At 42.5% G+C, this 115343-nt stretch carries 98 protein-coding genes (2 of these 98 only partly in view); 73 read left to right on the plus strand and 25 right to left on the minus strand.

Annotation, left to right across the window (positions count from 1 at the left end; genetic code table 11):
- The 5 genes from ACYH0O_RS03580 to ahpC form a co-directional block, all read right to left on the minus strand.
- Nucleotides 1-66 carry the start of a GerAB/ArcD/ProY family transporter gene (locus ACYH0O_RS03580; protein ID WP_482631171.1) on the minus strand. It extends 1029 nt beyond the left edge of the window, so only the first 66 of its 1095 coding nucleotides appear in the window; it begins with the start codon at nucleotides 64-66; the stop codon falls past the left edge of the window.
- A 31-nt stretch (nucleotides 67-97) separates the two neighbouring features.
- Nucleotides 98-1504 carry a spore germination protein gene (locus ACYH0O_RS03585; protein WP_482631172.1) on the minus strand — a complete coding sequence of 469 codons (1407 nt, stop codon included), beginning with the start codon at nucleotides 1502-1504 and terminating at the stop codon, nucleotides 98-100.
- A gap of 199 nt (nucleotides 1505-1703) precedes the next feature.
- Nucleotides 1704-2264 carry a CBO0543 family protein gene (locus ACYH0O_RS03590; RefSeq protein WP_482631173.1) on the minus strand — a complete coding sequence of 187 codons (561 nt, stop codon included), beginning with the start codon at nucleotides 2262-2264 and terminating at the stop codon, nucleotides 1704-1706.
- Between the two features lie 268 nt (nucleotides 2265-2532).
- Nucleotides 2533-4059 carry an alkyl hydroperoxide reductase subunit F gene (gene ahpF / locus ACYH0O_RS03595; RefSeq protein WP_482631174.1) on the minus strand — a complete coding sequence of 509 codons (1527 nt, stop codon included), beginning with the start codon at nucleotides 4057-4059 and terminating at the stop codon, nucleotides 2533-2535.
- A 12-nt stretch (nucleotides 4060-4071) separates the two neighbouring features.
- Nucleotides 4072-4635: an alkyl hydroperoxide reductase subunit C gene (gene ahpC / locus ACYH0O_RS03600; protein ID WP_113971351.1), complete on the minus strand. Its 564-nt coding sequence runs from the start codon at nucleotides 4633-4635 to the stop codon at nucleotides 4072-4074.
- Between the two features lie 140 nt (nucleotides 4636-4775).
- On the opposite strand from ahpC, the gene ACYH0O_RS03605 reads away from it, so the two are divergent.
- The 3 genes from ACYH0O_RS03605 (at nucleotide 4776) to ACYH0O_RS03615 (ending at nucleotide 6194) form a co-directional block, all read left to right on the plus strand.
- Nucleotides 4776-5240: a geobacillin-26 family protein gene (locus tag ACYH0O_RS03605; RefSeq protein ID WP_482631175.1), complete on the plus strand. Its 465-nt coding sequence runs from the start codon at nucleotides 4776-4778 to the stop codon at nucleotides 5238-5240.
- Nucleotides 5241-5488: 248 nt separating this feature from the next.
- Nucleotides 5489-5839, plus strand: coding sequence for a hypothetical protein (locus ACYH0O_RS03610; RefSeq protein ID WP_482631176.1), 351 nt, complete (start codon nucleotides 5489-5491; stop codon nucleotides 5837-5839).
- Nucleotide 5840: 1 nt separating this feature from the next.
- On the plus strand, nucleotides 5841-6194 hold the full coding sequence (locus ACYH0O_RS03615) for a hypothetical protein (protein ID WP_482631177.1): 354 nt from the start codon (nucleotides 5841-5843) through the stop codon (nucleotides 6192-6194).
- Between the two features lie 144 nt (nucleotides 6195-6338).
- Here ACYH0O_RS03615 and ACYH0O_RS03620 read toward each other — a convergent pair whose 3' ends face one another.
- Complete coding sequence (locus ACYH0O_RS03620; protein WP_482631178.1) at nucleotides 6339-6890, minus strand: DUF3231 family protein; 552 nt, start codon at nucleotides 6888-6890, stop codon at nucleotides 6339-6341.
- Nucleotides 6891-7139: 249 nt separating this feature from the next.
- On the opposite strand from ACYH0O_RS03620, the gene ACYH0O_RS03625 reads away from it, so the two are divergent.
- The 3 genes from ACYH0O_RS03625 to ACYH0O_RS03635 are packed head-to-tail and all read left to right on the plus strand — an operon-like array spanning nucleotide 7140 to nucleotide 8773.
- Nucleotides 7140-7565 (plus strand): DMT family transporter, encoded by a 426-nt coding sequence (locus ACYH0O_RS03625; RefSeq protein ID WP_482631179.1) that lies wholly within the window; start codon nucleotides 7140-7142, stop codon nucleotides 7563-7565.
- A 16-nt stretch (nucleotides 7566-7581) separates the two neighbouring features.
- Complete coding sequence (locus ACYH0O_RS03630; RefSeq protein WP_482631180.1) at nucleotides 7582-8277, plus strand: Crp/Fnr family transcriptional regulator; 696 nt, start codon at nucleotides 7582-7584, stop codon at nucleotides 8275-8277.
- Between the two features lie 13 nt (nucleotides 8278-8290).
- The gene (locus tag ACYH0O_RS03635) at nucleotides 8291-8773 is read left to right on the plus strand and encodes a DMT family transporter (RefSeq protein ID WP_482631181.1); all 483 of its coding nucleotides are present in this window, start codon (nucleotides 8291-8293) and stop codon (nucleotides 8771-8773) included.
- 100 nt (nucleotides 8774-8873) lie between these two features.
- On the opposite strand, the gene katG is transcribed toward ACYH0O_RS03635, so the two are convergent.
- Complete coding sequence (katG, locus tag ACYH0O_RS03640; protein WP_482631182.1) at nucleotides 8874-11090, minus strand: catalase/peroxidase HPI; 2217 nt, start codon at nucleotides 11088-11090, stop codon at nucleotides 8874-8876.
- Nucleotides 11091-11436: 346 nt separating this feature from the next.
- Here katG and ACYH0O_RS03645 point away from each other — a divergent pair, with 346 nt between their 5' ends.
- From ACYH0O_RS03645 to ACYH0O_RS03660, 4 genes are all read left to right on the plus strand, one after another.
- The gene (locus tag ACYH0O_RS03645) at nucleotides 11437-12123 is read left to right on the plus strand and encodes a response regulator transcription factor (RefSeq protein ID WP_482631183.1); all 687 of its coding nucleotides are present in this window, start codon (nucleotides 11437-11439) and stop codon (nucleotides 12121-12123) included.
- Nucleotide 12124: 1 nt separating this feature from the next.
- Entirely contained in the window at nucleotides 12125-13120 is a 996-nt protein-coding gene (locus tag ACYH0O_RS03650) for a sensor histidine kinase (protein ID WP_482631184.1), read from the plus strand.
- Between the two features lie 120 nt (nucleotides 13121-13240).
- Nucleotides 13241-13924 carry an ABC transporter ATP-binding protein gene (locus ACYH0O_RS03655; RefSeq protein ID WP_482631185.1) on the plus strand — a complete coding sequence of 228 codons (684 nt, stop codon included), beginning with the start codon at nucleotides 13241-13243 and terminating at the stop codon, nucleotides 13922-13924.
- Nucleotides 13921-16503, plus strand: coding sequence for an ABC transporter permease (locus ACYH0O_RS03660; RefSeq protein ID WP_482631186.1), 2583 nt, complete (start codon nucleotides 13921-13923; stop codon nucleotides 16501-16503). Before ACYH0O_RS03655 ends, ACYH0O_RS03660 begins: the two co-directional genes overlap by 4 nt.
- 55 nt (nucleotides 16504-16558) lie before the next feature.
- Here ACYH0O_RS03660 and ACYH0O_RS03665 read toward each other — a convergent pair whose 3' ends face one another.
- On the minus strand, nucleotides 16559-16783 hold the full coding sequence (locus ACYH0O_RS03665; protein ID WP_482631187.1) for a YczF family membrane protein: 225 nt from the start codon (nucleotides 16781-16783) through the stop codon (nucleotides 16559-16561).
- 130 nt (nucleotides 16784-16913) lie between these two features.
- On the opposite strand from ACYH0O_RS03665, the gene ACYH0O_RS03670 reads away from it, so the two are divergent.
- Genes ACYH0O_RS03670 through ACYH0O_RS03680 form a run of 3 tightly spaced genes read left to right on the plus strand, consistent with a single transcriptional unit; the run spans nucleotide 16914 to nucleotide 20877 of the window.
- The gene (locus tag ACYH0O_RS03670; RefSeq protein WP_482631188.1) at nucleotides 16914-18536 is read left to right on the plus strand and encodes a spore germination protein; all 1623 of its coding nucleotides are present in this window, start codon (nucleotides 16914-16916) and stop codon (nucleotides 18534-18536) included.
- Complete coding sequence (locus ACYH0O_RS03675; protein ID WP_482631189.1) at nucleotides 18526-19752, plus strand: Ger(x)C family spore germination protein; 1227 nt, start codon at nucleotides 18526-18528, stop codon at nucleotides 19750-19752. The genes ACYH0O_RS03670 and ACYH0O_RS03675 overlap by 11 nt, the downstream gene beginning before the upstream one ends.
- 24 nt (nucleotides 19753-19776) lie before the next feature.
- Complete coding sequence (locus tag ACYH0O_RS03680) at nucleotides 19777-20877, plus strand: GerAB/ArcD/ProY family transporter (protein ID WP_482631190.1); 1101 nt, start codon at nucleotides 19777-19779, stop codon at nucleotides 20875-20877.
- A gap of 209 nt (nucleotides 20878-21086) precedes the next feature.
- On the opposite strand, the gene nhaC is transcribed toward ACYH0O_RS03680, so the two are convergent.
- Nucleotides 21087-22565, minus strand: coding sequence for a Na+/H+ antiporter NhaC (nhaC, locus tag ACYH0O_RS03685; protein WP_482631191.1), 1479 nt, complete (start codon nucleotides 22563-22565; stop codon nucleotides 21087-21089).
- A gap of 19 nt (nucleotides 22566-22584) precedes the next feature.
- A complete protein-coding gene (locus tag ACYH0O_RS03690; protein ID WP_482631192.1) occupies nucleotides 22585-23751 on the minus strand; it encodes a trans-sulfuration enzyme family protein in 1167 nt (388 codons plus the stop codon).
- 163 nt (nucleotides 23752-23914) lie between these two features.
- Between ACYH0O_RS03690 and ACYH0O_RS03695 the strand changes: the two genes are divergently transcribed.
- Together ACYH0O_RS03695 and ACYH0O_RS03700 are read left to right on the plus strand one after the other, a co-directional pair.
- Nucleotides 23915-24601: a FadR/GntR family transcriptional regulator gene (locus tag ACYH0O_RS03695; protein ID WP_149154232.1), complete on the plus strand. Its 687-nt coding sequence runs from the start codon at nucleotides 23915-23917 to the stop codon at nucleotides 24599-24601.
- A gap of 251 nt (nucleotides 24602-24852) precedes the next feature.
- Nucleotides 24853-25455, plus strand: a complete 603-nt coding sequence (locus ACYH0O_RS03700) for a TetR/AcrR family transcriptional regulator (RefSeq protein WP_482631193.1) — start codon at nucleotides 24853-24855, stop codon at nucleotides 25453-25455.
- A gap of 40 nt (nucleotides 25456-25495) precedes the next feature.
- Here the strand turns inward: ACYH0O_RS03700 and menE are convergent, their stop codons facing one another.
- A complete protein-coding gene (gene menE / locus ACYH0O_RS03705; protein ID WP_482631194.1) occupies nucleotides 25496-27013 on the minus strand; it encodes an o-succinylbenzoate--CoA ligase in 1518 nt (505 codons plus the stop codon).
- A gap of 23 nt (nucleotides 27014-27036) precedes the next feature.
- Nucleotides 27037-28641 (minus strand): acyl-CoA dehydrogenase family protein, encoded by a 1605-nt coding sequence (locus ACYH0O_RS03710; RefSeq protein ID WP_482631195.1) that lies wholly within the window; start codon nucleotides 28639-28641, stop codon nucleotides 27037-27039.
- 270 nt (nucleotides 28642-28911) lie between these two features.
- Here ACYH0O_RS03710 and ACYH0O_RS03715 point away from each other — a divergent pair, with 270 nt between their 5' ends.
- The 11 genes from ACYH0O_RS03715 (at nucleotide 28912) to ACYH0O_RS03765 (ending at nucleotide 43531) form a co-directional block, all read left to right on the plus strand.
- Nucleotides 28912-30429 (plus strand): spore germination protein, encoded by a 1518-nt coding sequence (locus ACYH0O_RS03715; protein WP_482631196.1) that lies wholly within the window; start codon nucleotides 28912-28914, stop codon nucleotides 30427-30429.
- Nucleotides 30426-31520, plus strand: a complete 1095-nt coding sequence (locus ACYH0O_RS03720) for a GerAB/ArcD/ProY family transporter (protein WP_482631197.1) — start codon at nucleotides 30426-30428, stop codon at nucleotides 31518-31520. Before ACYH0O_RS03715 ends, ACYH0O_RS03720 begins: the two co-directional genes overlap by 4 nt.
- Entirely contained in the window at nucleotides 31517-32644 is a 1128-nt protein-coding gene (locus ACYH0O_RS03725) for a Ger(x)C family spore germination protein (protein WP_149154226.1), read from the plus strand. Before ACYH0O_RS03720 ends, ACYH0O_RS03725 begins: the two co-directional genes overlap by 4 nt.
- A gap of 157 nt (nucleotides 32645-32801) precedes the next feature.
- Nucleotides 32802-33545 (plus strand): ankyrin repeat domain-containing protein, encoded by a 744-nt coding sequence (locus ACYH0O_RS03730; RefSeq protein WP_482631198.1) that lies wholly within the window; start codon nucleotides 32802-32804, stop codon nucleotides 33543-33545.
- A 145-nt stretch (nucleotides 33546-33690) separates the two neighbouring features.
- The gene (locus ACYH0O_RS03735) at nucleotides 33691-35643 is read left to right on the plus strand and encodes a DUF4910 domain-containing protein (RefSeq protein WP_482631199.1); all 1953 of its coding nucleotides are present in this window, start codon (nucleotides 33691-33693) and stop codon (nucleotides 35641-35643) included.
- A gap of 294 nt (nucleotides 35644-35937) precedes the next feature.
- The gene (locus tag ACYH0O_RS03740) at nucleotides 35938-36840 is read left to right on the plus strand and encodes a LysR family transcriptional regulator (RefSeq protein WP_482631200.1); all 903 of its coding nucleotides are present in this window, start codon (nucleotides 35938-35940) and stop codon (nucleotides 36838-36840) included.
- A gap of 318 nt (nucleotides 36841-37158) precedes the next feature.
- The gene (locus ACYH0O_RS03745) at nucleotides 37159-38352 is read left to right on the plus strand and encodes a M20 family metallopeptidase (RefSeq protein WP_482631201.1); all 1194 of its coding nucleotides are present in this window, start codon (nucleotides 37159-37161) and stop codon (nucleotides 38350-38352) included.
- 29 nt (nucleotides 38353-38381) lie between these two features.
- Nucleotides 38382-39809: a YfcC family protein gene (locus tag ACYH0O_RS03750; protein WP_482631202.1), complete on the plus strand. Its 1428-nt coding sequence runs from the start codon at nucleotides 38382-38384 to the stop codon at nucleotides 39807-39809.
- A gap of 121 nt (nucleotides 39810-39930) precedes the next feature.
- Nucleotides 39931-41658 carry a M28 family peptidase gene (locus tag ACYH0O_RS03755; protein ID WP_482631203.1) on the plus strand — a complete coding sequence of 576 codons (1728 nt, stop codon included), beginning with the start codon at nucleotides 39931-39933 and terminating at the stop codon, nucleotides 41656-41658.
- Between the two features lie 240 nt (nucleotides 41659-41898).
- On the plus strand, nucleotides 41899-42369 hold the full coding sequence (locus ACYH0O_RS03760) for an SRPBCC family protein (RefSeq protein ID WP_482631204.1): 471 nt from the start codon (nucleotides 41899-41901) through the stop codon (nucleotides 42367-42369).
- A 274-nt stretch (nucleotides 42370-42643) separates the two neighbouring features.
- Entirely contained in the window at nucleotides 42644-43531 is an 888-nt protein-coding gene (locus ACYH0O_RS03765) for an EamA family transporter (protein WP_482631205.1), read from the plus strand.
- A gap of 152 nt (nucleotides 43532-43683) precedes the next feature.
- On the opposite strand, the gene ACYH0O_RS03770 is transcribed toward ACYH0O_RS03765, so the two are convergent.
- Complete coding sequence (locus ACYH0O_RS03770; protein WP_482631206.1) at nucleotides 43684-45294, minus strand: glycoside hydrolase family 43 protein; 1611 nt, start codon at nucleotides 45292-45294, stop codon at nucleotides 43684-43686.
- Between the two features lie 30 nt (nucleotides 45295-45324).
- Nucleotides 45325-46509 (minus strand): ROK family transcriptional regulator, encoded by a 1185-nt coding sequence (locus ACYH0O_RS03775; protein WP_482631207.1) that lies wholly within the window; start codon nucleotides 46507-46509, stop codon nucleotides 45325-45327.
- A gap of 157 nt (nucleotides 46510-46666) precedes the next feature.
- Between ACYH0O_RS03775 and ACYH0O_RS03780 the strand changes: the two genes are divergently transcribed.
- From ACYH0O_RS03780 to ACYH0O_RS03790, 3 genes are all read left to right on the plus strand, one after another.
- The gene (locus ACYH0O_RS03780) at nucleotides 46667-47965 is read left to right on the plus strand and encodes an extracellular solute-binding protein (RefSeq protein WP_482631208.1); all 1299 of its coding nucleotides are present in this window, start codon (nucleotides 46667-46669) and stop codon (nucleotides 47963-47965) included.
- An 86-nt stretch (nucleotides 47966-48051) separates the two neighbouring features.
- Complete coding sequence (locus ACYH0O_RS03785; RefSeq protein ID WP_149154218.1) at nucleotides 48052-48930, plus strand: carbohydrate ABC transporter permease; 879 nt, start codon at nucleotides 48052-48054, stop codon at nucleotides 48928-48930.
- A 13-nt stretch (nucleotides 48931-48943) separates the two neighbouring features.
- Complete coding sequence (locus ACYH0O_RS03790) at nucleotides 48944-49765, plus strand: carbohydrate ABC transporter permease (RefSeq protein WP_482631209.1); 822 nt, start codon at nucleotides 48944-48946, stop codon at nucleotides 49763-49765.
- A 555-nt stretch (nucleotides 49766-50320) separates the two neighbouring features.
- Here ACYH0O_RS03790 and ACYH0O_RS03795 read toward each other — a convergent pair.
- Nucleotides 50321-50941 carry a YesL family protein gene (locus tag ACYH0O_RS03795; protein ID WP_482631210.1) on the minus strand — a complete coding sequence of 207 codons (621 nt, stop codon included), beginning with the start codon at nucleotides 50939-50941 and terminating at the stop codon, nucleotides 50321-50323.
- Between the two features lie 321 nt (nucleotides 50942-51262).
- On the opposite strand from ACYH0O_RS03795, the gene xylA reads away from it, so the two are divergent.
- From xylA to ACYH0O_RS03810, 3 genes are all read left to right on the plus strand, one after another.
- On the plus strand, nucleotides 51263-52588 hold the full coding sequence (gene xylA / locus ACYH0O_RS03800) for a xylose isomerase (RefSeq protein ID WP_482631211.1): 1326 nt from the start codon (nucleotides 51263-51265) through the stop codon (nucleotides 52586-52588).
- Between the two features lie 25 nt (nucleotides 52589-52613).
- Nucleotides 52614-54113: a xylulokinase gene (xylB, locus tag ACYH0O_RS03805; RefSeq protein WP_482631212.1), complete on the plus strand. Its 1500-nt coding sequence runs from the start codon at nucleotides 52614-52616 to the stop codon at nucleotides 54111-54113.
- 89 nt (nucleotides 54114-54202) lie between these two features.
- The gene (locus ACYH0O_RS03810; RefSeq protein WP_482631213.1) at nucleotides 54203-55183 is read left to right on the plus strand and encodes an aldo/keto reductase; all 981 of its coding nucleotides are present in this window, start codon (nucleotides 54203-54205) and stop codon (nucleotides 55181-55183) included.
- A 31-nt stretch (nucleotides 55184-55214) separates the two neighbouring features.
- Here the strand turns inward: ACYH0O_RS03810 and ACYH0O_RS03815 are convergent, their stop codons facing one another.
- The 3 genes from ACYH0O_RS03815 to ACYH0O_RS03825 all read right to left on the minus strand — a co-directional run bounded on the left by ACYH0O_RS03815 (nucleotide 55215) and on the right by ACYH0O_RS03825 (nucleotide 59005).
- A complete protein-coding gene (locus ACYH0O_RS03815) occupies nucleotides 55215-56252 on the minus strand; it encodes an aldose epimerase family protein (RefSeq protein WP_482631214.1) in 1038 nt (345 codons plus the stop codon).
- Between the two features lie 81 nt (nucleotides 56253-56333).
- Nucleotides 56334-57749: a D-xylose transporter XylE gene (gene xylE / locus ACYH0O_RS03820; protein ID WP_482632489.1), complete on the minus strand. Its 1416-nt coding sequence runs from the start codon at nucleotides 57747-57749 to the stop codon at nucleotides 56334-56336.
- Nucleotides 57750-58159: 410 nt separating this feature from the next.
- A complete protein-coding gene (locus ACYH0O_RS03825) occupies nucleotides 58160-59005 on the minus strand; it encodes a hypothetical protein (protein WP_482631215.1) in 846 nt (281 codons plus the stop codon).
- A gap of 473 nt (nucleotides 59006-59478) precedes the next feature.
- Here ACYH0O_RS03825 and ACYH0O_RS03830 point away from each other — a divergent pair, with 473 nt between their 5' ends.
- The 25 genes from ACYH0O_RS03830 to ACYH0O_RS03950 all read left to right on the plus strand — a co-directional run bounded on the left by ACYH0O_RS03830 (nucleotide 59479) and on the right by ACYH0O_RS03950 (nucleotide 94240).
- Complete coding sequence (locus tag ACYH0O_RS03830; protein WP_482632490.1) at nucleotides 59479-60081, plus strand: sugar transferase; 603 nt, start codon at nucleotides 59479-59481, stop codon at nucleotides 60079-60081.
- 19 nt (nucleotides 60082-60100) lie between these two features.
- On the plus strand, nucleotides 60101-61327 hold the full coding sequence (locus ACYH0O_RS03835; protein WP_482631216.1) for a glycosyltransferase family 4 protein: 1227 nt from the start codon (nucleotides 60101-60103) through the stop codon (nucleotides 61325-61327).
- A 17-nt stretch (nucleotides 61328-61344) separates the two neighbouring features.
- The gene (locus ACYH0O_RS03840) at nucleotides 61345-62709 is read left to right on the plus strand and encodes a sugar phosphate nucleotidyltransferase (protein ID WP_482631217.1); all 1365 of its coding nucleotides are present in this window, start codon (nucleotides 61345-61347) and stop codon (nucleotides 62707-62709) included.
- Between the two features lie 13 nt (nucleotides 62710-62722).
- On the plus strand, nucleotides 62723-63682 hold the full coding sequence (locus ACYH0O_RS03845) for a pectate lyase family protein (protein WP_482631218.1): 960 nt from the start codon (nucleotides 62723-62725) through the stop codon (nucleotides 63680-63682).
- 48 nt (nucleotides 63683-63730) lie between these two features.
- Complete coding sequence (locus ACYH0O_RS03850; protein WP_482631219.1) at nucleotides 63731-64663, plus strand: NAD-dependent epimerase/dehydratase family protein; 933 nt, start codon at nucleotides 63731-63733, stop codon at nucleotides 64661-64663.
- Between the two features lie 4 nt (nucleotides 64664-64667).
- Nucleotides 64668-65414, plus strand: coding sequence for a YveK family protein (locus tag ACYH0O_RS03855; RefSeq protein WP_482631220.1), 747 nt, complete (start codon nucleotides 64668-64670; stop codon nucleotides 65412-65414).
- A complete protein-coding gene (locus tag ACYH0O_RS03860; RefSeq protein ID WP_482631221.1) occupies nucleotides 65398-66003 on the plus strand; it encodes a P-loop NTPase family protein in 606 nt (201 codons plus the stop codon). Before ACYH0O_RS03855 ends, ACYH0O_RS03860 begins: the two co-directional genes overlap by 17 nt.
- A gap of 24 nt (nucleotides 66004-66027) precedes the next feature.
- Nucleotides 66028-67497 (plus strand): oligosaccharide flippase family protein, encoded by a 1470-nt coding sequence (locus ACYH0O_RS03865; RefSeq protein WP_482631222.1) that lies wholly within the window; start codon nucleotides 66028-66030, stop codon nucleotides 67495-67497.
- Complete coding sequence (locus ACYH0O_RS03870) at nucleotides 67484-68716, plus strand: O-antigen ligase family protein (protein ID WP_482631223.1); 1233 nt, start codon at nucleotides 67484-67486, stop codon at nucleotides 68714-68716. Before ACYH0O_RS03865 ends, ACYH0O_RS03870 begins: the two co-directional genes overlap by 14 nt.
- A gap of 2 nt (nucleotides 68717-68718) precedes the next feature.
- Nucleotides 68719-69759: a glycosyltransferase family 4 protein gene (locus tag ACYH0O_RS03875; RefSeq protein ID WP_482631224.1), complete on the plus strand. Its 1041-nt coding sequence runs from the start codon at nucleotides 68719-68721 to the stop codon at nucleotides 69757-69759.
- Nucleotides 69760-70784: 1025 nt separating this feature from the next.
- Entirely contained in the window at nucleotides 70785-74630 is a 3846-nt protein-coding gene (locus ACYH0O_RS03880) for a S8 family serine peptidase (RefSeq protein ID WP_482631225.1), read from the plus strand.
- Nucleotides 74631-75446: 816 nt separating this feature from the next.
- The gene (locus ACYH0O_RS03885; RefSeq protein ID WP_482631226.1) at nucleotides 75447-79673 is read left to right on the plus strand and encodes a S8 family serine peptidase; all 4227 of its coding nucleotides are present in this window, start codon (nucleotides 75447-75449) and stop codon (nucleotides 79671-79673) included.
- A 290-nt stretch (nucleotides 79674-79963) separates the two neighbouring features.
- Entirely contained in the window at nucleotides 79964-81217 is a 1254-nt protein-coding gene (locus tag ACYH0O_RS03890) for a helix-turn-helix domain-containing protein (RefSeq protein ID WP_482631227.1), read from the plus strand.
- A gap of 716 nt (nucleotides 81218-81933) precedes the next feature.
- Entirely contained in the window at nucleotides 81934-83178 is a 1245-nt protein-coding gene (locus ACYH0O_RS03895; protein ID WP_482631228.1) for an MFS transporter, read from the plus strand.
- A gap of 162 nt (nucleotides 83179-83340) precedes the next feature.
- A complete protein-coding gene (locus tag ACYH0O_RS03900) occupies nucleotides 83341-83553 on the plus strand; it encodes a helix-hairpin-helix domain-containing protein (protein ID WP_426890937.1) in 213 nt (70 codons plus the stop codon).
- Between the two features lie 86 nt (nucleotides 83554-83639).
- Nucleotides 83640-84347: a DNA alkylation repair protein gene (locus ACYH0O_RS03905; protein WP_482631229.1), complete on the plus strand. Its 708-nt coding sequence runs from the start codon at nucleotides 83640-83642 to the stop codon at nucleotides 84345-84347.
- 144 nt (nucleotides 84348-84491) lie between these two features.
- Nucleotides 84492-84884, plus strand: a complete 393-nt coding sequence (locus ACYH0O_RS03910; protein ID WP_482631230.1) for a YciI family protein — start codon at nucleotides 84492-84494, stop codon at nucleotides 84882-84884.
- Between the two features lie 233 nt (nucleotides 84885-85117).
- Nucleotides 85118-85657 (plus strand): DinB family protein, encoded by a 540-nt coding sequence (locus ACYH0O_RS03915; protein ID WP_482631231.1) that lies wholly within the window; start codon nucleotides 85118-85120, stop codon nucleotides 85655-85657.
- A 20-nt stretch (nucleotides 85658-85677) separates the two neighbouring features.
- Nucleotides 85678-86112, plus strand: coding sequence for a RidA family protein (locus ACYH0O_RS03920; RefSeq protein WP_482631232.1), 435 nt, complete (start codon nucleotides 85678-85680; stop codon nucleotides 86110-86112).
- Between the two features lie 581 nt (nucleotides 86113-86693).
- The gene (locus ACYH0O_RS03925) at nucleotides 86694-88205 is read left to right on the plus strand and encodes a spore germination protein (RefSeq protein ID WP_482632491.1); all 1512 of its coding nucleotides are present in this window, start codon (nucleotides 86694-86696) and stop codon (nucleotides 88203-88205) included.
- A 35-nt stretch (nucleotides 88206-88240) separates the two neighbouring features.
- Entirely contained in the window at nucleotides 88241-89332 is a 1092-nt protein-coding gene (locus ACYH0O_RS03930) for a GerAB/ArcD/ProY family transporter (protein ID WP_482631233.1), read from the plus strand.
- Complete coding sequence (locus ACYH0O_RS03935) at nucleotides 89329-90486, plus strand: Ger(x)C family spore germination protein (RefSeq protein ID WP_482631234.1); 1158 nt, start codon at nucleotides 89329-89331, stop codon at nucleotides 90484-90486. The genes ACYH0O_RS03930 and ACYH0O_RS03935 overlap by 4 nt, the downstream gene beginning before the upstream one ends.
- A 229-nt stretch (nucleotides 90487-90715) precedes the next feature.
- Nucleotides 90716-92008 carry a spore germination protein gene (locus ACYH0O_RS03940; RefSeq protein ID WP_482631235.1) on the plus strand — a complete coding sequence of 431 codons (1293 nt, stop codon included), beginning with the start codon at nucleotides 90716-90718 and terminating at the stop codon, nucleotides 92006-92008.
- Nucleotides 92009-92030: 22 nt separating this feature from the next.
- Nucleotides 92031-93155 (plus strand): GerAB/ArcD/ProY family transporter, encoded by a 1125-nt coding sequence (locus ACYH0O_RS03945; protein ID WP_482631236.1) that lies wholly within the window; start codon nucleotides 92031-92033, stop codon nucleotides 93153-93155.
- Complete coding sequence (locus ACYH0O_RS03950; protein ID WP_482631237.1) at nucleotides 93152-94240, plus strand: Ger(x)C family spore germination protein; 1089 nt, start codon at nucleotides 93152-93154, stop codon at nucleotides 94238-94240. Before ACYH0O_RS03945 ends, ACYH0O_RS03950 begins: the two co-directional genes overlap by 4 nt.
- A gap of 184 nt (nucleotides 94241-94424) precedes the next feature.
- Here ACYH0O_RS03950 and ACYH0O_RS03955 read toward each other — a convergent pair whose 3' ends face one another.
- From ACYH0O_RS03955 to ACYH0O_RS03965, 3 genes are all read right to left on the minus strand, one after another.
- Nucleotides 94425-94805, minus strand: coding sequence for a VOC family protein (locus ACYH0O_RS03955; protein ID WP_482631238.1), 381 nt, complete (start codon nucleotides 94803-94805; stop codon nucleotides 94425-94427).
- 93 nt (nucleotides 94806-94898) lie between these two features.
- Entirely contained in the window at nucleotides 94899-95414 is a 516-nt protein-coding gene (locus ACYH0O_RS03960) for an SRPBCC domain-containing protein (RefSeq protein ID WP_482631239.1), read from the minus strand.
- A 252-nt stretch (nucleotides 95415-95666) separates the two neighbouring features.
- Nucleotides 95667-95993 (minus strand): ArsR/SmtB family transcription factor, encoded by a 327-nt coding sequence (locus ACYH0O_RS03965; RefSeq protein WP_482631240.1) that lies wholly within the window; start codon nucleotides 95991-95993, stop codon nucleotides 95667-95669.
- A gap of 149 nt (nucleotides 95994-96142) precedes the next feature.
- Here ACYH0O_RS03965 and ACYH0O_RS03970 point away from each other — a divergent pair, with 149 nt between their 5' ends.
- Both ACYH0O_RS03970 and ACYH0O_RS03975 read left to right on the plus strand, forming a co-directional pair.
- Nucleotides 96143-97591 carry a SulP family inorganic anion transporter gene (locus ACYH0O_RS03970; protein ID WP_482631241.1) on the plus strand — a complete coding sequence of 483 codons (1449 nt, stop codon included), beginning with the start codon at nucleotides 96143-96145 and terminating at the stop codon, nucleotides 97589-97591.
- A gap of 11 nt (nucleotides 97592-97602) precedes the next feature.
- Nucleotides 97603-98022 carry a universal stress protein gene (locus ACYH0O_RS03975; RefSeq protein ID WP_482631242.1) on the plus strand — a complete coding sequence of 140 codons (420 nt, stop codon included), beginning with the start codon at nucleotides 97603-97605 and terminating at the stop codon, nucleotides 98020-98022.
- Nucleotides 98023-98445: 423 nt separating this feature from the next.
- Here ACYH0O_RS03975 and ACYH0O_RS03980 read toward each other — a convergent pair whose 3' ends face one another.
- Nucleotides 98446-99279 (minus strand): YitT family protein, encoded by an 834-nt coding sequence (locus ACYH0O_RS03980; RefSeq protein ID WP_482631243.1) that lies wholly within the window; start codon nucleotides 99277-99279, stop codon nucleotides 98446-98448.
- Between the two features lie 147 nt (nucleotides 99280-99426).
- Here ACYH0O_RS03980 and ACYH0O_RS03985 point away from each other — a divergent pair, with 147 nt between their 5' ends.
- From ACYH0O_RS03985 to ACYH0O_RS04005, 5 genes are all read left to right on the plus strand, one after another.
- Complete coding sequence (locus ACYH0O_RS03985) at nucleotides 99427-99879, plus strand: MarR family winged helix-turn-helix transcriptional regulator (protein ID WP_482631244.1); 453 nt, start codon at nucleotides 99427-99429, stop codon at nucleotides 99877-99879.
- Between the two features lie 15 nt (nucleotides 99880-99894).
- Nucleotides 99895-100413 (plus strand): spermidine/spermine N(1)-acetyltransferase, encoded by a 519-nt coding sequence (gene paiA / locus ACYH0O_RS03990; RefSeq protein ID WP_482631245.1) that lies wholly within the window; start codon nucleotides 99895-99897, stop codon nucleotides 100411-100413.
- Between the two features lie 22 nt (nucleotides 100414-100435).
- Nucleotides 100436-101047, plus strand: a complete 612-nt coding sequence (locus tag ACYH0O_RS03995) for an FMN-binding negative transcriptional regulator (protein ID WP_482631246.1) — start codon at nucleotides 100436-100438, stop codon at nucleotides 101045-101047.
- A 516-nt stretch (nucleotides 101048-101563) separates the two neighbouring features.
- Nucleotides 101564-102268, plus strand: a complete 705-nt coding sequence (locus ACYH0O_RS04000) for an AraC family transcriptional regulator (RefSeq protein ID WP_482631247.1) — start codon at nucleotides 101564-101566, stop codon at nucleotides 102266-102268.
- 81 nt (nucleotides 102269-102349) lie between these two features.
- Nucleotides 102350-103243 (plus strand): EamA family transporter, encoded by an 894-nt coding sequence (locus ACYH0O_RS04005; protein ID WP_482631248.1) that lies wholly within the window; start codon nucleotides 102350-102352, stop codon nucleotides 103241-103243.
- Between the two features lie 239 nt (nucleotides 103244-103482).
- On the opposite strand, the gene ACYH0O_RS04010 is transcribed toward ACYH0O_RS04005, so the two are convergent.
- The 3 genes from ACYH0O_RS04010 to ACYH0O_RS04020 all read right to left on the minus strand — a co-directional run bounded on the left by ACYH0O_RS04010 (nucleotide 103483) and on the right by ACYH0O_RS04020 (nucleotide 106381).
- On the minus strand, nucleotides 103483-104799 hold the full coding sequence (locus ACYH0O_RS04010; RefSeq protein WP_482631249.1) for an MFS transporter: 1317 nt from the start codon (nucleotides 104797-104799) through the stop codon (nucleotides 103483-103485).
- A gap of 171 nt (nucleotides 104800-104970) precedes the next feature.
- The gene (locus ACYH0O_RS04015; RefSeq protein WP_482631250.1) at nucleotides 104971-105468 is read right to left on the minus strand and encodes a DinB family protein; all 498 of its coding nucleotides are present in this window, start codon (nucleotides 105466-105468) and stop codon (nucleotides 104971-104973) included.
- Nucleotides 105469-105619: 151 nt separating this feature from the next.
- Nucleotides 105620-106381 (minus strand): DeoR/GlpR family DNA-binding transcription regulator, encoded by a 762-nt coding sequence (locus ACYH0O_RS04020; RefSeq protein ID WP_482631251.1) that lies wholly within the window; start codon nucleotides 106379-106381, stop codon nucleotides 105620-105622.
- A gap of 220 nt (nucleotides 106382-106601) precedes the next feature.
- Between ACYH0O_RS04020 and ACYH0O_RS04025 the strand changes: the two genes are divergently transcribed.
- From ACYH0O_RS04025 to ACYH0O_RS04065, 9 genes are all read left to right on the plus strand, one after another.
- Nucleotides 106602-107354 carry an ABC transporter ATP-binding protein gene (locus ACYH0O_RS04025; protein WP_482631252.1) on the plus strand — a complete coding sequence of 251 codons (753 nt, stop codon included), beginning with the start codon at nucleotides 106602-106604 and terminating at the stop codon, nucleotides 107352-107354.
- Nucleotides 107347-108969, plus strand: a complete 1623-nt coding sequence (locus tag ACYH0O_RS04030) for an ABC transporter permease subunit (protein WP_482631253.1) — start codon at nucleotides 107347-107349, stop codon at nucleotides 108967-108969. The genes ACYH0O_RS04025 and ACYH0O_RS04030 overlap by 8 nt, the downstream gene beginning before the upstream one ends.
- Before the next feature lie 69 nt (nucleotides 108970-109038).
- Entirely contained in the window at nucleotides 109039-110031 is a 993-nt protein-coding gene (locus tag ACYH0O_RS04035; protein ID WP_482631254.1) for an extracellular solute-binding protein, read from the plus strand.
- A 19-nt stretch (nucleotides 110032-110050) separates the two neighbouring features.
- Complete coding sequence (phnW, locus tag ACYH0O_RS04040) at nucleotides 110051-111145, plus strand: 2-aminoethylphosphonate--pyruvate transaminase (RefSeq protein WP_482631255.1); 1095 nt, start codon at nucleotides 110051-110053, stop codon at nucleotides 111143-111145.
- Nucleotides 111142-111972, plus strand: coding sequence for a phosphonoacetaldehyde hydrolase (gene phnX / locus ACYH0O_RS04045; protein ID WP_482631256.1), 831 nt, complete (start codon nucleotides 111142-111144; stop codon nucleotides 111970-111972). The genes phnW and phnX overlap by 4 nt, the downstream gene beginning before the upstream one ends.
- On the plus strand, nucleotides 111947-113299 hold the full coding sequence (pbfA, locus tag ACYH0O_RS04050; RefSeq protein ID WP_482631257.1) for a (R)-1-hydroxy-2-aminoethylphosphonate ammonia-lyase: 1353 nt from the start codon (nucleotides 111947-111949) through the stop codon (nucleotides 113297-113299). Before phnX ends, pbfA begins: the two co-directional genes overlap by 26 nt.
- Nucleotides 113300-113733: 434 nt before the next feature.
- Entirely contained in the window at nucleotides 113734-114162 is a 429-nt protein-coding gene (locus tag ACYH0O_RS04055) for a YwqH-like family protein (protein WP_482631258.1), read from the plus strand.
- Complete coding sequence (locus ACYH0O_RS04060; protein WP_482631259.1) at nucleotides 114163-114462, plus strand: DUF5344 family protein; 300 nt, start codon at nucleotides 114163-114165, stop codon at nucleotides 114460-114462. It abuts the gene before it with no gap.
- A 20-nt stretch (nucleotides 114463-114482) separates the two neighbouring features.
- Nucleotides 114483-115343, plus strand: partial view of a ribonuclease YeeF family protein gene (locus ACYH0O_RS04065; RefSeq protein WP_482631260.1) — the 5' end (the start) only. 891 nt of this gene lie beyond the right edge of the window; 861 of the gene's 1752 nt are visible here — the first part of the coding sequence; its start codon is at nucleotides 114483-114485; its stop codon lies off the right edge, out of view.

Consider the following 115343-nt stretch of genomic DNA (forward strand, 5'->3'; position numbering starts at 1 on the left):
TCCGACTTGAGTTTGGATCATAAGAAAAAATATCTGCAAGTTCGTTAGGGATCCTGTCTGTGACATTGACGATTCCACACTTTCGTTTCTGAATTACCTACGTTTGTTTTAAAGTGTTATTCCTCTTTTTGGTTTTGATAAATGAATCTTTAATTCCCTTGAAGTGTAAGGGGGCTAAGGGTTCCAAGTAAGGTTTTCCGAAAGACTCCAACCTGCATAGGTGTATCAGTAATACTGAAAGAGCAAGGACAATGCCTAAAAAGCCAAAAAAAGTGGCAGCGACCATTACGGGAAAAGCCATGATTCTGGCACCCGTCCCCATTTGGTTGACAGGTGCTACGAATGAGGCAATGGCAGTAAGTGCAATGACGACGATCATTGTGTTGGAAACAAAACCTGCTTCTACTATTGCGGTCCCGATGACCAAACCGCCGACAATCCCGATTGTTTGTGCGATTGGTGATGGGAGACGGATCGCCGCCTCCTTTAACAGTTCCAGCACAAGCTGCATAGCAATGGCTTCAAAGAATGGTGGCAGCGGGACGTATTCAATTTGAACTCTGATCGCATATTGAATCCCGATAGGCAGAACTTCTGAATGAAAGGAAACGACTGCAATATAAATGGCGGGTAAGCAGATGGCCACCAAAAAGCTGAATATACGTATGAGCCGGAAAAATGACCCGATGATCCATCTACTATTATAGTCATCAGGTGACTGATAAAAGCTGAAAAAGGTAATAGGAGAAACCAGTACATGTGGGGTTCCATCCACGATGACAAGTGATTTCCCTTCTAATAAATAGGATGCTGCCCGGTCGGGTCTTTCAGTTGATAATATTTGTGGGAATACAGAATAGCTGTTGTCTTCAATTAATTCTTCCAGTTCCCCCGCAGATTGAAGCTCCTTAACATCCACCGCTTCTATCCTTTTTATTAATACGTCTAATGGACCATGATCCACCAGATCCTCAATGTATACAATCGATGCTTTTGTATTTGTTTTAGTGCCCAACGTATAATTTTTAATTCGTATTGAAGGGTTTTTCACTCTTCGTCTGATTAAGAAGATGTTTTTATTGATATTCTCCGTAAAGCCATCATGGGATCCTTTAATGATGTGTTCATTTTCCGGTTCTTGAATGGCCCTATCATCACCGGCGGCAACGGGCATCAGAAGGGCGGAATTTACACCTTCTGATAACAGGGCACAGCTTCCCTCGAGGAGACCACTCACGGTCACTTCTAAATCGGTCGTTCTACTATACTCCGCATTTTTTATCACGGATTCCGGGCCAGTCTCCTCTTTGCATTCAAGAAGCGGCTCAATAATATTTCTTTCTATCAACTTTTTATCCACTAGGGAGTCTATAAAGACGAGTTTGCAAGGCTTATTTAAGAAAATGAGATCTCTCGTCTTCAAATCTTCTGCTTCATAGACGGCAGATCGAATGACCTCTACATTCTCTTCAATTTTTTTTGACAGCTTTTTAGAAGGACTCATATATTGTTCACCTGCCGCTCTGTTATGGTTTCTATTATTCTTGCCCCAAATGGTGTATTTTATGTTCGATAAAGAAGGGAGCAATTGGACAGACAATACCGTGCCAGGGGAATTCTCCCCTTGATCATTGCAAAGGGGAGAATGGAAAAGAATTTTCTGAACCTCTTTTTTTCTGTAGGAAGAGGTTTGATTCTAAGCATCAATTGTCCTTTTTCGTTGGTATCCTACTAAAGTGATTTCGCGTGCTTAAATAATTAGAAATGAAATAAATTCCTGTATAAATAGGAAATGAATAAATGTATTTCCATCCTGTATAAACGACAAAATCACTCCACACAAATACCGGCTCTGCTATAAATGAAACCAAAAAACCATACAGTATCCCTTTTTTAAGGAAACTTACGTTTGGTTTGATTTGAATGAAAACAATTGTTAATACAGGAATTAGTGTAATATCCCATGGTTTATAAGAAGGGGAGAAGGGAAGAACCTCATAATTGTAATGCCATAATCCTAATTGGACCCCGATGCTATCCAGCCAAATCGCGATAACCATGACAAAAAAGGCGATATATAATAATCTGTGGGTGCTCTCTTTTGGGCGGTATTTGGCCCATAAGATCCAAGGGATGATTGTCAGAAAAACTCCTATCCACCACTGCCACCCGAACACAATTTCTTCTCGCCATAATTCGAATTTTTCTATGTAAGTTTGATGCATGGTTTCATATATTTTATGGATTTTTTGTTCGGTGCTCATTTTTCCCTCCAGACCCCTTGGTGTATTAAAGAGTTAAATATTTGCCGGTCATACTCCAATAGATTAGAAATGGTAGTATTAAGTAGTATTAGAGAAAATAAGTGATTTATTCGTCGCGGTTTGTACTTAAGATTTATTCCTGGTTTGTCTGGGCTGGGGTTTCCTCATGATTGTATGGGCGGATGGTTCGGAGTCTGTTTCGGAAGAAGCTGTCCCTCAAGATGAAAGGTCCGTCCCTCAAGATGGAGGGACGGACCTCTATAGTACATCAATTCCGGATAAGGTAGTCGAATGCGCCAAGTGCGGCGTTCGCTCCTGATCCCATGGAAATGATGATTTGGTTGTATGGGCTGTCTGTGCAGTCTCCTGCGGCGAATACGCCAGGGACGTTTGTGGCACCATGTTTATCAACCACGATTTCACCGAATTTTGTGCGTTCTACAAGGCCACCGAGCCAGTCTGTGTTTGGAACGAGACCGATTTGGACAAACACTCCTTGCAGTTCGATGTGTTTCTCTTCGTGTGTATCACGATCGGTGTAGGTAATTCCGTTTACTTTATCCGTACCGGTGATTTCCTGGGTTTGGACGTTTGTCAGCACTGTGACGTTCGGCAGGCTGTGAAGACGCTTCTGAAGGACGTCATCCGCCTTCAGTTCAGGATTGAACTCAAGGACCGTAACATGCTTGACGATTCCTGCAAGGTCGATGGCTGCTTCGATTCCGGAGTTTCCTCCGCCGATGACAGCGACATCTTTGCCTTCGAACAGTGGTCCGTCACAATGAGGGCAGTACGCCACTCCTTTGTTCTTGAACTCCTGCTCACCAGGAACGCCGATGTTACGCCAGCGTGCACCTGTCGAGATGATCAGACTCTTACTTTTCAGGACAGCACCGTTTTCAAGCTCAAGCTCGACAAGATCTGTTTTCTCAAGGCGGCTTGCGCGCTGAAGGTTCATGACATCGATGCCGTAGTCTTTCACATGCTCTTCTAGGCTAGCCACAAGCTTCGGTCCTTCCGTGTGCTTCACACTGATGAAGTTCTCGATGCTCATTGTATCAAGGACCTGACCACCGAAGCGTTCTGCAACGATTCCCGTACGGATCCCTTTACGTGCAGCATAGATCGCCGCACTGGCTCCTGCAGGTCCGCCACCGACGACAAGGACGTCATAAGGATCTTTATCCGATAGCTCATCCGCACCGGGGCCTTCCACAATCTTAGAAAGAATTTCTTCCAAGGTCGTGCGTCCGCCGTTGAAGAATTCCGCATTCAGGTAGACAGCAGGGACGGCCATGACGTTCTTGCGTTCTACTTCTTCCTTGAAGGCAGCTCCGTCGATCATAGTGTGCGTGATGTTCGGGTTCAGGACACTCATGATGTTCAGTGCCTGCACCACGTCAGGACAGTTGTGACAACTTAGGCTGACATACGTTTCGAAGTGGTGTTCGCCTTTGACACTCTTGATCTGGTCAATGACGCTTTGATCCACTTTCGGCGCTCTGCCACTGACTTGAAGGAGAGCAAGGACCAAGGATGTGAATTCGTGTCCAAGGGGGATCCCGGCAAAAATGATGCCGGTCTCTTCACCAGGGCGATTCACGCTGAAGCTTGGTGTTCTTGTCAGTTCTGCTTTTTCAACACTAATGCGGGATGACATGGAAGAGAGCTCTTCAACAAGAGCCAGCATATCCTTCGAAATGGCATCGTCGCCTGCACTGACTTTCAGGACGATGTCGCCTTCCATCATCTGCAGGTATTGTTCTAATTGTGCTTTTATATCTGCTTCAAGCATGCTCAGCACTCCTTATAATTTACCAACTAGATCAAGGCTTGGCTTAAGTGTTTCAGAACCTTCCTGCCATTTAGCCGGGCAAACTTCGCCTGGGTTGTTGCGCACATATTGTGCCGCCTTGATTTTGCTAACTAGAATATCTGCATCGCGGCCGATTCCGCCTGCATTGATTTCAACTGCCTGGATGATACCATCCGGATCGATGATGAATGTTCCGCGGTCAGCAAGACCATCTTCTTCATTTAATACATCGAAACCGCGAGTGATGCGTTGAGATGGGTCACCGATCATGGCATATTTGATTTTACCGATTTTTTCAGAGCTGTCGTGCCAGCCTTTATGTGTAAAGTGAGTGTCCGTAGAAACTGAATATACTTCTACGCCAAGCTCTTTAAGCGTTTCATAGTTATTTTGAAGGTCTTCAAGTTCTGTCGGGCATACAAATGTGAAGTCTGCAGGGTAGAAGCAGAAAATGCTCCATTGACCTTTCAGGCTTTCGTCTGTAACAGTGATGAACTCACCATCTTTGAATGCTTCTGCTTTAAATGGTACGACTTGTGAACCGATTAATGACATAGTGTAAATTCCTCCTAGTGGTTTGTGTGATTGAGAATCATTAATAGATTATAATAATTCTAATTCGATATTTATTATTATATATTTGCGTTTTTTTGTCAAGGGAAAAGATTGAGGTTCTAATAGAAAGGAAGATGTAGTTGAATAAACGATTGCTTGTCCTGTTTACGATGCTTATCACCCTACTTCCCGTCCATATCTATGCGGCAGCACCATTTGTGATAGGGGAAGGAGATTCGGGTGATTATCAATACACGGTCATAAAAGGGGAAAACACATTCACCTGGAAAATCGGTTATCAAGGTCACTTGGTGACGATCGACGAGAACCAGGAAAATCAAGATCATCTGGACCGTTTTCGAACGGCTGTGAATGATCTGGACAGTCACAAATTCGGGCTCATTCTATCGATTTGCTACCTTATCATTGTCGGCATTACGACACTGGTCTTTTATAAAAAAACCAACCATATCCCCCGGGTAAGTGGGGTGATCATAGCCTGTTTGACTTTGGGTGCGGTGTATTATGGCATTACATCTTTTATAGGAATGAAGGCAGCTATAGAGGATGTGGGATATTATTACGTAACCTTGATTGAATCGTGAAAGCTGTACAATTGGTGGCACTGGTGGGGTGTGCAGCAGAGGCAGATTGGTCTGAAATAGGATCCAGTTGTTCAATTTTTCGGGAAAAGCAGGTGAAATTTAAGGGTTGAGTGGATGATTTTTAACTATATGAACCTTTTGTCGAAAAGACTCAGTTTTGTGTGGTGCAGGATTAGATTATTACTTGTCGAATTAGAGCATAAAGAGGAATGCTCACGAAAAATACATAAACAAAGGGGTGAAGATACATGTATTCTACCGAAACCCTGCCCCATTGGTTTTGGCTTCTTTATTACTCCCTCATGCTATTTACGATTGCATCAGCCTTCTTCTCGATAATAAAACAACGGGGTAGATGGTGGGCACTGCTCACCATCATTGTGACCCTTTCCATCCCGGTTGTAGGCTTGGTGAATGGAATTTATCGAGAGCAGAATCAGAATGAATTAGAGCAATGGCTGAGCCACCTGGGAACAGGGGAGTTATGGGCTTTATATCTTCTGTTCGGTTATATATATGTGATCGTTTGGTGGGGGTTATTGATTCGAAAAAGAGTTAGTAGACAAGGGAAGTTACCTCGGCAATTTAGGAGGGAATAGCATGACAAACATAATCAGATTCAACCTTTTCCTACTGGTATTGTATTTAATTCTTTTCTATTTTTCTATAAGCAGGATGAATCTGTTTGGAGATTTCACAACTTTCATTAATCTATCGACACTCCTCATCCTGCTGGGTTTAGGAATCTATTACCCCAGATTCAGTAAGGGGATTAATGAGGGAAAGGTAAGCAAGATAAAATTGATCTGGAATGCGTCGTTTCTGCTGCTGTTTGTTGGATTTCAAATGGTTACAGGAATGATTCATAGCAGCATCTTTTATATCATTGTGATGATCATGATGGTGTTGATGGTGATGAATGTTTGGAGAGTCCATGGTCGTACCTCAAATTAAAGCCAAGAGGTCAGTCCTATCGGTATTGATTGACTTTTTTATCGATCATCAATTACTTGTAAAATATAGATTGGTTAAAGGAGAAAAGCCACAAAAGCTGAAGATCAAGAAAAGGATCTTCAGCTTCTTTTCATATGTTTGTACTTACTGGTTTTTAGGTGCCCCTGGAGGATAATAGTACGGTGGTACCTTTAGCCATCCTCTTTTGCGCATAGCTGTTTTCAGTTCCATACCAAGCACCATTTTTTCAGCCTGAAATCGTGACCACATGAGACTAATATCATTCCGAATGCTTTGGCTCATGTTTGTGGCACACATCACAATATTAGAGGCAATTTTAATGGAGATAAAGTTAGCGATTTCATCATCTGTCATTTTGGCCCCTAAGGGAATACTGTTAGGGTCAGATTTAGGCCTTGTTTCTGACGTTTTCGATAGGGGTATGCCTTCTTCTACCATGAATTGTTGAAGTATATTCAATTGGTGTTCCCCAAGATTCTTTGATTTGTTAATGAGTTGGATTAATTCGTCGTCTGTCGTTGTATTTAATGAAGCTTCGAGGACAGGTACTTCTTCTGCCAAGGCAGTGAAATAGATCCAACATCCCATCGCTTCACCGATATGTGGAGGTGTCTTTGGTTCCGTATCAAAGGTTGTTCGTAAGTAATCAAAAGCGGTTTCAAAGAGATTCTGCATTTATTGTCATCCTTTTTTTACTACCATTATTTCCATTTATCATCCTTTTAATCTGTTGTTCTTCATTTAAGGGAATGATAAGGAACACCGGAAGCCAAAATTTGTCTAGGTGTTTAGAATGTAGCCAAGGTATCTGTCCCCTTGGCACCAGGGTTTACCGAATCAGAAAATCGGCAACCCTTAGGACATATGTCCTTTCACAAAAGTCCGTCCTCCTATTTAATAGAACAAAGAATAGGAGGATGAACGATGAAAGGTGCTTTATTTGCGCTGCTTGGTGGACTTTGTATCACGATGCAGGGAATCTTCAATGCAAGGATGAGTGACGCGATCGGCGGGTGGCATACGACTTCGATGGTACACCTTGTGGCCTTTACGATTGCGATGACGATATATATGAAAGTAAGAGATGGAAAAGGAAAGAGCTTCAGGCAGGTGCCGTTCCTGTATTTGATCGGGGGATCGTTCGGTGTGATCGTGGTGTTCTCGGAACTGACGGCGATTCACATGATCGGCCCGGCATCGGCCATTGCGATCCTTCTCGTTGCACAGATCGGGACGGCATTCCTCATTGAGTCACGGGGATGGTTCGGGGAGAAGAAGGTCCCGGTTACGCCGAGGCAGGCAGTCGGACTCTCGATGATGCTTGCAGGGGTCGTCCTTTTCCAATTGTAGAAGAAGGAGTCTAACGATGAAAGAAATACAAGGGGCTGCCCCCAATCATTATATAAAACAATTCGAGCTGGATGAGTTATTTCCGGCGGATTTCAGAAAGCATATCAAGATGTATTCTTTTGAAAAAGGGGACAATCTTTTTTCGACGGGGGAAGAGCTCCATGAACTGTACTTCCTCATGGAGGGGAAAATCAAGATATTCACCCATACACCTGAAGGAAAGCTGTTGATCAACCGATTCAAGCGTCCCCTTGCCCTGATCGGGGATGTGGAATATGCGAAGGGTACTGCGGTTCTCAATTCAGTGGAAGCCGTCACGGACGGGGTGTTCCTATCAGTTCCGTTCACGGATCTCTCAAGGCTTGAGAAGGACTATCCGGCGATCATGCGCTTTCTATTTGATACAGTTGCCCACAAGTTTTACACGGAATCACATATAACGAGCATGCATATGCTGTATCCCGTCGAAGTAAGATTAGCGAGCTATTTGCTATCCATTTCTGAAGCGGGCGAAGGGACCATGTTCCATCAGGAAATGCATACGTCCAATCTCATGGAGCTCGCCGAATGGATCGGTACCAGCTACCGTCACCTGAACCGGGTACTAAAGAAGATGGCAACCGAAGACCTCATCGAACGGGTCAACGGTTCCATCACCATCAAAGATCTTGAAAAACTCAGCATCCTTGCGAAAGGAAACATCTATGAATAGGGAGGGTCTAAAAATGATCGGAATCGGATTAGCCATCATGGCAGGAATCTTAATCAGTTTACAAAATGTATTCAATGCAAGAGTCAGTGAAAAAACAGGCCCATGGGCAACGACGAGCCTCGTCCTCGGCCTCGGCCTTGTATGTTCTCTGCCGGTATTTTATACAATGGAAGATAAAAGTCTGCTGGACTTCAGCGGGGTCAATCCTGTCTTTCTGTTCAGCGGGGTATTCGGAGTCGGGATCGTGTTCTTCCTGATGAGGGGAGTCACGTTGATCGGACCGGCGTATGCGATCTCGATCGCGCTTATTTCTCAAATCTCCATTGCCTTTATCGTTAATACAGGTGGATGGTTCGGGTTTGAACCGTCTGCACTTTCCTGGGAGAAGATTCTTGGGATCGGTTTGTTGATTGGCGGGGTGTTGGTTTATAAGTTGGAGAAGAGGACGGAAGAGAAACAGGAAGTTCGTCGTGAACGAGAGAGAGTGGGGGCTTGATTGTTCCCCCCTTGAAAAGAAGGTCTCTATCTCGAAAAGTCTTGACTCGTTACATCAAAAAAAACACGCCTCCTCCCAACAGGGAGGAGGCGTGTTCACTTTATCTCAAATCAAACCGATCCGCATCCATCACCTTTACCCAAGCGGCAACAAAGTCACGGACAAATTTCTCTTTGTTGTCATCCTGCGCATACACTTCAGCAAGAGCACGTAGCACGGAATTCGAACCGAACACTAGGTCAAAACGTGATGCCGTACGAACTACTTCCCCCGTTTGACGGTCGCGGCCTTCATACTGATTGAAGCCTGCCGGTTTCCACTCGATACCCATGTCCAGCAGCTTCACGAAGAAGTCGTTGGTCAATGCACCCAAGCGGTCTGTGAATACCCCATGACCTGTACCACCGTGGTTGGCACCAAGAACACGCATACCACCAAGAAGGACGGTCATTTCCGGCGCAGTCAGACCTAGTAGCTGTGATTTATCCACGAGCATTTCTTCCGGGCTGACAGCGTATTCCTGCTTCTGGTAGTTACGGAATCCGTCTGACACCGGTTCTAATACACCAAAGTTCTCAGCGTCGGTCTGCTCAGCCGTTGCATCGCCACGTCCAGGTGAGAAAGGAACGGTTACCTCGAAGCCGGCGTCACTAGCAGCTTTTTCGATGGCTGCGTTTCCTCCTAACACAATCAAATCAGCCAGGCTGACTTTTTTGTCCAGCTTGCTTTGAAGGTCTTCGTAAACACCCAGGACTTTTTCAAGCTGTTCCGGTTCGTTCACCTCCCAGTCTTTCTGAGGAGCGAGACGGATGCGTGCACCGTTCGCGCCTCCGCGCATATCGGAACCGCGGTAAGTGCTGGCTGAAGCCCAAGCGGTTTTTACCAGCTCGCTTACGGTTAATCCTGTGTTGAGGATCTTTTCTTTCAGAGAGGCGATTTCACCTGCAGATAGATCATAATCCACCGAAGGAACCGGATCCTGCCAGATCAACTCTTCATCCGGAACCTCTGGACCCCAGTATCTTGCTTTCGGCCCCATGTCGCGGTGAAGGAGTTTGAACCAGGCGCGGGAGAAGGCATCGGCAAACTCTTCCGGATTCTCATGGAAACGACGGGAAATTTTTTCATAGTCCGGGTCCGTACGTAACGCCATATCGGCGGTTGTCATCATCGTCTTCACTTTGATCGAAGGATCTTCGGCGTCAGGTGCCATATGCTCTTCCGTCATGCCGACCGGTGCCCATTGGGACGCGCCTGCCGCACTCTTCGTTTTCTCCCACTCATAGCCGAATAGGAGGTCGAAGTAACCATTGTCCCACTTCGTCGGATTCGTCGTCCAGGCACCATCGACACCGCTTGATATCGTGTCGCGGCCTTTTCCGCTCCCGTGTGAGCTGATCCAGCCGAATCCTTGTGTCTCAAGATCCGCAGCTTCAGGATCGTCACCGACAAGAGATGCGTCACCGGCTCCATGGGCCTTCCCGAATGTGTGGCCGCCTGCGATAAGGGCCACGGTTTCATAGTCGTTCATTCCCATTCGTCCGAACGTATCGCGGATATCACGGGCGCTTCCCAGTGGATCCGGTTCACCGTTTGGGCCTTCCGGATTCACGTAGATGAGACCCATCTGGACGGCAGCGAGTGGATTTTCAAGCTCACGGTCGCCGGAATAACGGTTGTCAGCAAGCCATTCCTTCTCATTTCCCCAATACACATCTTCCTCAGGATGCCAGATGTCTTCGCGTCCTGCACCGAATCCGAATGTCTTCAAGCCCATGGATTCAAGGGCTACGTTACCTGTCAGGACGAGCAAGTCCGCCCATGAAATTTTGTTTCCATACTTTTGCTTGATCGGCCATAACAGACGTCGGGCTTTATCAAGATTGACATTATCCGGCCAGCTATTGAGCGGGGCAAAGCGCTGTGAACCTGATGAACCGCCTCCGCGTCCGTCCGTCTCGCGGTATGTACCTGCTGCGTGCCAAGACATCCGGATGAAGAATGGGCCGTAGTGACCGTAGTCAGCCGGCCACCAGTCCTGGCTGTCTGTCATCAGGTTATGGAGATCCTGTTTCAGGGCATCGTAATCCAGCTTCGAGAATTCTTCCTTATAATTGAAGTCTTCCCCCATCGGGTTCGATTTTGTGTCATGCTGGCGAAGGATGTTCAAGTTCAACATGTTCGGCCACCAGTCTTTATTCGTCGTACCACCCGGGGCTGTCGTTGTCGTGATGGCGCTATCCTTGTGGTGGGTGACAGGGCACTGTCCTGCAGCTGCTGAGTGATCCTTTTGGTCTGGACGATTGTTGTTTTCCATTTACATTTCTCCTTTCAAGTTTGGGACACGGTTCGAATAAATCATTACCATTTGCTAGAGATGAAAAGTTAGATTATTATGATAATTCTTACTTATATTATAGTGGACCAGGAGTCTGATTCAAAGTGAGAAGTGTTAAATCGACGGATTTTTATGGAAAATGTATCAAGTAGAACGCTCCTTAAAGAATAAGAGGAAGTCGACGGGGAATAACATGAATGAAACAGATTGCGAATATGTCATATTGGAGAAGGGAAAGGAATCGGTTGGTCGGAACCTGTCCCTGGATCCCGCTTCCATGATAAAATATGTTGATAAAAATGAATGACGGTTAGGGTGTATGTATATGAGAGTGTTGTTGGTAGAGGATGATCGGACGATTGCGGCTGGTTTGGAGTATTCGTTGCGCCAGGAGGAATATGAGACAATTCTTTGTTATGATGCGGAGTCTGCCAAAGCGATGATTAATCGTCGGTTAGAGGAGATCGATTTATGCTTGTTTGATTTGTCGCTTCCTGATGGGAGCGGCTATGATTTGTGTGAGATGGTGAAGAAGCGGGACGATAAGCCAGTGATCTTTTTGACAGCGCTGGATGACGAAGTGAACGTCGTGATGGGGCTGGATATGGGAGCGGATGATTATATCACGAAGCCGTTCCGGGTCCGTGAGCTTCTATCCCGTATCCGATCGGTGCTCCGGCGGTATCAGAAACAGCCGTCACAGGCAAACGTGTGGATGGATATTGAGGATATCAGGATTAACACGTTGGAGGGCAAGGTGTATAAGAATGGTGATGAGGTAGTATTGACCGCTTTGGAATACCGGCTTCTCCTCATCTTTGCGAATCATGTCGGACAGGTGTTGACGAGGGCTCAGCTCCTCGATCGGATTTGGGATGTGGCCGGTGATTTTGTCAATGATAACACGTTGACTGTTTATATCAAGAGGCTCCGTGAGAAGTTAGAGGACCATCCGCAGCGACCAACGATCATCAAGACCGTTCGCGGTATGGGATATAAGGCAGGCGATTGAGATGTTGCGGAATCGGGAAGTTCAATGGTTTTTCATCAGCCATTTATTCATCAGTCTTGCGGTATCGGTATTGGCAGGTTTTCTTTATTCGATTCAGGTTGCATTGTTTGTGCTGGTAACATCCGGGTTGCTCGCTGGATATAGCTTTTTCTTTACAAGGTGGCGATACCGGGAAATTGGAAAGCTTTCGGGTTACTTGAGGAAGATCAGCAGCGGCGATTACAGCCTCGATGTCCGGGATAACCAAGAAGGGGAGCTCAGCATATTAAAGAATGATATCTATAAGGTGACCTTGATGCTGTCTGAGCATCGTTCATCTTTAGAGAAGGATAAACTCACTTTGACCAACGCCCTTTCAGATATCTCACATCAGTTGAAGACACCTTTGACCTCGATGATGGTGATGGCGGATCTCTTAAGTGACAGCACATTGGAAGAATCCAAGCGTGCAGAATTCACTCAACATATCCGGGTGCAATTGGAAAGGATCGAGTGGCTTGTCTCTTCGCTTCTGAAATTATCGAAAATCGATGCAGGGACCATCGCGTTTAAGAAAGACAAGGTGGCCGTACGGGATCTGATTCAGAGTGCGGTGCAGCCTGTCTTGATTCCAATGGATATTAAAGAGCAGGCATTGAACGTGAGCGGGGACGAATCGGTCACTTTCACCGGTGATCTTCGGTGGACGGCCGAAGCCCTCATCAATATCCTGAAAAATGCTGTGGAGCACACGGGAGATGGAGGGGTGATCTCCATTTCATATTTGGAGAATCCGCTTTATACTGAAATCACCATTGGGGATAATGGAGACGGGATTCCTAAAGAAGATCTCCCATACATATTCAGGCGTTTTTACAAAGGCAAGAATGCAAGCGAAGAGAGTGTCGGAATCGGTCTTGCCATGGCCTACAGCATCATCACCAGTCAGCAAGGGGATCTTGAGGTCCGAAGTGATAAAGGAAATGGTACCGTGTTTTCGATTAAATTTTATAAATAGGAAACAGTTATTCTTGCTCCCCGTCCCTTCTAAAGTGAATAGATTGTCACTTTCTTAGTCACTTTAAAGTCATATTGGACAGATATACTGGGGTCTACATCAACATTATGGAGGTACCAAATGAATATTTTACAAATCGAAAATCTGTCTAAGATATATGGCAAGGGGGAGACGGCGGTCAAGGCACTGGATGATATCTCATTCTCTGTGAGAAAAGGAGAATTTGTCGCCATCATCGGTCCTTCTGGATCGGGGAAATCTACCTTGCTTCACCTGCTTGGAGGAGTCGACCGTCCGACAAACGGGAAAGTGCTAATCGATCAAACCGATATTTATCAATTGGATGAAACCCAGCTGGCCGTTTTCAGAAGAAGGCAGATCGGGTTGATCTATCAGTTCTACAATCTGATCCCGATCTTGACGGTGGAAGAGAACATTACCCTCCCAATGCTATTGGATCAGCATAATGTAGATCAAAAGCAGTTGACTGATCTTGTGTCGACATTGGGTCTTCATGAAAGGCTGAATCATCTACCGAACCAATTATCCGGAGGACAGCAGCAGCGCGTATCCATCGGGAGAGCGCTGATCAGTAATCCCGCCATCATTCTCGCGGACGAGCCGACAGGAAATCTCGACAGCAAGAACTCTACCGAAATCATCGAACTGTTAAAGATGTTCAACAAAACCTATAACCAGACATTGATCATCATTACCCATGATGAACGGATTGCGCTGCAGGCTGATCGTGTGATCGAAATCGCAGATGGAAGGATCGCAAAGGATGAGGTGATCCGCCCGTGAATATCATCAACAAACTGACGTTAAGGCACCTGAAAGAAAACAAAAGAAGAACCCTTGTGACCATCACGGGCGTCATCATCTCGGTGTCGATGATCATGGCCGTTGCGACACTCGGTGTTTCATTCCTGGACATTATGAAAAGACAATCGATAGCCGACAATGGAGAATGGCATGTCCAATATCAAAATGTCAGCCCCGATCAAATCGAAGCGATAGCGAATGACGAAGATACGGGGAAGCTGCTCCTATCCAATGACTTGGGGTATGCAAAACTCGATGGGGCCAAGGTGGAAGATAAGCCCTACCTATTTATTAAAGAATATAATGAAGAAGGCTTGAAGCAGTTTCCGATCGAGTTGAGTAAAGGGCGCCTGCCTTCCGATGAACAGGAAGTGGTCATTTCCGAGCAAATCGCGAATGATGCCGGTGTTCAGTACGAGATCGGGGACCAGATCAAACTGGATATCGGGAGCCGGATGTTAGAGGGGGAAAGCAAGGCATTAGGACAGAATGACCCGCTCCAACGGGATGAAGAGGGCATTATAGAAAGGCTTGAAGTGAACTCCATAGAGACCTTCACTGTTACGGGCATCATAGAAAGTCCATCATGGGAACCGGCATGGTCTCCCGGTTATACGGTGGTCGGGTTTATCGATAAGAAATCCCTGAATAAGTCGGATTTGGTGAATGCGATTGTGGTACTGGATAAAGTGGACTCATCCGTATTTGAGCATGCTGGAAACCTGGCAAAAGAGAATGGAATCGAGAAAGTTGCTTTCAACGATGAACTGTTGCGCTACTACGGTGTCACGGACAATGACAACCTCCGCTTCACCCTGTTTTCCTTACTCGGGATCATCATGGCAGTCATCATCATAGGTTCGGTATCGCTCATATATAATGCATTCGCCATAAGTGTATCTGAACGTGCAAGACACTTAGGGATGCTTTCGAGTGTGGGGGCTACGAAGAAGCAGAAGAGAAATTCCGTCTTTTTCGAAGGGATGGTCATCGGAGTCATCAGCATTCCGCTTGGTCTATTGGCAGGGGCCATGGGGATCGGAGCTACCTTTTGGTTCATCAATACCTACATTGACGGGGCGTTGGGCATTTCGGAGAGGCTTCAGGTGGTCGTCACACCGTCAACGGTACTGGTTTCATGCCTGATTTCAGGTGTGACGATATTTATCTCTACGTATATGCCTGCAAGGAAAGCATCGAAGATTTCAGCGATCGATGCAATCCGGCAGTCGCAGGATATCAAATTGACTGGAAAGACGGTCAAAACGTCAAAGTTTGTCCGGAAGCTGTTCGGGGTGGAAGCGGAAATCGGATTGAAGAATCTGAAACGGAATAAACGACGTTACCATGCGACGATTTTTTCACTGGTGATTAGTATCATTCTCTTCTTATCGGTGTCTTTCTTTACAGATAATCTGAAGAAATCGGCAGTCATGTCCCAGGAGGGCACGAATTTCGATATTTCCGTATCCGCCAATACTGGGGATACAGATCAGTTGGAAGACTTGGTTCACCTGGAAAATGTCACAGCATACAGTATCCATAAAAGCCTGAACCCGACTGTGCTTATTGACAAAGACAAATTTCCTCAAGAATTGAAAGACATGATCAAAAGGGATAACATCTCCCTTGATAATGGACGTTATCAATACTATGTTAATTTACATGCATTGGATGAACAGAGCTTTACAGATTTTGCTAAAAAAGCAGGGGCAGATCTCGAGATGTTCGACGATCCCGAGAAGCCAACAGCCATCGTAATTGATCAGATTTCCTATTATGATCCAACGACGTCCAAGTTCATCGATGCCCAATCGATCGTAACTGAACCGGGAGACGTCCTCGATTTGATCTTCACAGACTATGCTACAGAGAAATCGAAACCTTTGGGATCGTTTACAATCGGGGCCATGACAGACAAAGTACCTATGGGGGTCCGTACCGCAATGATGGGGGGATTGGATGTAATCGTGCCGATGAAAACGATGGATGCCTTGATGGATGAAGAGATGAAAAAGGAAGTCCGCAGTCAATTATATATGAATAGTACTGATCCGATGGAAACCCAGAAAGCCCTTGAAGAAGTGGTGCCATCGAATCTGTATATTTACAATGTCTATCAAGATAGGCAGCAGGAAGAACAGCTCATCCTGTTCATGTCAGTCTTCACGTATGGGTTCATCGCACTGATTTCATTGATATCCATCGCGAACATTTTCAATACGATTTCAACGAGCATCTCCTTGAGAAAACGAGAGTTCGCCATGCTGAAATCTGTTGGGATGACCCCAAAAGGATTTAATAAAATGATCAACTATGAAAGCATCTTTTACGGAGTCAAGGCCTTGCTGTACGGGCTGCCGATCAGTATCGGTGTCATGTATCTGATCCACCGATCTGTCGGTGAGACCTTCGATTACGGGTTCGTGCTTCCGTGGTTCGATATCATATCCGTCATCGCAGCGATATTCATCATCGTCAGTTCGGCTATGCTTTATTCAATCGGAAAGGTTAAGAAGCAGAATATCATTGAAGGATTGAAGCAAGAGAATATATAAAAAAGAAAGAAGAGATGGGCTATTAGAGGCTCATCTCTTTTTTGCTTAAGTATACTTACTTGTCTTCGTTTCTCTTCTTTATAAAAACATAGGCAGTTTCAACCAAAAAAATCGAAAGAAGAAAAAAGAGGACGAATACTTCTGTTATTTCCATTACTCGAAAAGGACGTACGGCATTGTACAATGCGTCTGAAACATCAAACCCTTGGAGAATATCGAGACTTAGAGAAAAAGCCATTAAACATACCATCATTAAAAGGGCAATGCCCATGATTTTCATGCCGATCAACTCCTCCTACTAGGTTCTTCTCTTTGGACTAGAATCATTCAGTCATATCTTTGTTAATAATTACATAAAAACCCCTGATATGGTTAAAGTAATAAAAAATAAAAGAAGGGTGCCTGAATCTATGCCTTCGTTCTTTAAAGGTCGAAAACCAAAAAAGAACCACCAGTCGAATGCTGAAAATCAAGCTGCTGATCACTCGGTAGAACATATACAAGATTCATTGTCAGTCAACCTTGACATCATTAGACAGAAAACAGGAAACAGTTCAGACCTCGTCGTTCGTCATCTGAAAATGGGGAGAGATTCCGAAATTAAAACAGCAATTGTCTATATCGCAGGAATAGTAGACAATCGAACGATTCAAGAGTTCTTATTGCAAACCATGATGAAAGATGATGATAAAGAAAAATTGAATGAGCACGATGCATTAGAACTGATTTCTGAGGACATGATGACGGTTGGTAACGTGTTATCCCTTAATACATGGGAAGACCTGTTCTCATCTTTAATGGCAGGTGACACCCTGGTCCTGGTGGATGGTATTTCTAAGGCTTTGAGTGCAAGCACGAAAGGGGGAGAAAAACGCTCCATTTCGGAATCTAACACTCAAATGGTGGTCCGTGGTCCAAAAGGGGCGTTTACAGAGTCGATTGAGACCAATACAGCCATGGTAAGGCAAATCATTAAGACCCCTGATTTATGGATGGAGTCCGTGAAGGTTGGCCGTGTAACCAAGACCGATGTGACGCTTATGTACATACATGGCATTGCCAATGAAAAGGTTATTGAAGAAGTTCGTCAGCGAATAAACAAGATCGACATTGATAGTATTTTAGAATCAGGCTATATCGAGCAACTAATTGAAGATCAAACACTGTCTCCCTTTCCAACTATTTTCAACACTGAAAGACCTGATGTAGTGGCAGGGAATCTGATTGAAGGACGAATTGCCATTTTTGTCGATGGAACCCCTTTTGTACTGATTGCACCCGCTGTGTTTATACAATTTTTCCAATCGGCTGAGGATTATTACGCCCGTTTCGATATTGCAACATCGATTAGGCTTTTACGCATTTTGATGTTTATGATTTCGCTTATTGCACCTGCTGCCTTTGTCGCTGTCACCACCTTCCACCAGGAAATGGTGCCAACAACGCTCATTGTCGCCATTGCAGCTCAGAGGGAAGCTGTTCCTTTTCCTGCATTCGTGGAAGCTCTTCTGATGGAAGTAACGTTTGAAATCCTACGGGAAGCAGGAATTCGCCTGCCTAAAGCGATTGGTTCCGCTGTATCCATTGTCGGGGCACTTGTTATTGGACAAGCTGCCGTTCAGGCGAGTATTGTGTCACCAGCCATGGTCATTATTGTATCAATCACAGCGATTGCCAGTTTTGCGACACCTTCTTTTGATATGGCCATTTCAGCTCGATTAATCCGGTTTTTGTTTATGGTGGGTGCTGCAACATTTGGATTCTACGGAATTATTTTGATCCTCTTGATGATGGTCGTCCATCTATGCAGCTTACGTTCATTCGGTGTGCCCTACATGGCCCCGTTTGCTCCCTTTATACCTGTGAATAATGGAGATACGTTTGTAAGATTACCATGGTGGTCACTAAGACAGAGACCCCGCTTAATTAGTGCCAATACAGTTCGGGAAGGAAAGAATTCGCGTCCTCAGCCACCTGCATCCCGTGCAATGGTTAATCGGGATTTTAAAGAAGGTGACAACAATGAAGCATAAGTTGGTTTTCCTTATAATATTGGTGACAATGATCGTCTTGCTATCCGGGTGTTGGAGCAAAAAAGAGCTAACCGATCTTGCTATCGTGGCAGCTATTGGAGTAGATAAGACGGAAGACGGAAAATATGCCATAACCCTTCAAATTATTAATCCAGGGAACGTGGCTGGAGGCATTCGAGGGGGAGCTGGTGGGACTCAAAGCCCACCTGTTACCATCTATTCAGCTACTGGGAATAATTTAGTAGAAGCAAGCAGGAGTGCTTCAAGCAAAATTTCCAGAAGATTATATTATGCTCATGCCAACCTGGTGGTGGTTGGGGAGAACCTTGCAAGAGAAGAAGGTGTAGCTACATTAATCGATGCAATCGATCGAGATCATGAATTTAGAATCACTACAACCATGGTAATTGCCAATCAATCATCTGCAGAAGAACTCGTGAAAACATTAACACCCGTTGATAAAATCCCTGCGAATAAGGTGCTGAAAACATTAGAATTCTCCCAAAAGGTATGGGGAGAGACGATAAAGACGTCGATTCAAGACGTGATGAAAGGACTGCAATCCCCTGATGAAGCAACCGTGGTTTCAGGATATCGTCTTGTAGGAAATCCCAAGCATGCGAGCCAGTTAGAGAACATTCAAGAGAGTGAGCCTGAATCTACCCTTGAAGCCAGTGGAATCGGCATCATAAAAGAAGGAAAATTAGTGGATTGGTATGATGGAAAAACGGCAAGAGGAACCGTATGGATCAGAGATGAAATCCAAGGAACAGACATCAACATTGATTGGGAAGGAAAAAAGGAAGCCATCGCCTATCAAACTGTCCGTCAAAAAACAACCGTATCTGCGAAAGTGAAGAATGGAGAGCCCCATATCTCTATTCATACACGTGCGGAAGGAAGCATAGGGGAAATGAATGTACCTGTGGATATCACAGATGTCAAGGTTATTTCAAAGATAGAAAAAGAGCTGGAGAAAGAGGTTAAAAAAGAAATAAAAAATGCGATTGAACAGGCTCAAACAAATAAAGCAGATATCTTTGGATTTGGCGATGCCATCCGACGTTCCAGTCCGGGTGAGTGGAAGAAGCTTAAACCGATGTGGAACGATGTGTACTTTCCTGAATTAAAGGTGGATATTAAAGTGGAAGCCTATATCCGTCGTGCTGGATTACGAAACAAATCGTTTCTTTCAAGTTTAAATGATGATCAATAGTGAGGGAAAGGGGGTACCAGTAGAGTGGAGAAAGCCAAAATTAGTGCCAGTCAGCTCTTTGTCTTAATGGTTCTGTTTGAACTGGGGAGTGCTTTACTCGTCCCTCTTGCCATAGATGCAAAACAGGACGCCTGGTTAGCTATTCTGCTTGGAATGGTCGTCAGTTTCGTTCTTTTATTAGTCTATCATAAACTCTATTGGTATTATCCCGATCTTTTGCCTACCGAGTACATGCAAAAGATTCTCGGTAAAGTGTTGGGAACCGTGGTTGCCTTCCTCTATCTTTTTTTCTTTATGTATGATGCCTCGAGGGTTCTCCGTGACTTTGGCGAAATGCTGTTAACCTTTGCCTATCCGGAAACGCCTTTATTCATTGCCAATGCACTGTTAATGCTTGTCATTATTTATACGGTCCATAAAGGAATAGAGGTCATCGGGCGATCAGGAGAACTGCTTTTTATGCTTATGTTTCTCCTTTCGGTCGTTGGATTTATATTGATTGTGAGTTCTGGTCTAATCGACTTAACCAACTTACAGCCAGTTCTTGAAGAAGGGATTGCACCTGTCCTGAAAGTGGTTTTTACTCAAACCTTATATTTCCCGTTTACAGAAGCCATTGTATTTACGATGATTTTGCCGTACATGAATAATCCCAAGAAGGTAAAGCTTACGATGATATGTGCAACGGGGTTAAGTGGAATCAACCTCATACTTACGATGCTCATTAATATTAGTGTGCTTGGTGTGGGTCTGACTGCACGGTCACAATTTCCGCTTCTTAGTACGGTTCAGACCATCCAAGTAGCAGATTTTCTAGAACGACTGGATGTGTTTTTTATGCTTGCCTTAGTGATCGGGATTTTTTTTAAGATAAGCGTGTTGTTTTATGCAGCGGTCATAGGCTCAGCCAGCTTATTTAAGATTAAATCTCCTTCACGACTATCCTATCCTTTGGGCCTGGTCGTTTTATTTATGTCGATGACGATTGCGAGCAATTTTCAAGAGCATATCCATGAAGGGCTAAAGGTAGTGATGTTTGTCTTACATATGCCCCTCTTTGTGATCATTCCCATCCTTCTTCTTCTTATTGCGTTTTTGAAAAATAGAAAAAAGAATAGAGGGTAACAGTGTTATTCGCATCAGTACTCCGAGGGTGAAGGGGAACGAGGCGACGGTGAAAATGTTTGTTTGCGACCCACAATTAATCGAATGTTGATATAATCGAAAAAGGCTGTCCCCAAAGGATTATCTTTGGGGACAGCCTCTTTATTTCTATCGAATTTCTATAAAACAGGGAATGTCCTTTATTCATTGAGCCATGCAGCTAGTCCTTGTTAGATAATCTTTTTGGAGGATTCCATGTCTTCTTCAACTTCATTCTCAGTCAAATTTCGAATACCGAAATTGTTCGTGTATGGTGCCATGAAGCCGTATAAGAGGGAGAAGACAAATCCGCCAAGGTTGAAAATGGCCCAAGGTAAGAATTCGAAGTTGCTTACTCCAAGGGTGGTGGCCATGAAAACACCTGAAACTGTCCATGGCATCAATGCTTCTGTGATCGTTACAGAATCTTCCATGCTTCTGGATAGATTAACCGGATGCAGTTTTTTCTTTTTATAAACATCTCCGAAGATATCTTTGATTAGGAAGTATGTCACCAAGGCATTGGAGGTACAGTTGATGACGGCAAAGCCAGTGACAAGTGACGCAAAAATGACACTGCCTATTGACTTAAGATAAGAGATGATTTTTTCAAGGACGACATTCAGAGCCTGTGAAACCTCGATGGCTGCTGCAAAGAAAAAGGCACAAAACACAAAGAAAGTGGCATTATACATTGAATACAGGCCGCCGCGATTCAGAAGCCCCTGCATCGATTCTGAAATGACAGTAGGATCGAGGCCCGGGTTTGAAGCAGTCACCATTTCAACATTGAATCCTTCAACAGCTGCTGTGAACAGCTGAGCAACTGTAGCTTGTTGGAAAAAGAATGCGACGATCATTGCCGTCAGAGCAGAGCTGAACAAGACAATTAACGGACTTTTCTTCAACAGGGAGCCGGCAATGACGATGACAGCCGGCAAGAGGACAAGGACATTCAAGTTGAACAGTTGATCGATCCCTGAAAGCATTTCTTCGATGTTACTAAGTTGACCCGGTGTCGATTCAATGCTTAAACCAGCAAAATAAAAGACTATGATGGCGATGATGGATGAAGGGATTGATGTATACATCATATGCTGGATATGTTCGTACAAGTTGGAACCAGCGGCTAACGAGCTCATATTTGTCGTATCGGATAGTGGAGAAAGTTTGTCCCCGAAGTAAGCGCCGGAAACGACGGCACCAGCAGTTATAGCAAGGGAGACGTCCATCGTTTGGGCGATACTCATCAAGGCGACCCCGATCGTGCCGGCAGATCCCCAGGATGTCCCAACACATGTAGATACTATGGCGGTAACGATGAAAGCTAGTACATAGAGATAACCAGGATGAATGATTTCAAGACCATAATAGACGAAAAATGGTATTGTACCCGATAACATCCAAGTACCGATGATCAGTCCGATGCTAAATAGAATTAGGATAGCGGGCAGTGCGGTTTTGATTTTTTCCCCCATGACGGTAAGGATCTTTTCCCACTGATGCCCACACCAAATGGCGTATATGGAAAACACGACGCCTGCAAATATCAACATCAGCTCAGCTTGATATTTCAGAATTCCTATTCCTCCAATGAAAATGACAAGGGCTATCATGATCGGAATCAGGGCCATGCCAACGGATGGACGTCTTATACCCTCTTTACTCATTATGAATCATCTCCTCGAATTAAGATTTGGTAAGAGATATTGATTGGAATGCGTTTTCTAAATCACTGATCAGGGAATTAGGGCTTTCAAGACCGATAGAAAAACGAACCAAGCCCGTGCTGATCCCTGCTTTTTTAAGCTCATCTGCGTTGTGTGGTTTTATTGGTGAGTTGACTAAGCTCTCATAGCCGCCCCAACTTACTCCAATTTTGAATAGCGTCAACGAATTAATGAATGCAGCAACGTTTTCGAATCCTCCTTCCTTGAGTTCAATGCTAAGAACCCCTGAATACCCTTTCATTTGATGTTTCAAAAAAGGGTACTCTTCTTCTTTTATTAAACTTGGATGATAAATCTTAGCAATTTCGTCTTTCGTTTTTAAATAATCTATTACCATCAAAGCATTTTGCTGATGCTGCTGCATCCGAAGAGGCAATGTTCTTAATCCTCGAATGATGAGAGACGCATCGTGAGGAGAAAGGGTCGATCCATTTAACTGAAAGCCGAATTCAAAGATCCGATCAACAAGGGTGTGACTCCCGATGACAGCTCCGCCGGTTACATCACTATGTCCCCCGATGTACTTCGTCAAAGAATGGATGGAAAGATCGAATCCATGGGTCAACGGTTTTTGGAAAAGGGGGGTCGACCATGTATTATCGATAACTGTATAGATGCCGTACTTTTTCGCAAGCGCAGAGATACTTTCCAAGTGAATGACATTCATATTCATTGTCCCAGGGCTTTCCACGTAAATGACCCTTGTATTTGGTTGAATGTGTGATTCGACATCGTCAAACGTAGAGGTATGTGTGATGTTGAATTTATTGAAAAATGCGAGAAGCTGTTTGGTCGGTCCATAAATGTCATTGACGAAAAGAACATGATCCCCACTTTCCAGGAGAGAAAAGAAGACGGAACTAATTGCACCCATTCCTGATCCAAAGCACTTACACTTTTCTCCGCGCTCTAGTTTAGCTAGTTTCATTTCTAAAAGCTCGGTTGTCGGATTCACCCCGCGTGTATAAACATAGTTCTCCCTTTCTTTCGTTTGTGCTTGTGAAAACGCTTCAAAATTTTCGAACGCAAAAAGACTGGTCTGATAAATCGGAGGAGATACTGCTCCTTTATGTTCAGCAGGGTGATCGCCATATTGCGTGCAAATTTGAGTATCGTAATTATCCATTATGCCATCTGCCTTTCCTCTGTTGACTCTATTTGCTATTATATTATCATACTGTCAACCTGTATGAAAGGTTAGATTATTCAGAATTTAAAACGAGTACATTTTCTTACCAAACCTATCAATAGTATAATGAGGAAAATAGGTTATTCGTTGGGGTGAAGGAATGAAAGCCATAAAGAAAAAACGCTTATCAGAAATCGGAGCAGATGAAATTAAGAAATATATTGAGGATGAAGGATTAAAATACGGGGACCGCCTGCCTTCTGTGGCTGAGCTTGTAGATCTTTTGCAAATCGGCCGGTCTTCCTTGAGGGAAGCACTGCAACTCCTTGAATCCCAAGGGGTCATCGAGATATTGAATGGAAAAGGGACGTTCATCAGGGAGAGTAAACCATTTCAAATCCAAATGGCTTTCGAAGTAGAAGATAAAAAGAACTTTCTCCTTGAAACACTGGAGGTAAGGGAGGCACTCGAGAAAAAGGCCGTCGAACTGGCAGTGAAGGCAGCGAATGATGAAGATGTGGAGGAAATGACTTATCACCTTCAGCAATATGTCCAATTTCTCCAAACAGGACAACGACAGCTTGCAAACCAAGCCGATGCACGTTTCCATCAGGCCATTTACGCAGCTTCAAAAAACATGATGCTTGAAAGCATCATCGACTCCGTTTGGGATACATTTCACGAGTTCTGGAATGAGCCTTTTGGCATCGATGACATCTTTGATCAGAGCTACCCCTACCATGAAAAGCTGCTCCAGGGGATTCGTGAACGGAATTCTAAATCAGCTCTAGAGGCCTTTGATGAGATCATTCAGTCTGTGAAACAGTCCATATATAATATTAACTGATGGAAGGAAACTCGGTTTTGGCCGGGTTTTACTTTATGTTTCAAACATTAGGGTAGTGGTGAAAGGTTCAATGAAACTCTGAAAAGGGCGACCATCCTTCATTTGGCTGTCAAGTTATCAGGGAAGATGGAGCCATTTTAGTCGGGCAGATAAAAAAGTTAGTATGATGATGATTAATGGATTATTCCCACCATACGAAGATTATGGACTTTACTGTATAATGGAAGAATGAAAGATAATGGGGGACTACAATGAGTAAAGGGACGACATTAAGTGGACTGAAGGAAAAGGAGAGGGAAGCTAGACGGCAGTTGATCCTCAGTGCTGCGACTGAATTATTTAGCAGTCAACCTATTTCAAAGGTGGGAATTCGGGATATCGCGAAAAAGGCAGGAATTTCTCCGGCATTGATTTATCGTCATTTTAATGATCGGGATGAACTGTTTATTGAGGCTTTTTTTTTACAAAGCGAGAAGATTGCGTCTGCATTTGAACGATTGATACAGGAAGAGGAGCAAAGATCCACCCAAAAGGTGGGTGAGTTATATGTCACCTTTTTATTGGAGAATGATGAGTTCTTTCAAATGATGACACATTTCATGCTGGATCATGTCATGAGGGAAGAAGCGATGGAACCGTTCGACAAGAGTATGCGCAGATTGTTAGCTGCATTTGATGCTTCATTTGAAGGGATGGGGATTAAAGAGGACGTTCGTTTACATACACATGCCTTTTTCTCATCATTAAATGGGGTGTTGATTACATTTCGAAATTATCCGGGAAGAAGTGAGGAAGAGATACGGAAGCACATCTTTCGTCTCACCGAAATCATATGCTCAAAATTCAGAAAATAACGCCTGCTATCCTTTGGGGGAGCAGGCGTTATTTTGGGGATTAAGTAGCGACTTGGTCACCTTTCTTTAATACGGTTTTTAAGATTTTTCCGACAGCGTTTCGGGGGAGCTGGTCCACAAACACGACTTTCCTTGGTACTTTATAGGTAGCCAGCTGGGCTTTGCAGTGTTCCATGATTCCTTTTTCTGTAAGGTCACTTTCTGCAACTTTCACGACAAAGGCACAAGGAATCTCACCCCATCTTGCATCTGGCATTCCGACCACAGCCGATTCGATGATTTCATCATGATTCGAAAGGGCTTCTTCGACTTCAGCAGAGTATATATTTTCCCCGCCGCTAATAATCATATCTTTTAATCGATCGACGACATACAGAAAGCCTTCTTCGTCTAATCTGCCTATATCACCTGAACGGTACCAGCCATGTTGAAGGACCTTTGCGGTTTCTTCGTCATTTTGCCAATAGCCTTTAAATACTTGAGGACCACTACAAAGGATTTCTCCATCCTCACCTGCAGGAAGTTCTTCATCTGAATGAAGATCGACAATTTTAATTCCGCCGTGCATGACAGGTTTGCCCATTGAATCGTTCTTTGCTGGATTCAGTGATTCTTTCCAGAAGGTTACGGCTCCTGTATATTCAGTAATTCCATAAACCTGTTGCACGGAGATTCTAAGGCTTTTGCACGCATTGATCATGTTCAGAGGTACCGGCGATGCGCCGCATGTGATATTACGCAGGGTGGAGTAGTCTGTGTTAGCGTGTTTTAACGTTTTTAGCATGGCACCCAGCATGGCAGGAACACTCATCATGGTCGTAATTCTTTCTTCCTCAATCGTTTGCCATACTTTAATCGGATCAAAGTATTCCATTAGAACGGTCGTACATCCTGTATGTAGATTCGCTATAATTGGAGAGATTCCGCCTATGTGAAAAAAGGGCGCGACGGATAAGAAGCGATCCTGTTCCCACCAATCAACCGTGTGGGTCAGCCCGATGGACGAGGCGAAAAGGTTTGAATGGGTAAGAACAGCACCCTTTGGTTTCCCCGTTGTCCCAGACGTATACATAATAAGGATCGCGTCTTCGCTGTGGGAGGAATAGGCAGGTTCGATTGATGAAGATGTGTTCAATACTTCATCAAATGATGGGTCGTGAGGGCTTTCCCCACTGCAGATAAATAGTTCTGCCAACGAATCACTCTTAATCTCTTCTATTACTTTACTGAAAGTATCATCATATACAATGACTCTAGCACCACAATCATTTAAGATAAAGGCTGTTTCCTTTGCCTGAAGTCTCCAATTGATTGGGACTGTGATGACACCTATTTTTGCCGCGCCAAAGAAAGCAGCAACAAAATCCTCATGATTCTTGCAAATCAACGCTACCCGGTCACCTTGGTTCATACCTTGGACTTTCAGGTATTGGGCAAACTGATTAGCTCTGTCATTCATTTGTTGAAAGGTATATCTCCCTTTCTTACCGACAAAGGCTTCCTTGCTGCCCATTAAATAGGAACGATTCTGTAACCATTCTCCCACATTCATTTTCATTCTTGACACTCCTTTAAAATAGATTACTCAACAGCTTCCAGGATTTCTTCAGGAATCAGACCCGCTTCAGGGAATTCATTTAGGGCAATCCTCTGGTATAAATGGAATACGTCGGACCAAAGTTGTTCCCATTGACGTGCTGCAGAAATGGTTTCTTCATTAGGTGCATCGTATAAATTAATCGATAATAGATTCCTAAGTTTAAAACTGTATTGTTGAATGGTTTCCTGATCATGCCCATTTAATAGATTTGCGATCAATTCCTCAGGTGGATACCAATTTTCATTTTTCTTTAGATCTCTATAGACTTGTGAAAGCAGGACATTTCTTGGCCCTTCCCAAAGCTCATTCACCATCGCATCCCTGAATAGTCTCGGGATGGAAGAAAAGTCCTCAATCGCACCATGACCGCCAAAGATGGAGATCGCTGTCTTCAATGTCTCTACCGTTTCTTTAGCAGAATAAACCTTTTGAATAAGGATCAAAATACGAATATCAAGCTTTTTCTTATCTGAAGGGATAGGTGATTCTTCTAGAAGAAGATGCTCCTCAAAAATTTTAAACGCAGTTGCAGTGGATCGCTTTGCCGCTTCTTGTAATGACAAGAGCTGACCCTTGGCCATAGGGAATTCATCGATTTTTCGTCCGAAAACATCCCGGAATCGAGCGTAAAGTGATGCCTCGCGTGCCGCTCTCATCATGAAAGCTGCGCTCGCAAAACCGATATCAATTCGTGATAGGGTAAGAACAATCCCAACCGCGATGGAAACCCCTTTTTCAATGGGTCCAATCGGATACGCTACGGCTCCCTGATAGTCAATCTCAGCAGATGGAAGCTCACATGTGCCAAGCTTCCACTTTAATCGATTGAGTACATGTCCATTCCGTCTTTCCTTTTCTTTGTCACCCTCGAGCCAGGTTGGGACAATGAAAACACCCACATGGTCAGTGTTTTTCACTTTAGCCGACACAACGGAATAATCAGCGTGTACGGCTGAACAGAAAAATTTATTTCCATAAAGATTGTAGTGTTCACCATCCGGAACGGCCTCCAGTACATTGGCAGGTATATTCGAGCCGCCCTGGATCTCGGACATGAATTGGGCCCCTATGGCAAAGTCACCATTTCTTCCTTCTTTGCTATGCTCCAGAATTTTTACTACTTCTGGAGAAAGGTCATCCCGAAACCGTTCTAACAAGGCGATTAATCCATCGGTACATGCAAGGGGGCAAGCCACCCCGGCTTCACCATTATGGTGGATCAAAAATCTTTTCATGGCACGTTCCCGCTTACTCACCTTTTGAGAAAAGAGCCCGGCTGAAAAGACTTCCTTTTCCAGCTCATGCATTTCCTGTGGGCGGACAATGCGATCAATCCGATGATTGTGCGCATCAAAATGTCTCAGCCTAGGATGATTTTCAACTCGTGCATTTTCCTCCGTTAACGCTCTCCACTTTCCGGAAACAATATTTGAGAACGCTTTCAATTCTTGGTACCATTCATTCCATTCCTTATCACTATAACGCTGATAGACTTGGAGTAAAAAAGGATTTTCTAAAGCATTGAGGCTATTGCGGGACTCGAGAAAAGAGTCAAAAGAATAGGGATTGCTTGTTTTTGTAATCAATGGGACACACCTTCCTGAATTTTCTGAAAAATAACCTAAAATAAGTTTATCACATATTCATAGAAAATCAACGATGTTTTAATTTGTAAACACTGTTTACAAGCGGGAGAAGGGACTCTCTACTTCGAAGCATAAATGTATAATTGATGCAACCGTGTCCCGTCTCTACACACTAGCTCATTTATTCAAGGGAACTCCTCTCATAAATGTATATATATGAATCCTTTTACACACCATATTTTTGTAGTGATGTGGAGAGGAGGATATTAGATGGTTTTATTTTCTAATAAAAATAAAAAAATACAACAGAAGCAGGCCACTGGAAAAGATTCTTCCTCCATCCCCATCTCACCATCATTAGATAATAATATCAGGATAGTGAAACAGCTCTTAAATGAATCAGATGATTTGAAAGAGCAAGACATTCAACTCCCCTCAAAACAGGCAAAACTCTTATATATTGAAACGATAACTGATACGAATGTCATTCAGGAACAAATCTTATCGCCGATTCAACATCATTCTGATCATGCATCTGTTGATATTTTTCCTTCACGGGAAATGAACGAAAGAACAGATCTACATGAGGTAGCAAGCGATTTGTTACATGGCAGAACGGCACTCATTCTTGAAAACGAACGTTTCATTTATACTTTTGATACAAAATCTCAATACCTCCGTTCAATTGAAGAGCCGAATAATGAAAAGGTAATCCGAGGAGCTCATTATGGTTTTATAGAAAATGTAAATGTGAATATCAATTTGATACGTTCACGAATAGCCAATAAGAACCTTGTCATTAAGAATTTCATGATTGGGGATGAAGTAAAAACAAAAGTTTCAATTGTTTTTATGAAAAACATTGTCAATTCGAAACTGGTAAGTGAGGTAGAGACTCGTTTACAGTCGATTCATATGGATATTGTCACGTCACCAGGCTTTATAGAGGAATTTATAGAAGATTCTCCTTTTTCCCCATTTCCTCAGATGTTAACAACACAAAGGCCAGATCGCGTTGCGTATAATTTAATGGAAGGGAGAGTAGCCATCCTATCAGAAGGCAGTCCCAATGCCTTAATCCTGCCTATCACATTCTTCGGGTTCTTTCAATCTCCAGATGATTATAATAGCAGATGGTATGTAGGCTCATTTTATCGTCTGCTGCGTTTTATTAGTTTTGTAATGGCAATAACTTTACCTGCTATTTATATATCTATTGTTGCCTTTCATTTTGAGGTATTGCCAACGAAAATGTTAAAACCAATTAAAGAATCAATCGAATTAATTCCTTATCCGCCTCTCATTGAAGCAACAATTATGGAATTAACCATTGAGCTTATTCGGGAAGCAGGTGTTCGCTTGCCCTCATCGATTGGTCCAGTAATTGGGATTGTAGGTGGTTTAGTCATAGGGCAAGCGGCTGTTGAAGCCCATTTGGTATCTAATATTATGGTTATTATTGTGGCTATAACTGCGATTGCTTCATTTGTTGTACCTTCGAATGAGATGGTTACGACTCTAAGGTTGCTTCGTTTTCCATTAATGATAGTAGCGGCTAGCTTTGGGTTTTTAGGTATTATCCTCGGCTTGACTGTCATGCTCATGCACATGTGTACATTGCAATCATTTGGTACCCCCTATTTAGCGCCAATATCCGTAGGTAGGTGGACTGATTTTAAAGATACTTGGATCCGAGTACCGATTTGGAAAATGAATAGGCGCCCCAAAGATCCGCAGCCTCAGCAACTGGATCGTGAAAGTGATTCAAGAAGGTGGAAGAAAGAATGATTAAAGAAGAAGAAAAAATTTCTCTAACACAACTATTTGTTTTAACCATTCAATTACAGATTGGTACCGGTATTCTGGTATTACCCCATAATATCTATGAATACGCAAAAAAAGATTCTTGGATATCGATATTGATCGCTGGAGTTATCGTACAATTGGTCATTATTCTACTTTGGTGTTTAATGGCCCGTTATCCAGGACTTCATTTCTTTCAGATCACTCAAATCCTTCTTGGGAAATGGTTAGGCAACGGAATAAACCTATTTTATTTAGCTTTTTATATTATAACCAACGCCATTTTATTACTTAATATGAGTCATATCTTGAATAAGTGGGCATATCCCAAAACACCCAAGTGGGTAATACTTTTGTTATTTGTCGCAGTCTCAGTCTATATTGCCAGGCAAAGTTTAAAAGCGATCAGTCGTTTTTACCTGTTAGCCACTTTTTTGCATATCCTTTTTATAGTCATGATGCTCATCAACTTAAAGGATGGGAATATAGTCAATCTTCAACCTGTTGGACAGGAAGATTTTTCTTCGATTCTCCTAGGAGCAAAAACGACATTGCTGCCAATTTTAGGGTTTGGTGTTCTGATTGTTGCAAACCCATATGTCAAAGGTACTGAAAGAGCGATATTAAAAACTGTTTCTTTGGCAAGCTGGTATGTTATCTCGTTTTATTTGATTATTACCTTATCGACCATGATCTTTTTTTTACCAGAAGAAATAACATTTATTCCTGAACCATCACTCTATGTTCTTAAAACCATTTCATTTGAGGTTATTGAGCGAGTGGATTTGATTTTCTTGTCATTTTGGCTTGTTTCTACCATTACGACATTCGCAGGATATCTGTATTTAAGCTCCAAAAGCTTAGCCCAAACGTTCCAAACAAAAAAACATAGTCGTTTTGTTTTGTTTGCTGCTATTATTACATATTGCATTGCCATTTGGGAAAATGATCCAGACTTTTATAGAAAGTGGGAGCAATATTTAGAAAGCTTTGCTCTCATGACCTTAGTTTGTATTCCGATATTTCTACTACTACTATCGTTGATAAAACAAAGGAAAAGAGGGGGATACGAATGAAAAGGCAGCTCCTCTGGATTATTACTCTTTCATTATTTTTAACAGGTTGTTGGGATCAAGAGCTTTTAAAAGATACGAATTTAATCATGAGTGTCGGACTAGATTTATATGAAGAAGGAAAAGTTGAAGTTTCAATTACGTCTCTCACAGGAAACACTGAAACAGATCAACCTGCCGGAAGTGGAGGGGAACAAGTTGAAAAAAAATTGGTTTCAGAGGTTGGAGACACAGTTAGAAATGCTAGAGTAAATATCGACCGAAAGATACCTAAAACCTTAAATGCTTCTAAAAATGAAATTGTCTTAATGAGTGACGAAATGGCTGAACAAAATATATCTTCTTTCCTGGATCTATTTTATCGGGACCCATTAAGTGATTTATCAGCAAAATTCGCAATTGTTAAAGGTAGCGCAAAAAAAATGATAGAAGCTGTATCTCAAAAAGATCCATTAGTAGGCCCCTATCTATCAGAAATCATCAAGAGTCAGGAAAAGAAATTCATCATCTCAAAAGAAAATATTGGTTCCGTTGAATCTGAAATCAAATCTAAAGGAATGGGGACGATTTTTCCCTTGCTGGAATTAATTAATAATGAGCCCAATGTGATAGGGTCAGGAATCATTCATGACAATAAGCTTGTTGGGATATTGACTCCAGAGGAATCGTTTCTCAGTCTTATATTTACAGGTCAAAAACCTGAAGAAGCAGTTATTACACTTAAGGTCCTACAAGATTTAAAGCCCATGGTTAAAAACTATATGACATTAGTCATTCGGGATTCAAAAAGAGATATGGATGTGAAAGTGTCTAAGGATGGAACAATTGTTGTGGATTTAAAAACAGAGTTATTTGCTCATATTCAAGAGTTTGATCACGAAGAGAAGTTTCAGGAAGAAGATAGAAAGAAGTTTAGTAAGATCGCATCAAAGGAGCTTACGGAAAAAGCTAAAAAAACCATTCGGAAATTGCAAGAACACAACTGTGATTTGTACCGGATAGGACATCATCTAAAAGCAAATCATCCTGAACAGTGGAAGCAAGTAAATTGGGAACAAGCATATAAAAAGGTACAGTTCCATTCAAGCGTGAAGGTAGTCATTATGAACTCTGGTATATATGAGTAGTAAAACGGTTGTAAACCACTGGAAACAACCGTGTCTTTTTGTTTGGGCTATATTCTATATAAGGAAGGAATTTAGATAAGGCATCTTGAAAATTTACGTTATGCTATAAAATAATAGGATTCCTGTTTAATGTTATTGATTGAGAGGGGAGATAAATGTGGACTTTATTTTCGAAGATGACGCGTTGACCTGTGAAGTTGTAAAGTCGATTCATACAGGTGACGTCCAATCGTTAAAGCGACAGCTTGCTGAAAATCCAGGTTTGGTTACGGCGAGAATTATTGGAAGAGATAATGATGACAAATGCAATAGCGTGGGAATGTCTCGTACGTTGCTTCATGTTGTGACTGATTGGCCTGGTCACTTCCCCAATGGTGCGCCTACAGTGAACGTATTAATCGGTGCTGGTGCAGAGGTGAACGCTCGATTCACCGGTCCGCACACCGAAACGCCACTTCATTGGGCAGCGAGCAGTAATGACATTGAAGTGCTTGACGCTCTCCTCGATGCAGGTGCAGACATTGAGGCTACAGGAGCAGTCATCGGAGGCGGCACTCCGTTAGACGATGCGGTGGCATTTGGACAGTGGCATGCAGCACGCCGTCTAGTCGAGCGCGGGGCACAAACCAAGCTCTGGAATGAAGCTGCACTTGGGCTAATGGATCGCATCAACGAACGTTTTGAGGGCAGAAAATTACCTGCCTCCAATGAGATCACCGAGGCATTCTGGCTGGCGTGTCATGGCGGACAGTTGAAGGTTGCTCAGTACCTCCTGAAGCAGGGCGCGGATCTTAATTGGGTCGGTTATGACGATCTCACTCCACTCGATACCGCACGTCGCAGCAACACTTCCGAATTAGTTGAGTGGCTGGTTAGTCTCGGCGCCATATCCGCCAGTTAGCTAGAATAATAAGACTAAATAGACAAGGGGACAGGTCCGTTTTCCCATTAGGAGACAATATAAGTTTCTGGAATGATCTCATTCTCCAAATTTAAAAGATTCTCCTTTTAATAATAGAATAAAAGAGAAATGGGGGGGCGAAAGAATGTTTCATGAATGGAAAGCGATCATTGAAAAAGAGCTGTCGGGGAGGCAGGCTTATCGATATGCCGAAAGAATTGGACAATATCATCGGATCCAGGCATCACCTGGATACAGACAAGCGGCAAAGGAAGTAGTGCAGCTGCTCAAGAAGGATGGGGTGGAAGCGGAAGTAGTGTCCTATCCTGCCAAGTTCGGCGAGCGGTTCTTGTCCCATCATTCTTTTCACGAATGGGAATGTGAACATGCTGAACTTTGGATTGAAACACCTGAGCGCAAACGGATTGCACGGTTTGAAGAAGAAGAGATCTCTGTGATCCAACGAAGTGTCTCCACACCACCTGGAGGGATCCAGTCTGAACTCGTGGTGATTGAAGATGCAGAGAATGAAAGCAGCTATCAGGGCCTTGATCTTGAGGGGAAAATCGCACTGGTGAGGGGCAATCAGCTTATCGTTCATGCACTGGCAGTCGAGAAATACCACTGTGCCGGGCTCATATTCGATAACCTGGCAGAATTCATCCCCATTCGATCCCGTATGGATATGCCTGACACGAGGCAATATACCTCGTATTGGTGGCATACGGAGGAAGAAGCGAAGTCATTCGGGTTTGTCGTTTCCCCTAGAATAGGGGAAGAGCTCAGACATTTAGCGAAACATCAAACCGTCACAATGAAAGCTTCTGTTACATCTCACTTAAAAGAAGGACAGCTCGAAAATATCGAGTATGTCATTCCTGGTAAAAAAGAACAGGAGATCCTGCTCGTCAGTCATCTTTGTCATCCTTACCCAGGTGGACAGGACAATGCTTCAGGGCCGGGAACCTTAATGGAAGTGATGAGGACCTTAACCAGACTCATAAAAGAAGGAAAACTGCCAAAACCCGAGCTTGGCATCCGATTCCTGATGATGCCCGAAATGACAGGAACTGCCGCATATTTTCACCAACATCCGGATCGTATCCCTCTTACAGTTGCGGGATTGAACTTGGATATGGTGGGAGCTGATCAAACAAAAGGAGGAGGTCCCCTTTGTATAGAACAGCCCCCCATGGCTACCCCGACCTTCGTCGACCGGTATCTGTATTGCCTGGTGGAAGAAGTGGCAAACAATACAAGTAATTTTACCGGAACGTCTACCTATAGTACGGTGCATTATGTCAAAACGCGGTTTTCTGGAGGAAGCGATCACTATATCATCTCAGATCCAACGATCGGCATTCCGTGTCCGATGCTGATTCAATGGCCGGACAAGCATTATCACACGACGTCGGACTCTCCTAGTAATCTCGATGAAAACATGATGAAAGTAGTGGGAGCCGTTACCTCCCTATATGGCTATGGCTTAGCGACTGGGGAAGAATCAGAATGGCTCTCCTATACGTCCCATCACTTAGGAAAAATCGGAACGTATCTAAGTGAAGCGAAAGACTGGCTGGTGAAAGGGAATCGAACGAAGGAGGAGAGCCATCAAGCTTACGCACTCTTTTCTCAATATGAAGAACAATCTCTTGATCAACTAAGTACATATGCCAACCATAGAGGGTTTAGAAGGTTACAAGAGTATCTAAAGCAAATGAGAAACATGATTCAACGACAAGCGGATCTGATTTGGGAAATTGCCGAAACCGAAGCGATAGACAAACCAATTCGTGAGGAACAAGTAGATCAAGAGTGGATGAACTGCATCTACCGCAGAAACTACAAAGCCCCGATCCGATTATCGGATGAAATCAAAGGGCTCTCTTTAGAAAGACGATTGCACTGGCTGAACGTTATAGAACGGAAAGCACCGATGGGGTATGCTGACTTCATCTTTTACTGGATGGATGGAAGGCGGACCATAAAAGAGATAATGGATGTAACAAACTATGAAACTGGGCAATGGTATCCCGATTATGTTGAGGCATTGGTAGAGTTGTGCAGGGAGTTGAAGATGATTTCGGTAGTTAATTAAATCTTGCGGGCTTGCCTCCTGTACACAGAAAGAATCATATCACCAATTCAACATCATTCTAATCAAGCATTTGTGACTTTCCCTAGACATTTGAGAGCCAAATCTGCCTGACAAAACCATTCTGTAACATGGCCATTTTCTGCAACCCAATGGAAGGATCTGTTTAAGGTAATGACGAACTTATTGAATGTAAGTAGTACACCCCTTGGAAATATGGCGGTCATCTTTTTCTTATGTTTTAATATAAGTAATAGTCTTGACGTTACTATTAGTGAGTAAAGGGATTGATCTGTAATGGATGAGAAGGATTGTTTGATTTTACAATATCTTTATGATGAGAATAATTTCACGAGAGCAGCAGAACGTCTATATATGACACAACCGGCGCTGACGTATCGGTTAAGACAAATCGAAAAGGAATTTCAAGTGAATGTTTTCTCGAAGAATGGAAAGAACATTAAGATGACTCCAGCAGGTGAATATTTGGTATCCTACGCCAAAAAGCAGCTGATTGAATTACGAAAGACGCAAGAATTTCTATTAAATATGGGTAAAGAAGTAAAAGGTAGTTTAAAGGTAGGGGTTAATAGCCATTTTGGACTATATCACCTTCCTTCGATATTAAAGGATTTTGCTACAAGCTATTCCAATGTTCACTTGAATGTCGATACGGGGTTTAGTAAGGAAATGATGGGATTGCTTATCGATGGTAACATCGATGTTGCTGTTGTAAGGGGGGATTTTCATTGGTCAGATCGATCCTACCTGTTAAGCGAGGAAAACATATGTATCGTTTCGAAATACGAATTAAGGATTGAAGATCTCCCAACTTTGCCTTTCATAGACCGAAAAGAGCCATCTGTTTTATTCAAGTATAAAAATGCCCAACATACTATCCCTTATGAACAAAGTATTGACCACTGGTGGAGCGAACGGTATGAATCCCCTCCCAATACGACCATGCTTGTTGATAGTTATGAAACGTGTAAAGAAATGGTGAAAATGGATCTGGGTTTTTCGATCATGCCTCGAGCATTTATTTATGAACAAGATGAACTATTTTGTCATGATTTGATTTTTAAAAACGGTGAAAAAATGAAAAAACGAACATGGCTATACTATCGTGAAGCATCACTTCAATTAGCCGCAACCTCTATCTTCGTAGACTCAATTAAAAAGTTATATAGAAAAGACTAGAGGATTGACATTTTATCAATGTCGATCCTCTAGTCTTTTTTTGTTCATAAAGGATATTATATGCAAGCTGAAGAACCTGAGGCAACCTACTGATCATCTTCCATTCAGGAAGGGATTTTTTTAGGGACTTGTGATCTGATTCTTACGTGGATAATGATTCAGCAAGCATTTTCATAAAAACTTTAGAATGGTGATTTTTATCCAAAAATTTTTTTGGGGTCATCCCAAAAAACCTTGATTTCACTTATAGATAAAGGGGTTGTAAGATTAAAACAACACAAAGTTATAAAATTCAGAAAATGGAAGGGTTGAATAATTATGAGTAATACAGTGATTCAAGGGAAAAAAATCATCCAGGATGCTGTAGATTCCCTTGACCTTGAATTACGTGAATTATCGTTGAAAATCCATTCGAATCCGGAGATTAGTTTTCACGAATATCAAGCAATGAATTGGCTCATAGAGCCACTGGAAACAGCGGGTTTCATTATTGAAAAGGGTCTGGCAAGCTTAGAAACGTCTTTTCGAGCGACATGGGAAGGTCGAAAAGGGGGGCCGACGATTGCAATTCTTGCTGAATATGATGCATTACCAGGACTTGGACATGGATGCGGCCATAATATTATCGGTACCGCAGCAGTTGGAGCTGCTTTAGCGCTGAAGAATGCTCACGCAGATTTACCAGGTGAAATTGTCGTGATTGGTACTCCTGCTGAAGAAGAAGGTGGGGGGAAGATTCTCATGGTCGAGCAAGGTGTTTTTGACGAGGTGGATGTGGCGATGATGTGTCACCCTCATAGTAAGACAATGGTTTTACGGGGAGGACTGGCTTGTGTAGATGCTTCTTTTAAATTTTATGGGAAAGAAGCCCATGCTTCAGCTGCTCCAGAGAAAGGAATAAGTGCCCTCGATGCTGTCATCCAAACCTTCGTCGCGGTCAATTCGTTAAGACAGTTTTTCAAGGATGATGTTCGGATTCATGGCATTATTACGAAGGGAGGAGAGGCTACAAATGTGGTGCCTGCGTATTGTGAGGCAGAGTTTTTATTAAGAGCAGAGTCAATAAAAGCTTTAGAAGTGGTCCGGGAGAAAGTGTATGCCGCCGCACGTCATTCGACTGAAGCGGTCGGGGCACGAATGGAGATTGAAGAAGGCCTCATCTATGCGGAACGAAATAATAACCATGCGCTGGCGTCAGTATTCAAAGACAACTTAGAACAACTAGGAGAAGTCGTATGCGATCCGCCCAAAAGAGGGGGAATTGGGTCTTCGGATATCGGCAATGTCGGTCAGGTAACACCAACCATTCATCCGTATATTAAAATCACAGATTCAGCATCGACCCATACACCTGAATTTGTGGAAGCAGCAGCTTCAGAGCAAGGTATGGCAGGATTGAATAAAGCGGCAAAAGTATTGGCCATGACAGCCTATGATATTTGTGTGAATCAGGACAATTTACAGAAAATCAGAAGGGAATTTCAAGAATCAAAAAGAAATAAAGATTCGTAAATGGGGAAACATACCAGGGGAGGAAAACCATGAATACTAATCTTGAGAAAGAGTCGAATAAAGTGGAAAATAAAAAGTTCTTTAAAATGCCACACACATTTGTCATTATTATCTTTTTTATTTTATTTGCTGCAATCTTGACCTATTCATTACCTGCTGGAGAATTTGAGAGAGTTGAAGATGCTGACACGGGGCGAACATTAGTTGTGGAAAATACATTTAAACAAGTGGAGCAAAATCCTATCAGCTTATTTGAGATCCCTTTGGCGATTGTCAAAGGTCTGATAAGTGCCAGTGATGTCGTATTTTTCATCTTTATCATCGGCGGGGTGTTCCAGATTATCAATTCAACTGGAACTATCGAAGCCATTTCGACAAGAGTCGGAAAGACCTTTATCAATAAAGGAATTGTCATTGTTCCTATCTTCCTCACGCTCTTTTCAATCGGAGGATTTACAATGGGAATGTCGGCTGAAGTCATGGCTTTTGTTCCGATTGGAATCGCGATTGCGAGATCATTGGGGTACGACGCGATTACAGGAACAGCTATGGTGATGCTCGGGGCAGCTGTCGGATTTACTGCAGGGTTATTAAATCCGTTTAACGTTGGGATTGCCCAATCGATTGCTGAACTGCCAATGTTTTCAGGCTTATGGTTACGTGCGATATTATTAATCGTGTTGTTATGTGCAACAAGTCTCTATATCATCCGCTATGCGAAAAAAGTGAAAAAAGATCCAGCAGCAAGTATTGTCTATGAGTTAGAGCAGGAAGAAAAGGCTGAAGTCTTAGATTTATCCGTTTTACCAACAGTGAAAATAAGACACATCCTAACAATAGTGACAGTAGCGACCGGATTTGGTGTTTTGATATGGGGTGTATCAAGCCAAGGCTGGTGGATGGAAGAATTAGCTGCATTCTTCTTGAGTTTAGGAATCATTGTTGGATTCCTTTCTAAATTTGGTCCTAGTAAAATTGCGGCAGAGTTTGTCAAAGGGGCAAGTGCTATCACATTTGGTGCTTTCATTGTCGGAATTGCAAAAGGGGTTGTCGTGGTTTTAGAACAGGGATTTGTGATTGATTCGGTCGTTAACGGACTGGCATTAGCGATTGGCCATTTACCAGCGTCTATTCAAGTGCTTGGGATGTATACGTTCCAAAACATTTTAAACGTCTTCATTACATCAGGTACAGGACAAGCGGCAACAACGATGCCGGTATTAGTGCCATTATCAGATCTTATTCAAGTAACGAGACAAACAACCGTCCTTATATTCCAATTAGGTGATGGGTTATCCAATATCATGCTGCCAACCTCAGCTATGCTAATGGGAAGTTTGGCGGTCTCGAAAATCAAATACCAGAATTGGATCAAATTCATGTGGCCGTTATTTCTCATCTGGTTTGCGATTGGTGCGGTATTCGTATTGGTTGCAAATGGAATTGGTTATTCATAAGCGATATCATAATGTCAGATGATCGTGTACTCCTGCAAAAAGATAGAGTCTGAAAGTAGACTTCCGTTTTGCAGGAGTTTTGCTTTCCATTTTTTATTATTTGTAGGCAGGAGTGAAAACATTGGAATCTCTCGATTTAGTGAATTGGATTGATAAAGATGAATTGGACAAACATGTGAAAGTCCTTTCCGGGCTGGAACGATTAACAGGTGAACCGGGGGCAGAAGAGGCAGTCGATTATATCATTACCCAACTGGAACAGTATGGGGTACCGAATCATCGCTATCAATTCGACGGTTTTTTCAGCGATCCTGTCCATGGAGAAGTGGTTGTACATTCTGCAAACTCATTTCGCTTGAAAGCAAAAGCAAGATCCTTTAGTAAGCATTGTCCCGATGGAGTAAGAGCAGCCATTGTATACGATGAATCTAGTGAAAGAAATGCGGATAAAGCAGAGCGACCTCATTCATTCGCTCATTTGAAAGGGAAAATAGTGATTAGCTGGAACTATTATGAGGACTATGTAAAGGAAATTGAACAAGCGGGAGCAATCGGGTTGATTCATATTTGGCCATCCAAGGAAGAGGACATCCACGAAGAAACCGTTGGGACAGTATGGGGTACCCCCACTATTGAAAACAAGGGACAGCTGACAAAAATTCCAGTTGTCGGTGTTAATTATCAAGAAGGAACGAACCTTTTACAACATATGAAGCAGGAGGACGTTTCGGTCTCATTGATCACGATATTAAATGAAGGCGTGAAAAATGTCAGCTTACCTGTTGCTTCCATCGCAGGGGAAGAAGGACACTATCTATTAATTTCAGGTCACTATGATTCATGGCATAAAGGAGCGACGGATAATGCAGTTGCCAATGCGTTATTACTTGAATTAGCCCGGTTATTCAGTAAAGATGAAGTGAAAGTAAAACGGGGGATCAAATTAGCATGGTGGCCAGGTCACTCAAATGGAAGATATGCTGGTTCAGCTTGGTACTGTGATCATTTCTGGGAAGAACTGAATGAAAAGTGTGTGGCACATATTAATGTAGACTTTCCAGGTTCAAAAGGAAACGAAGTAATCATTCCTAGATCCACTTCTATGGAAGAGGAAGGGCTGTTAGAAGATATCATTGAGACTCATACAGGAGAAAAGTCCCGTCCATTCTCTTATCTCCCCCGTGGTGCAGATCAATCCTTCTGGGGAACAAATATACCAATCCATCTGATGCTTAAATATGAACCTATCAATGAGAATAAACAATACCAAACACCGGGGGGAAATTGGTGGTGGCACACAGAAGCTGATTTATATGACAAAGTGGATTTGGAACTCCTAGTACGGGATACAAAAATCCATACAGCACTTGTTTATGAACTGGCCGACATCCCTATATTACCTCTTCAGCTTACAGAATTTATAAAAAAGAGTAAAAACATTATGGAGGAGATTGATTCCCATTCTGATAAAGTATTTGATTTTTCTGCGCTTTACCATTCTTTAAATGGGTTGAAAGACAAAGTAATGGAGCTATTGGAGCATGAAATCAGGATCGAAGAAGAATACAATCAACTCCTGAAAGTAGTCGGCGGCACCTTAAATCGTTTGATGTATTCATACTCAAGTAAATATGAATACGATAACACCTTTCCATTTCAACCATTTCCAGGCTTGGCGAAAGTGAAAGATGTGTATCAAAAGGACATTACTCCTGAGACCCTTTTATTTACAAACACCTTTTTTGTACGGCAACGGAATCGGTTTGTTCAGGAAGTGAGGGTAATTAGTAAGGAGATCAATAGGTATTTGGATTCTTTGGATAAAACCATGGGTGTTATTACATCCTAATGGAAACTAGCTATATTAGAAATTAGGAAAACAGTTGGGCAGCTGCTGATCTACCTGATCCTTTCGGTTTTTTTCTTTATGCAGGGTTAAATGAATGTCAACAAACAGAGATCACAAGTCATATGAATTTTTGGCGTCATTATTCTATGATTTACATTTTTTGAACGAATAAAAGAAGGAAATAAGATAAAGTTGTCAAATCTATTCAAAAGTACGAAATATTATAGGAGGTCATTCCATTTGAGTATCCCTTTCGAAGTGAAAAGAAATTTTCAGGTTTCCAAAGAAGAAGCATATGCGAGTTTATTAGACCTTGAATCTGCCAAACAATGGATGCAAGGGTTAGTGGGAATAGAGAGGATGGATGAAGGGCCACTCCGTGAAGGTAGTGAGTGGAAAGAAACGAGGAAGATGTTCGGCAAAGAGGCTTCAGAACATTTTGAGGTAGTGGAGCTGAAAGAGCATGAGAAGATTGTGCTGCGATGCGATGGTACGAAGGGGACGACAGGCAAAGGAGAATTTGTATTTACCTATTTTCTGACTTCATCTGGTGATCAAACAGAAGTTACGTTACTTGGTGAAATCAGAGGACTGACCGGACTGTCGAAATTGTTCGGTAAATTAATGGCAGGTGTCTTTAAGAAGGCTTGCGCGAAGGATTTGGATTCATTGAGAGATTATTTGGAAAAAAATAAAGTGACAAGCTCCTGACAGTGCCAATCGGAAATGGTATAATAAGCATGAAAGTATCTTATCGTAAATATTTTTGTTTTCATACAAAAGATGAATGATTGTTTTCCGCTCCAATCAATTAGGAAAGTTATCGTTAAAAACTGTCTTTTTGGTATTTTTGATTTCGTACATTTTATTATAATGATAAAACCTTTTTAGGAAGTGGATTTTTATAGAGGCAGCTCTATTTTCGCCACACAATGTCAATTGACAATTGTGTGGTTTTTTCATGTGTAGAAAAGGGGGAGAAGAAATGAAAACGTGGCAATATGCATTGATTGTTTTTTTGGGTGGATGCTGTTATGGGATATTATCTACATTTGTCAAACTTGCTTATTCAGCAGGTTTTTCAGTAACAGAGGTAACAGGTGGCCAATATTTATTTGGAGCTTTGCTTACCTGGGTGCTGGTACTGTTTACAAAAAAGAAAAGAATACCTTTCAATCAAGCTTTCAAACTATTATTATCTGGAATTCCATTTGGACTGACAGGTGTGTTCTATTATCAGGCGCTGCAGACACTTAATGCTTCGCTTGCAATCATTTTTCTATTTCAATTTGTTTGGATTGGCACACTATTTGAGTGGATTTTATATAAAGAAAAACCAACTAAAGGTAAAATCATCTCAATTGGCATACTAATAATCGGCTCCATTTTAGCTGCTGGTGCAGTTGCAAAGAGTGAAGTTGTTCTATCCATGCAAGGAACAGCCTGGGGGTTACTTTCGGCATTGACGTTTACCACTTTTATAACACTCAGCAGTTCTGTCGGAAAAGATTCTCCACCCGTCTTGAAAAGTGCTTTCCTTTCCACAGGTGGTTTAATTGTCGTATTTTTAATATTTCCACCCACGTTTTTATTTGATTTACCTACCTTGACGGGTGTCGCACAGTATGGTTTATTGCTCGGCTTTTTTGGCGTTGCTTTACCACCTCTCTTATTTTCAATCGGCATGCCCCATGTCGGACCAGGACTTGGCACAATCTTAACTGCTTCTGAACTTCCAGTGGCTGTAACCATGTCCGCTCTAATATTAGCTGAAGTAGTCAGTTTTTCACAATGGATAGGAGTTATCATCATTTTATGTGGAATTGTGATCGGCAATTTAAAATTAAAAGGGAGAATGAAATCCATATCGTAATGGGAGATCAATGATAAAAGAATAAAAGAAAGGTCCGTCCCTCATTGCGGTAAAGTTTTACCGTGGTGAGGGACGGACCTTTTGTTTTCTTTTGATCTAAACGTATTGAACATGGAACCTGAATGGAGGATCAACTATGATTACGAGTAGGATTAATTCCCTTCCTTATAGACAAAGTAATCAAAATCAGCATGCAATTTCTGTCCGGAAGTGTCCTGGCATTGCATTCCGACGAAGGCTCCTGTAAAGAAGCCGCCTCCCTGGATGTAATCGTCTGATAGTTTGTGAGAATCCAGCTTAACAGGGATCTTTGTCCAGTTTTCTCCGTCAAAGGAGTAGGAATATTCATAGATGGCAGTGCTTACATTTACACGTAAGTAGACAGATCCGACGTCTTCCGGGATGACGATCGGGTCATCTTTCAGCAACTGGCTGAAGGTGAAGTTGTCACAGACGGTCAGATCGAGAATCCGGCCGTGTTCTTCATGCCAGGTGATTTGCAGGGCAGACCAGTTTTGCGTATTGTAGTAGTTTACTAGTCCGGCTGCCTGCTGGAAAGTGTCCGGATTAAAGGCGACCTTGGTTTCGGCAGTGAAGTTGAAATGCTGCCAACGTCTTGCGATATGTGCCTGTGTGAATTTAGAAGATAACGATTCTCTGCCATATAGACGGAGGTGTCCAGGATTATCCTTTAATGAAACGATGTCTTCACCCAATGGAATGCGCAGGGATTGGAAGTGAAGATTCAGAGAGTCACTATTAAAGTCATCCTTCTCCTCAATATCTCTTTCCCATGGAACTTCTTCAACAGCAGGTCCCTGGATTTCTACTGACGGCTGGTTGCCTCCTGTGACGTAAGGCCAATCATTCTTCCATTCAAGACGCTGGATGGCGGTTTCCCGACCGAGGGGGCAAAAACCGCGTGGGTCTAAGAGCGGTTGATTTTCCTGCGGCAGCGGGCGTCCTGTTAAATGGACAAGGAACCATTCATCCGTATGGGTCTGAACGATGGAAGCGTGTCCGGCTTTTTGCAGCGGGTTTCTTGGATACGGGAACGACGTGATTAATGGATTGTCAGGATGCACTTCATATGGTCCCCATAGGTCCTTCGAGCGGGCGATGGTGGCCTGATGATCGTATTTCGTTCCTCCTTCTGCTGTGAGAAGGTAGTAATAGCCGTTTATTTTGTACAGATGAGGTGCTTCCGTCAGCTTGATATCCGTGCCTTTGAAAATGATTTCTTTTTTGCCGATCAGCTTTCGTTCGCTCACACTGTATTCCTGCATGACGATGCCGTAGAAGTTGTGATTGCCGACGCGGTGATCCCAGAGCATATTGACGAGATACTTCCTGCCATCTTCATCATGAAATAATGAAGGGTCGAAGCCTGAGCTGTTCAAATGGATCGGTTCAGACCACTCGCCGTCAATGGTTTCGCAGGTAACGAGGTAATTATGGCTGTCCTTCCACTGTCCTTCGACAACTTTCACATCGGTGTAGATCAGCCAGAACCTGCCATCACGATAAGAAAGGGCAGGGGCCCAAATCCCGCCTGAATCGGGGTTGCCCAACATGTTCAATTGACTGATGCGGTTCAGGGGACGGGACACGAGTCGCCAATTTTTTAAGTCCTTTGAGTGGTAGATCCCGACTCCCGGGAACCATTCGAAGGTAGAAACGGCAATGTAATAATCCTCTCCTGCACGGCAAATACTTGGGTCAGGATTGAAGCCTGGTAAAATCGGGTTTTGAATCGTTGTCATTGTTCTACACCTCTCCTATAGAAAATAGATTTACACTTCCTGGATATCGATGGTCAAGAAGTTTTCACTTGCATAAGCAGCCACGCCCAGTGCAGTGGCATGAGTGGATAACTGTGAAAAATCGATGCTCAAATCTTTCTGATGCGTAAACAGAGTCTGACCTTGTTTCTTCTTTAATGGCTCTTCCAGCCATTTAGAGCACGATGCCAGGCGATTTCCGATGATGACTTGTTCAGGATTGAAGATATTGATGATGTTATTGATCCCGATTCCCAGGTATCCGCCGATTCCTTCGAATATACGAATGACATTTGCATCCCCGTTTTCAGCAAGTTCATTCAAGCTTTCAAGAGAAAGCGTCTGGCCGTTTTCGGGCTGGATGCCGTGCTCTGTGGCAGAATGGACGAGTGCTTTTTCCGAAGCATATAATTCCCAGCAGCCCTGGTTTCCGCATCGGCATTCCGGACCATCGACTTCAATGGTCATGTGGCCAAGTTCTCCGGAAAAACCGTTATTTCCTTTATAGAGTTGACCGTTTAAAATAAGGCCGACGCCGATTCCGATCCCGACACTGACATAAATGATATTGGTGGAATCTTTACCTGCACCGAACTTCTTCTCGCCGTAAGCCCCCGCGTTTGCTTCGTTCTCGATTTGAACGGCAACGTTATATTTGGCTTCCATTGTCTTTCTAAGGTTGATATTCTTCCAATTTAAATTTGGGGCGAGGAGAATCTCTCCGTCTGTGCTGACAGTTCCCGGCACTCCGATTCCGATTCCTACCAATCCATAGGGGCTTTCAGGCATTGACTCAATAAGAGAATCGACAATGGTAAACAGTTCGTCCTTTATTTCTTCATACGTTAAATCATGAAATTTAATCAGTTTTTCATTCCTGATGTTACCCTGCAGGTCCGTCAGGATTCCGAGAATATAGTTCACACCAATATCGACCCCGATGGAGTATCCGGCTAGATGGTTGAATAACAGCATGACGGGTCTTCTACCGCCGCTTGAGACTCCGGGACCGGACTCGAGGATCAGGTTTTCGTTAAGGAGCTCACTTACCTGGGAGGAGACCGTTCCTTTGTTCAGCCCTGTTTTATTGGCAATGTCTGCTCTTGAGATAGGGGTGAATTCCTGAATGGTTTGTAAGACTAATGACTTGTTGCCTTTTTTGACAACATGCTGATTGTAGGTTTGTGACATTTTCATTTGGAAGCTCCATTCTTTCTCAATTTTTCCTTTAGTGTACCATTTTCTAATTCTATTATAAACTTAGTTTATCCACTAGACAAACATTGTTTTCGGTGGTAATCTAAAATCAGTAACATATCTGGTTTCAAAAAAACGAATATTGGGGGTATTTAGTTTGAGAAATAAGAAAGCGGTTACAACAGTCTTCACTCTTTTTTCCTCTCTGTTACTGATCACCGGCTGTTCTGGTTCAGATGAGAAAGCCAATGGGTCCGGAGATGAGAAAACAATCGAGTTCATGCATCTTTGGCCTGAAGGAAGCTCGAAGCAGCACAATGAAATTGTAAGCGGAATCATCAAGGATTTTGAAAGTGATCATCCCGATGTGAAAGTGGACCTTGAGGTGCTGAGTAATGAACAGTATAAAGATAAGCTTAAAGTACTATCAACTTCGAATGAATTACCGGATGTGGGGATGACATGGGCTGCAGGATTCCTGGATCCGTATGTAAGCGGGGAGAAGTTTGCACCTTTAGATGATTTGCTTGAAGGGGATCTAAAGGACAAATTCGTCTCAGGCACGGCAGAAGCGTATGCGGTCGATGGAAGTACATACGGACTGCCCCTTGAATTGAACATTGCCACGGTTTTCTACAATAAAGCGATTTTCGATAAATATAACTTAGAAGCACCGAAAACATATGAAGAATTGGAAAATGTCGTGAAGACATTGAAGAAAAATGATGTAGCACCAATCGCTCTTGGAAACAAGGATCGCTGGACCGGATCGTTATGGTATATGTACCTGGCGGATCGGATAGGCGGGGGAGACGTTTTGACGAATGCGATCAACCGATCTGGTTCGTTCGAAGACCCTGCACTTGTTTCAGCTGCGGAAAAAGTACAGGATTTAGTTAGTATGGACGCTTTTGTCAAAGGATTCAATGGTCTCTCAGATGAAGAAGCGAAGAGCATGTTTATGAACGAACAGGCTGCCATGTACTTGATTGCGACATGGGATCTGCCAAACTACACAACCAATGAAGATGTTCCACAGGAATTCAGGGACTCTGTCGGATACTTCAACTTCCCGACGGTTGATGGAAATGGGGATATGAACAGCTTTGTCGGTGGTCCAGGGGTAGGGCTATTCGTTGCGGAAGACTCAGATGTGAAGGAAGAAGCGAAAGAATTTGCCTCCTTCTTCGTACAGGAATGGGGAGAGAAGTCGGTGACAGATGCCGGGGTCATTCCTGCCACGAAGGTCGATGCTGAATCATTGGATCTTCCGGATATGTATGTTGACGTATTGGATGATCTAAACAACGCCAGCAATATTACATTATTCGCAGACGTTCAAATGAGCGCAGATGTTGCACAGGTTCACTTGGATATGATCCAATCGCTCTTTGGTAAAGAAGTTACACCGGAGGAATTTGCAAAAGAACATGAAAAGGCACTTTCGGAAGAATAATAGAGTTTCTGATGATCAATTAAAGAAAAGGACATACCCATAAGCTGGATTGTCCTTTTCTATTTTTAAATATGGGGTTGAATGTTATGAATAAAGTAATGTCTAACAAGTGGATTATCGCCTGTTACGTTCTCCCTGCACTCCTTTTGATCGGTGTATTCATCTTCATCCCATTAATCCTGACTGCGTACTACGGTTTGATGGACTGGGATGGCATCGGGGAGATGGAGTTCATAGGGCTTGATAATTATATCCATGCGATTTCTGATGAGAAGTTCTGGGATAGTGCACTTCATTCCTTTTTACTTGCTGTATTTTCAACACTTAGTCTGATTATTTATCTGGCAATCTCGTTAATATTGGCATCAAAAATAAAAGGGGCCGATCTATTAAGGAAGATCTATTTGATTCCGATGCTCCTGTCATCCGTCGCTATCGCCCAGTTGTGGATCAAGGTTTTCAATCCGTCGAACGGGATGCTCAACAGCATACTGATGGCGATCGGGGTTGATGATCCGCCCGCGTGGCTTGCAGAGCCATCCGTTGTATTGTATGCCATCTTCATTCCGATTCTATGGCAATATGCGGGTTTTTACATCTTGATATACTATGCTGCCTTGAAGAATATCCCGGAATCCCTGGTGGAAGCGGCAAAAATCGATGGGGCGACACCTCTTCAAATTGCCTACAAAATCAAGCTGCCTTTAATAATGGGAGTCGTGAAAGTGACCATTGTGCTGGCGGTTGTTGGATCACTGAAATATTTTGATCTGATTTATGTCATGACCGGCGGTGGGCCGAATGGGGCAAGTGAGGTAATGGCTTCCTATATGTATAAACTGGCTTTTTCAAGTAATGACTTTGGATACGGAAGCGCTATCGGCTTCCTGCTGTTGATCATTACATTAATCGTGACCGTCATCGTCCGCAAAGTTACAGCGACTAAAGAAGAAATTCAATATTAAAGGGGGTAAGACTATGAAGCGTACGGGTTACTTTATTCTCTATCTTTGTTTAGCCATTGTCGCGGTCTTTCAGATATTCCCAGTCATTTGGCTGTTCCTGTTTTCATTAAAGGATAACCAGGATATCTTCTCGAAATCTCCTTTTTCTCTGCCTTCTGAATTCAGATGGGAGAATTATGCGAAGGTATGGGAAGGCGGAATCGGGATTTACTTTTGGAACAGTATCTGGATTACAGGTGTAGCGATCATCTTAACGGTATTATTTGCAAGCATGGCGACATTCGTCATCACCAGAATGCAGTGGAAGCTAAGTAAACTGGTATTGGGATTGTTTATGGTAGGGTTGATGATTCCGATTCATTCAGCCATCATCCCGCTATTCAGCATGTTCTTAAATGTAAATTTAATTGATAATCCATGGTCGATCGTCATTACGTATACGGCCTATAACCTGCCGATTACGATGATGATTTTGCTTGGCTTCTATTACACCTTGCCGCGGGAAATAGAAGAGGCCGCGATTATGGACGGATGTTCGGTTCATCGGATGTTTTTCAAAATCATCCTGCCGATGACGATCCCGATCATGTCGACGACAGTTATTATCAATATGATCTACAATTGGAATGAGTTTGTCTTTGTGAACACATTTATCAGCTCCGACGAATACAAAACCCTTACCGTCGGGATCCAGAATTTTATCGGACAATATATGACCGACTGGGGAGCCATTGGTGCCACGCTTATTATCAGTGTGCTGCCGATCCTGCTGGCATTCCTCTTCTTCAGTAATAAAGTTGTGGAAGGGATCTCTTCAAGTGCGGTAAAAGGATAAGCAATGAAAAAAATCACTTCTTCTTATATTCAATTGCCTCTGATTAACACTGTTGTTGATTCCTGCTTTGGAACTAGGAAAATCAACCATTCGTGTAAACGGAGTTCAATGATAAAGAGAAAAGTGATTTTTTTACGCTCTTTTCACAAAGATTGTTGTTTTGTAACATAAGATCTGCCAAGGGGAACCGCACCTCTTGAAAGCCAGCGTGGCTTAGTCGACAGGGGCTCGGAACGACCAATATCCGCCGGAGTCTGAGCAAGTTCCCCTCACCACCTAAACGCGATTGCGTGACAGAGTTCAGCAGTGACATAAGGCAATCGAATGAGGAGGATATCTACCATAAAAGCTAACATTGATCGCTCAACACTTAGAAAGTTGATTGAAACGGAAGGTGCTCGACTCCTGCGGGAATAGCGGGAAAGTTGGAGACCCCACAGGGCTTTAGCCCGAGGAGGCTCAACTCACGCCCCGCGGAAAGCGAGCATCCTGGAGTGGAAATCAACTAGCACTCGCTAATTGAAAAGCACCAAACTTACGAAAAAGAGCCTCTTATTATAACTGTTTCCTCTGGATCCGTTTGAATGCATGCAGACTGAGCCATGTGGTGATAAAGGCATAAGCGCTGCCGCCGAACATAAACGCAATAGCCGGTACCAAGTACATGATAAAGAAAAGGGAACCGAGACAAATCAGCATCAACAGCGTATGGAGCGGATGGATCAGCATGATCAGAAACGCTTGTTTGAGCAGTCGCCGCACGCTCAAATCGAAATGCACAAAGGCCGGTAACAGATAAAAGGAGAAGAATAGAAAGAGCAGCATAAAGGTGAATAGCGGAATATGGGTCCAAGTGAACAGTTCACGGAGATCCATTTGGATATACCAAATATCGAGGCCGATCAGGAGTGCGGTCGCAATGATGACGATTCCTAAGCGGTTGCTCTTCCAGAATTCTCTTTTGTAATAAGTCAAGAAGGCGCTGAATACCGGTTCCTCTGTATTTCCCCTTAACCAATCCCGTACAATCGCGAACATGGCCACCGTAGAAGGAAAGAAGCCGAACAGGATGCCTCCTGCCAAGGTAAAGAGTACCCATAAAATATTTATGAAAGCGAAACGCGTGATCCATTCAAAGATGCTGTAGATCGCACTGTTTAACGTGTTCATGGACATAACCACCTCCATCGATGAGTAAGTTGTATGCGCAATCATGAACTATTATACGGTATCGCGGCTTGTTTGACAGTAGTTTATAAAAACTTAGTTTATTCAATAGACAAACTAACACTATGTTGCTATAATGACGTTGTAAGCATTTACATTTATTAATATTGCAGGCGGCCAATCGGTTCGTCCGTATATAAAGAACCTGTTATAAAAGCTGATCACGTTTCGAGTGGCAGTATGGAAAATCCGATTCATTATCGCTCATCCGGATGGGCGGTGAGCCGGAAGTTGAAGCACTTCATTATAAAATTTTAGGAGGAACGATCAATGGCTTATTTTAAGAACATCGACAAAATTAACTACGAAGGTTCAACATCAACCAATCCATTTGCGTTTAAATTTTATAATCCAAAGGAAGAAATCGGTGGCAAAACAATGGAGGAAATCCTGCGTTTTGGTGTGGCTTACTGGCATACCTTCACGATGGACGGCTCCGATCCATTCGGAAGCGGTACAATGATCCGCTCATGGGACCAATATACGGGAATGGATTTGGCAAAGGCACGTGTAGAAGCGGCTTTCGAATTCTTTGAAAAGCTTGATGTACCATTCTTCTGTTTCCACGATGTCGATATTGCCCCGGAAGGAAGCAGCTTAAAAGAAACGAATCAAAATCTTGATACAATCGTAAGCATGATAAAGGACTACATGAAAGACAGCAAAACGAAATTACTTTGGAACACAGCGAACAATTTCACGCATCCCCGCTTTATCCATGGTGCTGCGACTTCCAATAGCGCAGACATCTTCGCCTACTCTGCAGCGAAAGTGAAGAAAGGATTGGAAGTCGGGAAGGAATTAGGGGCAGAAAACTATGTATTCTGGGGCGGACGTGAAGGTTACGAAACCCTTCTTAATACAGACATGAAGCTTGAGATGGATAATCTGGGACGCTTCCTTCATATGGCTGTTGATTATGCGAAGGAAATCGGCTTTGATGCACAATTCCTCATCGAGCCAAAACCGAAAGAGCCAACGACTCACCAGTATGATTTCGATGTGGCGACAGGCTTTGCGTTCCTTCAGAATTACGGACTGCAGGACCACTTCAAGTTCAATATCGAAGCGAATCACGCGACATTGGCGGGACATACATTCGAGCATGAACTGCGCTATGCACGTGTGAACAACATGCTCGGTTCAGTGGATGCCAACCAGGGCGATCCGTTACTTGGCTGGGATACAGACGAATTTCCGACAGACTTGTATTCTACCACTCTTGCAATGTATGAAATTCTTCAAAATGGAGGCCTTGGCCGCGGCGGATTGAACTTCGACGCGAAGGTGAGAAGAGGTTCTTTCGAGCCGGAGGATTTATTCCACGCACATATCGCCGGAATGGACAGTTTCGCAGTCGGGCTCAAGGTTGCTCAGAAGCTGATTGATGATAACGTACTTGATGGTGTGGTTGAAAATCGTTATAAGAGCTACACAGAAGGCATCGGTCTTGAAATCGTGGAAGGTAATTCAGACTTCCGAAAGCTTGAAGAGCATGCGCTGGGCTTAACCGAAGTGAAGCACCAATCAGGCCGGCTTGAGAAGATCAAGGCAACCATCAATCAATATCTACTGAAAGCATACGCTGGAGAATAAGGTTTAACGTAGAAGAGGTGTAGTGATGAAATACGTAATTGGTGTCGATCTGGGAACAAGTGCAGTGAAAATCCTGCTGGTGAATGAAACCGGGGAAGTCGTTCAGGAGATATCAAAGGATTACGCGCTAATCCAAGAAAGAACGGGTTACAGCGAACAGGACCCGAAAGCATGGGTGGATCAGACTGTTGCAGGACTGTCTGATCTCCTGCAAGGCTTTCAAGGCGATACGGAAGATATCGAAGGCATCAGCTTTTCCGGCCAAATGCATGGACTTGTACTCCTTGATGAGAACAATGAAGTGCTTCGCAATGCCATCCTCTGGAACGATACCCGGACGAGCGCCCAATGCAGACAGATATACGATGTCATCGGAGAAGAACGCTTGCTCTCGATTACGAAAAATCCTGCATTGGAAGGCTTTACGCTTCCAAAGCTCCTTTGGGTGAAGGAGCATGAGCCGGAAATCTATGAAAAGGCGAAAACCTTTGTGTTACCGAAAGATTATCTCCGCTACAAGTTGACGGGGAAGCTGCATATGGACTATTCCGATGCAGCAGGAACTCTGCTGTTGGATATCGGGGAAAAAGTATGGAGCAAAGAAATCTGCGACCTTCTGGGAATTGACCCCGCGCTTTGTCCGCGATTGGTCGATTCCTATGAGAAGACGGGCAGCATAAGCCCTGAAATCGCTGAATCGACTGGTCTATCCACTTCCACCCAAGTATTTGCAGGGGGAGCGGATAATGCGTGCGGCGCAATCGGCTCCGGAATATTAGAAGAAGGCAAGACTCTATGCAGCATCGGGACATCAGGGGTTGTGCTATCCTATGAATCCGGCAATGATAAGGATTTCGAGGGGAAGGTCCATTACTTTAATCACGGGGCCCCGGAAGCTTATTATACGATGGGCGTCACCCTTGCAGCAGGTTACAGCCTGAGCTGGTTCAGGAATGTGTTTGCCAAGGATGAGAGCTTTGAGGAATTGGTGAAGGAGGCAGGAACCGTGCCTCCCGGGTCTAACGGTTTGCTGTTTACACCGTATGTGGCGGGGGAACGGACCCCTCATGCAGATGCTGCGATTCGGGCGAGCTTTATCGGCATGGACAGCTCCCATGAACGGAAGGACTTTGTACGGGCAGTCATGGAAGGCATCACCTTTTCATTAAATGAATCCTTGGCGATCTTCCGAGGCAGCGGCAAGCAGATCGAGACGATTGTCTCCACTGGAGGCGGGACGAAGAATGAAGACTGGCTGCAGATGCAGGCGGATATCTTCAACGCCAGAATCGTGAAGCTCTCGAGTGAGCAGGGGCCGGGAATGGGAGCAGCGATGTTAGCGGCCTATGGATGCGGCTGGTTCGATTCCCTGAAGGAATGTGCCGATGAGTTTCTGAAAGTAGAGAAAGAGTTCATACCGAATGCGGACAACGCAGAGATGTATAAGGAATTGTTCAATCTCTATCAGGAAGTATACGGGCAAACAAAATCGTTAAATGAAAAACTGGTAAACTATCGAAAATAATACCGTCCGATGATAAGGCTGTTTCCGAAGAGAGATACCACTGCTTCTGGAGGCAGCCTTTCTCGTCTGAAGGGAAGGAGAGAGAAGCATTGAAATATAATCAGCTCGGTAACACGGATCTGAACATAAGTGAATTAAGTTTTGGGACATGGGCCATCGGGGGTGCCTGGGGCAAGCTGGATGACGGGGAAGCACTGAAGGCATTGGACAAGGCGATGGATGCAGGGGTGAACTTCTTTGATACGGCAGATGTATATGGGGACGGTCATAGTGAAGAACTGCTTGCAAAATCGGTTAAAGGGAAGGCATCGATCCAGATCGCGACGAAATTTTGCCGCAGTGCCGATATCCATGACCCTCGGACCTATTCAATGGAAAGCGTGGGGGCATTCTGCGAGAACAGCTTAAGAAGACTGGACAGGGAAGCAATCGATCTGTACCAGATTCATTGTCCGCCAATGGAAATTCTAAAGGATGGCAGCGTATTCGAGGTTCTGGAAAGGCTGAAGGAAGAAGGCAAAATCCGTTACTACGGTGTGAGCGTCGAAACAGTAGAAGAAGGCATCTTCTGTCTCGAGCATACAAAGGCAAGCTCCCTGCAGGTCATCTTCAATCTGTTAAGACAAAAACCATTGGAAAAGCTGTTTCCGATGGCGAAGAAAAAGAAGGTCGGGATCCTTGCACGTGTGCCGTTGGCAAGCGGACTATTAACAGGTAAGTTTACAAAAGACACGACATTCGAAAGGGAGGATCATCGCAGCTTCAACCGTAACGGGGAAGCGTTCAATGTCGGGGAAACCTTTGGCGGATTGGACTTCAAAAAAGGGGTCGAACTGAGCGATGAGCTGAACTGGATCGAAAAGGGGAGAGGCAACCGTACCAGAGCCGCGATTAAGTGGATCCTTCAGCAGGAAGAGGTGTCGAGTGTCATTCCGGGCTTCAGAAGTGTCAAGCAAGTGGAGGATAACCTTAAGGCACTGAATGCAAAGGAATTCATTCCCGAGGAACTGCTGACATTGAAAGATTTTTACGAAAAAGAGGTCCACTCCCATATTCGGGGAGCTTATTAATAGAACCTCCAGCCTTTAGCTGGAGGTTCCTTTATTTCTCAGTTGAAAATGTAAATACAGTGCGCTGATGATAGCGTTCATTCGGCTGCAGGGTGACGGGGGGCAGGCCATCATGATGGAGAGCGGCCGGCGGGTATTGTGTTTCGAAGCAGACGCCCAAATGCTTTCTCGACGTGCTTTCATGAAGCTCCAGTCCGTGTTGGAGATTATTCGCCGTGTACATGACCATGCCGGGTTGATCCGTATCGATGGTCAGCACGCGACCGCTCGTTTGTTCTTTCACTGTGACACTTTCTGACTTGCTGTGGTCAAACAGGAAGTAGTGATCGTAGCCATGACCGGCTATGTCGTTTTGTTCCGTCCGCGCCGTTATACCGTCACTCAGTCGGCGGCCCTTGCGGAAATCAAATGGGGTATCCCTAGCATCCACCACCGTACCAGTCGGGATCAACTCTTCATCGAGCTCAAGAAATTGATGGCTGTCGATTGCAACATGATGATGATGGATCGTCTCCTTTCCATTCCCGCTTAAATTAAAGTAAGCATGATTGGTTAAGGTAAGGGGAGTGGGCTGATCCGTCACTGCCTCATACTCGAGGACCAGTTCATTTTCATTTGTTAAAAGGTATGTGACAGACACATCGATCGTGCCGGGATATCCGCCCTCACCATCCTTACGGGAATATGAGAGAACCACCCCGACACTGTCCTCATCCTGGAAGGGTTCCGTGTCCCAGAGGACATGATGAAATCCATTTGAGCCTCCGTGCAAATGATTTTCTCCATCATTTGCTTCAAGCATATAGACATTCCCATCCAGTTCAAAGGCGGCGCCCTGGATCCGGCCGGCAACAGGGCCGATCAAGGCCCCGAAGAAATGAGGATTCGTCTCGTAATCCTCAACCTGTTTATATCCGATAATCACATTTTCAACCGTGCCGTCCTGATCAGGCACCATCACCCTTGTGATGATGCCCCCGTAGTTTAATAGACTGACAGCCATTCCATGATCGTTCCTTAAGGTATATTCCTTCCAATCCCTTTGAAGATCCTTTATATCGATTTTCATGTTTTCACCCCGTATGTATAGTATTCTCTTCATCTAGTAAAAGAAGCATCTGCCTTTCAACAGATGCCACATAATTCGAGTCTACATTGCCTTAGATTTTGTTGCAGAAGGCACTTTCCACAGGTCTTCCATTTGTTCAAGGGATTTTCCTTTGGTTTCAGGTACGAACTTCCAAACAAAGATGGCGGAAAGAACACTCATCAATCCGTATATCCCGTACGTCATCCCACCGCTGTATTCCATCATCATCGGATACGTGGAGGAGACGAGGTAATTAGCTGCCCACTGTGCTGCCACAGCGATGGCTACTGCCTGGCCGCGGATGCGGTTCGGGAAGATTTCTGAGATCAATACCCAGCAGATCGGACCCCAGGACATCATAAAGGATGCCGTGTACACAATGATAAAGATTAACGTGCTGATGCCGATGATATTCGAGAACGCAAGCCCCGCGACACCGAACATCCCGATCGCCATCCCGATTGAGCCGATGATCATCAATGGTTTGCGTCCCCAGCGGTCGACCGTCATGATCGCAATCACCGTAAAGACGACATTCACCAAGCCCATGACGATCGTCTGCATCATCGAAGCATCCTTTGCTGCCCCCATACTTTCAAAGATTCGGGGTGCATAATAAAGAGCCACATTAATCCCGACAAACTGTTGGAAAACGGAAAGCAGGATTCCGATGATAATGACGGTTTTCCCATAAGCAAAGGTGGAGAGCTTTTCAGTCGACACATTCACAGATTGCTTAATCTCCCGCAGAATCGACTTGGCAGACGCGGAGCCGTTGATTTTCGTCAAAATCTCCAATGCGCTTTCATCTTTGTTCTTAAGGGAGAGGTAACGAGGTGTTTCCGGTACAAAGAAAAGGAAAACGCAAAACAATATGGCCGGAATGGCTTCTGAAGCAAACATATATCTCCAGCCGACATCATTGATCCAATCCAGTGAATGCCCATTGGCAATTCCCCAGTTGACAAAATAAACGACAAGCATCCCGAATATGATCGCAAACTGATTAAATGAAACGAGGCGTCCACGAATCCCTGCCGGTGCGATTTCCCCGATATACATCGGTACGATGGCAGAAGCAAGGCCAACCCCGATTCCGCCGATGATCCGGTAAAGGTTAAAAGCAAGCAATAATCCCATCGTCGGTTCTCCTGCAGAGAAGAAGAGGAACTCCGGATAAGCAGATCCTAAAGCAGATAATAAGAAGAGGATCGAAGCAATGATCAGCGACTTCTTACGTCCGAATCGTGATGAAAAGTAGCCTGAGATCACCCCCCCGATGATACATCCGATCAGCGCACTGGAAATCGTAGCGCCGTGAATAAATGAGCTTAAGCCGAGGCCATCAATCAAATAAGCCTCAATCGATTTCTCAGCCCCTGATATGACAGCCGTATCGTACCCGAACAGAAGACCACCGAGCGTGGCCACTAACGTAATAGAAAAAATATAAAGTGAACTTTTTTGCTTTGTCATCATGTGTTGAGGCAGATCCCATTTCTTTCAACATGCTCGCGACAACGCTTACATTTTAGCGTTGAGAGTGATAAAGCGTTTACAAATACGAGCATAATAGAGGACACTGCCGTTATTCCCCCCTTGCCTTTTGTTTGATTAGTATAGTAATAGTTTCTTTATTATTCTGAATTATAGCAGACGAATAATAGTTTGTCTAATGGATGAACTAAGTATTTCGTACCTAATTAAAGTCCTACTCCCCGTCATTTTCGACAGACATGACGGGGAGTAATCTGGAGGACTACAGGAAAAAAAGTGATTATCTTGATGTAGTTGATGACTCAAAGAATGTTGTCTAGCAAAAATTCTGGAGATGTAAAGGATTCTCTTAACAAAAGAAATGGCGTACCTGGGACGCCATTTTTTCTTTAAAGATTGACCTTATTTCGCTGCCCATTATCAATAATTCGGTTGTTAGGTACGGAGGGAGTATTGAGGGTGGTATCCATACTGTCAGTGGTCAGTTCAATCACAGGACCGTTGTGCGGGATAGCTGAAACATCCCAAATCATTCCATCAAAATAGTTGAACTGTCCAGTAACTTTCATGATTCTGGTTGTTATGGATGTGGGTTGAATTTGGAGGTTTTTAAAGTGATTCCCACTGATTTCATATGGGATTGTAGAGCTGCTGGTCATGGTGATCATTTCAATACAATCATCCAGTGACAAGCTGAGAAATCGGTTCGCATTGATCCAGGCCAATCCAGTAGAGGGTCGGTTGGCGACCAGCTTTAAACCGATCTTCATTCCGGCTATTTTGATATTTTCAAAGTTAACGAAAGAGATTTCATGGCCTGCACCACCGGAGAATAGTGACAAGCCGATACCTTTGTGACTACTGTACCAGTTGACAATATTAATATCTCTTATTTGGGTCCGATGCCATGTATTGTAATATTTGTATTTCCCATTTAAGTAGATAACCTCTGAATTAAATGCCGGGTCATTGATAGCAATATATGCCCCTTCCAGTGAGGCGTTTTGTTGAATTTCCAATACCCGAAAGTTCCCCTCGACAATAAACTGCGTTCCATAATCAAACACTAATTTGACGCCTTGCTTAATAACGATTGGTGCTGTAATTAAATAATTTCTATTTCCCAACTTTACGGTCTTCCCGTTATTGTTTCTAGCATAGTCAATGGCAGCCTGTATTTTAAGAGAGTCATTCGCACCGCTGAAGCTTTCTACATAGATGTCTTCATTCATCATTTGTCCCTACTTTCTTGTGTTTAGTATTGTTCCATGAGGATCCACATAAATGTAATGCTTGTCTTCACATCTTATTCTCTGAAAATACTAATTGTTCCAAAAAATAGATGATAGTTTTCGTCCAGAATCAACCCTTGTTTTTAATTCCGTTGTCAACTACTTTTCATTTGCTTGATTTCCCTTTTGGATCAATCGTCACGTTTTATTTTATGTGGTTTAGGGAACATAGACCTATTCTTCAAGTAGCAGAACAGGTTGATCACAGTTACTTGGAAATGGAGGAAAATAATTCAAAAAAACCTCTTTCTAATGAACTGGAAATCTGTTAATATACATGCAAGCTGAAGTTCTTTATAATGAACAATTATCGATAAAATTCGATAAGAACCATTTAGGAGGTGAAGGTTTTGTCGTTAAAAGTCGATGAAATTAGTGTTGTTAGAGGTAATTCTATTAATGAGGATTCGTTCTTTATAGAAAACGATTCTTTGTCATCTGCTACACATCTCATGGTCCGAAGATTATTTGATATTGTTCTGGCTAGTGCTGGTTTAGTAGTAGCTTTTCCGCTTCTAGTTATTTTTTCTATAGCTATAAAATTGGATACGAAAGGTACGGTGTTTTATCGACAAGAGAGGGTAGGAGTTAAGGGGAAATACTTTAAGTTGCTAAAGCTCCGCACTATGGAAATGGATGCCGAGAAAGATGGACCAAGATGGGCAGGCATAAATGACCCACGGGTGACCAGAGTCGGCAAGTATCTCCGAAAGACAAGAATCGATGAGCTCCCACAGCTTATCAATGTGTTAAAAGGGGATATGAGTATGATCGGCCCAAGACCGGAACGCCCTGTCTTTACCGAGATTTTCAATCAGAAAACACCAGGATTTATCAAGCGGTTGGCCATCAAGCCTGGATTGACAGGATGGGCCCAGGTAAACGGGGGATATGATATTACCCCCGAAGAAAAGCTCGCTTACGATTTGGAGTATATTCGTAAGAGAAATTTCTTCCTCGATGTAAAAATACTACTTTTGACTTTCAAAGTCGTGATGACTGGTGAAGGTGCCAGATAAAATAATAGGAGGAACATTAATGAACGTAATGTATATGTCTTCCAGGCCACCATACCCTCCGCATAAAGGGGACCAGCTGATTGCGTGGGAACAAATCAAGCAACTAAAAGCAAATGGCTACCAAGTTCATCTGATTACATTTGTAAAATCAGAGCAAGAAGGGGAGTTCATTAGGGATAAACTTGCCCCTTACTGTAAGGAGGTCATCCTATTTCCTACTCATCCACTCCTAAACCTGCTCAGGTCGTTAAAAACGATTTATAACTTTAAACCGATTCAAGTCAACCTATTTTTTCATCCTAAAGTAAAAGAACGAGTGATGGATATTTATAAAAGGATTAACCCGGAAATTATTCACGTGCAGACTGCCAGGGTTGCCGAGTATTTCATCGATATTAATGTCCCGAAATGTATCGATATGATTGATGCTCTGTCACTGAATATGGAGCGGCGTGCCAAAACTGAAAGCAATTGGCTAAAGCCATTATTCCTGCTGGAGTCACAACTGATGAAACGATATGAGAAAGATATATTAAAGAAATTTGACCGGGCCATGATCGTTTCTGAAAGTGATAAAAAATACTTAAGTAACAAACATATTGTCGTAAATCCAAATGGAACCTCTATCACGAAACATCATCTGTCCCATTATCCTAACATCACAAAGGAAAAAATCATCCTCTTTCATGGAAACATGCAATACTATCCAAATGTCGAAGCTGTTGTTGACTTTGTAAAAGAGGTTTGGCCACATATTCATCAGGCATATCCGGAGTACCAATTTTATATTGTCGGAAAGGATCCGGTAAAGAAAGTGACAGCTTTGCATGGCAAAGATAATGTGGTGGTGACCGGGTTTGTTGAAGATATATGCAGTCGACTACTCCAGGCGCAAATTGGTATTTATCCAATGAAATCAGGTACAGGAATGCAGAACAAAATTGTGGAATCGATGGCGTGCGGACTTCCGACAATTGCTTCTCCTATAGCTTTGCAGGGGATTTCAGGAAGGCGGGGGGATGAGCTGATTTGCACGGGAAGTAAAGAAGGGATAATTGCAGCTGTTAAAGATCTGATTGAAAGTCCCGAATTACAAGAACATTATGCTGTGACCGGCCAAGCTTTTGTCCACAGCAATTACTCCTGGGAAAATAACTGTGCCAGGTTGATCCAAACCTGGAAGGATACCGTTATGCATAGAGATCCTGAAGCATCAGAAAAAATGGTACAAATGCTCGTTCATTAGTGAAAGAGGGTGTTTACATGCGGATTGTATTGTTATCAGGAGGCTCAGGGAAGCGGCTATGGCCGCTTTCCAATGATGCTAGGTCCAAGCAATTCCTGAAAGTCCTGAAAAATGAAAATGGAATGATGGAGTCAATGGTACAGCGTGTTTGGAGGCAGCTCAGGAAAGTTAACCTTGCAGATGAGGCGATTGTCACAACAAGTAGTTCTCAGGTGGAAATGCTCCATACCCAGCTCGGTTCGAATATTCCCGTGGTGGTCGAGCCAGAGCGGAAGGATACGTTTCCTGCAATCGCATTAGCAGCCGTATATCTTTATTCCGTGGAAGGATGCAGCCTCGATGAGGTCATAGGCGTACTGCCAGTTGATTCATTCGTGGAAGATCATTTTTTTGAAACCATAACCGAGCTTGAGCGTGCTCTGCACGAGAGTGGTGCTGATTTAGCTCTACTGGGGGTAACACCGACCTACCCGTCTGAAAAGTATGGGTATATCGTTCCGGGAAGTGAAACGCCAGGCGACTTTATTAATGTAAACAAGTTTTGTGAAAAGCCAAATGAGACCACGGCAAAAAAGCTGATCCATCAGCGGGCACTTTGGAATTGTGGAGTGTTTAGTTTCCGGCTGGGTTATATGATTCAACTGCTCAAACGTAAAAATATCCCTGTCCAGTATGATGCTTTACTGAAGTATTATGGTCAGCTCCAATCCAATAGCTTTGATTATGAAGTAGTCGAAAAGGCGAGGGATATTATCGCCATTCCATATTCAGGTTACTGGAAAGATCTTGGAACGTGGAACACCCTGACGGATGAAATGGAAACCCCCGTAATTGGAAATGGAGTCATAAGTAATGATGTAATGAAATCTTGTATCGTGAATGAATTGGAAATCCCCATCATATTGATTGGAGTGGAGGATATCGTGGTGGCTGCAAGCCCTGATGGATTGTTGGTGACGGATAAAAAGAGCAGCCACAAAATCAAGGAGTATGTTTCCCATTTCCAAGATGGTCCAATGTATGAAGAATACTGGTGGGGATGGAGCAGAGTTCTTGAGTATAGCAAAAAGGAAGGAGGGGCAGAAACACTTACGGAAAAAGTCCATTTGACCGCCGGCAGGAATTTAAATGATCAGGGTCAAGGGGAGCGGGAAGTGTGGACGGTAACGGAGGGGGAAGGAACACTGTTCTTGAATGATAAATTCTCAAAGGTCGGCACTGGAACCACTCTTACGATTCCATCAGGAAAATCCTATTCCTGGAAGGCGGGAAGTGATATGGAATTGATTGTCATCCGGAGCGGGGAACATCTAATGGAGTACCGAAGAAAAAACAGGTTTGACGTGGTCTCGAAGAAGCAAGTGTATTCGAAGTACTCATAGGCGGGGAATAGATATGAAGAGGCAGTATATATATATTGTAACCATCGTCCTGCTTGCGGCAACGGTCGTGCTGTTAATTGGCTCATTAACCAGGGAGACTATTGGAGAGCCTGGCCGTGTCAGGGTGGAAGCGTTTGGAGCGGAAGGAAATGATCAACAGGATGACTCTTCAGCCATCCAAGCTGCAATTGATTATAGCTACGAAAACGACAATCTGCCTGTCCAGTTACTTGGGAAGACCTACATACTGAAACGGGGATTGAAATTGAAAGAAGGAGTCACGCTCGAAATGGGCATAGCTACGAAACTTTTGGTTGAAGGAAATTTCAACGTATTGGAGGTAGAGCAAAAAACGTCGATTACGAATGGAACCATTGAAATTACCACTCCTGAATTCCGTGGTGCTGCGATTTATGTTAGTGGTAAAGAACAGGTCTGGACGACCAATCGAATTCATATTGAAAATGTAACGTTGTACAACTCCAGCGGTACTAATCGGGGAAAAGGAATCTTTTTTAATGCAGGATCATCTGGAGAATTTATCAGTTTTGTGAATGTTTCGGGAGTGAACGTAAGTGGATTTCACTCGGCGGTACTTTTAGAAGCTACATCGCCTGAGGGAGGAGAGGACTACAATTTCATAAATGGTAACAGGTTCGTCAATATGACATTGGATGACTGCATAGTCTGTATCCAGGTCAACAGCGCTGTTACCATTCCGAATGAGGCATCGGGGAATATGTTTAAAAATCTGCAGATCCAGCTGACAGAGCGAACGGACAAAGCAGTGATTCTATCTGGATCCAATAATATCATAGAGGGTATGGTGTGGGACGTTGCTTTCATGGAAGATCGTCAAGCCTTAATAGAATTGACCAAAGATTCGTCGGAAAATCTTTTGAAATTGAATCTATCGAAAGACAGGGTCGCAGATGAGGGGCGGGGTAACCAATTATCAGCTTTGGAAGAGTGACCGATTGGTATAGGATTTTCTAAGATAAATATCGGAAGGAAGGTTGCCATGAAAGTGTTAATAACTGGTGGGGCGGGCTTTATAGGATCGCATATTGTGGAAGAGCTATTAGATTCACAATACGAGGTTGTCGTGCTAGACAATCTAGTGACAGGGCATTTGAAAAATATTCCTTCACAAGTGCGTTTCTATCAGCAGGATATTCGAAGGAATATAGATGATCTTTTTGCCAAAGAGGAGCCGGATTATGTCATTCATCAGGCTGCGCAAGTTTCTGTAAGTCACTCTTTCATTGACCCTTTATATGACTGTGAAGAAAATATTGTTGGTACACTCAACATCTTACAAGCTTGTGTTCGTCATAATGTCAAAAAAGTTGTATTTGCATCTACCGCAGCCGTATATGGAAACCCGGTCTATCTTCCAGTTGATGAAGCCCACCCCCTGCAGCCGATATCCTTTTATGGGCTGACCAAAGGGCACGCGGAAAAGTGTATCCGAATTTTCGCAGAAACCCATCATCTTGACTATTCCATTTTACGTTACGCCAATGTTTATGGGCCAAGACAGGATGCACGGGGAGAAGCTGGAGTCATAGCCGTCTTTATCGAGAAATTAATCCGAGGAGAATCACCTATGATGTTTGGGGATGGAAAGCAGACCAGAGACTTCATCTTTGTCAAAGACGTAGCACGTGCAAATGTTGCCGCGTTAACTAACGGTAATCGAGAAACCCTTAATATAGGGACGGGTCAGGAAACATCAATACAAGAAATCATTGAGCAATTGGCAATCATTACGGGGATGCCTATCCAGCCTATTTTAAGACCAGAAAGAGATGGGGACATTCGCTCAAGTGTATTACAAAATGATCGAGCGCAATTAATGCTGCACTGGTTACCTTGCCATTCACTTCCAGAAGGACTATTAGAAACCGTTCGTTTCTATCAGCAAGAATCTCTTGCAGGTTTGAGGGGGTGAGTTCATGAGGGAACAGATGGATATTAAAGAATTCTTCCGTATATTCAAACGAAGGGTAGCGACCATTTTGATCACTACACTCTGCATTTCGCTATTGAGTGGCGCAGCTATTTTTTTCTTATTAAAGCCTACTTATGAAGCAAAAGAATATATCCTGATAGGAAATTTCAGTCATGATGGGGAGGTTTACACGGATACCCAAACCATTAACAGGCTAATTGCTTCAACCGTTGATTTTATTACCAGTCCGATTGTCTTGGAAAATGTACAGGATCATTTCCACCTTTCCCGGGAGGAGCTGGAGGACAGAATCACAGTAAAAAACAAGGCGGATTCCCAGATTATTTCTATTGTTATACGAGATACTGAATTGGAACGGTCCGGGGAGCTTGCTCACATTCTGGCCGCCACTTCAGTGGAAAAGATGAAGAGTTCTTTGGAAATGGAAGATATAACAATGCTCAATAAAAAAGAAGGATCAAACAAACCGGAAAAAGTGGGGAACCCAATCGTAAACCTAATGATAGGAACGATGGTGGGATTATTTTGTGGTATTGGATTGGCTTTGTTAAAAGACCACTGGGATGATTCCGTACAAAGTATAGTTCAAATTGAAGAGGAATTGGGTTTGCCAGTGTTAGGTGTAGTGGCATCCACTAAAGACGATCTTCCGAAAGTCTACCGAAAAAAGTTTAGAGAGCCGAAAGGAAATGTGGGAAAAGGAGGAGAAATCCATGCAAAGTCCCATTGAAGATATCATTTGTGGAAAGGACGAAAAAAAGAAGGGGATTATAAACTTTGATCAAATGAAGGTAATCAGTAGCAAAGTAGAGAAGCATCACCCTTCAGTGCTGATGGTTACTTCGATTCCTGCTGGAAAATCAGTAGGCATGATTACCGCAGAACTTGCGGCAGCTATTGCGCTTCAAGGGAAAAGAGTACTTCTTGTGGAAGGGGATTGGAAGAAACCTTCGCTCCATGAATGGTTCCATATGGAGCAACCTGATGGGATTCATCAAGAGCCGTTAAAAACCGTCTTCCCGACTTTTCTGCCTGGTCTGGATGTGGTTTTGGCGAACAATTCTTCCGGAAAGCCGATAGATATCTGGCTTTCACCCTCTTTTAGGCAGCATGTCGCGTCTTGGCAGGAGACCTATGATCGGGTTGTATTATCTGCTCCTTCTTTACATTCCGGTGTTGAAATGGAGCTGCTTGCTGAAGAGTGCAGGGAGGTGGTCCTGGTCCTTCAACGAAAGGATAAAACCGAAGATATAAGGAAAATCCAAGCCAAACTTGAAGCAGCAGGATGTAAAGTAATCGGTGTGGTTTACCAACAATGACTCATGACGAAGGGGTTACCATTCATGAGGGAGAATAGAAATTCCATTGTGAAGAATGTCTTTCATCTATTTTACAGTACCGCGCTATCTAGCATCATGAATGCAGCATCATTGATTGTTCTTGCCTCTTTTATCCACACAGATGATTATGGAAGATTTAGTGTGGTTCTCGCCTTTGCTATGATCATGGCTTATTTGTCGGAAGCTGGCTTAAACCAGATTGTCTTACGTGAAGGGGCGAAAAAAGAAGCCCCTATTTCTGAAATCATGGCCTCTTTTATTAAACTGCGCCTAGCATTGACACTGGCAACGATGGTGATTGGATTCCTTTTAATTCATTGGATTTACCAAAATGACACGGAATTGATTATACTATCCTACTCCCTGATTCTTCCGCTTGTAATCGGGATATCCATGCAGAGCATCAGTATTACCTATTTTCAGATGCTGGAGAAGATGCAATATTCCGGATTAATACGAATCATCTCCGCAGGGCTGCTTATTACCGTTATCATGGTCGGGAAATGGTTTTACATAGATCCCATGATCGTCTTTTTCCTATATGGATCATCCTATTTCTTGGCAGGGTGTTTTGGAATATACTTGACGGCGAAAAATCTGACATTTTCCTTCAAATCGTCATTTTATAAAGAGCTGCGCAAGAACTGGGTTCCCTTTATGGTGACCGGTTTATTGTTTATCCTTCTCCCTCATATCGGTCCAATTGTATTGGAACAGACACTGTCATGGAAAGAAGTCGGTTATTTCGCTGTTGCTTACAGGATCCCACAGGCTTTGCAACAAGTGCCTTTTATCATTGCCGGCGCATTTTATCCAGTCTTATTCCGTTTATTCCAGGCTGGTGATCATCTGGAGCATGTAAGGAAGAGCATCTCACAGGTGAAATTGATGGGGCTCGTTGGTATGCTGGCCGCCATACCTTTTTACCATCTTTCTGCTTTTGTCATCGCGCTTTTATTTGGGGAGAGATGGATGGAGGCTGCGTTTTTACTGAAAGTATTATCCTTGGTCATGGTTTTTCAGGGAGTCAGCATCGCTCTGGGGGATGGGTTGACGACTAGGGCGCTCCAGTCGAGAAGGATGATTATACAGGCTATTGCCGTGGCATCGGGGGTGCTTTTTTATACTGTATTCAGTCGATTTTACGGTTTGACAGGAGCAGCGACAGCCGGAGTTCTCATTGAATTGGTCCTGTTATTCGGATTATTGTTCTGGCATCCAGATCGGACTATCCTGTTCAAACGAGCAGTCTTCCCATATTTGAGTTCCTTTTTTCTCAGCCTTTTGGCGGTAGAATTATTCTTATCTTCTTTCCCGATCCTTGCTTTTTGTATTCATTTTATCCTTATTCTTTCCCTTGCAGGGCTGGACAAGGAATGGAGGAAGAAAAGCATGGGAATTTGGAGAAAGTCTCCTTTGTACCAAAAATGGAAGGTGAAATTCAGAAAGGAGGCACACGATGGGGTATCCTGATGCAACTAACTTACCGCGAAACAGCCTGATGCTGTTTCTATTGCTGTTTTCAGTTATGCTTGGCAAGTATCACATATACATAGGCTTCGCGTTCAAACCGTATATGATGTATTTAGTCATTCTCGTCTTGTTCCTTGCGGCTTTCTTTCGATTTCAAAAATTGCAGGTTTTTGAGGTGATGCTTCTTTTCTTCTATTTGGTGTATGTATTATCCGGAGCTTTTTCCCTGTATGCTACTTCCAGCCTAAGAGTTATGCTTGGGATTATTTTATATGTCATATTCTATATCCTTATGAAAGGAATCCTCGGCATGTTCAAGAAGAGGGAACTGGAAAACGGGATTGCGAATGCTGGGCTTCTATTTAATGGTGGGAGTCTTCTCCTTTATGTGTGGGGGTTGAAAAGCAATGGGTTTTCCTTACTTGGAGACGGAGTGATACGATATGGAGCTTGGTTTGACCGCGATTACCCCAGATTAATCGGCCTGATAGAGGACCCGAACTATTTCGTATTTTATAATACTCTTTTTTTTACTTTCTATCTATGTAAACGTGACTCGTGGAAAAATAATTTCGGGCTCTTTTTGTGCTTAATAACGAGTGTACTCACGTTTTCTAGAGGTGGATTGTTGATTCTTATGGTAATCTTCATGGTATATTTTATCCTGAACAAGCCTGCTAACCAATGGCGGTTAATTATTTCCACCTTTTCTTTCCTTAGCATTGCATGGGTGGCAAGCTACCTTCTGGGTTTCCGTGTCCTGGATATCCTTCAGAACAGGTTTCAGGACTTTTCCAATGATGGAGGAAGTGGAAGGCTTGAGTTATGGGGACGTGCGTGGGATTTCTTTACATCCAATCCTTTGTTCGGAATTGGAGCAAGCAACTTCGCCGATTATAACGCTTTTAAATACGGTGATCAACTTGTCGTTCACAATACATTCCTGGAAATCTTGACAGAATCGGGGCTTATCGGACTACTTATCTATGTCCTGTTTGTCTTCACCGTACTCTTTCAAATTTTCAAAGCCAATTTTCATAGGAAGCATCCATTTCTCTTTTTGACTTTCCTTGGCTTCATTTTTCAGATGATGTTTCTGTCTCTGATTTTTAATGACATGTTCTTACTATTTCTTGCAATCTTATCTACATACTGTTCCTATGAAAGAGAAAATGGCTTGAACAATGAAAACGTACATACCATAAAGGAGGCAGGGTAGAGATGAACGTATTGATGCTGACAGATAAATTGACCATGGGTGGAGCAGAAAATTATTTCATCAAGCTGGAAAACAAAATGACCGGCACTGGCTTCCGTTTTTATTCTGCTGCAGGTGGAGGAGAACTTACCGATAAAATTTCCAATAAACATAACTATATGGAATTATCCAGGGAAAATCACATTCTGAATTTATGGCGACTCACCTGGCATATCAATAAGCAGGAAATCGACGTCATCCATGCGAACAGCCTGCGGATGGTCTTGTATGCAGGATGTTTAAGGATGCTTGCCTGGAATCGAAAGATGAAAATTGTCTATACCAAGCATAATATTACTTCTCTTGAAAAATTCCCGAAATTATTTTCGTCCTTGATGAATCATTGTGTAACAGGCATCATTACGGTAAGTGAGTACGAGAAAAGAGTACTCGTACAATACGGGGTCAAGGAAGAAAAGATCACCACCGTTTACAATGGGGTTGATTTAGAAAAGTTCCCTTTCACGGAAAAGCCTCAGCCAGAGATATTTAAAGTTGGTATCCTGGCGAGGTTGTCTCCAGAAAAAAATCATAGCTTGTTCTTAGAAATTGTCGCTACTATGAAAGAGGAAAAAGATTTACAGTTTTATATCGCAGGCGACGGGCCAGAACGGGAGTCTATCCAGGAAAAGATTCAAAAGTTAGGAATCAACGATCGGGTAACATTACTCGGTGAAGTACAAGAACCCCATTCGTTTATCCAATCGATGGATGCACTCCTGCTTACCTCAGAGAGGGAGGTATTTCCCATGGTCATCCTAGAGGCAATGGCAACAGGCACTCCTGTGATAACCATTAACAAGGGAGGGATATCCGAAGCCATCGTAGACGGGGAAACGGGAATGATGGTAAACAGTCATAGCGTCAAAGCTTTTTGTGAAAAAATCTCCTCATTAAAATCCAATTGTGAACTAAGGAAGATGATCATTTCTGCTGCCCGTCAGAAAGTAGTAAGTAATTTCACCTCCACGAATATGGTTACGCACACTTTCAAACAGTATTAAATTACCATAATCAACAATCAAGCATAATAATGCTGGGGATAATGAAGAAGGTGGCCCTTTTAGCAACGATGTTATAAAGGTCATCCCATTAATGGGCACTAGATTTGAATATGAAGAGGCTGGGACAAAAGTTTTTTAGCCTAAGTCAAACCCGAACAAACCTGCTTCAAATGCAGATTTGTTCGGGTTTATTATTTATTTCTGAATCATTTGATTTTAGCTGTTTCCAGCGGTTGATTGGAGTGCAAGACGAAGACTCCTGCGGGAAGAGTAGCTTATGTGAGACCCCGCAGGCTTGCCGAGGAGGCTCACGGGCTACCCGCGGAAAGCGTAGTCTTGCACGGAAATCATTAGCGGTATAAAGAACCTAGACTTCTATTGTTCGTCTTTTTATCGTGGTTTTTTAGTTTTGTCCCAGCCTCATTTTTGACCATATTAATGAACGACTAACATGAAGCTTTTCTCCATTTGGTCCTATTAATCCTTAGATTTCGGCAATATATATTGATCAAAGCCAACAGACAGCCTGGATTTTCTCTTAGCTTTAATACGTTTATTTCATATTACTCATCTTCTCCCCGTAAGAAGGTAAGTAATCGTATGAGCCCAATTCCTTATTTCAATTTAATCCTTTCGCTCATAGTCTGCATAATCTCCCGTATTAAATAAAAAAAGCCAATTCAAAATAAGAGTTTTTTCATAAATTTCACTTAATTTTGCTTATGTTGTGAGTGGAAGGTTTAGAGGGAGTGGGAGTAATTACCTATACAGAGAAATATAAACCTTCGAAAAACCCCGATAGCCGATTGCTCTTTTTATTAGGAAAATAGTAAAAAGTGGTATGCACTATTTTCTGATTGAAGGGAGGTGAGGGGGTTTTTTGCATGATGGCAAAGTACGTTCTGTTACCATGATTGCCATTCCTGTAAATATCCCAAGCACGAGCAAAACAGGCTTTGGGCATACTCAGCACCTATGAGACTACTAGATATGTAAAATATTAAGTAATTGAAAAGGGTGAGAATATGAAGGGTTCATTGAAAAGAAGATTATCGGTCGTAATCATGTTTGTCCTACTTATTAGCAGTTTCGTTACACCAGCTGGTGCTCAATTATATCAGTCGAAACAGGGGCCAGTACAGTCTAAGGTAAAGGAAAAAGATCAGCTTTTTTCTGACTTGACAGAAGGAGAAGATAACCACCCGTTATATGGGCAGGATTCGACGACGATCAATCCAAATGAGAAGGTTCGTTTAATCGTTGAAGTAGAGGTTGATGAGAAAGCGAAATCAGCACCTGAACAGCTGGTTGAGCAAGTGAAGAATACGTTTATGAAGAAGAAAGGTGGCGACATTAAAGTCTTACATACGTATTCCACAGGATTCTATGGATTCAGTATGGAAATGACGAGGGAAGAAGCTATGAACTTGAAAGAAGCTGAAGGCGTAAAAGATATTCGCCTCGCTAAAACGTATGAACACATGGACGTAAAGAGCAATGAACTTGTCGAAGCCATGAATGTTTGGACAAAATATAATTACAGCGGTGACGGAATGGTCGTTGCGATTGTAGACTCAGGAATCGATTATCGTCATGAGGCCATGAAGCTTTCAGAGAAAGGGAAGAAGAAAGCCAAGTTTAATGAAGAGAACGTTCAAGCGGAACTTGATGACACAGAAGTAAATGATGTGTGGTATACAGACAAAGTACCGACAGGCTATGACTGGGCAGATAAAGATAATAATGTCATCCCGGCTAGTGATTCCCACGGAACACATGTGGCTGGAATTGTAGGGGCCTATGAAGAAACTCAGCAGAAGGCAGTCGGGGTATCTCCGGACGTTCAATTATTAGCTGAAAAAGTCTTCTCTGATACAAGAGGTTTTGCATACGATGATGACATCGTAGCTGGTATTTATCATGCGGTAGAGCTTGGGGCCGACGTTATCAACTTAAGCTTAGGTTCAGATGCAGGGATGGTTGACTCAAATGATCCTGTTCAACGTGCAATTGAATATGCGACAGAACAAGGGGTCTTAGTCGTTGCGGCTGCAGGTAATGCTTCCTATAGCACGAAGCAAAACTTACTGGAAAGATCTCTATTACCCTTAGCCAAAAATCCAGATATCGGACTTGTCGGTGACCCTGGGGTATCTCAATCTGCTCTTCAGGTTGCTTCTTCTGAAAATGACATGATGAGAATCGATGCGATCGAGCTAAACGATGGAAGTTTACTCGGGTATCAACTTCAGCCAAGTTCTATAAAGCTGATTGATTCTTTAGAGGCAGATAAAGAGTATGAATTGGTCTTTGTTGGTGATACCTCTAAAGAAGCTTTAGAAGGGATAGACCTACAAGGGAAAATCGCTATCGCAAAGTATGACCAAGCGTATAGTGTCTATTCATCAGCTCAATTCAATGTCAGTAGAGAAGGAGCAATTGCTCTTATTCTAATTCCAGCAAGTGAACAAGGACCTTATGCCACTGTACGTTTTTCTCCTTACACAATCCCGGCAGTGACAACGGACATTAACAAGTCTGTTCAGGTAGCAGAGAGGCTGCAAAACGGAGAAAAGATTACTGCCAAGTTATCACCCGAAGTACTTTGGGTGCAAAACCCTGTTAACGAGCCAATGTCAAATTTCTCCTCTTATGGTTCACCAACAGATCTAAGCTTTAAGCCGGAAATTACAGCTCCAGGTGGGAAAATAAGCTCTACTGTTCTAAACAATCAGTATGAAACGTGGAATGGAACGTCGATGGCGACTCCACATGTTGCGGGAGGGGCAGCACTGCTTCTGCAGAAATACTACCAGGAGTTGGGACTTCCGAAAAATGAAGAAACAGTATTGAAAGCTAAAACGGCTCTAATGAACACGTCTGAAATTTTAAAAGATCCGAATGGTGAAAATGTACCATATTCACCAAGACGCCAAGGGTCCGGGCTCATGAAAATTGAGCAGGCAGTGGAGACGCCTTATCTATTGAAGCAAACAGGGGCGCCGCTTGAGCAGGCAGCTTCTGTTGCACTGAAAGAAGTAGAAAACAACTTTAACTTTTCATTAACAGTAGATCCACTTGAAGGCAACGTATTCAGCGTATTTCAGGATGAAGAGGAAACGGATCCTGCCGATTCCGAAATTACCTTCCAAGTGAGCGATAAATCAATGGAAAATCTGAACTTTGAGACTAAGTTTTTAGAAGGATCCAACATCCGGGAACATGCTTCTCTGAAAATATTAAACTCAAGTTCAGAGGATAAGAATTTTACGTCCTCAATTGAATATTCGGAACTGTCCAATGACGAGGAAAAGAATGGAGTACAGTTTTCCGTTTCGAACAAGGTAAAAGTGAAAGCTGGAAAGTCGAAGAAAACAAATGTTTTCTTATCCGTGCCAAAAACAGCGGGTGTAGGTATTTATGAAGGATATATCACGTTTGTAAATGAAGAGGATGATTCGGAGAAATATCAAGTACCATTTGCTGTTAAAGTAGCAAAACCGACAGAATATGACGTATATGTTGATGTACTAAAAGATGGTACTGTGACGAAGGAATTCGATGTTAACGAAGATGGTAATGTCGACGAAAGCAACGAGTACCTTACTCTATCCAGCGAACGAGTAGTGAACGCATCCGTTAAAGTCAATGGGGAGAAAATAAGCGATCAAAACGGAACCACAATTTCAATGAAAGACAAAGACGTAGAATTAAACGTTTCGGTAGAACTTCCAGAGGAATTCCGAGACAATCAGTTCGTAGAAGGATTTGTAAGACTTGTACCTAAGAACGAGGAAACACCTTCTTTAACAATGCCTTATATGGGCTTCTACGGCAACTGGGATTCCATTGATAATATTGATGAAAGTCCAGTTAATGGAGACCCATACTTAGGTTATACAGTGTTATGGAATGACATGCTTCAGTATCCACTAGGCTTTGATTTGTATACCAATTCATTTGATCAAGAGAAGGTAGGCTATTCCCATAAATCGCTTCCGACTGGTATGTACCCTTCATTTACGGCGTTTCGAAATCTGAAGGAGATGTCACTAAAGGTTGAAGATGAACAAGGAAATGAGGTTGCTCATATCACGAATTTTAGTGAATATACGGAAGATGGAAGTCCTTTTTCCTTCAGGAAGAATATTATGAGCTATGGGGATTATTACTATGGCTTTGATGGATTGTTTTGGAGTGGAAAGGATGACGAAGGGAATAATCTCCCAGACGGTAATTATTACTATGTATACGAAAGTACATTAGATTATGAGGGAGCAGAATCTCAGCAAACCAAAATCCCGTTTAAGATCGATTCTGTTTCACCAGAGGTAGAGAATATAAAGGTAACCGATCAACCTGACGGGACATATAAAATTACCTGGGATGTGAAAGAAGAAAGTGACTATCTTGGAAGTATACTTTGGATAAATGATCATGATTCTATATATGATTTAATGGAAAGTGGTGAAAAAGAGTATATTACTGATGTTAAACCTGAGATTGTCATGATATTAGCAGTTGATAATTTCTATAATACAGGTTTCGGTTATGCAGGAAATGAGGAGTTACTGCATGCTGGACCATTCATCCAATGGTGGAATGTTTCCGGTACAAACGTAAACCAAAACAAGCCTGCCAGCATCACAGTCTTCGGTTATAACCGAATGGATTGGCATATAGAGATTTTAGACGCCGAAGGCAACGTGATAGAGTATGCGGATATTGAAAATGAACATTCCATTTATGGATTAAAGTGGAATCCGAGTTCTGAATACCCTGATGGAGAGTATTATGTAAAGGTAACTGGTACGGATGATAAAGGATTCTCGTTAACGTCAGAACCGGAGACCATAACCGTAAAACACTAAAGCTGGGACAAAAGTTTTTTATCCTAAGTCAAACCCGAACAAACCTGCTTCTAAGGCAGATTTGTTCGGGTTTATTATTTATTTCCGAATCATTTGATTTTAGCTGTTTCCAGCGGTTGATTGGAGTGCAAGACGAAGACTCCTGCGGGAAAGTAGCTTATGTGAACTTGTCCAGCTATAGGGCTTAGAGGCAAATGTCATAAGGCAGATCGTCCATGAAGGAAAAGAACGCCTTCAAGGCCGATCTGCCTTATGCCAACCGCCTCTGAGCGAAGCCCCTCCGCTTTTTTACCCGCAGGCTTGCCGAGGAGGCTCACGGGCTACCCGCGGAAAGCGTAGTCTTGCACGGAAATCATTAGCGGTATGAAGAACCTACACTTCTATTGTCCGTCTTTTTATCGTGGTTTTTTAGTTTTGTCCCAGCCTCATTTAACATGTAGTCAAGTTCTTCACTCGAGATTAAGATCCTCAACCACGAAAATACCACCACACATTTATCTTACATTACCCCAAATGACAAACAACAAAAATAAGTCTTTAGAACTATTTGAGCAAAACTTATTTGGTTATATAGAACTGAATCAAATGGACAGGTTCGTACGTGTTACAGCAGCAAAACCCCGATTTACAGTGTATTAGGCACCATGCTAACATTCAGAGTGAATAGTTAGATTATTCACAAAAGAATAAAAAAAGGAGTTGGCTATCGAAAAGTATTGGTAATAATTTACTAGTTGCATTGAGTTGTCATTCTGAAAGAGAAAAAACGGGAATTGTCGGTTTAGGTTGAAAAAAGGCTAAAGGGGGAAAATTTTAGTGAAGTCTACTACTTTAAAGGGAGTAGCGTCAGCTGCTTTGAGTGCAAGTTTATTGATGACTCCAATGAGTTCGATGGCAACGGGGTTAGATTACTTGAAAAAGGCTCCAAATGATCAAACGGGAATTTCGGATGTGGAAGGTGTATTGAAGGGCCTGACAGAGCAGCAAAGATTGCAGTTTGATAACTTATATTCGGATGAAGCATCTAAATTACGTATTTCATCCGATGTCAATCTAAATAATGAAGAAGACTTGGATATTATCGTTCAATTTCAAGTAGACCCTGCAGCTGTACAGGTCGCAAATGAGAAAGCAAAAGGAAAATCCGTTTCAGCGCTGCGACTGGAAGATGCTCAGGAAAAAGTGGAAAAGTCCCATAAAGAGTTTAAGGAAAAAATCAACCAATCAAAATCAGCAAAAAAGAGTAAGATTAAGAAGGAATATAAAAATGCGTTTAACGGAGTTTCGATGACACTTCCGGCAAAAGAGGTAATGGAACTCATCGAACTGCAAGAAGTTAAAGCTGTTTGGGTAGATCAAGAGATACAGCTGGACCTTCCGGTAGATGATAAAAAGACTATTTCTCCACAGATGAATGATAGTATTCCTTTCTTGGGAGTTGATGGACTTCATGATGAGGGAATCAATGGTGAAGGGATAAAAGTAGGAGTACTGGATACTGGTATTGATTATAATCACCCAGATTTAGAGGATGTGTACAAAGGCGGTTATGACTTTGTAGATAATGATGATGATCCAATGGAAGCTACTCATGAAGAGTGGAAAGGTCTGGATCCTGCTTCATGGCCGGAAACATGGAATGGCTCTCCATATTGGACATCTCATGGTACACATGTATCCGGCATTATTGCAGGGCAAGGTCAAAATGATTCTGGACATACCATCACAGGTGTTGCAAACGGAGTGGATTTACATGCTTATCGTGTGTTAGGACCATATGGATCGGGGTCTACTGGTTCTGTTCTGGCGGGTATTGATAAAGCGGTTCAAGATGGGATGGATATTATTAACCTGTCGCTTGGAGCTACAGTAAATGATCCTCTTTATCCAACATCTGTTGCATTAAATAATGCGATGATCGCAGGAACCGTAGCGCTGGTAGCTGCAGGAAATTCTGGTCCGAATGACTTTACAGTGGGTTCTCCTGGAACCTCACCACTAGCCATAACAGTGGGAGCCAGTGATGTTTCTATCAGCATTCCCACTGCAAAAGGCGAACTGGGGGAAGATTCATATAATCTTCAGTTAATGGCAAAGCATTTTGATGACAAAATAGCTGAATTGACAAATACATCCCTAGAGGTGGTGGATGCAGGTTTAGGTTATGCCGAGGATTTTAGTGGGAAAGATTTTTCTGGTAAATTAGCACTGATTGAACGCGGTTCACTTTCTTTTAATGAAAAAATTGCAAACGCAAAAAATGCAGGAGCGAGTGCAGTCATCATATGGAATAATGTTGACGGAGAGCTTTCCTACTATTTTGGTGAAGGTATTGATTACATACCTGCTTTCACTTTGACGAAGGAAGAAGGGCAAAGACTAAAAGAACTTTTAGCCGAAGAGAACCTGTTTACATTTAAGGAAATCAGTGAGATCAAAACTGAAGGAGATAAATTAGCGGACTTCAGTTCTCGTGGACCATCCTTAAAAACATACGATATTAAACCTGAAATTACAGCACCAGGTGTTAGTATCCTATCGACAGTGCCAGGTTATATTAACGATAAGGAAAATCCTTCAAATTACCAATATGCGTATGAAAGATTGTCTGGAACTTCCATGGCCACACCATATGCCGCTGGGGTTGCTGCCATGATCCTTCAAAACAACCCTGACTATTCACCATTTGATGTGAAAACGGCATTAATGAATACAGCAGACGATTTAAGTGAAGATTACAGTGTATTTGAAGTAGGTGCCGGCAGAGTTGACCCAACTAATGCTGTTCATTCTGAAGTGAAACTTCAAGTAATGGATGAAACGGTATCTTTAGATGAATCTTTTAATGAAATTGTCATTGATGATATCACAGGAGCCATTGCTTTTGGGTATCATTATAAACAAAAAGATTCATCAACGGCAGATGGCAGAACAGTAGAATTAGAGAATGATAGTGATGAAAAGAAAGATTTTAATGTAAATGTAGAACTATTGTCTTCTGATATTTCAGGTGCAAATAATGCAGAAACGAATGGCCTTGTCTTTACTGTAAATGACAAAGTCTCTGTAGAGGCTAACAGTAAGGTTGAAATGACACCAAGTATTGAAGTGCCGAAAGAAGCAGAGGCAGGAACATATGAAGGCTATATCCATTTTACAAATGCGGATAACGAACACGAGAAATATCAGATTCCTTTCTCCATAATCGTGGCTGATAGAGGAATAAATTATTCAGTCGACCGACCTGCGTTTGCTTCAGACGCCAGCATGTATCATGCACATATGAGCGTCCCTGCAACGTTCTTAAATGTTGGTTTGAGAAGTCCGATGGAAACCATGGATTTAGTCGTAAAAGATGGAGATACAGGTGAATATCTGGGCTATCTAGGCTGGATTAATACGGAATTCTTAAACGAACAGCTTGGTGTTGACTTTTTAGTACCATTTGTCTTCGGTAGTGGAGCATACTACCCATTTACAGGGGACGAAGAAAACCCAATAAGTGAGGAAATGGTGTTGGCGCCTGATGGGGCATATGAACTTGAAATCATCGGGACAAATGAAGAAGGAGAAATGTTTAAGCCATCAGATTATGTATTCATTGATAATCAAGTGCCGGAAATAACAATGGAAAAAGAGCCCGGCGTTTATGAAATTGAGTACAACAAGGATGATGAACAAGGGGTCACGTGGTTTAATGGAAAGATCTACGATTCAAACGTAGATGTTATGAAAGAAAAAGGATTAAAGGAAATAAGGAATAATCTGGATGGACAATTGAGTCCTGTTGACCAAGGATTGAATACGGTTGTGGGCTATGATAGTAAGGGCTGGGGCTTCCCGACTCATTATTTTACTCCTGAAGCGGACGGAAGCTTTAAGTTCGGTGTTACTCCAGAAGAAGTAGCTAACGGTCAATACGTTGACTTTGGTTTCTATGGATTTGATGCAGCCACAGCAGGAGATCAAGGGAAGGGTATGCATAAATATTACTTCATAGAAAAAGGCGAAAAATATGCTAAGGCTGATCTTGATAAGGACGAACTGTACTTGGGTGATGAAGTAACTGTGACTTTAACGATGAAAAATGTAGAGAAGCTAATTGGTGGAGAGTTTAAACTTAGTTACCAAAATTCATACTATGAGTTCGTTGATGCACAAGTAAACCCGGAATTTAAGAAATTCGCAGATGGAAAGAAATTAAGCACAAGAGTGGAAGTTGGCGAAATCAAACATGACCTTTGGGAGAATCAAATCCCTGTTAGTGCATTTTTAGAAGGGGATTCATTAGAAGGGGCAGATGGCGATATGCCTATTCTGGATGTTACCTTCAAGGTCACGAATGACGAGTTTTATGATTATATTTCTCCATTTAATTTTACAGAAGCTAAATATCATAAATCTGGAGAAGAGGAAGTTGTACAAGTTCCAGGCTTTATTACAGATCAGTTAGAAATAGTGCCTAAACACTCTGTTGTCTGGGGATATTTAGGACCTGAAGCATTCCTTCATGAAGAAGGGTGGGTAAATGTAGATTTACATGGTAAAGGTGTTAAAATTACTGCAACCTCACCTGATGGAACTAAATATGAAGGTGAGCTGATGGAATCATCTAAATCAATATTTGAAATTCACGGTATTCCAGCATCTGAAGAGACCTATAATGTAGTGGTGAAAGTACCAGGACACTTTGAATCCCACACGACAGTTACGGTAGGTGAAGAGGTGAATGGCGATGTATTGGGAGTAAAAGAAAGAATGTATCCGGGATTGCAATTAGCTGGAGATGTCGATGGAGATAATATAATTGACATTAATGACGCCATTATTTCAGTATTCTCTTATGGAAAAGAAGGCGTAGGAGTAAATAAAGGTGACATTAATCAAGATGGAAAAGTGGATGAAACGGATCTTCGTTTCATTGAAAAGAATTTCTTGGAAAAAGGACAAGGTGCTAAAAAGAACAAAAAGCCAAAAGAAAAGCATGGAAAAGTTACTTTGGAGAAATTATTCCGTTCCGTTGGATTGGAATTAAATCAATAGTAATGTAGAGAAGACTGAAAGGGCATTTTATAAGCCCTCTTTCAAGAGACTTATTATTGGAAGCTTTATAAGAGACTAAATCAAATTTTTTCACCTCCCTTTTTCCCTACATTGAATAAGGGAGGTTTTCTTTCGTTCTCATTTTCCATTTGAAGCAGCATGTGAATCAACTCCCTGGCATGTGGGAGTGATAGTTAGAAAAGTGTATAATGGTTACTAAATGGGCAATTACACTTTACCTTATTACAAAAGTGAATAAATGGTCTTAAAGGCAGAATGGGAGGGCTCGGATGATTGAGGGGAATATCATAAAGTTTTATCGTGAGAAAGCTAAATTAACACAAAAAGAGCTAGGTAGTGGAATTTGTTCTGTTACTCATTTAAGTAAAATTGAACGAGGGTTAACAGAGTATTCCTCTGAAACGATCCTGCACATTGCCGATCGTTTGGGTATTGATTTGGACAAGGAACTTGCGAAGCTTTACGAAATCAAAGAGCTTCTTGATCGCTGGCATGAAGTGATGATTAAAGAGGGGCTCCCAGAAGTCGAAGTTATCAAGAAAGAACTTGAAAATGCGCCGTTACTTCATATTTCCAACTATAAACATTTCTACAGTTTGCTCCAGATAAGATACGAACTCATTCATTATAATCTTGATAAAGCAAAGGAGATCATAAATGATGTCCGGAAAATCGAATTTCATTTATCCGATTATGAGAGGAACTTGCTTAAACAAATACTAGGGATGTATTACATAGCGAAAAGCGACTATGTCAAAGCAATCGATACGTTAAAAACAATCAAGCAAAATGAATACAATAATCCTGAATATTATTATCATCTTGCCGTTGCCTATCATAATCTTAACTCTCAAATTATGTGCTACCACTATGCAGAGAAAGCATTGATCTATTTTAAGAAAAGTAACAACTTTCTTAGAGTAATCGATACTGAAATGCTCATGCTAGTCCAACTCCAATTTGATCAGCACCATGATTTCAAAGAAACAGTAAAACAATATGAAGCGTTAATTGAAAGCTGTGTCACTTGTAATGCCATCAGAAGAAAATCGAAGCTTTTACATAATTTAGCGTTCCTCTATTATGTTAGAAAGAATTATCAAAAGGCAAGCGAGCTATATAAAGAATCATGCAGTATAAAGAATAAGAAGTCGAGTGAATACTTATTGTCTTTTGAAGGCTATATCCGCTGCTCGTTCGAGGCAGGTCTATTATCAAAGGCAAAATTGATACAGTTGACCAATGAGGGATTACGCATAGCGACGGAAATGCACCAGGAATTATTTATGATCCTGTTCAACCTTTTATTGTATTTAATCAAAGGAAGACAAGATCAGTATTTTCATTATTTATATACAGAAGGTCTGCCTTACTATAGAAAGTATGGATTTGCCTATTTAGTTCAACGCTCAGAGAAGGAACTATTTCATTATTTTTATAAAAAGAATGAAGTAGAGAAGGCTTTGGAACTGGCCTTTCTCTCATTTAATAAGGATGAAGGTGTTGACGGTGAGTCAAAGTGAACGAATGGGACTATACTGCTTACGATGTGAGAATAGAAGAGGAATATAGGTTATAGGGGATACAGATTCAATATTGATTGAAGGGTTGAAAAAGCAAACAGAAATCCTCATTAAAAGGAAATCATTCTCTACTCACCTTAAATGAGGTTGTTTGAAAACGTTCTTGTTTTTATTTATTTCTTTTAATGATACATGCTCAGAAAGTTGATTGTAGCGGAAGGTGCTCGACTCCTGCGGGAAAGTTGAGACCCCACAGGGCAAAGCCTGAGGAGGCTCAACTCACGCCCCGCGGAAAGCGAGCACCTGGAGCGGAAATCAACCATTACTCGCTTTTTCAAAAGCAACAAAGTTTAAAAAACAGGCTTTCATTAAGAATTGAATGGGGCATAGAGTTAGCTGATGAGCCTCTTCCCAAAAAACGATTGCCCTAGCAGTATTCCTCTGCTATGATTATCTTACTTATAAATGAAATGGAGGTTTTCCTGTTGACAGCATCAATCAGATTGCGTTTCCCGCTTTTCACTCGTTAATTGAATACGTTTGAAGGCTCTGCCTATGTTCAGAGCAATGGGATTGATCTGTCTATTTTTAAGGAAACCTGTATTTGTCGGTATTTTTAAAGAGGGGAGGAGTCTCCCCTCTTTTTTGTGTCTTTAAAAATAACGTATAGGCAAGGCTTGTTTTTATACTAAATAATAGAAATGAGTTGGTGGGAAATGAGTAAAGTAAATCAAAATCATAAGGAAGATTGGTTAAGGAATATCATTCTCTTTCTAAGCAGTCAGACGATCTCGTTATTCGGATCGTCCCTGGTGCAATACGCGATTATGTGGCATATCACGTTAACGACGGAGTCCGGGTTGATGATGACGTTGTTCATCATTTGCGGGTTTATTCCAACCTTTCTTTTGTCCCCGGTTGCGGGTGTCTGGGCGGATCGGTATAACCGGAAGCTGCTGATCGTTTTATCGGATGGACTTATCGCGGCTTCAACGTTGGTTCTCGCGATTCTCTTCTTAATGGGATACGATTCAATTTGGCTTCTGTTTGTCATGGCAGCGGTCCGGGCTCTTGGAACCGGGATTCAGACACCTGCTGTCGGCGCGATTTTGCCGCAGATTGTCCCGAAGGAGAAGCTGACGAAGGTGAACGGGGCAAATGGAAGCATTCAAGCTGTCATTATGTTCGTGTCCCCAATGGTCAGTGCGGCATTACTCGGGATGGCATCGATTGAAATCATCTTCTTCATCGATGTCATTACGGCAGCCATTGCAATCATCACACTGCTGGCCTTTTTAAAAATCTCGGTGCATGAGAAGGCAGCGGGCAAACAAACAACGAGCTACTTCAGTGACTTCAAGCAAGGCTTGCAATATGTCAACAGCCATGGGTTCCTGAAGAAGTTCTTCCTGTTTTTCTCCATCTTTTTTGTTCTGATGGCACCAGCGGCCTTTTTGACTCCGCTGCAGGTAACCAGGAGCTTCGGCGACGATATTTGGAGACTGACGGCCATCGAAATTGCCTTTTCCATCGGGATGATGGCAGGTGGAGCCATCATTGCTTCCTGGGGCGGGTTTAAAAATAAGATTGCGACGATGACTTTCGCAAGTCTGATTATGGGATTTTGCACCTTCGCCCTTGGTATCGTTCCGGTCTTTTGGTTCTATCTCGTATTCATGGCTTTATTCGGAGTGGCTATGCCGATTTTCAATACACCGACAATGGTGTTACTGCAGGAGAAAATCGAAGAGAATTACTTGGGAAGAGTCTTCGGTGTCATGGGTATGATCTCCACCTCGATGATGCCGATTGGAATGCTGATATTCGGACCCTTGGCAGATGTCATTGCCATTGAATGGCTTCTCATCGGAACGGGGGTATTGACCATCCTCCTTTCCATCATGTTGGGCCGCGACCAAGTGTTGATCGAAGCAGGGAAGCCTGCCCCTGCGCTTGAATAAATGTAATCTGTATCACCTGTTAAAAAGAGCTGTCATTGTGGCAGCTCTTTTTTCTGTCATGAAATAAAGGAACAGCAATATTTAGGGAGAATACTTATACTAAACAGGAGCATTCGATTTAGTTGTATTGCAAGACAGATGAAAAGAGAGGGGGACAGGGGCATGAGCAATAACCCAACACCAGAAAGTGAATTGCCTAAGATGAGTAAGCCCGCGAACCGTGAACTTCATAACGCAGGATTTTATCGCCTTGAGCAGTTTACCAGCGTGTCGGAATCCGATATTCTGAAGATTCATGGGGTAGGACCGAAAGCAGTTCGAATTCTGAATGAGGCTCTGAAAGAAAAAGGGCTGTCTTTTGCCAAAAAATCATAAACAGGTTTAATGAAAAAGTGGGATTCATATAAGTCATTTTAGTAATGATAAGATGGACAACCTATATAGTAAAGGAAGTGGATAGAATGGATTCACAAACGGTAATGCAAGAGCTGGAAGCGCTGGGCAAGGAACGATCGAAGAAAATGTACATATCCAATGGTGCCCACGAGCCGGTCTTTGGCGTCGCGACAGGTGCGATGAAACCAATCGCCAAGAAAATCAAGAAGGATCAGGCGTTGGCTGAGGAGCTTTATGCTACAGGGAACTACGACGCCATGTACTTTGCAGGCGTCATTGCCGATCCGAAGGCCATGACGGAGGCAGACTTTGACCGTTGGATCGACGGGGCGTACTTTTATATGCTGTCCGATTACGTGGTGGCGGTCACTTTGGCTGAAGCCGACATCGCCCAAGACGTTGCCGATAGGTGGATCGCAAGCGGGGAAGAGCTGAAGATGTCAGCGGGATGGAGCTGTTACTGCTGGCTGCTCGGGAATCGCAAGGACGAAGAGTTTTCGGAAACGAAGCTTGCGGGTATGCTTGAGAAAGTGAAAGAGACCATCCACGATGCGCCAGAACGTACGAAGTCCGCGATGTCTAATTTCGTCACTACAGTCGGAGTTTCATATGTACCTCTTCATGAACGGGCCCTCCAAACGGCAAAAGAGATTGGACCGGTGGAAATGAAGCGGGAGACGAAGAAGAACAGTATCCTGAAGGCTGCCGATGATATTCAGAAGCAAGTGGAGAAAGGGAAGATCGGGTTTAAGCGGAAGTATGTAAGGTGTTAATTGACTATGAAAATGATGGGGCGGTTCATATGCTTCAGTAGCAAATGAACCGTCTCTTTTGTGTTCTTTCATGAACGCAACAAGGGATTCGTCCCCCTGCGTCGAACTTTACTTATGAGATTAATAGGAAATGGAGTCGGTAAAATGAAATTTCTATGTGTGGGTTACTTCAGCCCTGACAAGATGGAGGCAAGGCCAAAGGAGGAAATTGACGCCATCATGGGGAAGTGTGAGCCTCATTTAAACAAATTTTACAAAAGTGGTCAAATGATGATGGATGCGGGTGTTGATCTGGATGTGAAACATCTAAGCAGGGTCGGTGGTAAAGTAAGAGTTACAGATGGGACTCCTGATGAAAGTAAAGAGAGAATCGGGAGTGTGTTCATGATCGAAGCAGAGGATATGGAAGACGCAGTCCGGGTAGCGTCCCTTCATCCGACGGTACAAGTGGATGAAGGCGAGGAGTTGGACTGGAGACTTGAGGTCCGGCCGGTTCACTACTTCAAGAACAGCGAGTTTTCAATAACGGAACGGTAATTGAGATATTACCACAATGGTAAAAACGTAAGATATGCCAGCTGATAAGTACATCACTGGGTTGAAACTACATTTCAAATTAACGGTGAATAATGTGATATTCCTCCCGGAGGACATGATGTTAAACGATTCGTGTGGAGGGAACGGATGGAAGCGATTTATACTCAAGCCTATATGAGTAGGGGGACCTGTCACCTTTGCGCTCATGAAATCCATTTCTAGGGGGAAAGCTTATGAACTTTGAATTAGATGAAGGAATCGAGGTCTTGGAGAGAACCCCGAAGACCCTTGAATGTTTTCTTGCCGGATTGTCGAAAGGATGGTTGGAGTGTGATGAAGGGGAAGGGACCTGGAATGCCATTCAAGTTGTAGAGCATTTAATCGAAGGAGAGAAACACAATTGGATACCGAGATTGAAGATGATCTTTCAAGAGGGGGAAAGTACGGTGTTTCCTGTTTTTGATCGTTTTTCACATTTAGAAGAGGGCACTTCCAAAAGTCTTGAAGAGAAGATATTGGTGTTTGCTTCGCTCAGAGCAACGAATGTGAATGAGTTGAAGGAGTTAGTGACTAATCACCGGTACTCCCTTGATGCGACAGGTATGCATCCTGCTTTCGGCAAGGTCAGTGCCCGTGAATTGATCTCCACTTGGGTTGTCCATGATTTAACCCATTTATCTCAAATTGTAAGGGTATTTTCCAATCGTTATATGGAAGATGTGGGACCTTGGAAAGAATATTTAGGGGTATTGAACATTACGAAGCCGTCTTAAACATAATTGGAGGGAACAACATGAACAAAAATATATCATTGATTCGATCAACACATTTAGCTGATGTTGATTATGCATATGCTGCAAGAGTACCTTCGGACATGGATCTCCTATTTTTGGCCGGAGCTTGTCCTCTTAACAAAGAAGGGGAAGTTCCTCATATCAATGATTACGAACTTCAAGCCAAACTGTGTTTGGAGAATATGAAGGAAGTACTGAAAGAGAGTGGTGCCTCCTTGAAAGACGTCGTATATACCCGGGTCCTAGTAGCATCTCAACATCAGTCTGATTTAGTAACAGCTTGGGAGGCGATAAGAAAAGAGTTTGGGGATCATGACGTGCCGAGTACGTTATCAGGAGTGACTGTACTGGGATACACACATCAATTGGTGGAAATCGAAGCGATTGCGGCAGTAGAAAAACGTACAAATGGTAAGGAGCAGGAAGTCGATTGAAATGTTCCATTATGGGACAGCTCCAGGCCACCCAGCCAATTACACAAACGGATTTGATCATTTCAGTATGGTGTATTGATGTCAACGACAGGAAACATTTCCGGAAATTAATAGGAAAGAAGAGTCTATAATGGGCTTATCTATTTTAAAAAATAATTTTCATGATTATCCTCCGAAATAAATCGGGGGAGTTTTTTATTTTTATCCCAAATTCCTTTTAACTTCCTTGTTGTGATAAATTCCCTCTTCATAAATTAAGATTCTACTTTTCTCGCAAAATATTTCGAACAGAATAGATTTCATCAGTATTTCACTTTATCCATTACCAGACTACCATTGTATTATTTCTGGTTAAGGATGAAATCAGTATTTATTATAACCGTAATATGCCGTGGCACCAGTCGAAAACAACGGATCGTGTATCTTTGGAATAAATCCTTAGTTTTAAAGAGAAACTAAATGTGAGCAAGCTTATTTAGGAGGTTTGTTTAGTGGATTTTCTTCATAAGGTCATTGGATTCCTTCCCGATTTCAACGTATACATCTACGCGCTACTAACGTTGATCGTACCCATTATCATCATGAAAATAAAGACCTTACTTATTGGTGCATTGAATCAACCTGACTCACCAAAACAGAAGGAATCACCCCTTATGATTTCAAGCGATTTATCTAATAATATATCGATGATCAATGAAATGCTGGGGGAAAATAATGATATCATAACACGAGAATTTTTCATTAATGATTCAAGGGCTTCGATCATTTTCACGAGAGGGTTAGTGGATACAACCATTATTAATAATAATATCTTAGACCCTCTTATGTTCAACGCTATAAATGACGAGAGGATCCCTTATTCCCTCAAAGAAATGCTTCCTGTGAGTGAATGCCATGAGGAATCGGACATTAGTATAATCACCTCCCATATTTTAAGAGGGGAAACAGCATTGCTTCATGAGAAATCTAATATGGCAATCATTTTAAAAACAAGTGAATCAAAAGATCGGAGTATTGAAGAACCTGTAACCGAGCAGGTGGTGAGAGGTCCTAGAAATGGTTTTAATGAAAATATAAATGAGAATCAAGCACTTCTAAGAAAAGCTGGTGTAAACAAGGATCTAAGGTTCATTAGCCTTCAGGTTGGAGAACGGTTTAAAAAGGAACTAGTCATCGCCTATATAGAGGGAATTGCCAATGAAACAATCATACAGAACGTTAAGGAAAAGATTGAATCTATTCACATCGATAATGTTCCAGAATCTGGATATATTGAAGGGTTAATTGAAGAGAGTACTTTCTCACTTTTCCCGCAAATTCAAAGCACGGAACGACCTGATCGAGTGATCGCTGCATTGGCAGAGGGGAGAGTCGGCATATTACTGGATGGTACCCCCTTTGTCTTGATTGCTCCAGTAACTATCAATATGTATCTGCAATCACCAGAAGACTATTATGATCGATGGATTCCTGGCTCTTTGATTCGGTTATTACGATATACGGCTGCTTTCATATCAGTCTTCACTCCGGCTTTATATATTTCCTTTGTCTCATTTCATCAAGGTTTAATTCCAACGAATCTTGCCATTTCCATTATCGGTTCTCGTGAGGGAGTCCCATTTCCAGTTCTCATTGAGGCTCTGTTAATGGAAGTTTCTATCGAAATATTAAGGGAGGCAGGGTTGCGTTTACCAAAACCTATCGGTCAAACCATTGGGATCGTCGGGGGGCTTGTGATTGGAGAAGCTGCGGTGCAAGCAGGTATTGTTAGTCCGGTTACAGTCATTGTTGTGGCCATAACGGCCATCTCTTCCTTTTCACTCCCACAATATACTTTAAGTATTTCATTACGAATATTAAGATTTATAGCCATGTTTTTAGGTGCTACTCTGGGACTCTACGGTGTAATCGTCTTTTTCCTTTTTTTCTGTATTCACCTTGTCCGTTTGAAAAGCTTTGGAATTCCTTTCCTCGGTCCAGCAGTACCGTACCAAGTCAGCGATTGGAAAGACTTTTTAATCAGGCTGCCGATCCAATCAATGAAAAAGAGACCCGAAATTCTGAAGCCTGGCGACAAAATGAGAAAAGGCTAGTCATGGACTTCACTTATTGAAAGGACTTGTAATGAATGAACTTGAATCAAAAGGAACGAATTAGTCCTACTCAAGCTATAATCCTCATCATTAACTATATTCTTGGAGTCGGAATATTAACGTTGCCAAGATCAGCTGCTGCTGAAGTAGGGACGCCTGATATCTGGATAACCATTATTATCAGCAGTATTTTTCCCATCATAGCAGGGATGGTCATTTTAACCCTTAATAACAGATATCCTCAAAAAACTTTTTTTCAGTATAGTAGAGAAATTGTCGGGAGAATACTCAGTGTCATCCTTGGGGTAACAATGAGTATTTATTTCATCACCCTCACCAGTTTTGAAGTCAGGGTAATGGCAGAAGTAATTGAAACCTATTTGCTCGAGGGGACTCCCATTCAAGTATTAATTGTATTGTTTCTTTGGCTTGCCTTTTATTTAAATACGGATGGAATTAATTCCATTGCACGTGTTTTCCAAGTTATTTTTCCCTTAACCGTCATCGTTTTCATCTTAATTGCCACAATGAGTTTGGGTTTATTTGAAATCAATCATTTACGCCCTGTTATGGGAGAAGGAATCCTCCCTGTGTTAAAGGGTGTTAAAACAACCTCTCTCTCATACATTGGAATTGAGTTAATGATTATTTTATCGGCCTATTTAACTGAACCCAAGAAAGGGAAAAAGATTGTCTTTATTGGAGTATTACTACCGACGATTTTTTACCTGATTACAGTCATTATTGTCATATGTGCGTTAACAATAGATGGGGTAAGCAATCTGACTTGGCCAACTATTTCTCTCATCAATTCGTTTGAATTTCCAGGCATATTTTTTGAACGCTTTGACTCGTTGTTTTTGATCGTATGGATTTTACAAATATTCGCTACAATTTCCATCACGCTTTACGTTGCCTCTCTTGGTATTTCACAATTGTTTAACAAGGATATAAAGATATTTCTGCTTGTTTTTCTTCCCATTGTATTGATTATCTCAATGGTTCCGAATGATATATACCAATTATTCGCATTAGGAGATATGCTCGGAAATGCTGCAATCCTTTTATTTGGTGTACTGCCAATCATTTTACTAGCAGTCTCTTTCTTAAGGAGGAAATTCAATTGAAGCATCTTACGTATCTTTTCATCTTCTTACTCACTGTTCTCATGTTAACAGGATGCTGGAGTTCTAAGGATATTGAAAAATTGGACCTTCTATTGGGCGTTGGGATAGATGAGGGTGAGAGTAATAGTCATGAGTATTCAGAGGAGGATTTAATTAATGTGACCTTTCAACTCGTGAATGTGTCCGGCAATCAATCTTCTAACACGTATTCAGGTGATGCAAAGCCTTTTGTCAATGTGAATGAAACAGGTGAATCATTACTTGAGACCGCACGGGAAGTCTTACTTAAACGAAAAAACACTTTAAACGGGCAACATCAAAGACTGGTTGTATTAAGCAGTAAAGTAGCCCAAAAAAGAAATATTAGAGAATTATTAGATTTCTTCATTCGTGACCCCGAAGCCAGAATGAGTTGCTTAATCATGGTTACAGATGGAATGTCTAAGGACATCATGAGCACGGAAACGAATGAAATTCCTTCGGTGCATATAAAAGAGATTTCAGATCATATTGAAAAATCGAATAAGTTAATCGAACCCATGACTTTTTCAAAAATCAACGCAACGATGGAGGCGAAATCTAGTTTTTTGTTACAAAATATAGAGAAGAGAAATAATGAAATCATCCTTACAGGCGCAGCTGTGATTAAAGGAGATACTCTCACTCAAATCGGGTTCTTAAATGAAGAAGAATTGGTAGGAATGAATTGGTTAACAGCTTTAACAGATGGAGGAATCGTAAAGGTAAGGGAAGAAGGCAGCAACAAACCGATTACGTATGAGCTGGAAACCGTCAAGCGTAAGGTTAAACCTCTACTAGAGAATGGACGAATGTCCTTTCAAGTTGATACAAAAGTAAGCGGGGACATATCTGAATTGATCACAGAAACAGATGAACTCACAAAGAAAGAGAATATAAAGGATTTAGAAAGAAAAATACAAGAAAAAATCAAAGAACAAATAAAAAATAGTTTAGAGAAAATCCAACAGGACTTGAAAGTAGACGTCATAGGATTTCGTGATTACGTGAGAATTCATCACCCAGACTATTGGAAAAGCCATAAAGATGATTGGGACAATACTTTCAGTCAAGCAAACATCGATTATCAAGTAGATGTCCAAATATCTACGTTGAATATGAATATAAGTGAATAATGAAAATGCATTTCGTATTTAGAATCAAGTTGAGCTTACACTTTAAAGTATGGTTTGTTTTGCACTGCTCTCTTCATTCTGTTCTGTCATCAACTCTTCAAGACTTTTGTCGGCATTTAATATACCGAATAAAAAGTTATGGAACATCCATAATAATTATTGGGCACACCACATTTTCAATGTTATCGGAAATGTGGTAAATTCCAGAGGCAGGAGAGGGAAAACATCCATGTTCCAAGATAACCTAGAGATTTTTATAAAGGAAAAGTTTAAGGGATTAAGTGATTTTTCCTTCCTTGAAATAAATGAGTATAAAATATTTTTTATATCATCTTTGGTTAAAAAAGAAGACGTAAATAATTACGTAATAGAACACTTGCTTGAAGAAAATTTAAATCAAGTCGTTAAGTTTCCCGTCACCAATATCGAAAAAGATTCCTCATCAGAAAAAGCACAAGAAAAAATTTTGAGAGGGAATATTATTGTCAGTAAAAAAAATGAACCATTCTTTTTATCGATTAGTCTCCCCTCAGACATAGGGCGAAGCATTGAATCGTCTGATCAAGAATTTTCCCTTTATACATCTTTAGAAAGTTTTACAGAACAACTTGAACTTAATCTTACTCTTGTTAGAAGATATCTACCCACAGCCGAATTGAAATCAGAGATATTTGAAGTGGGGAAAATATCAAAAAGCAAAATAGCACTATTGCAAATTGAAGGATTAGTCAATAAAGATGAGATTGAGTTTATGAAAGAGAAAATTAAGAACGTAGATGAAAAATTGATGATCAATTCTGCATTTTTGGGTCGTAGACTAGAAAACTCACCTTTTAGTAGTTTTCCGCAATACCAGGTTTCAGACAGACCAGACTTAGTCAGTCTTGCCCTTACTTCAGGAAAGATTGTTATAATCATTGACCAAAACCCGTTTGCTCTTATTGGTCCTGTTTCTTTTTTAGATTTCTTTGAATCCACAGAAGACTATATATATAATGCTCGAACCGCATTTCTAATTCGAATTCTTAGATTGACTGGCTATATATTGTCTATCATGCTTGTGCCTTTATATGTTGCAGTTACCACTCATGAATATGAAGCCCTTCCGCTTGAACTATTATTTATCATTATTGAGAGCAGATCCGATGTCCCTTTTACTCCTTTTTGGGAGTCGGTACTTATGCTTCTTACTTTAGAGATTTTAAAGGAAGCAAGTAAAAGAATGCCTGCGAAGACAGGAAACACACTCGGAGTAGTTGGAGGTATCATCATTGGGGATGCAGCCATCCAAGCGGGGATTGCAAGTAATGTACTTGTGGTAATAATAGGGATAACAGCAGTCTCTTCATTTGTTACTCCCAATTATTTAATGGGTGTTTCATCAAAAATTTTACGGTTATTATTTCTATTATTATCATTTCAATTTGGCTTATATGGAGTAATAATCGGTTTTTGTTTTTTGATTATCCATTTGAACTCAATTTATTCAATGAATAAACCGTACTTGATAGCAGATTCTTAAGAAAAGATTTTGGAGAGGGTTAATGATGAAATATCAATACTTTTTTAAACCTTTAAACCATACAAAGACTGCATCTCCTCCTATTAAGGGCTGGATTTTGGTTTTTGTCGTAAACCGTCTCCAAGTAGGGTACACAGTGTTATTATTACCAACTCAATTAGTACGTGGGGATCATTACTGGATTATCATCTTGGCGTTTATCATTTCACAGATAAACATGTATTTGATAAGTAAATGGATAAACACTAGTAATCATTCGGAATCCATAAAGCTTAAATCCTTGCTCCCCAAACCCATCCTTTACCCACTCGTTCTTATCGGTATACCAATGTTGCTTATCAAATTTTCAGTGATAATAATAGGGTATACAAAGATCATTCAAATTTATCTATTACCCGAACAAAGGCAATACGTAATATTGATTGTGTTATTAGCTGTTATTGCATATTTAACATCAAAAGGTGTTCATCAAATAACCAAGTTTGCTTTTTTTGCCTTTCTTTTTTCAGGTTGGATCATCTTTGCTTATATTCAATTTTTCTTTTCACCTAATGTATCATTCAGAGAATTATTTCCGTTAATCGGTGATTTTAATGCCGATAAAGATTTCCATAGTATCCTATATGTGTTATCTGCGTTTTCAGGTCCAGAGCTCCTTTTGTTTATGAAAAATCGGATAAAGGATGATGGAAAGATATATAAATATTTAACCATTGGGAACACTGTTACCTTTATAGAATATTCACTGTTATTTATACTAGCCGTTCTATTTTACGGTTCTGATTATTTGAATAAGGTAGAGTATCCTCTCGTAACCATGGCAAGGTACATTCACACTCCTTTCATTGACCGTCTTGAAATGTTTATTATTCCTTTCTTTTCATTTCCATTGATATTCTCATTATCACTTGTGAATTTTTATCTATATAAAGGGCTGCAGTATTCATTAAGGTTCAAGGAAAACAATATTACTTTTTTTTCCTTTCTCGTATTTATTGGTTGTATCATACTTTTTGTTCAAAGTAACTATTGGGTGGAAAGTTTCCAGGAGAGAGTATGGATTTCATGCTATATCTATATTACAGCCATTGCATATTTACTTCTTCCACTGGGATTTTTTATCATAAAAAGGATGAAAAAATCATGAGAAAATTATCGTGTATTATCATTTGCATACTAAGTGTTTTTTTGACATCTTGTGCTGATAATCCTAACAATATAGTAGAAGACATTGCACCCTCTATTTTGTACTACTTTGAAAAAGGTGAGAATGAAAAGTATCAAGTGTCAACGATGGTACCTCCAGTAAAGGATGAAAGAAGAGTGGTTTTATCCACAGAAGAGACTCTGTTAAAAGATGTCAAAAAAAAATTAAATTATCAATACTTTCGGGATGTGAAGGAAGGTCAATTAAGATTAGTCTTTTTTAATGAAGACCTAGCCAAAGATGAAGGAATTAGAGAAATTATAAATGTTCTTTATATGGATCCCGCTATCTCCGATCGACTTTTTTTAGGGATCGTTAAAGGTGATTTTATAAACCTTCTTTATCAAAATGAGTTAACGGATTACTTTCTTTTCAAAGAAATGAAACATAATGAAAAGGGGGGAATCATGACTGTAACGAACATGCACCAATATTTGAAAGCAGTTAATTCGGAGTTTGCTGATCCATATATACCCTATTATTCGATGGAAGGAGAAGATCTGCACTATAATGGGGTTGCTCTCATGAAAAACCATAAAATAGTGCAAAAATTAACTTTATTAGAATCAAGTTTATTTGAAATACTTTTAGATAATAAACAATATCAAGATGTTATTCCACTTGAAAAATTGCAAGTCAGTATCGGAATCGTCCATAATAAGCTGAAAATTATAATGAATGAATCAAATAAAACAGTTGATTTGAAAGTTGTACTTAACGGGATTATTAGCGAGAACCAGGGAGAAAGGGATTTATCTAACGTAAAAGAACAAAAAAAGTTAAAGAAGGAAATTACAAATGAAATTCATAAACAAACATTAGGTTTATTAAAATCTTTTCAAGACCAAAATATAGACCCACTGCAATTAGGGTTATTTACAAAAAGGGCATTTTCACAAACTTATCATGGAAATGAGTGGAAGGAAGCTTGGCCCCAATATAACATTAAATTAAAAATTGATTTAAATATAAAAGATTATGGAACTTACCAGCAAGAGGAAATGGAAGTAATTAACAAGGGGTAGCATCAAAAAATGGGCGTTGTCGGTAGGGAAATGCTGACTTTATTTGAGGAAAAGAACTAAGAAGAAGAGCGTTTCTTGTGAACAAGGGGTGGTATCCATTTTAAAACACTGCACCCCAAATGTTAGATGTGTCGAACATTTGGGGGCAGCTCAATTTCTGAAAAGCTCCGTTTGTTTAATCTGGTTAACTTTTTTCCATGACTGCAAAGTAATTTTCTTCATTATCGGCAAAGTTAAATACCCTACCAGAAGGCATATTTACAATTTCACCGACTTTGATATTTTTATTGGATAAATCGGTATATAATTCATCAAAGTTTTCCGAGAAAAACATTAACGATGGTGTACCAAGATTTAATCCAGGTGACATTTTAGCGACGAATTCCTTATTGTGCAGAATGATACTTGTTTCTGTGTCCTTTGTTGGAGCCATTTCAATCCATCTCATTCCTTGACCGTTATCTTCATCGGAAATTAGGCTAAACCCCACTTTTTCTGTCCAGAAGTTTAATGCCTCATCTTGGTTATTTACATACAACATAATTTGACCGACTTTACTAATCATTGATTCTTCCACTCCCTTGGAATAAGTAATTACCGAACTCCATGCTCTAACCATTACTATTGGTACAGGTTTGTCTCCGTGCCTGTGATATTCTTATTTCAACTTCTGAAGAACTTCTTCTAGGCGGTCCCAAGTTTCGGTGATTCCTTGCATCATTCCCATGTCCATAACGGTCTTGAGGGCATCTGCTGACGCATATACAGCGCGGTTGATCAGCTTGGTCTTACCGTCCAAATCGATGAATTCTAGTGTAATATCAGTCGATGGCATAGTATCATTCGTATTGCCTTCGGGATCGGAAAACGAATCGACGTAGATGATCTTTTCCGGTTCGATGATCTCCTTATAAACCCCTTTCCCCCAAGATTCCATACCGTAAAATTCACCTTGGTTTTGATCAACGCACTTCATGCAGTAATGCCAAACACCGCCCGACCGGAAATCCACGTTGCATACAGGAAGCTCCCAGCCTTTTGGTCCCCACCAGTGTTTGAGATGCTCGGGGTCTTTAAACATATTGAACACGAGGTCGCGCGGCGCATCGAATATTCGTTCCAGTACAAGTACTCGATTATTCTCCACCCTAGAAATCATAGTGTTATTAGACATTTCCATTCCTCCCAATATTTTTTGAATGAAACGATATTCCGTTTTTTATGATAAAAAAACAGAGGAACCTGCAATCATCCCGTAAAAAACCAGTATCTGAATTGTACTATTCTTCAAAGATGCCTTATTTCCTTTTTTAGTTTGGTCATTCTTGATGAGTTTCCGATCTTCTACAGAGTGAGAAGGTTTGCCATGACCTCATTCCTCCAATATCGTTTTTAACAACATTGTAGAATGACTACCTACTTGATGTTATTTATCATCCACTTCCTTTCTTTGTATTTTCTGCAGGTATTCGTCCAAGTGATCAAATCGTTCGTTCCAAATATGTTTATAGGACTCAACCCAAGAATCTAACTCTCTAAATGGCTGGGGTCTTAGCTTGTAATAGCGTCGATTGGCGATTGGCTGTACTTCGACGAGCCCTGATTCACTAAGTACTCTGAGATGTTTTGACACTTGTGGTTGGTTCATTCTAAGTTTGTCGGTGATTTCCCCTACTGTAAGAGGTCCGTCACGCAGAAGTTCAACAATTTTCAGCCGGTTTGGCTCGGCGAGAGCATTCAATATTGTTTTCATGTTTATAATATACCTTTAAAGGAATATACGTGTCAAGGAATATTTACTAAATATGTAAGGCATAAGAATAGAGGGAAAACAATCCATCCTTCATTAATGCCTTTTATTTACGTTCTCAAAGGACACATTATGAGAAAGGAGAGATATCGATGGAAAACGTAACGTATAGAGAATCATGGTTCGGTAATATAAAAGGCGATATTTTATCGGGATTAGTGGTTGCACTGGCTTTAATTCCGGAAGCGATCGCCTTTTCTATTATCGCTGGCGTGGATCCAATGGTTGGACTGTATGCTTCGTTCACAATGGCCATAACAATCGCATTTGTAGGTGGAAGACCAGGTATGATTTCGGCTGCAACGGGAGCCATGGCTTTGTTATTCATTGATTTGATTGCAGAGCATGGAATTCAATATTTATTGGCTGCTACAATATTAACGGGTATTATACAAATCCTTTTTGGTCTATTTAAATTAGCCAGGTATATGAAATTCATCCCTAGGTCTGTCATGGTTGGTTTCGTAAATGCATTAGCCATATTAATCTTCACTTCTCAGTTACAACATTTTGAAGGTGAAGGATGGATGATTTATTTGTTGGTGGGATTGACGCTTGTCATCATTTACATCTTTCCGTATTTAACAAGGGCTGTTCCTTCTACTTTGGTGGCGATAGTGGCTATAACTGCTTTAGCCATCTATATGAATGTCGGGGTTCGTCGGGTAGGGGATATGGGGGAAATCACTCAATCATTACCAGACTTCTTCGTCCCTAACATTCCCTTATCTTTAGAAACCTTGATGATAATAATTCCTTATTCCTTGGCTTTAGCTGTAGTCGGATTACTTGAGTCATTATTAACAGCTACAATTGTTGATGATATGACGGCCACAGCCAGTAATAAAAACCAAGAAAGTACAGGACAAGGAATTGCGAATATCGTTACAGGTTTTTTTGGAGGAATGGCAGGGTGTGCGATGATTGGTCAATCGGTCATCAATGTGAAGTCTGGTGGAAGAGGTAGATTATCCTCTTTCGTTGCTGGTGTATTTTTGATGTTTTTAATCGTGGTGCTTGGGGAAATTGTGGTCCAAATTCCGATGGCAGCTTTAGCAGGTGTCATGATCATGGTTTCCATTAGCACATTTGATTGGAACTCATTAAGAACCCTTCATTTAGTCCCACGAAGTGATGCTGCTGTGATGGTTATCACCGTATTAACTGTTATCCTGACCCATAATCTAGCTATCGGGGTTTTTACAGGAATTCTGCTAAGCGCAATCTTCTTTGTTTCTAAAATATCTCAAATCAGTGTTGAGAGTGAATTAAAAGGAACGAAAAGGGTATACCGAATAAATGGAGAACTTTTCTTTGCATCAGTTACAGATTTATTGACAAAATTCGATTATACAGAAGTGATAGATCGTGTTGAATTAGATCTCGCCAGGGCTCACATTTGGGATGACTCCGCAGTAGCCGCCATTGACAAAATTGTGTACAAGTTTGAAGAAAATAAAATAACCGTTAATGTAAAAGGGTTAAACGAAGATAGTACAGAATTAGTTAATAAGCTTGCGAATAAACTAGGCTCACATTAAGGGGGGAAAGTATGTATAAAAAAATCCTGTTGGCATCGGATGGTTCCGAGCATTCAAAACGTGCTGCTGAAAATGCCATCCACATAGCCAAATGCAGTCAAGGTTCTACAGTAGATGTTGTATACGTCGTTGATCATGACAGGGCAAAATCAGATGTATTGAAAAATTGGAATTCAAGTGAATTGGGAGATTCCCGAGTAGAGCGTTTGAAAACGGTTGAGAACATCGCAAAAGAAGCTGGAGTAACGTATAAGCTGACAATTTTGCATGGAGAACCTGGTCCGATTATTGTTGATTATATTAATAAGAACCAATTTGATATCGCAATTATTGGCAGCAGAGGGTTAAATGGCCTTCAAGAGTTCGTGTTGGGAAGTGTCAGTCATAAGGTAGCCAAACGTGCGAATTGCCCTGTTTTAATCGTGAAATAAGCAAAAGAGGCTGCATCGGTATTGGTGGAACAGATTCCACAGGGATAGTTCCCATGTCCGAGGGAGCCGGTGGACCTGTCTCTCTGGTTCCCTATGTGCGATGAAGTTACAATTTTCGACAAACGGTTCATATATCAGAATTCCGGATCATAAATTCCTTAAACCGGTTCATATATCTGAAAAGTGGTTCATAAAGAGTGAAAAACGGTTCATAAAAGGGGTGAGGAGGCGATAATCGGGGGTGTAGTCCTTTGAAAAATCCTCATGACGATCCTTTTGACATGAATATAGAGAAGTTTCATACGATTTGAAACAAAAATGAGCTATTTTAAATAAAATTTGAGTGTAGGAGTACAAGTCCCTGGCTGTGTCTGGCCAAGTAAAACTGACCCGCGGCAACCACCACGGGCCAGACACTATTTCTTAAGTTTTAGGAAACGTAAATCCTTCCCCAAACACATCTCTCACGTCATGAACAACGACAAAGGCTTTCTCATCAATTTGCTGGATCATCTTCTTTAAGAGGAACAGTTCCTGCTTATTGATCACCACATACAAGATATCCTTTGACTCTTTCGAATAGTGACCTTTTGCATTAATGACGGTAACCCCCCGGTCCATTTCGTCACTCACTTTTTCTGCGATGGCGGCGGTATGCTCGGAAATGATCGTGACAGCCTTTCTTGTATCAAAACCATCAATCAAGTAATCCAGGATCTTCGTACTGATATAGATGGATATTCCCGTGTACATCGTATTCTCTACCCCGATGACAAACGATGAACCAAGAACGACAATAATATCGAACACGAACATCGAGGTACTGACAGCCCAGCCGAAATGCTGGTTAAGCATGCGGGCAATGATGGTTGATCCTCCAGTGGTCCCCCCTGAACGCAACACAATCCCAAGCCCAAGACCGATGAATACACCGGCAAAGACCGTCCCAAGCATGATGTCGACGGAATGGCCCATGCCTTCTGTCAAATGGATAAAGAGGGAGCTAAAGAAGATCGCAAGCATGGTATACCATGTCACTCGTTTATTTAGCACTTTATAACCGATTGCTAAGAGGATTCCGTTCATCACAAAGTTCGAGATACCCGGTGACCATCCTAATACATAATAAAGGGTCATGGAAATACCCGTAACGCCGCCCTCCCCAAGCTCGTTCGGGATTGCAAATAAGTTAACCCCAAGGGCAAAGAAAAGGGACCCTATAATAATTAACGTAATTTCTTTCACAGTCGTATTCATTTCATCACTCCGTTCTATTTGAATACTAGGATACTATAGCACAGGGCAACTGCATGAGGAAGCACTGTTTTTTATTTTTTTGTTGCAAATGCAATAAAATTAAGGTAGATTTTAACTATATTATTTACTAAAAATAAGGAGTTCATTATGAAAGGAATTCTTCGTGAAATTGGGATGATTGCAAGGGCGCTGGATTCGATCAGTAATATAGAATTTAAGGAATATGACCTGACAAAAGGGCAGTATTTGTACCTTGTGCGCATATGTGAAAACCCGGGGATCATTCAAGAAAAGGTAGCTGAGATGATAAAAGTCGACCGGACAACAGCAGCTCGTGCGATAAAAAAACTTGAAATCAATGGTTTTATTGAAAAGAAAGAAGACAATCAGAACAAAAAAATTAAAAAGCTTTTTCCAATAGAGAAAGGGGAGTCGGTCTATCCTTTAATAAAAAGGGAAAATGATCATTCCGATCTCATGGCATTAGAGGGGTTTTCCGATAGTGAAGTGGAAACGATTTTCCACCTTCTTCAAAGAGTAAGGGCAAATGTCGAAAAAGACTGGGAATATGTCAAAAAGGGAAATAAGAGACAGTATTGAGGAGAGGAGCCGCATATGACGATCATGTTGAAAAAATGTACCCTTGAAGATGCACGCACCCTTCAAGAAATTAGTTATGACACATTTAATGAGACCTTTAAGCATCAGAATACACCGGAAAATATGGAGAACTATTTGGATAAGGCTTTTAACTTAAAACAAGTAGAAAAGGAATTATCCAATCTTTCTTCACATTTCTTTTTTGTGTACGTTCATCATGAAGTCGCCGGTTATTTAAAAGTGAATACCGATGAGGCACAGTCTGAAGAAATGGGGGATGAATCACTTGAAATTGAAAGGATTTATATAAAGAACACTTTTCAAAAACATGGACTTGGAAAACATCTGCTGCATAAGTCGATTGAAATGGCCAGGGAACATCACCTAAAGAAAATCTGGCTTGGCGTATGGGAAAAGAATGAAAACGCCATCGCCTTTTATAAGAAAATGGGGTTTGTTCAAACGGGAGCCCACTCTTTTTATATGGGGGATGAAGAGCAAACGGATTTGATTATGACCAAAACACTCCTATAACATTTCTGAAAGGTGGATCATTATGTATATTCCAAAGGACTTTAAAGTCACAGATGAAACGGTGACTTACGGGATCATAAACGAACACAGTTTTGCGACTCTTTTTTCTCAATACAATGGAAGGCCGGTTGCCACACATTTACCGCTGCTATTAAACAAGGAGAATACGTACTTATATGGCCACTTTGCCCGGCCGAACCCTCAGTGGAAAGAAATTGAAAATCAAACCGTCCTGGCTGTTTTCCATGGTCCTCATTGTTATATCTCCCCATCCTGGTACGAAACGAATAAAGCAGTCCCAACATGGAACTACGTGTCCGTTTATGTGTATGGAGAAGTCGAGCTTATAAAGGACGAAAATGAGCTGATCGGTTCCTTACATGTGATGGTATCGAAATATGAAGCTCCAGACAGTTCATACCGAATACAGGATGTAGACCCTAAGTTTCTCGCTGGTATGAGCAAGGGAGTTCAAGGGTTCAAAATCAAAATCAATCAGATCGAAGGAAAAGCGAAGTTAAGTCAAAACCATTCATTACAGCGACAAGAGCGGATTATCAATCATCTTCAACAAATTCCCAATACAGATGAGCAGCAGATTGCCTCATTAATGAAGGCAAATCTTAAGAAGTGATGGTTTACGGTTAGTGCATAAACCTGCGTATAGTAGATTTGAGAATGTGAAAAATTTTCCTGGAAGATTGATAGGGGGCTTCTATACATCTATGAAAAAAATATTTGGTCTGATGATCACGGGCGTTTGGGTAACTTTATTTTTCTACTTTTTTAACATGTTGATGCCTAGAGGTATTTTATACTTATTCATTTCGGTTCCGGTTATCTTGGTTACGTCCTTATTTATTTTAAGGAAGTCGGGCTTTGAGATGTAATGGTTTAGGAAAAAAGGGGCCAGACCCCAGGTACGCTGGCAAATCAGTGAATCAGTAGAAGAGGAATCATTCGAATCGGAGAAAATGAAAGGAATGAATGGAAGGAGATAGATGGAAACCTTCATTCAGAGGTAAAGCAGAGTTGGTTGAGTGTAACGATTCATCTTGCCAGCAGACAGAACGAATATTTGTGATTATATATAAAATAACCTCTCTCATACATTATAGAAGGGTGAGGATAGAAGAAAGGGAGGGTTAAGGTGGATAGAAGTAATCAGGTGGTTTGCGATAAACGATCGTATTCTAGAGACATTCAATCTCATCAACATGATTTTGGTCAATTTTTGTTTCCGTTGCAGGGTTCCTTAGACATCAAGACGAAGATGCAGGAAATCAACCTCACTTCAGATTATTGCTTTTATCTTCCGCCTCTGTATAGTCATGATTTTCGTTCAACTGATCGGAATGAATTCCTCACCCTGGATATTCCTGAGCATTTTTTACCGGGAGATACGGAAAGCATGTATGTCCGGTTGGATGAATCGTGGGCTTCGATTCGTTTTTTACTGTTAGAAGAGGCCGAGAATAAGAGAGGATCTTCGGATGCTCTAAAGGATTTAACCCGATATGTGACACATAAATTAAAATCAACTCCTTTTGCTTCAATTGAGTATATTCATCATCATTATAAGGAGTCCTTGAGCCTGGATACTTTAGCTGCTATCGAACATTATCATCCTGTTTATTATTCCGCATGGTTTAAACGGAAAACAGGTAAAAGCCCCAAGATGTATATCACGGAATTACGGCTGCAGGAAGCGAAGCAATTGTTGATGACGACCTCCTGGAGTATATCGGCTATAAGCGAAGAAATAGGCTTTGAAAACTCATCATCCTTTACCAGATGGTTTGTGAAGTGGGAAGGAACCACTCCCCAGACGTACAGAATGATTAAAAATGGATAAAAGGTCGCTTAAACCCGGTAAAGAGAAACGATACGCTTTCTTCTACAATGAGGGTAAGTTCTTTTTATTGGGGTGAATCGTATGCAAGAAAAGTTGGCTCCCTTTTTGGTTTTACTTGCCGCCATATTATGGGGTACCACCGGAACCGCTCAGGCACTCGCTCCAGAGGCTGCGCACCCGGTCGTGATTGGGGCTGTGCGTTTAGCTCTGGGTGGTATTCCTTTATTCATGATCGTTCTGTTACTGGGGAAGTTGAACCTTAGACATTGGCCCATCAAGGAAACGTTCCTGGCTGCCCTTTGCATGGCCTGTTATCAACCCCTCTTTTTCTCAGCCGTCACCATGACGGGAGTGGCCATTGGAACCGTGATCGCGATTGGCAGTGCGCCTATTTTATCGGGTATGATTGAATGGGTTTTTTTGAAAAAAAATCCTGGGAGGGTATGGTGGTACTCTACGATCCTATCTGTGATTGGATGCTTAATGATTTTTGTCAATAAAGAGGCCATGAATGTAGATCCATATGGAATCGTGATGGCTTTGGGGGCAGGATTATCCTTTGCAAGTTACACCTTTGTCAGTGGGAAATTAGTTGGGAGACATTCTCCCATCGTGATCGTGGCAGTCGTATTTTCCATCAGTGCCATCATCTTATCACCATTGTTATTCCTCTATGACATTTCGTGGATCACGGAGGGGAATGGTTTCGCCGTAAGCCTCCATCTTGGGATTGTCGCAACTGGATTTGCTTATTTTCTATTTGCAATAGGTCTTATTCACCTTCCTTCTTCCACGGCCGTTACCCTTTCATTAGGAGAACCCCTGACGGCTGCATTGTTGGGCGTATTCCTGATCGGTGAACACTTAGCTCTCACATCTTGGGTAGGTATCGGTTTATTGTTAATAGGGATTGGGATGTTGATTCTGAAGTCGGAAGAGGGGAGTATAGATGCTGATTTGTTTGTAAGTAAATAACGAAAGATCGTTAGAAGATATGGTGTAATTGGAGGGTGGAAGATGGTTAGTAGTTAAGGTGGGTCATGTCACTCTTAGTGATCATGAAAAGTAAACGGGTGTTACAGCTATTCTGCCACATCCTTGTTCACAGGAAAAAGGGGCCAGACTCCCGGTACGCTAAAGTGGTAGTGTATCAGGGGTCTGGCCATTTATTTAAGGGGATGTTTGAAATTCATTTCCTTACAGAGTTTCTTTAATTATGAAACTCCTTTGTTTCTGCCAGTTTGTTTGGAAACCACAAGAAACCAAATCATTGCTGGAATAAGGACAAGTGAAATAATTCCCCCACCTATCGAAAGGGCCGGATAACTTGAGAAAGCAACGATGACTCCTGATAGCACACCGCCGGCAGCACCGGATAAGGCTACGAAGACGTCCACCGTTCCTTGGGTTTTTGCCCGGGTAAAAGGATCTGTCGAGTCGACAAGAATGGCTGTGCCGCTGATCAATCCGAAGTTCCAGCCAAGCCCAAGAAGTCCGAGTGCAATGGCAAGAATCAGGATTGAATCGGTTGGTGCCATCGCTGCCAGGATTCCGGAAGCAAGAAGCGTAAGGGCAGATGCAAGAACCATGGGCATCCGCCCGACTTTATCAACAAGGACCCCGGTAACAAGTGAAGGAAGGTACATCGCACCGATGTGAATGCCGATAATTAGACCGATGGCCGATAGCCCATGTCCATGATGGCCCATGTGGACAGGAGTCATGGTCATGACGGCGACCATGACGATTTGAGTCAAGATCATTACTGTCGCCCCTAGGAAAATGCCCCGTTTGTTTCTTTCGGACGAAGTGATTACTTCGGTGGCAAAGCCGCCATCCTTTGTTTTCAGTGGTGTCGAAAGAGCTCTCGCCACCATATATGGGTCTGGGCGCATAAAGATAAAGATGACAATCCCGGCAAGGGTGTATGCAGCAAATGCCAGAATGAATGGTCCGCCCAGAGCTGGAATACCGATTGATTCGGCGAAACTGCCCATCACATCAACCAAGTTGGGACCGGCGACTGCACCGAATGTGGTCGAAACCATGGCAAAACTGACAGCAGTGGCTCTTTGTGAAGGTTTTGCCAAGTCTGTGCCTGCATAGCGCGTCTGCAAGTTAGTGGCAGTACCTGCTCCATAGATCAGGAGAGATAAGAAAAGAAGGATGATCGAATTGGATACAGCCGCAGCGACGGTCCCCATTGCACCGATCCCTCCGATAAAGAAACCGGCAGAAAGACCAATTCGTCTACCATACCGCTGGGACAGCCGTCCAACAAAGAGGGCAGCCCCGGCTGAACCGAGAGTGAACAGGGCAACCGGCATGCCGGAAAAGCTGTCCGCCCCCAGCATATCCTGAGCGAGAAGCGCACCTACCGTTATACCGGCAGCAAGCCCTGCGCCTCCAAAGATTTGAGCGATCATAATGATCATCAACGTACGTTTATATAGAGCCTGTTGGTGTTCGGAAGAGTCCCTACATCTTGTAATGGCTTCTTCATTATTTGTAAAACTAGAACTCTTTTTCATCTGTTATCCACCCTATTCATTAGTGAGAGGTTATTCAAATTGATAGATGATTCGTTTATCAATCTCTTATTCTCCTAAAGAAATTATAGGAGTCTACTCTTAGTATATACCATTGCAGGTATATTAGGAAGAAAAAAACAACCGGCTCCCGCCGGCTGTTTATCACTCTCATTAACTCTTCTGAGCATTCATCGCTTCCGATTCTTCCTTACTCGGACCATAAACTCCAGGTACCTTCAAACCAGCCTGTCTCATAAGGACCGTCAACTGTCCACGGTGATGGGCCTGGTGCTGAATAAGCAGGCGGAATACGGCCTGTACTGGCATATCCATCCCAAATAGATTCACCATTTCGTTCATTTTCTCATCGGAAACTTGTTCAGAAACGGCTTCTGAAAGACGTGAGCTTACGGTTTTATACGTTTCGCTGATTTCTGAGGCAGATGTTGGTGCTTCTTTCCGAAGATCCGGAACCTCAAAGGTAATTCCGAACTGAGCAGGGAAGTAATAAGTGGCTCCCGTGACGTGCCAGGCGACACTTCCAATGCTGTACAGATCAGGTGCAACTTCTTGCTTTAAAGACTCATCCGTCAGGGCATCCAGCACCTTTTGGGTTACGGCCGCTTCTTGTTTCCATTCTTGTACGAAACTACTTACTGTTGTGAACATGGCAATTCCTCCCTTAATGTAATCAACATCATTGTAGCATGTTGAATGATCATGACGCCTCTTTTAAGGACTGAAGTTTTTCGACAATTGAATACACCCAAACAAACCGCGACGGCTGAGCCATTCGCGGTTTTTCACACTAAAAACTAGATTACTCTGAAACGAGCAGTTTCGTATTACAACTGTTAAACTCCTCAATCCAATGAGGACTAACGTGCTGATCCGTGACAATATAATCGATCTTTTCAAGTGGGGCGATCCGGACGGTGACCTCTTTGCCGAATTTGGTGTGGTCCGCTGCCACATAGACTTCTTTCGAAAGCTCGATGATTTTCTTCCTCGTGACGGCTTCTTCAAGGTTATAATCCGATATGCCTCGCTCGGTCGTGATTCCACTCGCGCAAATAAAGGCTTTGACAATGTTTAACTCATCGAAATTAAAAATATAATCATAGGCGACGACGGAGCTTTCGTGTCTTCTGATTTTTCCGCCGATAATGATGAGTTCGACTTCGCTGTTGATGAGCTCCGTGATGACAGGCAGTGAATTGGTCACGACGGTCAGGTTTTTTCTGTTCTTGATGGCTTTCGCCAATTGGTAGGTCGTGGAGCCGCTGTCGATGTATATGCAATCTCCCTCTCGAATCTGTTCATTGCATAGCCGCGCGATGCTTTCCTTTTCCTCCAGGTGGCTGACCATTCGATCAGCCATCGCGGATTCCCCTGTGTCAGCTTCGACTAATTTGATCCCTCCATAAATCTTCTCGATCTCTCTATTTTCAGAAAGAATGTTTAAGTCTCTCCTAAGTGTATCAATGGATATGCCTAACTCTTCCGTAAGTTCTGAGTGTTTTAGTACCTTCTTTTCTTTCAATAAGTCCATGATTCTTTGACGTCTTTCCAGTGGAAACATAACCTCACCCATTCTGAATTGTTACTTGTAGTGTAAGGGTATTGCCGAAAACTTTCAATCATGAAACTGTAAAAATATGAAAACATCTCTGTTAATGTATGCAAAAGTTAATTAAAAGTTATGAAAGATATGCGCAACTTTTACATAATGTTTACACAAAACGTGACGTCTATTTACAGTGAATTTTTATACTGAGGTTGTGATTGAGGAGGTGACGCGTTTGCTTACATTACATGGAGTTCGCAAACAATTCGATAAAAAAGTCGTGTTAGAGGATATCACGATTGATATTAACCAAGGGGAAATCGTTTCGCTTCTGGGTCCGAGCGGAAGTGGGAAAACGACGCTGCTCAACATCATCCTGGGACTGACCAACATGGATGATGGAAAAATCTTATTCAACGGGAAGGACGTTTCACACGTCTCGATGAAAAAGCGCGGATTCAACATCGTTTTTCAGGATTATGCGTTATTTCCAAATTTGAACGCCTATCAAAATATCGTGTATGGCCTTAAAAATCAGAAAATGAAAATCTCAGAGGCAGAATTGCAGGACTACATAGACTTCCTGGAGCTTGAGCCCCATTTAGAAAAACGGATCGGCGAGTTGTCAGGCGGTCAGAAACAGAGAGTGGCCATTGCACGGACATTGGTGACCAGGCCGAAAGTGCTGTTACTCGATGAACCGCTCAGTGCACTGGATGGGGTGATCAAGGAGTCCATCAAGGATCGGATCAAGTCGATCGCGAAAGAATTGAAACTCACGACGATCCTCGTCACCCATGATCCCGAGGAGGCACTGACACTTTCCGATAAAATTCTCATTATTAATGAAGGAAAGGTCGCCCAGTATGGAACGCCTAAGGACATTATCCAACAGCCTCAAGATGAGTTCGTCCGGGAGTTTATATTGAGACAATTGCAAATTAAGCGAAACAATATTTATGCCCTGTTCGGTGATAGTCATGATTAAAGTGAAGCCGGAAATGAGGATCATCTTTTACGCGGCGTTAGGACTGTTTCTGATCTTTTTGGTCCTGCCTCTCATGTTCTTACTGATGAAGTCACTTGAAAGTGATCAGGGGTTTACGATTTCTACGTATCTCGTTGCCTTATCGAATGAGGACATTTTAACCGCGATCGGGAACAGCTTTAAAGTATCGGCCGTAACCGCATTGATCACAACGATCCTGGCCTTTGTGATGGCCTACTCGATCAATGCAACGAGAATTCATCCAGCCTTCAAGGGAGTGCTGAAAACGGGCATACTCCTGCCCATGCTGCTTCCGACCATTACATACGGGTTTGCCATTATGTACTCCTTTGGAAATCAGGGGCTGTTTTCGAAGCTGTTTGGCTCACCGCTCTTTGATATGTATGGCTTTAACGGGCTGCTCATCGGTTATGTCATCTACACATTGCCGCCTGCGTTTCTCGTCATTCATAATTCGTTTCAGTACATTGACAAGAAGTTCATCATCGTCTCGAAGCTGATGGGGGACAACACGCTTCGAAGCTTTATGAATTCGATTATCCGCCCGCTGTGGGGGACGCTCGGAGGGGCCTTTGTCCTTTCGTTCATTCTGAGCTTTACAGACTTCGGGATTCCCGCCTCCATCGGCGGAACGTATACGGTTGTTGCGACCCTCTTGTATCAGGTGATGCTCGGTTCGATCCCGGACTTCAACCAAGGGGCCGTGATCGCCGTGCTAATGCTGCTTCCGGCTGTCCTGGGGATTTTGCTTCTTCGTAATTTGGAGAAATTGAATTTTCATTATGACAGGGTGACGGACACGGAGCTGATGCGAAACCCATGGAGGGACACAGTACTTGGATCACTAGCCTTTCTAATTTTATCAGCTATGGTCGCGACGTTTGCCATTATGTTCATTGCTCCGTTCCTGAAGCAGTATCCATTCAATAATACATTTACCTGGGAGCATATCATCGACACGTTCAGCTCCAATGATTTAACGGGGGTCTATAAGAATTCCCTTTATGTTTCAGTACTGGCCGCGATCTTCGGAACCATAGTCGCCTATGGAGCTGCACTGATCAATGGGAGGACAGCCGTGAAAGGGAAGTCCGTCATGGACGGGATTGCCATGGTGACGAATACGGTTCCCGGGATGGTGCTGGGGCTGTCGTATCTGCTTCTATTCAATGGGACGGGCTTTAAAGGCACATTTCTGATATTGATCTTCTGTAATTTGATTCACTTTTTCACGACCCCGTATTTAATGGCGAAGCATTCTCTGTCGAAGATGAATCCAGGCTGGGAGACGACGGGGGAGCTTCTCGGGGACAGCTGGTTCAAAACCGTGCGCCGGGTCATCATTCCGAACTCGGCCACGACCATTCTTGAGATGGCGAGCTACTATTTCATCAATTCGATGGTCACCATCAGTGGAATTATCTTTCTGATTACGGCCGAAACGTCATTGGTCTCGAGTAAAATCCAGCAGCTTCAGCACTTTGCGAAATTTAACGAGATCTTTGTCCTGTCCCTGCTGATTTTCGGGACCAATCTGATCGTCAAGTTATTGTTTGGCTTTTTTCAAAAACGAGCATCACTTCAAACGTTTTGAAAGGTAGCGGCACATCATACCGGTCGCAAGCCTTGAAAATAAAAAATCAACTCAAAGGGAGAAATGAACATGCTAAACAAAATGAAAAAAAGGTTCCTACACTTAATGGTGGTTCTATGTGTTGCCACACTGGCAGCATGCGGCAGTTCGGCATCAGGAGAGGAAGAAAAAGTGGTGATCGCAACGAACGGGGATGATGAAGCGGTGGAAGCGATGGAAACGGCATTGATCGACGCAGGCTATGAAGGGAAATATGTCCTTCAATCCCTCGGAACATCTGAATTAGGCGGAAAGCTTTTAGTAGAAGGAGAGAAAACGGATGCTGATCTGATTACGATGAGCTCCTACTATATTGAAAGTGCTCAGAAAAAGTATGACATGTTTGCTGATTTGAAATTTGATCCGAAGGCATTGGAAGAGACTCCAGCCTACTATACTCCGATTCTATCAAATACAGGTTCAATTTTCGTGAACACGGAAATCTTGAAAAAAAAGGACTTAGAGATGCCAACGTCCATCAAGGATTTAGTGAAGCCGGAATATAAAGATCTCGTATCGATCCCGAACATTATGGATTCTTCTACAGGCTGGCTCCTCGTTCAATCCATCATGAGCGAATATGGTGAAGAGGAAGGAAAAGAGATTCTCCAACAATTGATTGCGAATGTCGGGCCGCATCTTGAAAGCTCTGGTTCCGGTCCAATCAAGAAGGTACAGGCAGGCGAGGTCGCCGTTGGATTCGGACTCCGTCACCAGGCAGTCGCAGCTAAGGAAAATGGAGAGCCCATCGACTTTGTCGACCCGACAGAAGGGAACTTCTCGTTAACAGAATCGGTGGCAGTTGTGAAAAAGGACGAAGCGACAACGGAGCTTGCTCAGGAAATGGCGAAGGTCATCATTGAAGACGGCCGAGAAGAGTTAATCGAGTCCTATCCAGTGGCGCTCTATGAAGGGGAAACTGTGTCTGGCAGCAATAAACCGGCTCATTCGAAGACATTCTCAGAGCCATTGACCGTCGATTTGTTGAAAAAACATCAGGAATTCTTTAAATCTGCAAAATAAGGATAGGGAGAGGAATAGAATGAATACGTATAAGCTATTAACACCAGGTCCTTTAACGACATCAAGCACAGTCAAAGAGAAGATGCTCATTGATCGATGCACGTGGGATCAAGACTATAAGGTGATCACTCAAAAAATACGATCCCAGCTCCTTGAACTGGCAGGGTGCAGAAACGAGGACTACACGGTTGTCCTCATGCAGGGAAGCGGCACATTCGCGGTGGAGTCCGTCATGATGAGCGCCATCTCTAAAGAGGATAAGCCACTCTTGATCACCAATGGTGCGTACGGCGAGCGGATTGTCAAAATGGCTGAGGCAATCGGAATGATATTCAGCCAATACAGTGTCGAGTATGATGAAGTCCCGAAGGAAGAAGAGATCCGGAGAATACTAGAGTCAGACCGGGACATTACCCATATCGTGATGGTTCATTGTGAAACAACCACCGGGATCCAGAATCCATTAGAGATGATCTCAACTGTATCGAGGGAATATGGGAAAACCCTCATCATAGATGCCATGAGCAGCTTCGGTGGAATCCCGATAAACGTCCCGGAGCTTGAGATTGATTACTTAATCAGCTCTGCGAATAAATGCATCCAGGGCGTACCCGGCTTCGGCTTCATCATTGCGAGACGCGATAAGCTGATGTCCTGCGCGGGAAACAGCAAAAGTCTGTCACTCGATTTATATGATCAGTGGAAAGGGATGGACGTGGACGGCAAATGGAGATTCACTTCCCCGACCCACGTCGTTGCAGCCTTTTCACAAGCAATCGATGAACTGCTGGAGGAAGGCGGTATTTCAGCGAGGTTTGAACGGTATCAAACGAATAATAGGAGTTTAAGAGAAAAGTTAAACCAAATCGGCTTTGAAACCTATATTTCAGACGATCTCCAATCGCCGATCATCACATCGTTTGTGTACCCGTCGGACGCATTTGAGTTCGAAGACTTCTATAGTAATGTAAAAGAAAGAGGCTATGTGATTTATCCTGGGAAGCTGACGGAAGTGAATACCTTTAGAATCGGCAACATCGGTGAAATCTATGAAGACGATATAGAAAATCTTTGCGGAGTTATCGCAGGATATATGGGAGATGAGACGAAATGAATCGACTAGAAGCGGTGATTTTTGACTGGGCAGGAACGACTGTAGACTATGGATGTTTTGCCCCTGTAAAGGTGTTCATGGATATTTTCAAGCAGGCAGGCATCGAGGTGACCATGGAGGAAGCGCGTGCACCGATGGGAATGCTGAAGATCGATCATATCAGGGAGATGCTCTCCATGCCGAGAATTTCCGGTCTTTGGGAAGAACAGCACGGCAGACCTTTTGGGGAAGAGGATGTAGAAGCTCTTCATTCAACCTTCGAAACCACTCTATTAAAGAATCTGGCAGACTATACGGATCCGATTCCACATGTCATTGACACAGTGGAAAACCTCAGAGATATGGGGCTGAAGATTGGTTCCACAACGGGCTATACAGGTTCCATGATGGAGATCGTCGTGCCACATGCAGAGAGGAAAGGGTATCGTCCGGATTTCTATATCACGGCGGACGACACCAACTCATTCGGACGACCGTTCCCTTATATGATTTTCCGGAACATGGAGGCTCTGCAGCTGACGGCCCCGTGGAAAGTCGTAAAAGTCGGGGACACGGCATCTGATATGAAAGAAGGCGTCAATGGGGGAGCCTGGACCGTGGGTGTGATCGAAGGAAGCTCCGAAATGGGGCTGACCCTGGAGGAATTCGAAAGGCTATCAGAGACGGAGAAAGACCAGGTACGGGCAAAAGCGGAACAGGTTTTTTATAAGAACGGAGCTGACTTTACCATCCGAACCATGAAGGAGCTGCCGGAGCTGATTGAGAGAATCAACGAAAAGATAGAACAAGGAAAGCGACCATATGAGCATGAACGAATTGAAGCGTGAGGGCGATATTAACAGCGGTTCCCTGCGTTCCCAGTGGAATGAGCAGTTATCCGGGCGAAGCACCCAACTCCTTGGGGAGGATGAACGGTCTTTTTTAAAGCAATCGATGTCGACTCCCTGTCTCGAGGCGGTGTCGGGTGCGGAAGGCTGTTATATCATGGATGTGAATGGAAAGAAGTATCTGGACTTCCACGGAAACAGCCTTCATCAGGTCGGCTACAAAAACCCGTATGTCGTGGAGGCTGTTAAAAAGCAGGTAGAGGAGCTGCCGTTTATCCCAAGGCGGTTCACAGCCGACATCACGATTCGAGCAGCCCAGGCACTCGTGAACAAGACGACGTCAAAGGATTACCGGGTCCTGTTTACGCCATCAGGAAGTGCAGCTGTTGGACTCGCTCTTAAAATTGCCCGCAAGGCGACAGGTCGCCATAAGGTCATCTCCATGTGGGAATCGTTTCATGGAGCAGGACTTGATACGATTTCAGTAGGCGGGGAATATGTGTTCAAGAAGGATATGGGCCCACTCATGCCCGGAGTACTGAAAGGGATTCCGTATAATGGCTACCGCAATCTCATAAACAGTGAATCTCCTGAAGAGATTGCGGCCTTTTGCCTCAGTTATCTGGAATACATGATTGAAAACGAAGGGGACATCGGTGCGATCTTACTCGAGCCGATCCGGGCAACTGATACGCATATCCCACCTCGGAGCTATTTTGAAGGACTACGGAGGATCTGTGATCAACATGGTATCCTCTTAATCTTTGATGAAATCCCGACCGCCCTGCACCGAAGCGGAACGTTCTACGTCCATCAGCAGTTCGGCGTGGAACCGGACCTTCTTGTATTAGGAAAAGGCCTGGGAGGAGGAATCATCCCGCAGGCTGCCGTACTTGCCAAAACGGAGTACGATTGTGCCGGGGATATCTCCCTCGGGCACTATACACACGAAAAGCCGGCACTCGGTAGCGCGGCCATCTTAGCCACAATCGACTATATCGACAATCATAAGCTCGGGGAGCGGTGCCAGGCACTTTCTGCGTTTGTGCGTGACGAGCTGAACAGGCTTGCTGAGCGTCATGAATGCATCGGGGACATACGGATTGTGGGACTCATGATATCGATTGAACTGGTGAAGGACCGGGGGTCGAAGGAGAGACATCCGGATTTAGCCGAGCGTGTGTTGTATTACTGTCTGGAACGAGGATTGTCGTTTAAGGTTTCGGGTGGGAATTGTATTACTTGGCATCCTCCTCTTGTTGTGACGGAGGAGGAGTTGGGATTTGCGGTGGAGATCCTTGATGAGGGGCTGAGTGAGTTGGTGTAAAGGATTGAATATTCATATTGGTGCTTGGCCCCGGTGGGTTATGTGGTATTTTCGGACCGGGGACATGCGCCATTTTTTGTGATCTTATGTTTGTACGTGGAAACACCGGGAAGGTTCCCGTGCTTTTTACATTAAGATGAAGCATTAGAACCGTCCCCGTGTTTCCCCGTGTTTCCAAAAGGGGGGCAGGTATCGTGGAAATGATCCATGGTATCTGTCTTTTTGTTTTTCTCACTTAGTACCAAAGACACAGGTGGTGCTTTAAAAGGTTTTGTTTATTGCCAATCGTGGTATAAAAGAACGATGGTAAAATTCCTTTTTTTGTAATAAACTCATTTCTAAATAGAATGAAGAAGAAAAGGGTGGTACTATATCAATAGAAATTGGAACGTTATAGCTTTATTAGTGGATTATTCTATAAGGGAGATGCCGATATGGGACTCTACAATGACTTGAGTTACATTCAAAGTGTGATTCATTCCCGATCGAGCGATATTCAGGAAAAGATTTCTCGATTGAGGGAAACAAAAAGCGGTATTCTGAATGAACAAAGTCAACTACTAAATGAAATTAAGCAAATCCAACAGCCGGAATTACATAATAATTGGATGGGTCCGAGGTCGGAAGAGTATCATGTGGAACGGGATTCTGCCCTTCAGGCGATGAGGCAAATTGGACATGAAAATTATGACGAATACGTCAGTTCCATAGAATCAAAGATTCATTCCTTGGAAGCGCAGCAAGGGGTTATTAGCTTCTACGGAAATCTGGCCAATGACGCAGAATATTTACTTTCCAAAGGTGAAGATTTTTATGAGCAGGTCTCCCATAAACTCAGTGACTTGAAAGGGAGGTTATTTTAGATGAATGTGAGCTCGGGATCTGGAGGCGGATCAACGCAGCAAATAAAGCTCAACCATAGTGAGGTCATGGCGAAACTGAATGAAGCGATCAACTCACTGGAACGGCTTCAGCTGAAGGCACCCGCACAGGAGCAGTTGGGACGGAACAAGCTGAATTATACAGATGCATGGATTCAGCGTGAACAGAACATTCAATTGTTATTGAAGGAATATATCGCCACAGTGGAAAAGAATATTGAAGATACAAAAGCAAATGTAGAAGCTTTAAAAGAACAGGATGAAGCCATAACAAGATCCTGATAGAAAGGCAGACGCGACCATTGAAAGTATATGAAGCCCCCACTTTACTCGACGCAATGTCATCACGTCGACATGAATACGAGACATTAAGAGATCAACTTGTAACACTTAAAAGCTCTTTTCAAGCCATTGTGGAACTTGACGATGAATTCCAGGGAAAGGGTGCCGATGCCATTAAAGGCTTCTACGGTGCTCAAATCGATGTCGTTGAGATTTGGATTCAACTTGTTGAAAGTAACATCGCTTTTTTCAATGGTATTCAGGGTGACGCAGAAGGGCGAAACCTTGGCAGGGAAACGGTGGAACTTCCATTCCTCGAGGAAGATCTTCATCAAAGCGAAAGGCGTTCAGGAGAAATGATTGCTGCACAGCAGCAGGAACTCCAAAGAATCCTCAATCGCATAAGCGACATCCAACCGCTGAATGTCTTTTCACGGGATCGATTCGATACCCATATGGAAGAAGCAAGGAGGCAGCGAGAGGATACACTTGACTCCGTCAATCGATTTGATGAAGAATTAAAAAGAGAATATCAACATTTAGAGGTCAGCGAACAGATACTCACAGGGCTGATGAGGGAATTAATGGAATCATCAAGGCAAGGAAATCATATATCACCGCTCTATTTCAACGCGGCAACCTATTACTCCAGTGATGCCTATCAACTGACAGACGACATCACTGCACAGACCGACTCTTATTTAACATTCAAGGAATCTCAAGAACAGGCAAGAGAGCCCAAACCGATCCCGGAAGAGGAAGTCAACGAAAATCCCATCACCGAATCCCTCAATAGTTTCAAGGAAATCGGACAGGATCTCTGGGCCGGGATGGAGAAAAGAAATGAAACCAAATTCGACTCCGTCTATGATTTTGGAAAC

The organism is Rossellomorea sp. H136 (genome assembly GCF_056838065.1).

Bases quoted from the DNA above. Each gene is read 5' to 3' on its own strand.
- ACYH0O_RS03890 (WP_482631227.1), top strand. From the start codon at position 79,964: ATGATTGAGGGGAATATCATAAAGTTTTATCGTGAGAAAGCTAAATTA.
- ACYH0O_RS03970 (WP_482631241.1), top strand. From the start codon at position 96,143: ATGGAAAACGTAACGTATAGAGAATCATGGTTCGGTAATATAAAAGGC.
- ACYH0O_RS03835 (WP_482631216.1), top strand. From the start codon at position 60,101: ATGAACGTAATGTATATGTCTTCCAGGCCACCATACCCTCCGCATAAA.
- ACYH0O_RS03770 (WP_482631206.1), bottom strand. From the start codon at position 45,294: ATGACAACGATTCAAAACCCGATTTTACCAGGCTTCAATCCTGACCCA.
- ACYH0O_RS03750 (WP_482631202.1), top strand. From the start codon at position 38,382: ATGAATACTAATCTTGAGAAAGAGTCGAATAAAGTGGAAAATAAAAAG.
- ACYH0O_RS03720 (WP_482631197.1), top strand. From the start codon at position 30,426: ATGATTAAAGAAGAAGAAAAAATTTCTCTAACACAACTATTTGTTTTA.
- ACYH0O_RS03905 (WP_482631229.1), top strand. From the start codon at position 83,640: ATGGATTCACAAACGGTAATGCAAGAGCTGGAAGCGCTGGGCAAGGAA.
- ACYH0O_RS03795 (WP_482631210.1), bottom strand. From the start codon at position 50,941: ATGTCCATGAACACGTTAAACAGTGCGATCTACAGCATCTTTGAATGG.
- ACYH0O_RS03665 (WP_482631187.1), bottom strand. From the start codon at position 16,783: ATGAAAATCATGGGCATTGCCCTTTTAATGATGGTATGTTTAATGGCT.
- ACYH0O_RS03735 (WP_482631199.1), top strand. From the start codon at position 33,691: ATGTTTCATGAATGGAAAGCGATCATTGAAAAAGAGCTGTCGGGGAGG.
- ACYH0O_RS03925 (WP_482632491.1), top strand. From the start codon at position 86,694: ATGAAAATAAAGACCTTACTTATTGGTGCATTGAATCAACCTGACTCA.
- ACYH0O_RS03765 (WP_482631205.1), top strand. From the start codon at position 42,644: ATGAAAACGTGGCAATATGCATTGATTGTTTTTTTGGGTGGATGCTGT.
- ACYH0O_RS03675 (WP_482631189.1), top strand. From the start codon at position 18,526: ATGAAGCATAAGTTGGTTTTCCTTATAATATTGGTGACAATGATCGTC.
- ahpC (WP_113971351.1), bottom strand. From the start codon at position 4,635: ATGTCATTAATCGGTTCACAAGTCGTACCATTTAAAGCAGAAGCATTC.
- ACYH0O_RS03610 (WP_482631176.1), top strand. From the start codon at position 5,489: ATGTATTCTACCGAAACCCTGCCCCATTGGTTTTGGCTTCTTTATTAC.
- phnW (WP_482631255.1), top strand. From the start codon at position 110,051: ATGAATACGTATAAGCTATTAACACCAGGTCCTTTAACGACATCAAGC.
- ACYH0O_RS03920 (WP_482631232.1), top strand. From the start codon at position 85,678: ATGAACAAAAATATATCATTGATTCGATCAACACATTTAGCTGATGTT.
- ACYH0O_RS03670 (WP_482631188.1), top strand. From the start codon at position 16,914: ATGCCTTCGTTCTTTAAAGGTCGAAAACCAAAAAAGAACCACCAGTCG.
- ACYH0O_RS03850 (WP_482631219.1), top strand. From the start codon at position 63,731: ATGAAAGTGTTAATAACTGGTGGGGCGGGCTTTATAGGATCGCATATT.
- ACYH0O_RS03740 (WP_482631200.1), top strand. From the start codon at position 35,938: ATGGATGAGAAGGATTGTTTGATTTTACAATATCTTTATGATGAGAAT.
- ACYH0O_RS03625 (WP_482631179.1), top strand. From the start codon at position 7,140: ATGAAAGGTGCTTTATTTGCGCTGCTTGGTGGACTTTGTATCACGATG.
- xylE (WP_482632489.1), bottom strand. From the start codon at position 57,749: ATGACAAAGCAAAAAAGTTCACTTTATATTTTTTCTATTACGTTAGTG.
- paiA (WP_482631245.1), top strand. From the start codon at position 99,895: ATGACGATCATGTTGAAAAAATGTACCCTTGAAGATGCACGCACCCTT.
- ACYH0O_RS03840 (WP_482631217.1), top strand. From the start codon at position 61,345: ATGCGGATTGTATTGTTATCAGGAGGCTCAGGGAAGCGGCTATGGCCG.
- ACYH0O_RS03960 (WP_482631239.1), bottom strand. From the start codon at position 95,414: ATGTCTAATAACACTATGATTTCTAGGGTGGAGAATAATCGAGTACTT.
- ACYH0O_RS03620 (WP_482631178.1), bottom strand. From the start codon at position 6,890: ATGCAGAATCTCTTTGAAACCGCTTTTGATTACTTACGAACAACCTTT.
- ACYH0O_RS03940 (WP_482631235.1), top strand. From the start codon at position 90,716: ATGTTCCAAGATAACCTAGAGATTTTTATAAAGGAAAAGTTTAAGGGA.
- ACYH0O_RS04005 (WP_482631248.1), top strand. From the start codon at position 102,350: ATGCAAGAAAAGTTGGCTCCCTTTTTGGTTTTACTTGCCGCCATATTA.
- ACYH0O_RS04015 (WP_482631250.1), bottom strand. From the start codon at position 105,468: ATGTTCACAACAGTAAGTAGTTTCGTACAAGAATGGAAACAAGAAGCG.
- ACYH0O_RS03930 (WP_482631233.1), top strand. From the start codon at position 88,241: ATGAACTTGAATCAAAAGGAACGAATTAGTCCTACTCAAGCTATAATC.
- ACYH0O_RS03825 (WP_482631215.1), bottom strand. From the start codon at position 59,005: ATGATGAATGAAGACATCTATGTAGAAAGCTTCAGCGGTGCGAATGAC.
- ACYH0O_RS03790 (WP_482631209.1), top strand. From the start codon at position 48,944: ATGAAGCGTACGGGTTACTTTATTCTCTATCTTTGTTTAGCCATTGTC.
- ACYH0O_RS03965 (WP_482631240.1), bottom strand. From the start codon at position 95,993: ATGAAAACAATATTGAATGCTCTCGCCGAGCCAAACCGGCTGAAAATT.
- ACYH0O_RS03725 (WP_149154226.1), top strand. From the start codon at position 31,517: ATGAAAAGGCAGCTCCTCTGGATTATTACTCTTTCATTATTTTTAACA.
- ACYH0O_RS03715 (WP_482631196.1), top strand. From the start codon at position 28,912: ATGGTTTTATTTTCTAATAAAAATAAAAAAATACAACAGAAGCAGGCC.
- ACYH0O_RS03585 (WP_482631172.1), bottom strand. From the start codon at position 1,504: ATGAGTCCTTCTAAAAAGCTGTCAAAAAAAATTGAAGAGAATGTAGAG.
- ACYH0O_RS03870 (WP_482631223.1), top strand. From the start codon at position 67,484: ATGGGGTATCCTGATGCAACTAACTTACCGCGAAACAGCCTGATGCTG.
- ACYH0O_RS03955 (WP_482631238.1), bottom strand. From the start codon at position 94,805: ATGATTAGTAAAGTCGGTCAAATTATGTTGTATGTAAATAACCAAGAT.
- ACYH0O_RS03910 (WP_482631230.1), top strand. From the start codon at position 84,492: ATGAAATTTCTATGTGTGGGTTACTTCAGCCCTGACAAGATGGAGGCA.
- ACYH0O_RS04060 (WP_482631259.1), top strand. From the start codon at position 114,163: ATGAATGTGAGCTCGGGATCTGGAGGCGGATCAACGCAGCAAATAAAG.
- ACYH0O_RS03950 (WP_482631237.1), top strand. From the start codon at position 93,152: ATGAGAAAATTATCGTGTATTATCATTTGCATACTAAGTGTTTTTTTG.
- ACYH0O_RS03615 (WP_482631177.1), top strand. From the start codon at position 5,841: ATGACAAACATAATCAGATTCAACCTTTTCCTACTGGTATTGTATTTA.
- ACYH0O_RS04010 (WP_482631249.1), bottom strand. From the start codon at position 104,799: ATGAAAAAGAGTTCTAGTTTTACAAATAATGAAGAAGCCATTACAAGA.
- ACYH0O_RS04020 (WP_482631251.1), bottom strand. From the start codon at position 106,381: ATGTTTCCACTGGAAAGACGTCAAAGAATCATGGACTTATTGAAAGAA.
- ACYH0O_RS03745 (WP_482631201.1), top strand. From the start codon at position 37,159: ATGAGTAATACAGTGATTCAAGGGAAAAAAATCATCCAGGATGCTGTA.
- ACYH0O_RS04035 (WP_482631254.1), top strand. From the start codon at position 109,039: ATGCTAAACAAAATGAAAAAAAGGTTCCTACACTTAATGGTGGTTCTA.
- xylB (WP_482631212.1), top strand. From the start codon at position 52,614: ATGAAATACGTAATTGGTGTCGATCTGGGAACAAGTGCAGTGAAAATC.
- ACYH0O_RS03700 (WP_482631193.1), top strand. From the start codon at position 24,853: ATGAGTAAAGGGACGACATTAAGTGGACTGAAGGAAAAGGAGAGGGAA.
- ACYH0O_RS03980 (WP_482631243.1), bottom strand. From the start codon at position 99,279: ATGAATACGACTGTGAAAGAAATTACGTTAATTATTATAGGGTCCCTT.
- menE (WP_482631194.1), bottom strand. From the start codon at position 27,013: ATGAAAATGAATGTGGGAGAATGGTTACAGAATCGTTCCTATTTAATG.
- ACYH0O_RS03645 (WP_482631183.1), top strand. From the start codon at position 11,437: ATGAGAGTGTTGTTGGTAGAGGATGATCGGACGATTGCGGCTGGTTTG.
- ACYH0O_RS03775 (WP_482631207.1), bottom strand. From the start codon at position 46,509: ATGAAAATGTCACAAACCTACAATCAGCATGTTGTCAAAAAAGGCAAC.
- ACYH0O_RS04055 (WP_482631258.1), top strand. From the start codon at position 113,734: ATGGGACTCTACAATGACTTGAGTTACATTCAAAGTGTGATTCATTCC.
- ACYH0O_RS03695 (WP_149154232.1), top strand. From the start codon at position 23,915: ATGAAAGCCATAAAGAAAAAACGCTTATCAGAAATCGGAGCAGATGAA.
- ACYH0O_RS03900 (WP_426890937.1), top strand. From the start codon at position 83,341: ATGAGCAATAACCCAACACCAGAAAGTGAATTGCCTAAGATGAGTAAG.
- ACYH0O_RS03895 (WP_482631228.1), top strand. From the start codon at position 81,934: ATGAGTAAAGTAAATCAAAATCATAAGGAAGATTGGTTAAGGAATATC.
- nhaC (WP_482631191.1), bottom strand. From the start codon at position 22,565: ATGAGTAAAGAGGGTATAAGACGTCCATCCGTTGGCATGGCCCTGATT.
- ACYH0O_RS03865 (WP_482631222.1), top strand. From the start codon at position 66,028: ATGAGGGAGAATAGAAATTCCATTGTGAAGAATGTCTTTCATCTATTT.
- ACYH0O_RS03590 (WP_482631173.1), bottom strand. From the start codon at position 2,264: ATGAGCACCGAACAAAAAATCCATAAAATATATGAAACCATGCATCAA.
- ACYH0O_RS03875 (WP_482631224.1), top strand. From the start codon at position 68,719: ATGAACGTATTGATGCTGACAGATAAATTGACCATGGGTGGAGCAGAA.
- ACYH0O_RS03635 (WP_482631181.1), top strand. From the start codon at position 8,291: ATGATCGGAATCGGATTAGCCATCATGGCAGGAATCTTAATCAGTTTA.
- ACYH0O_RS03985 (WP_482631244.1), top strand. From the start codon at position 99,427: ATGAAAGGAATTCTTCGTGAAATTGGGATGATTGCAAGGGCGCTGGAT.
- ACYH0O_RS03655 (WP_482631185.1), top strand. From the start codon at position 13,241: ATGAATATTTTACAAATCGAAAATCTGTCTAAGATATATGGCAAGGGG.
- ACYH0O_RS03650 (WP_482631184.1), top strand. From the start codon at position 12,125: ATGTTGCGGAATCGGGAAGTTCAATGGTTTTTCATCAGCCATTTATTC.
- ACYH0O_RS03880 (WP_482631225.1), top strand. From the start codon at position 70,785: ATGAAGGGTTCATTGAAAAGAAGATTATCGGTCGTAATCATGTTTGTC.
- ACYH0O_RS04030 (WP_482631253.1), top strand. From the start codon at position 107,347: ATGATTAAAGTGAAGCCGGAAATGAGGATCATCTTTTACGCGGCGTTA.
- pbfA (WP_482631257.1), top strand. From the start codon at position 111,947: ATGAGCATGAACGAATTGAAGCGTGAGGGCGATATTAACAGCGGTTCC.
- ACYH0O_RS03975 (WP_482631242.1), top strand. From the start codon at position 97,603: ATGTATAAAAAAATCCTGTTGGCATCGGATGGTTCCGAGCATTCAAAA.
- katG (WP_482631182.1), bottom strand. From the start codon at position 11,090: ATGGAAAACAACAATCGTCCAGACCAAAAGGATCACTCAGCAGCTGCA.
- ACYH0O_RS03860 (WP_482631221.1), top strand. From the start codon at position 65,398: ATGCAAAGTCCCATTGAAGATATCATTTGTGGAAAGGACGAAAAAAAG.
- ACYH0O_RS03630 (WP_482631180.1), top strand. From the start codon at position 7,582: ATGAAAGAAATACAAGGGGCTGCCCCCAATCATTATATAAAACAATTC.
- ACYH0O_RS03845 (WP_482631218.1), top strand. From the start codon at position 62,723: ATGAAGAGGCAGTATATATATATTGTAACCATCGTCCTGCTTGCGGCA.
- ahpF (WP_482631174.1), bottom strand. From the start codon at position 4,059: ATGCTTGAAGCAGATATAAAAGCACAATTAGAACAATACCTGCAGATG.
- ACYH0O_RS03945 (WP_482631236.1), top strand. From the start codon at position 92,031: ATGATGAAATATCAATACTTTTTTAAACCTTTAAACCATACAAAGACT.
- ACYH0O_RS03815 (WP_482631214.1), bottom strand. From the start codon at position 56,252: ATGAAAATCGATATAAAGGATCTTCAAAGGGATTGGAAGGAATATACC.
- ACYH0O_RS03690 (WP_482631192.1), bottom strand. From the start codon at position 23,751: ATGGATAATTACGATACTCAAATTTGCACGCAATATGGCGATCACCCT.
- ACYH0O_RS03995 (WP_482631246.1), top strand. From the start codon at position 100,436: ATGTATATTCCAAAGGACTTTAAAGTCACAGATGAAACGGTGACTTAC.
- ACYH0O_RS03785 (WP_149154218.1), top strand. From the start codon at position 48,052: ATGAATAAAGTAATGTCTAACAAGTGGATTATCGCCTGTTACGTTCTC.
- ACYH0O_RS03855 (WP_482631220.1), top strand. From the start codon at position 64,668: ATGAGGGAACAGATGGATATTAAAGAATTCTTCCGTATATTCAAACGA.
- xylA (WP_482631211.1), top strand. From the start codon at position 51,263: ATGGCTTATTTTAAGAACATCGACAAAATTAACTACGAAGGTTCAACA.
- ACYH0O_RS03915 (WP_482631231.1), top strand. From the start codon at position 85,118: ATGAACTTTGAATTAGATGAAGGAATCGAGGTCTTGGAGAGAACCCCG.
- phnX (WP_482631256.1), top strand. From the start codon at position 111,142: ATGAATCGACTAGAAGCGGTGATTTTTGACTGGGCAGGAACGACTGTA.